At 70.5% G+C, this 115343-nt stretch carries 63 protein-coding genes and 2 pseudogenes (2 of these 65 only partly in view); 26 read left to right on the forward strand and 39 right to left on the reverse strand.

Translation table 11 applies throughout. The annotated features are described in order from the left end of the window. The 4 genes from BJ998_RS12170 to BJ998_RS12185 all read right to left on the reverse strand — a co-directional run. Positions 1–590: the 5' portion of a transglutaminase-like domain-containing protein gene (locus BJ998_RS12170; protein WP_184861245.1), read on the reverse strand. The gene continues 259 nt to the left of window position 1, outside the view; only the first 590 of its 849 coding nucleotides appear in the window; the start codon lies at positions 588–590; its stop codon lies beyond the left edge, outside the window. Positions 591–600: 10 nt separating this feature from the next. Then, positions 601–2037 carry a methionine--tRNA ligase gene (locus BJ998_RS12175; RefSeq protein ID WP_184861247.1) on the reverse strand — a complete coding sequence of 479 codons (1437 nt, stop codon included), beginning with the start codon at positions 2035–2037 and terminating at the stop codon, positions 601–603. A gap of 31 nt (positions 2038–2068) precedes the next feature. Next, complete coding sequence (gene nhaA / locus BJ998_RS12180; RefSeq protein WP_184861249.1) at positions 2069–3949, reverse strand: Na+/H+ antiporter NhaA; 1881 nt, start codon at positions 3947–3949, stop codon at positions 2069–2071. Positions 3950–4027: 78 nt separating this feature from the next. Continuing rightward, complete coding sequence (locus tag BJ998_RS12185) at positions 4028–4627, reverse strand: mycothiol-dependent nitroreductase Rv2466c family protein (RefSeq protein ID WP_184861251.1); 600 nt, start codon at positions 4625–4627, stop codon at positions 4028–4030. Between the two features lie 57 nt (positions 4628–4684). Here BJ998_RS12185 and BJ998_RS12190 point away from each other — a divergent pair, with 57 nt between their 5' ends. Next, on the forward strand, positions 4685–5632 hold the full coding sequence (locus tag BJ998_RS12190; protein WP_184861253.1) for an alpha/beta hydrolase: 948 nt from the start codon (positions 4685–4687) through the stop codon (positions 5630–5632). Here BJ998_RS12190 and BJ998_RS12195 read toward each other — a convergent pair. Further along, the gene (locus BJ998_RS12195) at positions 5599–7650 is read right to left on the reverse strand and encodes a prolyl oligopeptidase family serine peptidase (RefSeq protein WP_184861255.1); all 2052 of its coding nucleotides are present in this window, start codon (positions 7648–7650) and stop codon (positions 5599–5601) included. The two genes, BJ998_RS12190 and BJ998_RS12195, sit on opposite strands and share 34 nt — an antisense overlap. A gap of 96 nt (positions 7651–7746) precedes the next feature. Between BJ998_RS12195 and BJ998_RS12200 the strand changes: the two genes are divergently transcribed. Beyond that, positions 7747–8682 (forward strand): amidohydrolase family protein, encoded by a 936-nt coding sequence (locus BJ998_RS12200; RefSeq protein WP_184861257.1) that lies wholly within the window; start codon positions 7747–7749, stop codon positions 8680–8682. Positions 8683–8798: 116 nt separating this feature from the next. Here the strand turns inward: BJ998_RS12200 and BJ998_RS12205 are convergent, their stop codons facing one another. Next, a complete protein-coding gene (locus tag BJ998_RS12205; protein WP_184861259.1) occupies positions 8799–9473 on the reverse strand; it encodes a nitroreductase family protein in 675 nt (224 codons plus the stop codon). A 279-nt stretch (positions 9474–9752) separates the two neighbouring features. On the opposite strand from BJ998_RS12205, the gene BJ998_RS12210 reads away from it, so the two are divergent. Further along, entirely contained in the window at positions 9753–10712 is a 960-nt protein-coding gene (locus tag BJ998_RS12210; RefSeq protein ID WP_184861261.1) for an amidohydrolase family protein, read from the forward strand. Here the strand turns inward: BJ998_RS12210 and BJ998_RS12215 are convergent. Next, on the reverse strand, positions 10690–11325 hold the full coding sequence (locus tag BJ998_RS12215) for a TetR/AcrR family transcriptional regulator (RefSeq protein ID WP_184861263.1): 636 nt from the start codon (positions 11323–11325) through the stop codon (positions 10690–10692). The two genes, BJ998_RS12210 and BJ998_RS12215, sit on opposite strands and share 23 nt — an antisense overlap. Before the next feature lie 97 nt (positions 11326–11422). Here BJ998_RS12215 and BJ998_RS12220 point away from each other — a divergent pair, with 97 nt between their 5' ends. From BJ998_RS12220 to BJ998_RS47380, 8 genes and pseudogenes are all read left to right on the forward strand, one after another. Beyond that, on the forward strand, positions 11423–11626 hold the full coding sequence (locus BJ998_RS12220; RefSeq protein WP_184861264.1) for a hypothetical protein: 204 nt from the start codon (positions 11423–11425) through the stop codon (positions 11624–11626). After that, the gene (locus BJ998_RS12225; RefSeq protein ID WP_184861265.1) at positions 11623–12279 is read left to right on the forward strand and encodes an RNA polymerase sigma factor; all 657 of its coding nucleotides are present in this window, start codon (positions 11623–11625) and stop codon (positions 12277–12279) included. The genes BJ998_RS12220 and BJ998_RS12225 overlap by 4 nt, the downstream gene beginning before the upstream one ends. Next, complete coding sequence (locus tag BJ998_RS12230) at positions 12276–14093, forward strand: M48 family metallopeptidase (RefSeq protein WP_184861267.1); 1818 nt, start codon at positions 12276–12278, stop codon at positions 14091–14093. Before BJ998_RS12225 ends, BJ998_RS12230 begins: the two co-directional genes overlap by 4 nt. After that, entirely contained in the window at positions 14090–15196 is a 1107-nt protein-coding gene (locus BJ998_RS12235; RefSeq protein WP_184861268.1) for an FAD-dependent oxidoreductase, read from the forward strand. The genes BJ998_RS12230 and BJ998_RS12235 overlap by 4 nt, the downstream gene beginning before the upstream one ends. 71 nt (positions 15197–15267) lie before the next feature. Then, positions 15268–16323 (forward strand): zinc-binding dehydrogenase, encoded by a 1056-nt coding sequence (locus BJ998_RS12240; protein ID WP_246488571.1) that lies wholly within the window; start codon positions 15268–15270, stop codon positions 16321–16323. A 78-nt stretch (positions 16324–16401) separates the two neighbouring features. Beyond that, positions 16402–16638, forward strand: a complete 237-nt coding sequence (locus tag BJ998_RS12245; protein WP_184861270.1) for a hypothetical protein — start codon at positions 16402–16404, stop codon at positions 16636–16638. 557 nt (positions 16639–17195) lie between these two features. Then, a pseudogene (locus tag BJ998_RS47375) lies at positions 17196–17414 on the forward strand (histidine kinase); the annotation flags it as partial. A gap of 312 nt (positions 17415–17726) precedes the next feature. Then, positions 17727–18356: a response regulator gene (locus BJ998_RS47380; RefSeq protein WP_184861272.1), complete on the forward strand. Its 630-nt coding sequence runs from the start codon at positions 17727–17729 to the stop codon at positions 18354–18356. Positions 18357–18376: 20 nt separating this feature from the next. Here BJ998_RS47380 and BJ998_RS12260 read toward each other — a convergent pair whose 3' ends face one another. Both BJ998_RS12260 and BJ998_RS12265 read right to left on the reverse strand, forming a co-directional pair. Beyond that, positions 18377–18877, reverse strand: a complete 501-nt coding sequence (locus tag BJ998_RS12260; protein ID WP_184861274.1) for a methylated-DNA--[protein]-cysteine S-methyltransferase — start codon at positions 18875–18877, stop codon at positions 18377–18379. A gap of 42 nt (positions 18878–18919) precedes the next feature. Further along, positions 18920–19849 carry a GlxA family transcriptional regulator gene (locus tag BJ998_RS12265; RefSeq protein WP_184861276.1) on the reverse strand — a complete coding sequence of 310 codons (930 nt, stop codon included), beginning with the start codon at positions 19847–19849 and terminating at the stop codon, positions 18920–18922. An 84-nt stretch (positions 19850–19933) separates the two neighbouring features. Here BJ998_RS12265 and BJ998_RS12270 point away from each other — a divergent pair, with 84 nt between their 5' ends. Beyond that, a complete protein-coding gene (locus tag BJ998_RS12270; protein ID WP_184861279.1) occupies positions 19934–20362 on the forward strand; it encodes a RidA family protein in 429 nt (142 codons plus the stop codon). Here BJ998_RS12270 and BJ998_RS12275 read toward each other — a convergent pair. The 3 genes from BJ998_RS12275 to BJ998_RS12285 all read right to left on the reverse strand — a co-directional run bounded on the left by BJ998_RS12275 (position 20340) and on the right by BJ998_RS12285 (position 22665). Then, on the reverse strand, positions 20340–21212 hold the full coding sequence (locus BJ998_RS12275; RefSeq protein WP_184861281.1) for a serine/threonine-protein kinase: 873 nt from the start codon (positions 21210–21212) through the stop codon (positions 20340–20342). The two genes, BJ998_RS12270 and BJ998_RS12275, sit on opposite strands and share 23 nt — an antisense overlap. 88 nt (positions 21213–21300) lie before the next feature. Further along, the gene (locus BJ998_RS12280) at positions 21301–22164 is read right to left on the reverse strand and encodes an exodeoxyribonuclease III (RefSeq protein WP_184861283.1); all 864 of its coding nucleotides are present in this window, start codon (positions 22162–22164) and stop codon (positions 21301–21303) included. Between the two features lie 138 nt (positions 22165–22302). Next, the gene (locus BJ998_RS12285) at positions 22303–22665 is read right to left on the reverse strand and encodes a hypothetical protein (protein ID WP_184861285.1); all 363 of its coding nucleotides are present in this window, start codon (positions 22663–22665) and stop codon (positions 22303–22305) included. 202 nt (positions 22666–22867) lie between these two features. Between BJ998_RS12285 and BJ998_RS12290 the strand changes: the two genes are divergently transcribed. Then, the gene (locus BJ998_RS12290; protein WP_246488572.1) at positions 22868–23737 is read left to right on the forward strand and encodes a trypsin-like serine peptidase; all 870 of its coding nucleotides are present in this window, start codon (positions 22868–22870) and stop codon (positions 23735–23737) included. Here the strand turns inward: BJ998_RS12290 and BJ998_RS12295 are convergent. From BJ998_RS12295 to BJ998_RS12315, 5 genes are all read right to left on the reverse strand, one after another. Next, a complete protein-coding gene (locus tag BJ998_RS12295; RefSeq protein ID WP_184861289.1) occupies positions 23726–24130 on the reverse strand; it encodes a nuclear transport factor 2 family protein in 405 nt (134 codons plus the stop codon). The two genes, BJ998_RS12290 and BJ998_RS12295, sit on opposite strands and share 12 nt — an antisense overlap. Then, positions 24127–24918 (reverse strand): MBL fold metallo-hydrolase, encoded by a 792-nt coding sequence (locus BJ998_RS12300; RefSeq protein WP_184861291.1) that lies wholly within the window; start codon positions 24916–24918, stop codon positions 24127–24129. Before BJ998_RS12300 ends, BJ998_RS12295 begins: the two co-directional genes overlap by 4 nt. A gap of 89 nt (positions 24919–25007) precedes the next feature. Continuing rightward, complete coding sequence (locus tag BJ998_RS12305; protein ID WP_312890067.1) at positions 25008–25502, reverse strand: MarR family winged helix-turn-helix transcriptional regulator; 495 nt, start codon at positions 25500–25502, stop codon at positions 25008–25010. 64 nt (positions 25503–25566) lie between these two features. Continuing rightward, positions 25567–26889, reverse strand: coding sequence for an MFS transporter (locus tag BJ998_RS12310; protein ID WP_184861294.1), 1323 nt, complete (start codon positions 26887–26889; stop codon positions 25567–25569). 45 nt (positions 26890–26934) lie between these two features. Next, positions 26935–27867: a helix-turn-helix transcriptional regulator gene (locus BJ998_RS12315; protein ID WP_184861295.1), complete on the reverse strand. Its 933-nt coding sequence runs from the start codon at positions 27865–27867 to the stop codon at positions 26935–26937. A 54-nt stretch (positions 27868–27921) separates the two neighbouring features. On the opposite strand from BJ998_RS12315, the gene BJ998_RS12320 reads away from it, so the two are divergent. Together BJ998_RS12320 and BJ998_RS12325 are read left to right on the forward strand one after the other, a co-directional pair. After that, positions 27922–28461: a DinB family protein gene (locus BJ998_RS12320; protein ID WP_246488573.1), complete on the forward strand. Its 540-nt coding sequence runs from the start codon at positions 27922–27924 to the stop codon at positions 28459–28461. Further along, on the forward strand, positions 28461–29528 hold the full coding sequence (locus BJ998_RS12325; RefSeq protein WP_184861299.1) for a winged helix DNA-binding domain-containing protein: 1068 nt from the start codon (positions 28461–28463) through the stop codon (positions 29526–29528). Before BJ998_RS12320 ends, BJ998_RS12325 begins: the two co-directional genes overlap by 1 nt. Here the strand turns inward: BJ998_RS12325 and BJ998_RS12330 are convergent, their stop codons facing one another. From BJ998_RS12330 to BJ998_RS12350, 5 genes are read right to left on the reverse strand one after another with little or no spacing between them, the layout of a single operon-like run. Further along, a complete protein-coding gene (locus BJ998_RS12330) occupies positions 29529–29966 on the reverse strand; it encodes an acyl-CoA thioesterase (RefSeq protein WP_184861301.1) in 438 nt (145 codons plus the stop codon). A gap of 9 nt (positions 29967–29975) precedes the next feature. Next, positions 29976–31115: an amidohydrolase family protein gene (locus tag BJ998_RS12335; protein WP_312890068.1), complete on the reverse strand. Its 1140-nt coding sequence runs from the start codon at positions 31113–31115 to the stop codon at positions 29976–29978. Next, the gene (locus BJ998_RS12340) at positions 31112–32710 is read right to left on the reverse strand and encodes a glycerol-3-phosphate dehydrogenase/oxidase (protein ID WP_184861303.1); all 1599 of its coding nucleotides are present in this window, start codon (positions 32708–32710) and stop codon (positions 31112–31114) included. Before BJ998_RS12340 ends, BJ998_RS12335 begins: the two co-directional genes overlap by 4 nt. A gap of 24 nt (positions 32711–32734) precedes the next feature. After that, positions 32735–34246: a glycerol kinase GlpK gene (gene glpK, locus BJ998_RS12345; RefSeq protein ID WP_184861305.1), complete on the reverse strand. Its 1512-nt coding sequence runs from the start codon at positions 34244–34246 to the stop codon at positions 32735–32737. Positions 34247–34271: 25 nt separating this feature from the next. Then, complete coding sequence (locus tag BJ998_RS12350) at positions 34272–35024, reverse strand: MIP/aquaporin family protein (protein WP_184861307.1); 753 nt, start codon at positions 35022–35024, stop codon at positions 34272–34274. A gap of 240 nt (positions 35025–35264) precedes the next feature. On the opposite strand from BJ998_RS12350, the gene BJ998_RS12355 reads away from it, so the two are divergent. The 3 genes from BJ998_RS12355 to BJ998_RS12365 all read left to right on the forward strand — a co-directional run bounded on the left by BJ998_RS12355 (position 35265) and on the right by BJ998_RS12365 (position 38741). Next, entirely contained in the window at positions 35265–36014 is a 750-nt protein-coding gene (locus tag BJ998_RS12355) for an IclR family transcriptional regulator (RefSeq protein ID WP_184861309.1), read from the forward strand. 9 nt (positions 36015–36023) lie between these two features. Then, complete coding sequence (gene glpK / locus BJ998_RS12360) at positions 36024–37544, forward strand: glycerol kinase GlpK (RefSeq protein ID WP_184861311.1); 1521 nt, start codon at positions 36024–36026, stop codon at positions 37542–37544. A 66-nt stretch (positions 37545–37610) separates the two neighbouring features. Beyond that, on the forward strand, positions 37611–38741 hold the full coding sequence (locus BJ998_RS12365) for a hypothetical protein (protein ID WP_184861313.1): 1131 nt from the start codon (positions 37611–37613) through the stop codon (positions 38739–38741). On the opposite strand, the gene BJ998_RS12370 is transcribed toward BJ998_RS12365, so the two are convergent. Further along, entirely contained in the window at positions 38738–39628 is an 891-nt protein-coding gene (locus BJ998_RS12370) for a phosphatase PAP2 family protein (protein ID WP_184861315.1), read from the reverse strand. The genes BJ998_RS12365 and BJ998_RS12370 overlap by 4 nt on opposite strands. 224 nt (positions 39629–39852) lie before the next feature. Between BJ998_RS12370 and BJ998_RS12375 the strand changes: the two genes are divergently transcribed. The 4 genes from BJ998_RS12375 (at position 39853) to BJ998_RS12390 (ending at position 43746) form a co-directional block, all read left to right on the forward strand. Next, positions 39853–40314, forward strand: coding sequence for a hypothetical protein (locus tag BJ998_RS12375; RefSeq protein ID WP_184861317.1), 462 nt, complete (start codon positions 39853–39855; stop codon positions 40312–40314). A 195-nt stretch (positions 40315–40509) separates the two neighbouring features. Continuing rightward, positions 40510–41268 carry a GAF and ANTAR domain-containing protein gene (locus BJ998_RS49130; RefSeq protein WP_184861319.1) on the forward strand — a complete coding sequence of 253 codons (759 nt, stop codon included), beginning with the start codon at positions 40510–40512 and terminating at the stop codon, positions 41266–41268. A 103-nt stretch (positions 41269–41371) separates the two neighbouring features. Continuing rightward, a complete protein-coding gene (locus tag BJ998_RS12385; RefSeq protein WP_184861321.1) occupies positions 41372–42367 on the forward strand; it encodes a hypothetical protein in 996 nt (331 codons plus the stop codon). Then, positions 42364–43746 carry a DUF7125 family protein gene (locus BJ998_RS12390; RefSeq protein ID WP_184861324.1) on the forward strand — a complete coding sequence of 461 codons (1383 nt, stop codon included), beginning with the start codon at positions 42364–42366 and terminating at the stop codon, positions 43744–43746. Before BJ998_RS12385 ends, BJ998_RS12390 begins: the two co-directional genes overlap by 4 nt. Positions 43747–43763: 17 nt before the next feature. Here BJ998_RS12390 and BJ998_RS12395 read toward each other — a convergent pair whose 3' ends face one another. Continuing rightward, a complete protein-coding gene (locus BJ998_RS12395) occupies positions 43764–44666 on the reverse strand; it encodes a LysR family transcriptional regulator (protein ID WP_184861326.1) in 903 nt (300 codons plus the stop codon). An 84-nt stretch (positions 44667–44750) separates the two neighbouring features. Between BJ998_RS12395 and BJ998_RS12400 the strand changes: the two genes are divergently transcribed. Beyond that, on the forward strand, positions 44751–46007 hold the full coding sequence (locus BJ998_RS12400) for an aspartate aminotransferase family protein (RefSeq protein ID WP_184861328.1): 1257 nt from the start codon (positions 44751–44753) through the stop codon (positions 46005–46007). Between the two features lie 20 nt (positions 46008–46027). Here the strand turns inward: BJ998_RS12400 and abc-f are convergent, their stop codons facing one another. From abc-f to BJ998_RS12415, 3 genes and pseudogenes are all read right to left on the reverse strand, one after another. Then, positions 46028–47647: a ribosomal protection-like ABC-F family protein gene (gene abc-f / locus BJ998_RS12405; RefSeq protein ID WP_184861330.1), complete on the reverse strand. Its 1620-nt coding sequence runs from the start codon at positions 47645–47647 to the stop codon at positions 46028–46030. 82 nt (positions 47648–47729) lie between these two features. Then, a pseudogene (locus tag BJ998_RS12410) lies at positions 47730–49338 on the reverse strand (ABC-F family ATP-binding cassette domain-containing protein). Positions 49339–49529: 191 nt separating this feature from the next. Beyond that, positions 49530–50183, reverse strand: a complete 654-nt coding sequence (locus tag BJ998_RS12415; RefSeq protein ID WP_184861332.1) for an HNH endonuclease family protein — start codon at positions 50181–50183, stop codon at positions 49530–49532. A gap of 233 nt (positions 50184–50416) precedes the next feature. Here BJ998_RS12415 and BJ998_RS12420 point away from each other — a divergent pair, with 233 nt between their 5' ends. Further along, positions 50417–51250, forward strand: coding sequence for a class I SAM-dependent methyltransferase (locus BJ998_RS12420; protein WP_312890071.1), 834 nt, complete (start codon positions 50417–50419; stop codon positions 51248–51250). Here BJ998_RS12420 and BJ998_RS12425 read toward each other — a convergent pair. From BJ998_RS12425 to rfbB, 5 genes are all read right to left on the reverse strand, one after another. Continuing rightward, positions 51247–51939 (reverse strand): hypothetical protein, encoded by a 693-nt coding sequence (locus tag BJ998_RS12425; RefSeq protein ID WP_184861334.1) that lies wholly within the window; start codon positions 51937–51939, stop codon positions 51247–51249. The two genes, BJ998_RS12420 and BJ998_RS12425, sit on opposite strands and share 4 nt — an antisense overlap. Beyond that, positions 51936–52568 carry an RNA polymerase sigma factor gene (locus BJ998_RS12430; protein ID WP_184861336.1) on the reverse strand — a complete coding sequence of 211 codons (633 nt, stop codon included), beginning with the start codon at positions 52566–52568 and terminating at the stop codon, positions 51936–51938. Before BJ998_RS12430 ends, BJ998_RS12425 begins: the two co-directional genes overlap by 4 nt. A 116-nt stretch (positions 52569–52684) precedes the next feature. Beyond that, entirely contained in the window at positions 52685–53290 is a 606-nt protein-coding gene (locus BJ998_RS12435) for a hypothetical protein (RefSeq protein WP_184861338.1), read from the reverse strand. A gap of 134 nt (positions 53291–53424) precedes the next feature. Next, on the reverse strand, positions 53425–54345 hold the full coding sequence (locus BJ998_RS12440) for an NAD-dependent epimerase/dehydratase family protein (RefSeq protein WP_184868614.1): 921 nt from the start codon (positions 54343–54345) through the stop codon (positions 53425–53427). Between the two features lie 2 nt (positions 54346–54347). Beyond that, complete coding sequence (gene rfbB, locus BJ998_RS12445; protein ID WP_184861340.1) at positions 54348–55349, reverse strand: dTDP-glucose 4,6-dehydratase; 1002 nt, start codon at positions 55347–55349, stop codon at positions 54348–54350. A gap of 323 nt (positions 55350–55672) precedes the next feature. Between rfbB and BJ998_RS12450 the strand changes: the two genes are divergently transcribed. Then, complete coding sequence (locus tag BJ998_RS12450) at positions 55673–57085, forward strand: class I adenylate-forming enzyme family protein (protein WP_184861342.1); 1413 nt, start codon at positions 55673–55675, stop codon at positions 57083–57085. A 209-nt stretch (positions 57086–57294) separates the two neighbouring features. Here BJ998_RS12450 and BJ998_RS12455 read toward each other — a convergent pair whose 3' ends face one another. Next, positions 57295–57960 carry a response regulator transcription factor gene (locus tag BJ998_RS12455; protein ID WP_184861344.1) on the reverse strand — a complete coding sequence of 222 codons (666 nt, stop codon included), beginning with the start codon at positions 57958–57960 and terminating at the stop codon, positions 57295–57297. A gap of 309 nt (positions 57961–58269) precedes the next feature. Here BJ998_RS12455 and BJ998_RS12460 point away from each other — a divergent pair, with 309 nt between their 5' ends. Continuing rightward, entirely contained in the window at positions 58270–59031 is a 762-nt protein-coding gene (locus BJ998_RS12460) for a thioesterase II family protein (RefSeq protein ID WP_184861346.1), read from the forward strand. Between the two features lie 45 nt (positions 59032–59076). On the opposite strand, the gene BJ998_RS12465 is transcribed toward BJ998_RS12460, so the two are convergent. The 6 genes from BJ998_RS12465 to BJ998_RS12490 all read right to left on the reverse strand — a co-directional run. Continuing rightward, the gene (locus tag BJ998_RS12465; RefSeq protein ID WP_184861347.1) at positions 59077–69915 is read right to left on the reverse strand and encodes a type I polyketide synthase; all 10839 of its coding nucleotides are present in this window, start codon (positions 69913–69915) and stop codon (positions 59077–59079) included. Positions 69916–70071: 156 nt separating this feature from the next. Next, positions 70072–71604: an AMP-binding protein gene (locus BJ998_RS12470; RefSeq protein ID WP_221337981.1), complete on the reverse strand. Its 1533-nt coding sequence runs from the start codon at positions 71602–71604 to the stop codon at positions 70072–70074. 76 nt (positions 71605–71680) lie between these two features. After that, positions 71681–91573 carry a type I polyketide synthase gene (locus BJ998_RS47385; RefSeq protein WP_184861349.1) on the reverse strand — a complete coding sequence of 6631 codons (19893 nt, stop codon included), beginning with the start codon at positions 91571–91573 and terminating at the stop codon, positions 71681–71683. A gap of 166 nt (positions 91574–91739) precedes the next feature. Further along, positions 91740–103283, reverse strand: coding sequence for an SDR family NAD(P)-dependent oxidoreductase (locus BJ998_RS12480; protein WP_376775857.1), 11544 nt, complete (start codon positions 103281–103283; stop codon positions 91740–91742). A 15-nt stretch (positions 103284–103298) separates the two neighbouring features. Then, positions 103299–114941: a type I polyketide synthase gene (locus BJ998_RS12485; RefSeq protein ID WP_184861353.1), complete on the reverse strand. Its 11643-nt coding sequence runs from the start codon at positions 114939–114941 to the stop codon at positions 103299–103301. Between the two features lie 96 nt (positions 114942–115037). Beyond that, positions 115038–115343 carry the end of an ACP S-malonyltransferase gene (locus BJ998_RS12490; RefSeq protein ID WP_221337982.1) on the reverse strand. It continues 630 nt past the right edge of the window, so 306 of the gene's 936 nt are visible here — the last part of the coding sequence; its start codon lies off the right edge, out of view — the gene reads right to left on this strand; the stop codon is at positions 115038–115040.

Genomic DNA, 115343 nt, shown 5'->3' on the forward strand with positions numbered 1-115343 from the left:
ATCTCCCCGACACCCCAGGCGTGGTCGACGCCGGGGACGCCGAACAGCTTGCCGTCCACCTCGCCGGTCCGGTACCACTGCCAGGCCTCGCCGCCGGTCAGGAACGCGCCGGGCGGCAGGTCGTCCGACTGCGGCACGTACGGCCGCCACAGGTGCTCGACGTCCACCCGGACCCACCGGCCGTCCCGGCGGTACTCGATGATCCAGTGGTCGAGGTTCTTGCCCGGCACGAAATACGTGCCGAAGCCGCACCGGGCCCGCGCCGCGATCCCCCGCTGCCGGAGCAGCGCCGTGGCCAGCGTCGACCAGTGCCGGCACGTGCCGACCACTCGCTTGTCCGGCGGCCTCGGCACGTGCAGCGGCGCCGGGTCGATCGCCGTCAGGGCATCGATCAGGCCGCTCGCCGGGCGGATGTTCCGCTCGCCGAGGCGTTCCTCCGGCACCCCCGCCGGCGCGTCCGTCGCCTGGATGAAGAGTTGCCGCACCGCCGCGCAGATGCCGACCGGTTCGTCGGGCAGGCCCTTGGTCAGCGGGACCTGTTCCGGGGACACGGTCGTGAACACACCTGGCTCGGCGTAGTCGATGTCCATGCCGACGATGCTAGGGACGGGGTCTGACACTTCTCGGAAACACCGGGCTGGGCGGGACCTCGCCGTCGCACTGCTCGGCGATGCGCCGCGCCGCCGCCGGCAAGAACGGTGTCAGATGGTGCGCGATGTCCTGACACGCAGCCACCAGCTCGGCCAGGACGGCCTCCAGCTGCGTGGAATTTCGGTTGAGCTGCCACGGCTTTGCGGCCTGGACGTATCGGTTGGCCTCATCGCCGATGCGCAGCACCGCCTCGACCGCGCGCCGGAAGTCGAAGGCTCGCAGCGCGTTGTCGATGGTCTCCGCAGCCACCCGCCGCGCCTCGCGCAAATCCTTCGCCGGCGGATTGTCTTCCACCGCAACAGGAATCACGCCGTCGCAGTACCTCCGCACCATGGACACCGTGCGGTTGGCCAGGTTTCCGATATTGTTGGCGAGGTCCTCGTTGAGCCGGGCCACCAGCCGGCCGTCCGAGTAGTCCGTGTCGCCGGTGCGGGCCACGTCGGAAAGCAGCCACCAGCGCAGCGCGTCGGCACCGAATTGCGTTGCTATATCTACGGGATCGGCGGCGTTGCCCAGCGACTTCCCGATCTTGCGCCCGTTCGCGGTAAGGTACTCGTGCACCAGGATCCGGGACGGCAGATCGAAACCGGCGGAGAGGAGCATGGATGGCCAATAGACCGCGTGGAAGCGGATGATGCCCTTGCCGATCACGTGGATGCGCTCGTCGCTGTCGTGCCACCGGTCACCGGCGCCGGTGAGGTAGTTGACGAGGGCGTCGAACCAGACGTAGATCACCTGTCCCGGATCACCGGGCACCGGGATCCCCCAGCCACGGGCACGGGAAATGCTTCTGCTGACGCTGAAGTCCTCCAACCCGGCGGCGACGAAGGCGAGCACCTCTCGCTTGCGGGTCGCGGGCTCGATCCGGATCACGTCGTCCGTGATCAGCGCGGTCAGCTGCTCCTGGTATCGGCTGAGCCGGAAGAACCAGTTGTCCTCGGCCACGAGTTCGGGCTTCTCCTCGTGCTCCGGGCAGTCGCCGTCGACGAACGCCTCGCAGCCGACGCAGTACAGGCCCGTGTAGGACTTCCGGTACAGGTCGCCGTTCCGCTCGCACGCCCTCCACAGCCGCTCGACCGTCGGCCGGTGCCGCGGATCGGCGCTGGTGCGGACGAAGTCGTCGAACGACAGGTCCAGCGCGTCGGCCAGCGCCACGAAGCGGTCGGCCATGCGCGCGACGTACTCCGCGACCGGGATGCCCGCCGCCTCCGCGCTGCGCACGTTCTTCAGCGCGTTGTCGTCGGTGCCCGTCTGCGATCGCACGTCGTCGCCGCGCTGCCTCCGGTGCCGCGCAAGCACATCCGCCTGCACCAGTTCCAGCGCGTGCCCGATGTGCGGCGACCCGTTCACGTACGGGATCGACGTCGTCACCAAGGTCCGCCCCATGCATCGAGGCTAGGCGCCGGGGGCAATCGGTTTACGCGCTGCGGGCGCGGTGGCGCTCGATCGCGGCGCGGGCGCGGGCGGTTTTGACGGCGGCGGAGAGGGTGTCGAGGTCGAACGAGCCGTAGTGGCGCTGGCCGTTGATGAAGAACGTGGGGGTGCCGGAGACGCCGCTGAGGTCGGCGGACTGGACGTCCTGGGCGATGCGGGCCTCGAACTGGTGGCGCTTGAGGTCCTCGTGGAAACGCTCGCGGTCGAGGTCGAGTTCGTCGGCGTACGAGAGGAGATCGACGATGCGGAGGTTCTCCTGGCGCTGCATGAGGAGGTCGTGCATGGGCCAGAACGCGCCCTGAGCGGCGGCGGCTTCGGCTGCCTCGGCGGCGAGTTGGGCGCGAGGGTGGACGTCGGTGAGAGGAAGATGCCGCCACACGTAACGGAGATCGGTGTCGGCGAGGAGATCCCGCACGACGGGCTCGGCGAGACCGCAGTAGGGGCACTCGAAATCGCCGTACTCCACGACGGTGACGGAGGCGTCGGCGGGCCCGCGGATGTGGTCGCGCGAAGGATCGACCTCGTCGACGAGGTCGATGAGCTGCTCGGAGGTGCCGAGCAGGGCCAGGGCCTTCTTCTTCGGCGACAGGAAGCGGGTGGTGCGGTACACGGCCCACGTCACACCGGACGACAGCAGCACGGCGGTCAGCACACCGACCTTGGCCTGGTCGAGTTCCGGCCCACGCAAGGCAAGCGTGGCGATCAGCAGCGACACGGTGAAGCCGATGCCGGCGATGGTGCCGCTGCCGACGACGGCGAGCCAGCCGACGGGAGGCCGGATGCGGCTGAACCGCGTGATCAGCCACGAGGTGCCGACGACGGCGACGGGCTTGCCGACGACGTAGCCGAGGATGATGCCGAGCGTCACGGGCGAGGTGTAGGCCCGCACCAGGAAGTTGCCGTCGATGGCGACACCGGCGTTGGCCAGCCCGAACAGCGGCACGATGACGTAGCTGGTCCACGGGTGGAACATGTTCTGCAGCCGGGAATTCGGCGACAGGCTCCGGTTCAGCCCGGCGGTGGCCTCCCGGGCCAGCTCGGCGGTGGGCTGCTCGCGGAACAGCCGGAACAGGCCGGTGGCGCGTTCCAGATCGTCGCGGGCCGGCGTGTACGCGGAGGTCGCGAGGCCGACGCCGAGCCCGACCACCACGGGGTCGACGCCACTTTCCAGCAGGGCCAGCCAGGAGATGACGCCGAGCACCCCGTGCACGACGCCGCTGCGCACGCCGACGACCCGCAGCACCACCAGCACCACGAACACCAGCACGGCGATCACCAGCGGCAGCACGCTGATCTGCTCGCTGTACGCGATGGCGATCACCAGCAGCGACACGAGGTCGTCCACGACGAACACCGTGAGCAGGAAGACCCGCACCCGGTCGGGCACGCCGCGGCCGAGCAGGGTGAGCAGGCCCAGGGCGAGAGCGGTGTCGGTGGACATCGCCACGCCCCAGCCGTGCGCGCCCGGGCCGCCGAGGTTGACCACGGTGTAGATCAGCGCCGGCAGCGCCAGCCCGACCAGGCCGGCGCTGAACGGCAGCAGGAACCGCCGCCGGTCCCGGAAGTCGCCCAGGTCGAACTCGCGGCGCGCCTCCAGGCCGACGACCAGGAAGAACAGCGTCATCAGGCCGCTGTTCACCCAGGTCCGCAGGTCCTCGGCGACCTCGGTGCCGCCCAGCCGCACCGACAGCGAGATCCGCCAGAACCCCTCGTACGAGCCGTTGTCCACGTTGGACCACAGCAGCGCGAGGACGATCGCCGCCACGAGCACCCCGGCGCTGGCCGACTCCGTCCGCAGGAACGCGCGGATCGGGGCGGCGATGCCGCGCTGCCACAGCGTCCGCTGCCGGGTGGGCTCGCTCACGGCAGTGGAGTTTACCCAGCCGGCGGGCGCTCGTGCCGGCGCGCGGGCGCATAGTGGCAGGTCAGATGGCCTGAACGGTCAGCTGAAGTCGAGGTCGGCGTTGCGGCTGCGCTTCAGCTCGAAGAAGTGCGGGAAGCCGGCCAGCACCTTCGCCGCGTCGAACAGCTCGGCGGCGCGCTCGCCGCGCGGGATGGACGCCAGCACCGGCCCGAAGTAGGCGACGTCGTCGATGTGGATGGTCGGCGTGCCGACCTCGTCGCCGACGGGGTCCATGCCGCGGTGGTGGCTCTTGCGCAGCTCCTCGTCGTAATCGGTGCTGTTCGCGGCGGCGGCCAACTCGGCCGGCAGGCCGACCTCGGCGAGCGCCTCCGCGATGACGGCCTCGTAGTCCTTGTTGCCGCCGTTGTGGATCCGCGTGCCCAGCGCGGTGTACAGGTCGCGCAGCACGTCGTCACCGCGGAGCTGGGCGGCGGCGATGCACACCCGGACCGGACCCCAGGCCCGGTCGCAGAACTCCCGGTACCACGGCTCGATCTCGCGGTGCTCGTTGAGCACCGACAGGCTCATCACCCGGAAGTGGAGATCGATGTCCCGGTGCTGCTCGACCTCCAGGATCCATCTCGACGTGATCCAGGCGAACGGGCAGGCGGGGTCGAAGTAGAAGTCGACACGGGTCACGGTTTCCCCCTCTGAAAATCGCGTTTCCGCAGCGTACACGGCTGCGATACTCACGCCATGTCGATCGTGACGACCGGCCGGGACGTGGCCGAGGAGACCATCGCCTTCAACGAGAAGCTGGCCGGGATCCTGGCGGCGGCGCCCGCCGTGTACGAGGTCGAGGACATCGCCCAGCTACGGGCCGGATTCGGCGTGTTCCCGCCGCCGAAGATCCTGGACGAGGGCGTGGACCGGACGGTGCCCGGTCGCGACGGCGACGTGTCGGTGCGGGTGTTCACCCCGGACGACGTCCGGGGCGTCTACCTGCACATGCACCCCGGCGGGCGGGTGCTCGGGTCGGCCCGCAACCAGGACGTCCGGCTGTGGACGCTGGCCGTCGAGACGTCGCTGGCGGTCGTGTCCGTCGACTACCGGCTGGCACCCGAGCACCCGCACCCCGCCGCCGTGCACGACTGCGAGGACGCCGCCCGGTGGCTGGTCGACTCGGCCAAAGCCGAGTTCGGCACCGACCGGCTGCTGCTCGGCGGCGAGTCCGCCGGCGCGGAACTGGCCGTGCAGGTGCTGCTGCGGCTGCGGGATTCCGGGCAGCACCGGGCTTTCCGCGCCGCGCACCTCTCGTACGGCGTCTACGACATGGCCCTCACGCCGAGCGCCCGCGCGTTCGGCGAGCAGCACCTCGTAACCGGAACCGCGTCGGAGCGATGGTTCCGGACGCAGGCGTATCCGGGGCTGTCCGAGGCCGAGCTGCACGCCCCGGACATCTCACCCCTGTACGCCGACCTGCACGACCTGCCGGCGGCACGCTTTGTCGTCGGCACCAGGGATCCGCTGCTGGACGACACCCTGTTCATGTCCGCACGCTGGCGTGCCGCCGGCAACCCGTGTGAGCTGGAGGTCGTCGCCGAGGCGGTGCACGGCTTCACGGCGTTCCCGATCACCGTCGCCACCCGGGAACTGGCCGCGCAGAACGCCTACCTGGCCAGTTGGTCCGCCAGGAACGCATAGATGTCGGCGATGAGGGCGTTGCGCTGGTCCCGGGTGGAACCGAAACCGTGGCCGCCGTGCTCCTCCACCCGGATCAGCACCGGCCGGTCGGAGGCGGTTGCCGCCTGCAGCCGTGCACCCATCTTGGCCGGCTGCCACGCCGCCACCCGCGGGTCGTTCAGCCCGACGGTGAGCAACACCGCTGGGTACTCGGTGCCGTCGACGACCCGCAGGTAGCTGTCCACGATCAGCAGCGCGCGCAGGCCGTCCTCGGTGGTCTGCGTGCCGAACTCCGGCGCGTTGACCGGACCGTTCTCGCTGAACTCCATCCGGGTCGTGTTGAACACCGCGACCTGCGACACCATCGCCGCGAACAGGTCCGGCCGCCGGACCAGCGCGCCGCCGGTGGGGATGCCGCCCGCGCTGCCGCCGTCGCCGGCCAGCCGCTCCGGCCGGGTGTAGCCGGTCTCGACCAGGTACTCGGCGCAGTCGATGAAGTCGGTGATGGTGTTCTCCTTGTTCAGCAGCTGCCCGGCCAGGTGCCACTCGTGGCCGTACTCGCCGCCGCCGCGCAGGCCGGCCAGCGCGTACACGCCGCCGCGCTCCAGCCACGGCAGCAGCCGGGGGTTGAACGCCCGGCGCAGCAGGATGCCGTACGAGCCGTAGCCGGTGACCAGGGCCGGGTTGTTGCCGTCGAGGGGAAGTCCCTTGCGGTGCAACACGGTCAGCGGCACCAGCACGCCGTCCCGGGCCGGCGCCCGCAGCTGCGTGACCTCGATGTCGCCGAAGTCCACCGGCGAACGCGGAATCCAGCCGGTGTCGTGCAGCTCGCCGTCGTAGCGATAGGCCGTCGGCGGCTGCGTCCAAGAGCTGAACACGATCAGGGCCGACTTGCCGTCGGGGTGGGCGGACCACTGCAGGACGGTGCCGCCGGCCGGCAGCGGCACCTCCTCGATCGGGCCGCCGTTCAACCGGATACGCCGCATTCGGGCGGTGCCGGCGTCGATGTCCCGGATCAACAGGTGGTCGCCGATGACGCGGATGCCCATCACGACGCGGTCGCCGGCGGGCACCACGATGCGGCGCGTGCCGTCGGTCAGCGACCACGCCTGCACCTCGTGCCGCGGCGCGTCCTTGTGCGTGACGAGGTAGAGAGTGTCGCCGTGGATCGCGTAGGCGGTGAAGCCGTCGGTCGGGTCGGCGATCTTGCGCCACTCGCACGTCGTCAGGTCGGCGATCCCGGACCTGGGCGCGGCGTACAGGCTGGAGTCGGTCAGCTCCTCGGTGATCGACTGGCCGGAGGCGCGGTGCGAGATCAGCGCGAACATCAGCTCGGAGCCCTCGGGCAGCAGCATGTACGGCCGGTCGAGCGGCCCGATCGGCAGCGTCGGGTTGTGGCCGCGGCGCAGGGCGACCGTGGCCTCCTTGTGGCCGATCAGCTGCAACCAGGTGGCACTGTCGTCGCGACGCCGGTCCGCCGGCAGGTTCGGGTCGGGATCCGGGTAGCGGTGGCAGAAGAAGCCGGAGCCGTCGGGCAGCCAGACCGGGTAGCCGTGCGAGGACTGGGCCAGCCCGGTCGGCGTGAGCTCGCCGGTGGCCACGTCCAGCACGTGGGCCACGCCCATCTCGGCGCCGCCCTGCGAGATGCCGCAGACGACGAGGCTGCCGTCCGGGCTCGGTTCGTACCAGTCGATGCTGCTGTGCACGTCGCCGCCGAGCGTGCCGGGGTCGAGGATCACTCGCTCCTCGTCGCCCTCCCGGACCACGAGCACCGGCAGGTCGCCGGCCTGCCGCAGGAAGAAGACGCGGTCGCCGGCCATCGCGAAGGCGGTGATCTCGACGGTGTCCTCGGTCAGCTCGGTCAGGCGGGCCAGGAACTCCGCCCGAAGGGGCAGGCCGGCGAGGTGCCGTTCGGTCTTCTCGCCCTGGGCGAGCAGCCACTCCCGGAGCTCCGGGCCCTGCTCCATCCACCGGTACGGGTCGACCAGCTGCTGGCCGAACACCGTGTCCACGACGGTCTGCACCCGAGCGCTCGTCACGTCTGCTCCCCCCACTTGACAGCCCTGCCATCGAGCGTACCGTCTTGAGGGTAATTGAACTGTACGGATCAGTTCACATGGGGATGGAGGCCCGTCATGCGCGTCGATGTGCACGCCCACCTGTGGAGCGAGCGTTACCTGGAACTGATGGCCGGACTCGGCGTGCCGACGCAGGCCCAGCGCGGCCTCGGCGCCGGGTCGGCCGACGAGGAGCTGGCCGCACGGTTCGCGCAGCTCGACGCGGCCGGCGTCGACCTCCAGGTGCTGTCCGTCCCGCCCGTTTCGCCGCATGTCGCCGACGAGGCCGCCGCCACCCGCGCGGCTCGGCTCGTCAACGACGAGTACGCCGACGTCGTCGCCAAGCACCCCGAGCGGTTCCGCGCCTTCGCCGCCCTGCCGCTGCCGCACATCGACGCCTCGCTCAAGGAGCTCGTCCACGCCCTCGACGACCTCGGCATGGTCGGCGCCGCCGTCACCACGTCCATCCTCGGCCGCGGCCTCGGCGACCCCGTCTTCGAGCCCGTGTACGAGGAGCTCAACCGCCGTGGCAGCGTGCTGTACGTGCACCCCGCCGGCGAGGGCGCCGGGGCCGAGCTGATCGCCGGGCACAACCTCACCTGGTCCATCGGCGCCCCCGTCGAGGACACCGTCGCGATCATGCACCTCATCCTGGCCGGCATCCCCAGCCGCTACCCCGACATGAAGATCATCGCCTCGCATCTCGGCGGAGCGCTGCCGATGCTGCTCAACCGCACCGACCACCAGGTCCCGTGGGAGGCCCCCGGCACGCCGGAGCTGCCGAGCGTCGCCGCGCGCCGGATGTGGTTCGACACCGTCGGGCACGACCACGCCCCGGCGCTGCGGGCCGCTGTCGAAACCTTCGGCGCGGACCGCCTCGTGCTCGGCACCGACTTCCCGTACCAGGCCAAGGAGGAGTACCAGGCGGCCATCGACTACGTCACGCGCACAGTGACCCCCGAACAGGCGACGGCGATACTGGACACGAACGCCCGGGAGCTGTTCGGGTTCTAGGGCGTACCGGGCGCTGGGCGGGCTGCGGGAGCGGCGAACCGAGCAGGCGTCCGAGCGCTAGAACACGGGCCGGCCAACGCGACAGCGAGGGCGGCGAACCGAACGGGGCGCCGGCGCTAGAACACCGGGCCGTCGAAGCGGTCCACCACCGTGAACTCCTCCACCGTCGCCCGCCGCAGCTTGGTGACGACCTTGCGCGGGTGGCCGATGGCCAGCAGGCCGGCGAGGCCGAAGCCGTCAGGGATGCCGAGCAGCTCCTTCACCGCGGGCTCCTGCCGGGCCAGCACGCTGGTGAGCACGCCACCGAGACCCTCGTTGCGGGCGGCGAGCAGGAGGTTGTGGCAGAACGGGTAGACGGAGGCGCCGGCGATGAGACCCTGCCGGTCGAGGCCGTTGTCGACGGCGGCGAGCACGCCGAGCTCGGCGACGATGAGGAGCAGGACGGGCACGTGCTCCAGGTTGTCGCCGAAATCGTTGGGGGCGGGGATGTTTCGGGCTTCCTCGAGATCGACGGCGGGACCGGTCCAGCGGCCGGCGTCGCGGGCGGCGAACGGCACGAGGCCCCGGCGGACGTGGGCCATGTACTCGCGCCAGCCCAGCTGGTAGAGCTCACGAATACGCACGCGGATGACCGGATCCTTGAGCACGACCACCCGCCAGCCCTGACGGTTGCCGCCGCTGGGCGCGAACCGGGCGTGGTCGAGCATCCGGCGCAGCACCTCGTCCGACACCGGCTCGTCGGTGAACTCCCGGGTGGCGGGAGTGGTGCGCATCGCGTCGTAAAGCTCCACGAGACCTCCAAATGAACTGTACCGCCTAGTTCAGATTCGCCATCGTACTGTCCAGTTCAGTTTAGTTGGCCGGAGGTTCGGCTCCGCGAGGTGACGGCCGCCGCGCCGGACGACGTCGAGCGGGCGGACGCGGCGCTGTTCGGCTCGCCTGGCCGACGAGGCGAGGGGCTGCGTCGCCCCTGGCTACACCGACGACATGCTGTTCCACCCCCGACACCCCCAGGACTTCGGCCACAGCGCCATCGGCGGCCGGCCGGCTCGTGAAAGCGGTGATCTGACATGGGTTTCATCGACGTGCACCACCACGCCGTCCCGCCGCGCTACGCCGTCGCGCTGCGCGGCAGCACCCCGATCCCGGGCGTCGACTACCCGGTCTGGGACCCGGAGTTGAGCCTGAAGGTCATGGACGACAACGGGATCGACGCCGCGGTGCTGTCGATCACCGCGCCCGGCGTGCACTTCGGCGGCGACCCCGAGCGGACCCGGCTGCTGGCCCGCGAGGTCAACGAGTACTTCGCCACGCTGCTGTCCGACCGGTTCGGGGCGTTCGCCATCCTGCCGTTGCCGGACATCGAGGCCGCGCGCGAGGAGCTGGCGTACGCGATCGACCAGCTGGGCCTGGACGGCGTCGGCGTCCTGACCGCCTACGACAACCGGTATCTCGGCTCGCCGGAGTTCGAGCCGCTGCTGGCGGAGATCGCCGAGCGCGGGCTGGCCGTGCACGTCCACCCGGCCACGCCGGCGATGGCCGACCTGGCCACCTTCGACCTGCCGCCGTCGCTGTACGAGTTCACCTTCGAGACCACACGGACCGCGGCGAGCCTGCTGTTCAACGGAGTTCTCGACCGGCTGCCGGACCTCAGGCTGATCCTGTCGCACGCCGGCGGCACGATTCCGTTCCTGGCCAACCGGTTGACGTACGGCCCGACGATCGGCGCCCACCTGGCCGAGCGGGCGCCGAGCGACGTGCTGGGCACGCTGCGCCGGCTGCACTTCGACATCGCCATGTCCGCCAACCGGTTCACGCTGCCGTCGCTGGCCGCGTTCGCCGATCCGGCGAACGTGCTGTTCGGCAGCGACTTCCCGTTCATGCCGGTGTCCACGACCGAGGAGACCGTGGCCGGGCTGGCCGAGAGCCGGGAGTGGACGGGCGCACAGAAGGCCGCCATCGGCCGGGACAACGCGCTGCGGCTGCTGCCCCGGCTGGCGGCGAGACTCACTCCACCCCGTAGTAGCTGAGGAACATGTCCACGCCGGCGACGATCAGGCGGTCCGCCAGCTTCTTGGCCGGGGTCCGGCCGTAGGCCCCGTAGACCAGGTTCGGGGAGAGCACCAGGCCCGAGAGCTGGAGGACCGCCAGCTCGACGTCGGGGATGTCCAGGACGCCGCGCTGGCCCAGCCGGGTCAGCGCCGTCGCGAACACCGCGTGCAGCCGGTTCGGGCCGTGCTCCAGCCAGGTCTCACCCAGCTCCGGGAACCGCTTCGACTCGGCGACGACCAGGGTGCGCAGCGCCATCATGTCCGGCACGGTCAGGGCCGTCACCCAGGCCCGGCAGGCCTTGATCAGCTCGTCGCGCACGTCGTCGGAGTCGCCGAGGCGGGACTCCACCAGCTGCTCCACCACCGACAACGCGTCGTGCAGCTGGCCGGACACGACCGCCCGGAACAGGTTCTCCTTGCTGTCGAAGTGGTTGTACACGGTGACCTTGGAGACGCCGGCCGCCGCCGCGATCCGGTCCATGCTGACGTCGAAGCCCTCGGTCAGGAAGGCCAGCAGCGCCGCCTCCACGATGGCCTTGCGCTTGCCGTCCGCTCGCGCGCCCGACGGCGCCGCCCGTTCCGCCTCGCTCATCCCCTGACTGTACCAGCAAGTACAGTTGGCGCCGCCGGTAAACATCTGCGCCCCGCCGTGTCTCTCCCCTGACGAGACACCGAGACGGGGAGGAACGATGCAGGATCCCTTGCTGCTGACGGCGGCGCTGGCCGCGGCGAGACTGGTGTGCGGGGTGGCACGCTGGGGGATGATGTTGTACGCCGAGCGGGCGCGGGTGCGGCTGCTCGGCCGGTTGTCGCGGGCCGCCGGGCCGGGCTCGACGGTGGCCCGGCGGGACGGCCAGGGCTGGCTGGTGATCGCTCGTGGGGAGGGCGAATGAGCGGCGACTTCGACGACTTCTTCCGAACGGCCTATCCCCGGCTGATGGCCCGGGCCGTGTTGCTGTGCGGCAACCGGGCCGACGCCGAGGACGCGGTCGCCCAGGCGTTCGCCGAGGTCGCCCGCAACTGGGACACCGCGAGCGGCTACGACGCGCCGGAGGCGTACCTGCACGTGACCATGACCCGCAAGGTGTTCCGGCTGCGCCGGCAGCGGCTCCGGCAGGAGGAGGTGGCGGCGTTGGAGCTGCCGGTTTCCCCGTACGCGACGCCGCACGAGGCGTGGGCGGCCAAGGAGGTGCTGGCGGTGGTCGCCGGGCTGCCGCCGGTGCAGCGGGCCGTGCTGGTGCACTGCTGCCTCGACGGCATGCAGCAGGCGGAGGTGGCGAAGCTGCTGGGCATCAAGCGCGGCACGGTCGCGGCGCACCTGCACAAGGCCCGCGCGGCGGTGGCCAAGAAGCTGGGCCTGGTCGCGGCGCGAACGGGTGACGGGCTGGTGACCGCGGCGAGGGAAACGCAGGACCGGCTGATCGAAGCGTTGCGAGACGCCGAACGCTGGCTGGCGGACGGTTTCGCCGCGGACCACGCCGTCCGGGAGCGGGTGCGAGCCGCCGTGGACCACGCTCAGCCGCGGCGCTGGTGGAGGCGCGGATGATCACGCTGCGCGCGGTCCTCGCGATCGTCCTGCTCGTCGGCGTCTACCTGCTCGCCCTGGTCGGCGTGGCCGTGGCCGGCCTACTGATGGTCCTGGCCGCGCAGTCGACGCAGGACTACGTCCAGGGCGAGCTGACCACGTTCAACTTCCAGATCGTGCTGCTCCTGTTCGGTTCCGTCGTCACGCTGGTCGCCGTGATCGGCGGCCTGTTCCGGGTCGGCCAGGCGGGCTCGGACACCGGTTCGGTGTTGGTCGACGAGGAGGACGCGCCGGAGCTGTGGACGTTCGTCAAGCAGGTGGCGGCCGAGGCCGGGATCCGGCCGCCGGACGAGCTGCGGCTGACCGGCGAGGTGAACGCCTCCGTCAGCGAGGACGCGCGGCTGCTGGGCCTGCTGCCCGGCCGCCGTCGCCTGCACCTGGGGCTGCCGTTGCTGGCCACGCTGTCCGCGAACGAGCTCCGCGCGCTGCTCGGCCACGAGTTCGGGCACTACATCGGCTGGCACACCCGGGTCGGCGTGGTCGTGCACCGCGGCTACCTGGCGCTGGACCGTCTCCAGAACAACCTCATCGAGGCCGGCACCGCCTTCCGCTGGGGGCCGGCGGGCCTGTTGAGCTACGCCTTCGCCGGCTACATCCGGCTGTACGCGCGGATCTCCTTCGCGGTGCGGCGCCGGCAGGAGTTCGAGGCCGACGCCGTCGCCGCCCGCATCGCCGGCCCTCGGGCCGTCGCCCAGGCGCTGCGGTCGCTGGCCGCCATCGACGCAAGCTGGCACGCCTACGTACAGAACTACCTGCTCCGGACCGCGGCCGCCGGCTACGCGCCGGAGGATCCGCTGGCCATGTTCGTGGCGATGCTGTCGGACGCGCCGGTCCGGGCGGTCGATCCCGGGCCGGAGCCGCGCAACCCGTACGCGAGCCACCCCAGCACCGCCGACCGGCTGGCCCGGCTCGCCGGGATGGATGTCGACGTGCCGACGCGGCTGCCCGAGCCCACGCCGTCGACCTGGCGTTATCCCCGACGGGAAGTGGTCGAGCACCTGCTGCCCGACCGTGAGGTGGAGACGCTGCCGTCCGCGCAGTGGCTGGACAAGGCCGCTCACCAGGCCGCCCCGACCGCGTCGGCCCGGACGCTGCTCGCCGCCGCCGGCTCCGGCGCCACGCTCGCCACCGTGCTCGACACCTTGGAAGCCGGCGAGGCCGCCCGGCTCGCCGTGCGCTTCGACCCCGACGACCGGCACCGTGCCATGGCCCGGCTGTGTGAAGCCCTGCATGCGCTGGTCGGGCACTACCTCGTCGAGGCCGGCAGCGCGCATTGGCGGCTGTCGTGGACCGGGCCGAGCGAGCTCGTCGTCAGCGAGCTGCGGGCCGACGGCGTGCACGTGCTGCCCTTCGCCGAACTGAACGGTTTGGTTTTCGAGGCCGTCGACCACCGCTCCGGCGTCGACCGGCTGCGCCTGCACCTCGCGTCCTTACGCGTCGACCCCCGCCGGCCCTTCGCCTCCGAGACCGAGCAGTCCACCAGCGTCGTCTTCGACACCGAGCCCCTGCGCCGGGACCGCGCCCGCCGCACCCGCGTCATCGCCCTCTACGGCGCCGCGGTGATCGCCATCGTCGCCGTCTCCGTGATCGCCGACGGGTCGAACGAGGACCCGCCCCGCAACATCACGACGGTGCTGCCGACCTACACCGCGCCGACCACCCACTACCGACTGCCCACCAGCCTGTTCCCCTATCCGACGCTGCCCCGGCCCACCTTCGACATCTCGATCATCCCTGCGCCGCCGTTGCTGACCCCGACGAACGGGAACCCATGACACACGCTCTGATCATCGGCGGCGGCATCGCCGGCGCCGCGACCGCACTCGCGCTGGGCAAGGCCGGCGTGACCTCGACCGTGTACGAGGCGTACCCGACCGGGGGCGACGACGTCGGCGCCTGGCTCATGGTGATGCACAACGGAATGGACGCGCTGCGGGCGATCGACGCGGACAAGCCGGTGATCGAGGCGTCGTTCCGCACCCGCGACGTCGAGTACATCGGCGCCGACGGCAAGACCTTCGCCAGCGGACCGATGGGCGCCGCCCACCCCGACCCGGACGGCCCCCGCACGATCAAGCGAGCGGACCTCTACCTTGCTCTGCAAGGGGAACTCGAACGCCGTGGCGGGAAGATCGAACACGGCAAGCGACTGGTGAGCGCCGAGATCACCGACCGGGTGGTGGCGACGTTCGAGGACGGCGGCACCGCCAAGGGTGACTTCCTGGTCGGCGCGGACGGCGTCTGGTCCACCACCCGCGGCCTGATCGACCTCGACGCACCGAAACCCGAGTTCAGTGGCGTCACGCTGGTCTACGGCTACACCCGCGACCCGTCGGTCCCGACCGTGCAGGACACGTGCCGGCTGATCACCGGCGGCGTGGTCTGCACGACGTCCCCGGAGAACGAGACCTTCTGGGCCGCGGTCGTGCCCGGGCCGCCGGACGACCGGCCCTGGCTGGAGGTGCTGGCCGCCCAGGTCGCCGGGACCGACATCCCGCGCCGGGTGATCACCGCCGAGCAGGACGACGTGCTGGCGACCGGGATCCACCACCTGCCGCACGCCTTGCCGCGCTGGCACAACTCGCGGATGGTGCTGGTCGGCGACGCCGCCCATCTCAGCGCGACCTCGGCCGCCCAGGGCGCCTCGATCGCCTTGGAGGACAGCGTGATCCTCGCCATGTGCGTGCGGGACGTCCCGGACCTGGAGCGGGCTTTCGCCGCGTACCAACGGATTCGGGCGCCGCGGGCGCAGCGGCTGGCGGAGATGGTGGCCAAGCCGGTCCGCACGCCCGAGGAGGCCAGGGAAAACGCCCGGCCGGAGGTCCGGGCATGGCTGTACGAGCACGAAATTCACTGGAACGAGGTCATCGTGCCGTGAACACGTTGGCACGCGTGCACGGCTGACGTAGCGTCGGCGGCGCATTCGTTCCGCTGGAAGGGATTCCGCCGTTGACCACCGAGTTGCCCGAGACCATGCGCGCCGTCCGGTTCCACTCCGAGACGGGAAAGCTGAGCCTGGAGACGGTGCCGGTGCCGCGCCCGGGGCCGAGCGAGGTGGTGGTGAAGGTCGCGGCGTGCGGGATCTGCCACTCGGACCTGAGCCAGTTCGACGGCCACATCCCGGCCCGGTTCCCGGAGATCACGCCCGGTCACGAGGCGTCGGGCACGGTGGCGGCGGTGGGCAGCGACGTGCGGCACTGGACGGTCGGCGACCGGGTGGTGATCGCGGCCGGCAGGGCGTGCGGGCGCTGCCGGTCGTGCGTGTTCGGCGGGAACATCGACGACTGCGAGGCGCTGGAGGTCATGGCCTTCGCGTACGACGGCGCGTGGGCGGAGTACGTGGTGACCCCGGGCGTGTCGCTGATCTCGGTGCCGGACGGCGTGCCGATGGAGCAGGCCGCGGTGCTGGCCGACGCCGTCTCCACGCCGTACGGCGCGCTGGAGACCGCCGACCTGCGGGTCGCGGAGTCGGTGGGCGTGTGGGGGCTGGGCGGCATCGGCACGCACCTGGTCCAGCTGGCCCGGATCGCCGGCGCGTCGCCGATCATCGGCCTCGACCCCGTCGCCGAGGTGCGCGAAAGGGCCCTCTCGCTCGGCGCGGACTTCACGCTGGACCCGCTGGCCGAGGACACGCCGGAGCGGATCAAGGAGATCACCGGCGGCCGCGGGCTGCGCGTGGCGTTCGACTGCGTCGGCCGCGCGTCCACGGTGGCGCAGGCCAACGGTGTGCTCGGCGCCCGCGGCCGGGCGGTCCTCGTCGGCATCAGCGGCGAGACCATCGAGCTCGGCCGCGAGGGGACGTTCGTCGGACGTCGGCACGCCGTCATCGGCCACCTCGGCTACAAGATGAGGCACCTCTCCGAGCTGGTGGAACTGGTCTCGCGGGGCCGGCTCGACCTGTCCGCCTCGGTCAGCGCGGTGCTGCCGCTGGCGGAGTTCGAGGAGGGCATCCGCCGACTGCGCGAGCACGACGGCCACCCGATCCGGGTGCTGCTGAAGCCCTGACGGTGGAGACCCGGTCCACCCCGATCTCCACCGCCGGGAGGTGCTGGTCCACCCGGGTGTCTCCGTAGCGTCCGGGCCATGGACGACAACAGCCTTCAGGAGGTCGCCGGCATCCTGGCGCTCCGCTTCGCCGTCGTCGGCGGGGTGGTGGCGCTGGTGGTGCTCGGACTGTTCGCGATCGCGCTGCTGCTCCGCCGCTACGGCAAGCTCGACCGGGCCCGGCAGGTGGTCGAGCCCGTGCTGCGGGAGCAGGCCCGGCGTCGCGGCGGGCTCACGAACATGGTCGTCGAGCGCGTGATCAAGGAGCGCCGCTGATGGGCGCCGTGCTGCAGGTCCTGCTCACCCGGTTCCTGATGATCGGGGCCGGCGTGGTCGGGCTGGTCGTGCTGCTGTTCGTGCTGGCCCTGATCTGGCGGCGGACCGGCCGCTGACATGGCAGCCTGATGCCCGTGGCACTGCTTGATCGGATCGCGCCGGCGTGGCTGGTCGTCGGCCTGGTCGGGACCTGCGTCTTCGTGGTCACGCTGGCCACCGTGCAGCAGCCGACGCCCGGCTGGCTGTGGGCCCTCTACGGGCTGGGCCTGGCCTGCTGGCTCGGCTTCGTGCTGCTCGACCGGCGGGCCTTCCGGGCCGCCGCCGTGTCGCTGCTGGCGTGCCTGCTGGTGTGCGCCGCGCTGATCGGGCCGGCTCCCGACGGCACGCCCGTGCTGCTCACGTGTGTCGCGCTGGCGGTCACCTGCTCGCAGACCCGGTTGCCGTCCGGGCTGCTGGTCGGCGCGCTGGCCGTCACTCTCCTGTTCGGCGGCGGCGGTGCCCTGGCGTGGAGGCAGGGCCCGGCTTCCGCGCTCGGCGACCTGGCCGTGCTGCTGACCATGGCGTTGATCGGGTTGAGCCTGCGGCAACACCAGTTGCGGGCCCGGCTGCTCGCCTCGTACGCCGCGTTGGACGAGCGGGCGCGGATCGCCCGTGAGCTGCACGACGTGCTGGCCCACTCCCTCGGCGCGCTCGGCGTGCAACTCGAGGTCGCCGAAGGTCTGCTGGCCGAGCGTGGCGACGTGGAGGGTGGGCTGCTCCGCGTGCAGCGGGCTCGTCGGCTGGCCCACGAGGGTCTGGACGAGGCCCGCCGGGCCGTCGCCGCGCTGCGTTCCGACGCCCCACCGCTGGTCGACGCCCTGACCCGAGGCCCTGACCAACGCCGCCAGGCACGCCCCCGGCTCGGCCGTCTCCGTGTCCCTGGACTACGGATCCACCGTGGCGCTTCGGGTCTACAACGCGTCGCCGGACGAGCCGGCGCCGCCCGGGCACGGGCTCACCGGGATGCGGGAGCGGATCGCGCTCGTCGGTGGCACGCTGACCGCGGGACGATCGGGAGAGGGCTGGCTCGTGACCGCCGAGGTGCCGGAATGATCAGGGTTGTCGTCGTCGACGACCAGCTGGTGATGCGCGAGGGCCTGGTCGCCCTGCGCGATCTCGTGGACGACGTCGAGGTCGTCGGCGACGCCGGCACCGGGGCCGACGCCCTGGAGCTGCTGGGGTCGCGGGACGTCGACGTCGTGCTGATGGACCTGCGGATGCCCGTCATGGACGGCGTCGAGGCCACCCGCCGCATCACCTCGGCCCATCCCGACGTCGCCGTTGTCGTGTTCACCACCTACGCCGACGACGAGTCCATCACCAGCGCCCTGCGGGCCGGGGCCCGCGGCTACCTCACCAAGGACGCCGGCCGCGCCGAGATCGCCGCCGCCCTGCGGGCCGTCGCCGCCGGACAGTCCACTTTCGACGCCGCCGTCTCGCAACGTATCGTCGCCGCCCTCGCCTCCCCCGGCCGCCCGCCCGCCGGGCTGACCGCGCGGGAGGCCGAGGTGCTCACCCTCATCGCCAAGGGCCTCGGGAACGCCGACATCGCCGGCACGCTGTTCATCGGCGAGACCACCGTCAAGACCCACATCAACAACCTGTTCGCCAAGATCGGCGTCCACACCCGCCCCGAGGCCATCCGCTACGCGTATCGACACGGCCTGGTGACGCCGTGAAGCTGCCGGCCTGCCCACACTCACGGCACGGGCAGAAGGCTGGCCTCCGCGCCGGCCCGCTCGAACTCCAGCAGGTACTGCTTGCGCGCCAGGCCGCCGCCGTAGCCGGTGAGGTCGCCACCGGCGCCGACCACCCGGTGACAGGGCACGATGATGCCGATCGGGTTCTTGCCGTTGGCCAGCCCCACCGCGCGGGCGGCGCTGGGCTTTCCGATCTGCTGGGCCAGCTCGCCGTAGGAAATGGTTTCGCCGTAAGGGATCTCGCGCAGCGCCGACCACACCGTCCGCTGGAAGGGCGTGCCGCGCAGGGACAACGGCAGGTCGAAGGTGTCGAGCTCGCCGGCGAAGTACGCTGCCAACTGCTCGACCGCCGCCCCGAACGGCCCGGCCTGCGCCTCGCCGAACGTCTCCTCCGCCGGGCGGTGCCGCTGGCTCTCCATGTACAGGCCGGTGAGCACTCCGTCCTCGCCGACGAGGGTCAGCGGGCCGACGGGGCTGTCCACGATGGTCTTCACGTTCATGTCACCAGCATGGCGTTGGACGACGGCTCTGGCTGGCGGGAATCAGACATCAACGGCCCGGTGCGCCCGGCGGTAGTCGCTGGGCAGGGAACCGGTCTCCCGCCGGAAGACCACCCGGAAGTTGGCGGCGGTGCCCATGCCGGCGGCGTCGGCGATCCGGTCCACGGACCAGTCGGAGGTCTCCAGCAGCCGCCGGGCGACGAGAATCCGTTGCAGCGTAAGCCATCGCATCGGCGGCAGGCCGGTCTCCCCGCGGAATCGCCGGATGAAGGTGCGCCGGGACATGGCGGCGTGGCGGGCGAGCGTGTCGACGGTGAGAGGCTGGGACAGGCGGGAGAGCGCCCACTCGCGGGTGGCGGCGAGGTCGGCGCCGGGTGGGGCGAGGACGTCGACGTACTGGGGTTGCGGGCCGAGGCGGGCCGGTGAGGCGATGGCCTCCCGGCCGGCGGCGAGTTCGGCCTCGACGCCGAAGTCCTCACGGATCAGGTGCAGGCACAGGTCGATGCCCGCGCCGGCGCCGGCCGAGGTGAGCAGATTGCCGTCCGGCACGAACAGGACGTTGTCGACGACCTTGGTGTCGGGGAACAACTCCCGCAGCATGCCGGCGTACCGCCAGTGCGTGGTGACCCGCCGGTCGGCGGTGATTCCGCTGGCGGCCAAGGCAAAGGTTCCGGTGCAGATGCCGACGACGGTGACGCCGCGGGCGAAGGCGTCGGCGATGGCGGTCCGGAATGCGGGCGGCGGCGGGAGGTGCGGATCGCCGTACCCGGGGACGACGAGGACATCCGCGTCGTCGACGGCGGACAGCGGGTGCGACGGAACGATCACGACGCCCGCCGCCGGCCCGGCCTGCCCGGGCTCGCCGACGGTCAGCAGCTCGTAGCCGGGCTGGTCGCCGAGGATGTTGACGGCGATGCTGTAGTCGAGCGCGAGCACGCGCGGCAGCACGAGCACCACGACCCTGCGCGCCATCCGCCCACCTCCTGGCACGATCCTTGCCGTCAACGGCACGGTTCCGGCTGTTCCCGGGCCCGCCGCGAATCCTACGGTGCGACCATGACAACAGCTCAGGTCGAGAGTTTCGGCGTCCCGTGGGAAGAGGGCTACGGCTACGTGCAGGCGGTCCGGCGCGGCGACACCATCTACGTGTCCGGGCAGCTCGCCAACGAGGGCCCGGACCTGGTCGCGCCCGCCCCGACCGACGAGAACCGCCGGATCACCGACTCGTCCGCGATGGGCGAGCAGATCCGCCAGACCTACGTGAACATCGAGCGGCTGCTGGCCCGGTTCGGCGCGTCGCTGGCCGACATCGTCGAGGAGGTGATCTACGTGCTCGACATGGACGCCGCGTTCGCGGTGGTCGGCGACGTCCGCAAGGCCGCCTACGGCGTGCCGGTCCCGCCGGTGGCCAGCACCATCGTGGAGTGCACCCGGCTGGCCTTCCCCGAGCAGCTGGTGGAGATCAAGGTGATCGCCAGGGTATAGACAGCGTCTCGGTCTCCGGCTCCGCCGCTTCGATGACCAGCGCCGACAGCGTGTTCACGCAGTGCAGCGCCGTCGGCCGGCGGCCCGGCTCGCGGGCGGTCATGGCCCGCAGCAGCCCGGCCAGCGGCCCCGGCAGCTCCTCCGGGATCTGCGGGTCGCGGGTCAGCCGGGCCAGGGCCGCCTCCAGCTTGTTCGGACCGTCGTACTCGCGGCGGCCGGTGATGCACTCCAGCAGCACCAGGCCGAGCGCGTAGACGTCGACGGCCGGCCCGAGCGCGCTGCCGAGGATCTGCTCCGGCGCCAGGTAGGCGGGCGTGCCGATGACCTCGTCGACGGCCGTCACCCGGGCCTGGCCGGCCAGCAGCGCGATGCCGAAGTCGCTCAGGTGCGGCAGCCCCTCCTCGTCCAGGAGGATGTTGGACGGCTTCACGTCCCGGTGCACCACGCCCTGGGCGTGCACGTGCGCCAGCCCGTCGGCGAGCAGCGCGACCAGCACCACCGCCTCGGCGGTCAGCATCGAGCCCTGGCGGAGCCGCTTGCTCAGGCTGGTGCCGCGGATCAGCTGCATCACCAGGTACGGCCGGCCCAGGTGGACGCCGCCGTCGTACACCGACACCAGGCGGCGGTGGTTGAGCCGGTCCAGCGCGCGGGCCTCGTCCGCGATCCGCCGGCATGCGGTCGCGTCCAGGTCGGCCGGGAACAGCTTGACCGCGACCTGGCGGTCGAGCAGCTCGTCGTAGGCGTCGTACACCTCCGTGCCGACCCCGCGCCCCAGCAGGCCGTCGACCCGGAACCTGGCCGGCAGCGGCTGGCTCGGCGGCTCGTACGCCACATAGGGTCGCTGCCGCATCCGGTTCACCTCCGCACACCCCCAGTTGGCAGCCGGCACAACGATACGGTGCCGGATGGCCCGGTGAGGTCCGGTTGTGAGATGTGGATCAGTTCTTTGCCTGTGGCAGCCTCGCTTTCCTGCCCGTCCCGCGGGCCGACGGCGGCGGCACGACCGGCCCGATGTCCCCGTCCGGGGCCTCGTCCAGGTCGACGACGACCGGCGCGTGGTCGCTGGGGCCGGCGCCCTTTCGGGCATGCCGGTCCACCCAGGCCGCCCGCACCCGCCCGGCCACCGGCGCCGAGGCCAGCACCAGGTCGATGCGCATGCCCAGGTCCTGGTGGAACATGCCGGCCCGGTAGTCCCAGTAGGTGAACACCCGTTCGGTCGGCCAGCGCTCGCGGACGACGTCGTGCAGCCCCAGGTCCAGCAGCTCCTTCAGGGCGGCCCGCTCCGGCGCGGTCACGTGCGTCTGGCCCACGTACGCCGCCGGGTCGAACACGTCCGCGTCCGCCGGCGCGATGTTGATGTCCCCGCACAGCACCGCGTCGGCCGGGCCGCTCGCCACCACCTCACGCAGCGCCGCCAGCCAGGCCAGCTTGTACCGGTAGTGCTCCGAATCCGGCTCACGCCCGTTCGGCACGTACAGCGAGTGCACCCGGACCCCGCCGCACGTCGCCGCCACCGCCCGCGCCTCCTGGTGCGGGAACCCCGGCGCGCCGTCCAGGCCCACCACCACGTCGTCGAGGCCGACCCGGGACAGCACCGCCACCCCGTTCCACCGCGCCTCCCCCGCCACGGCCACCTCGTACCCGCGCTGCCCCAGCTCCTCGCCCAGCAGCGCCGTGAACGCCTCCGTGGACAGCTTCGTCTCCTGCAGGCACACCACGTCCGGCCGCCGCTCGTCCAGCCACGGCAGCAACCTCGGCAGCCGCTGCTTCACCGAGTTCACGTTCCACGTCGCCACTCGCACGACACCACCGTAACCACCGCCCCTGACAATCGCCGGGCTCGCGCGTGGACCGGCCGGAACCGGGAACGGTCACGGTCGGCCGGCAGCGAGGTGGCCGTTTCCCGGCGTGACGGAAGACGGGAAACGGCCGGCGGAACCTCAGACCTCCGGCCCGCATTCGACGTCCGCGGGCAGGTTGGCGTACTTGTCGCCGGTGAGGAACACCGCGCTGACGTTGCGGGACATGCCGTCCTCCAGGCTGACCACCACCCAGATGTCGTTGGTGATGCCGTACGCGGTGATCGTCTCGCCGTGCCGCCAGCAGATGCCCGGCCGGGAATCACCGGCCTTCATGCTCCACAGCGGGTCGACCGGGCACGTGGTCGCCGCGCATCCCTGGCGAGCGTTGACGTCGTGCCAGGCCGTGACGCGTGGATAGGCGCTGGCGTTCGCGGTCGCCGTCCCGCCCAGCAGCGTCGCTGCGACCAGCCCCAGACCGACGGCGATCCTGGCGATCGTCATACCGTTCCTCCTCGTCGTAGTCGATCAACTCGCTTGACGCCGGCCGCGTCGGGAGGGTTGTCGGATGGTCACGGTCGTGGAGCCATGGCTGGCCGGGTCGTGGGCGGCCGGCGTCACCTGAGCGAACGACGCTCGGCGCACGTTGCCGATCCCGGTTCCCGCAACCGCGGGCCCGGCCGTGCGTCCCTAGGCCATGGGTACGTTGTCACGAGCAGTACTCGTCTTCGCGGCCGTCACGACGCTGGCGGCGCCGGTGGCGGGGGCGGATCCGGCGCCGTCGACGCAGGTGGACACGGTCACGGCGGCGGATCAGGCCGTGGCGCTGGCGTACTGGACGCCGGAGCGGATGCGGCAGGTGGGGGCGGACGCGACGGAGCCGGGCGAGCAGACGGCGAAGCCGTGGGCCGAGCCGGCGCCGAAGGGGGTGGGGCGCTTCTTCTTCACGGAGGTGCCGGGCGGCGACAGCTGGTGCACGGCGACGGCGGTGCCCAGCGGCAACAAGGACACGGTGGTGACGGCGGCGCACTGCGTGCACCCGGGGTTCACCCGTGACGACGTGGTGATCAAGGCGACGAACATCGTGTTCGTGCCGGGCTACGACCGCGGGAAGGCGCCGCTGGGGGTGTTCGCGGCGCGGGCGTTCGTGGTGCCGACGGAGTACAGCCTCACTCCCCGGGACATGGCGATGGTGGTGTTCGGCCCGCGCAACGGCCAGCACGTGGCGGACGTGGCCGGCACGCAGAAGATCGCGTTCGGCACGCGGTCGACGGGCGGGGCGGACATCTTCGGCTATCCCGGTTCGAAGCTGGCGCACGGGGAGTTCCTGTTGCGCTGCACCGTGACGGCGACGCGTGAATCCGACAGCGTCGGCGACACGTGGAGCTCCCCGTGCGACATGGCGGGCGGCTCCAGCGGCGGTCCGTGGCTGACGGGCTTCGACGGCCGGAGCGGCACGGTCTTCTCGGTGACCAGCAAGGGCTCGCTCGACGACGACCTGCGCACCACGAGCCTGACCGGGGCCCCGATGGGTGACGTGGCCAAGCAGGTCTACGACCAGGCGTCAGCCATCTGACATCGCCGCCAGCACCTTGGCGGTGTCGACGAACTGCTCGAAGCGGACGATCTTGCCGGCGCGCACCACGAAGTGGTGCGCGACCCGGACGTCGATCGCCTTGCCGGTGGCCTTGTTGGTGGCGGTGTACCGGGCCAGCACCACCACGTTCTCGCCGTCGACGACATAGCTGTCGTCGTGCGCGGTCCAGTCGTCCCAGTCGACGGCCAGTTTCTCCATCACGTTGGCCGTCACGCCCTCGGGCGTGCGGTACGTGCCGGCCAGCGGAAAGCCGGCCATCTCGGTCCACTCCACGTCGGACGCGAGGGTGTCCCGCAAGGCCGCCAGGTCTCCGGCGGCCGAGGCGAGGTACTGGCGCCGCACGACGTCCGCGGGCTGCTCGAAGTCGGTCATCCCCAGCTCATCTCGCCCTTGGCGACCTTGGCGCCGATCTGGGCCGCGATCAGCATGCCGTGGTCGGGGTAACGGGTGGTCAGGACGTCGGTCAGCGTGGCGCCGTCGGCCGCGTCGGCGAGTTCCCGTTCGAACGTGGTGAGGTACTCGCGGGTCGCGGCGACGGGATCCCCGGGCGCGTCCGGCAGCCGGTGGCCAGGGATCACCAGGGCGGCGTCGAGCGACGCCATCTCGTCGAGCAGCCGTACCCATGCGGCGCGCTGCTCCGGCTTCGGAGTGTCGGCGACCCACACGTGTTCCCGTTGGAACAGCAGGACTCCGCCGAGGATCACGCGGTCCTCCGGCTGCCACAGGTAGTGCCGGTCGGCCAGTTCGGCCGGCCCACCGCACAGCTGAAAGCGCTTGCCCTCCAGCGTCAGGTCACCGGTCAGCGGCGTGATGTCGATCAGGCGCGTCGGCAGGTTCACGCCGAGGTGCGCCCAGGCCCGGAGCTTGCCCTCGTAGGTGTGCCGGATGTGCTCGATCACCGGCGGCGTCGCGACGAATTCGGCCTCGGGGAAGGCATCCGCCACGACCTCGGCGCCGAAGTAGTAGTCCGGGTCGCCGTGGCTGATGAACACCGTCGCCAGCCGCTTGCCGGAGTCGAGGATCCGGGCCACCAGGCGGTGCCCGTCGGCCCGGGTGAAGCCGGTGTCGACGAGCAGCACGTCCTGCTCGCCGCTGACCAGTGTGGCGGTCTTGTTCCGGCTGCCGACCGGGAAGTCGAGATCGACGACCTCGTAGTCCATGACGTCCTCCTCGTGGGCGATTTACCTGACTCAACAGATTCTGACTCGTCAGATATTTCGCCACAGAGGTGACGTGGGTCACGCTGCGGTCAGTGCATCCTGGGCAGCGCGTCCCGGGCCGCGTGGCTGAGAATCCGCAGGTCGGCGAGGAATTGTGCACGGTGTTCGACGGGCAGCGGGTCGAGGAAGTACCGCTCGATGTTCGCCAGATGCACCCGGGACGCGCGGACCGCGATCTCCTCTCCGTGCGGGGTGAGCCGGACCAGCCGTCCGCGCCGGTCGCCGGGATCCTCGGTCCGCTCGACCAGACCGGCCGCCTCCATCCGGTCGACGAGCCGCGTGACGCCGCCGGTCGTGAGCACCTGCTCCCGGCCGATCGCCCCCATCGACAGCCCCGGATCGCCCGCACGGCCGAGGATCAGCAGCACCTCGTACATCAGGTGGCTGATGCCGCACTCCTCCTCGATGGCCCGCCCGAGGATGTGCCCCAGCCGCCCCGCCACGCCCAGCAGCCGGCCGAAGGACACGATCAGCTCGTCGCTCGCCGCGTCCTTCGCCGTCGCGATCTCCGCCCGCTCGTCCACGGCCCCGATCATGCCCGACGCTGCCGCAAGCTGGGCGAATGGGCCCGCGGCCGATTCTTCGGCATCAGCGTCGGGGCACGGTCCGCCACGCGATGACGGCGCCGGCAGCGAACACGGCGCCGCCGACGAGAACGCTGAGGCGGTAGCCGGTCATGAAGTCCCCGGCGCCGGCGACGAGGGCGCCGAAGACGGCCACGCCGAGTGTGCTGCCGACCTGGCGACTGGAGTTCAGGGCACCGGAGGCGGTGCCGGCCTTGTCGGAGGGCGCCGCCTCGATGGTGGCGGCGGTGGCGGCGGGCATGGTGTAGGCGGTGCCGAAACCGATGGCCAGCAAAGGAACCACGAGCAGCCAGTACGGAGTGTCCTTGCCGCACAACCCCATCGCGAAGAGGCCGAGGGCGCCGACGACCAGCCCGATGATCATGACGGGGCGGGGCCCGAAGCGGGCGGTGTGCCGTCCGCCGAGGGCCGAGGCGAGGGATGCGATGCCGGGCTGCGGCAACAAGGCCAGGCCGGCGAGCATCGGCGTGAACAGCCGGATGTGCTGGAAGTACAGGGACAGCAGGAAGAGCTCGCCGTAGAAACCGGTGTTGATGGCGGCGCCGACAAGTACGGATCCGGTGAACTCCTTGCTACGGAAGAGAGACAGCGGAAGCATGGGGTGTCGACGGCGGGCCTCCACCACAACGAAACCGATGCCGCCGACCACCGCGACGGCGAATGCCCAGAGGGCGTTCTCGATGAGCCCGAAGGCGAGACCGCCGACCGCCATGATGCTCAGCACCTGCCCCGGCAGGTCCAGTCCGACGCGCTCCTTCGGGCTCGGCGCGACAACAGTCCGCAGCGTCAACACAATCGCGGCGATGCCGACGGGAACGTTGAGGAAGAAGATGACCGGCCAGCCGATCCAGCCGGTCAGCACTCCGCCCAGCACGGGCCCGAGCCCGGCGGCGATGCCGCCCATGCCGCCCCACACGCCGATGGCACGGGCCCGGGCGGCCCGGTCCGGATAGGAGGCGTTGATCAGGGCCAACGAGGTCGGCAGCACCAGCGCCGCGCCCAGGCCCTGGGCGAGGCGGGCGGCGTTGAGCACGGTCAGACTCGTTGCCAGGCCACAGATCGTCGACGCGAACACGAACAAACCCAGTCCGCACAGGAAGACGCGGCGTGCGCCCAGGCGATCTCCCAGTGACCCGGCGGACAACAGCAGGCAGGCGAAGACCAGCGTGTAGCCGTCCAACACCCACTGCAGGCCGCTCGGGGAGGCGCCGAGATCATGGCCGATGGCGGGCAGGGCGGTGGCGACCACCGTCGCGTCCATCGGGATCATGAAGAATCCCAGGCAGAGCGACACCAGCGGCCAGCGCCCGACGTTCACGGTAACCATATGCGGCCACGCTAACCCGGCATTGTTTCGGCCGCAGGCGAAGTGTCATCGGGCGGCGGCGGCGTAGCGGCGGGCGAGCAGGGCGAAGGCGTCCTTGAGCTCGGGCGGGCCGACGACCTCGATGTCCGCGTCGAATCTGCCGATCGTGGCGGCCAGGCCGGGCCAGGACCAGGCGCCGTGGACGAGACGGCAGCGGTTGGGGCCGAGCGGCTCGACCACGCCGTTGCCGACGAAGCCGGCCACGGTGTCGGCGGGCAGGTCGAGGATCACCTCGCCACGGCACGGCCACGCGTCGATGCCCTCGGAGCCCTTGAACCGGCCGGCGACGAAGGTCGCCACGTCCCCGCCGGGCAGCTCGCGCGGGGTGAACCGGGGGCCGGTCGGCGTGCGCGGGTTGATCTTGTCGACGCGGAAGATGCGCCAGTCGTCGCGATCGAGGTCCCAGGCGACGAGGTACCAGCGGCTGCCCCAGGTCACGAGGTTGTGCGGCTCGACCCGTCGCGGCTGAGCCCGGTGGTCGAATCGCAGCACCTCGCGGGCCCGCACGGCGGCGCTGACCGCCATGATGACCTTGACGTCGACCGGCGTGTGGTTCTCCGTCACGGCGGTGACCTGCAGGGCGTCGATACGGTTGCGCAGCCGTGCCGGCATGACCTGGCGGATCGTGCTCAGCGCCCGCGCCGCGGCCTCCCCGACGCCGCTCGACGCGATCGCCGTCTGGAGGGCGACCGCGAGGGCCACCGCCTGCTCGTCGTCGAACAGCAGCGGCGGCAGCTCCGTGCCCGCCCCGAGCCGGTAGCCGCCGTCCGGCCCCTTGATCGTCTGGATCGGATAGCCCAGCTCGCGCAGGCGGTCGACATCGCGCCTGACCGTCCGCGCGCTGACCTCCAGGCGGTCGGCCAGCAGCTGCGCCGGCCAGTCCCGGCGCAGTTGCAGCAGCGACAGCAACGACAGCAGCCGTCCCGACGTTTTCGGCATGCTTCCGAGAGTAGCGGCCACATCCTGTCCACTACTACTGCCATGGTTGTCCCCATGACCGAATCCACCGACCTGCTCGCCGCACTCGCCGCCGCCCGATCCGCCCTGGTCAGGACGGCCGACGGACTCACGGACGAGCAGGCCGCCGCGCGCCCGACCGTCAGCTCGCTCTGCATCGGCGGGGTGATCAAGCACGTCGCCGCCATGGAGGAGCAGTGGCTGCGCTTCGCCGTTGAGGGGCCGTCCGCCATGTCGCACGAGCTGCCCGACGGCGCCACCTGGGCCGACATCGCCGCCGGCACCGCCGAGTATCCACAGTGGATGATCGACCACCAGAACGGCTTCCGGATGCTGCCCGGCGAGACCCTCGCCGACATCCTTGCCCGCTACGAGAAAATCGCCGCGCGGACCGCCGAGATCGTCACCATGTCCGATCTCTCCAGCAGCCATCCGCTGCCCGCCGCCCCGTGGCTCGAACCCGGCGCCTCCTACAGCGTTCGCCGGGTGGTCATGCACGTCACCGCCGAGACCGCCCACCACGCCGGCCACGCCGACATCCTGCGCGAGGGCCTGGACGGGCAGAAGTCCAGCTGATGACCGTCCTGTCCACGCGGGCCCTCAACCGCGCCACCCTCGCCCGCCAGCTGCTGCTCGACCGCGCCGACCTGCCGGTTCTCGACGCGGTCGGGCATCTCTGCGGCCTTCAGGCCCAGGAGCCCCAGGAGCCGTTCGTCGGCCTGTGGTCCCGGCTCCGCGGCTTCCACCCCGTCGCCTTGTCGGAGCTGTTGGTGGAGCGTGGTGTCGTGCGGACCCACCTCATGCGACGCACCGTCCACCTGCTCGCCGCATCGGACGCCCTCGCCTGGCGGCCACGTCACGATTCCATGCTGCGCCAACGGGTTCTCGGCACCTATCGCCGTGAACTCGCCGGCGTCGACCTCTCCTCGCTGGCGTCCGCCGGCCACGCGGTCATGGCCGACGGCCAGCCCCGGTCCATGGCCGAACTCGTGCAGGCCGTCTCTGCCCGCTGGCCCGATGTTCCCGCCCGGGTTCTCGGCGAGTTGCTCGTCGCCGCCCTGGTGCCCGTGGTCCAGGTGCCCCCTCGTGGCCTCTGGCGCACCAAAGGCGGCGTTCGCAACGTCCTGCTGACGTCCTGGCTCGGCCGTCCGCTGGAGCCGGACCGTGAGTCGTCCGGCGACGCCGTCGGCCAGGCCCTGGTCCGCCGCTACCTTGCCGCCTTCGGTCCCGCCGCCACCGCCGACATCCGCGCCTGGTCCGGCCTCGCCGGCCTGCCCGCCGCCGTCGCCGCCCTACGCCCCGAGCTCGTCTGTTTCCGTGACGAGCGCGGCCGCGAACTCCTCGACCTCCCCGACGCCCCGCGCCCCTCCCCCGACACGCCCGCCCCCGTCCGCTTCCTGCCCGCCTTCGACAACGCCCTGCTCGGCTACCACGACCGCACCCGCATCGTCGACGACGCCCACCGGCTTCTCTCGGTCGCCGGCACCCGGGTCGTCCTCGTCGACGGCCGTGTCGCCGCCACCTGGACCGTCGCCGACGCCGCCGTCACCGTCACCCCGCTCCGCCCCTTCACCCGCGCCGAATGCACCGCCGTCGCCGACGAAGCCGAGCAGCTGACCGCATTTCTCACGACTGCCGCGTGACTACCAGCGGGCGGCCAGGTCGGCGGGTTCGGCCGGGATGCGTTCGAGGACCTCGCGGAGCCCGGCGGGGATGGGGGTCTTGCGGAACTCGCCCGGGGAGAAGGCGACGTAGCGGACGGTGGCGAGGACGGCGTCGCGGGAGGCGACCGAGCCCTGGAAGACGACGGTGAGGGAGGTGGTGCCGATGTGGCGGCGCCAGACGGCGACGTCGAGGAGATCGTCGAAGCGAGCCGGCGAGAGGTAGCGGATGGTGATCTCGGCGATGACGAGGTCGACGCCGGTCTGGGCGAGGAAAGCGAAGGAGCCGGCGACGGTGCGGAAGGCCTCGACGAAGGCGGCCTCGAAGAAACTGCCGTAGCGGGTGGCGTGGACGATGCCCTGGAGATCGGTGTCACCGGGGCGGATGCGGACGGAATGGATCAGCGCGTGGTCCCCCATACGGCGATGCTAGCCCAGCTCGACGGGGACGCCGGCGCGGTAGACGGCGGCCACGTCACGGAGAACGGCGAGGTCCTGGCTGGGATCGCCGTGCACGGCAAGCAGATCGGCGTCGTAGCCGGGGGCGATGCGGCCCTTGCGGGAGCCGACGGAGCAGGAGTCGGCGGCGAGGCGGGTGACGGAGGTGAGGACGGCGGCGGGGGAAAGCTCGGTGAACTGCTGGAAGTCGGTGAGACCGAAGGGAAGGCAGTAGTGGGGCTTGTACGAAATGATGCCGGCGTCGGAGGAGCAGACGAGCAGAGCGCCGGAGCGTTGCATCTCCGGGAGAAAGGCGCGGGCGGCGAGGACACGGGGTGGCGGCGGGGCGTCGGTGAGCAACCTGCCGGCGGTGACGCCGACGTAGACGCGAGCGGCGATGAGTTCGCGGATGGTGGACCAATCGGGCTCGGCGCCGTCGGCGGTGAGGAAGGTGCCGTGCTCGATGCCGTCGACGCCGGCGCGAACGGCGTCGCGGATGCCGGAGCCGCCATGGGCATGGGCGGTGACGGGTAGGCCGGCTGAGTGCGCAGCCTCGACGATGGCACTGAGCTGCGAGAAGTCGTACTGGGACTCGTGGGCGGCGCTGCCGGGAGTGATGCTGCCGCCGGTGGCCATGACCTTGATGACGTCGACACCCCGCGCCACCCGCTCGGCGACGGCGTCGGCCAGCGCAGACCGGTCGGCCGGCACCTCGCCGCCGAGGAACCAGCAATGCCCGCCGGGAGTGGTGATCGGCGGCCCGGCGGCGAGGATCTCGGGCAGCGCGGAGGAACCGTCCCTGAGCTCGACGGCGAGGTAGTCCCGGTCCCCCAGGTCGCGCACGGTGGTGATGCCGGCACGCAGCGCCTGACCGGCGTGTTCACGCATCCGCTCCAGCACGACCTCGCGCGGCAGCGACGTCATGTCACCGACAATGTCGCTGCCGGGCGCGAAGGCGAGATGCGTGTGGGCGTCCACCAGCCCGGGCATGAGCGTGACGTCGCCCAGGTCGACAACGGGAGCGTCGGTAGCGCCGACTCCCACGATCCGGCCACCGTCGAGCACCACGGTCCGCCGACCGTGGTGCATGGTGTCGCCGTCGAACAGCCGTGCGCAGCGAAGACCGATCACGCGGTCAGCATGACACCGCCGGCCCGATATGCCTCGATGGCGTCGTGACGTGTCGAGACGTCCCAGCCGAGCCGGGCGCCGACGAGGTCGGCGACGTGCTCCAGGCAGGCCAGCCCGCGTGAGGGGTATTCGAACGCGATGCGGGTCCGCCGGCTGAGGACATCGTCGAGATCAAGCGCACCCTCGTGGGTGACGGCGTGCACGATCTCGACCGCCAGGTACCCCTCGGCGCCGGTCACCGGCTGGGCCAGCGCAGGATCCTGCCGGATCAACTCCACCAGCTCGGACACCGCCGACCCGTACCGGCCCAGCAGTCGCTCCACAGTGGACACGGACAAGCCGTTGCGGGAAGCGAAAGCGATCCGGTCATCCCACAGCTCACGGTAGCCGACCGCGCCATGGATCGGCAGCCGCGCGGTCAGCGACGGCGCGACACCGCCAAGGCCACGGACGGCGGCGTTGACGACGTCGGCGGCCATGACCCGGTACGTCGTGTACTTCCCGCCGGCCACGACGAAGTACCCGGGCGCGGGCGAGGCAACGGCGTGCTCGCGGGACAACTTGGCGGTTTCGCTGTTCTTCCCGGCCAGCAGCGGCCGCAGCCCGGCGTAGGTGCCGACGATGTCGTCGACGGTGAGCGGATCCCGCAGCACCTTGTTCACGTGCTGCAACAGGTACTCGACGTCCTCATCGGTGACGGACGGCCGGTCGGGCGCATCCGAGTAGGGCGTGTCGGTGGTGCCGATGATCCAGTGCTGGCCCCACGGGATCACGAACAGCACGCTCTTCTCGGTGCGCATGATCAGCCCAGTATCGAGCTCGATCCGCTCCCGCGCCACGACCAGGTGCACGCCCTTGGACATCTGCACCCGGAAGCCGGGGTTCGCCTCGGTCCACACGCCGGTCGCGCCGATCACCCGCCGCGCCCGGACCCGAATCTCCTCACCGGACAACGCATCCCGTACGACAGCGCCGACAACGTCGACGCCGTCACGCAGCAACTCCGTGACCTCGGCCCGATTCACCACGGTCGCCCCGTGCTGGGCGGCGGTCCGGGCGACCATCATGGTGAACCGGGCGTCGTCGACCTGGCCGTCGTAGTACCGCACGGCGCCGGTCAACGCGTCGGGCCGCAGACCCGGCGACATGGCCAGAGCCTTGGTACGGGACAGGTGCTTGTGCATCGGCACCGACGTCGCGCCGCCGATGGTGTCGTACAGCATCAGCCCGGCGCCGACGTACGGCCGCTCCCATCCCTTGTGCGTCAACGGGTACAGGAACGGCACCGGCTTCACGAGGTGCGGGGCGAGACGCTTGAGCAGCAGCCCGCGCTCCCGCAACGCCTCCCGTACCAACGAGAACTCGAGCTGCTCCAGGTAGCGCAGCCCGCCGTGCACGAGCTTGCTCGACCGACTGGAGGTTCCCGATGCCCAGTCCCGCGCCTCGACGAGCGCGACGGACAGCCCGCGCGAGGCGGCGTCGAGGGCGGCGCCGACACCGACCACACCACCGCCCACCACGAGCACGTCGAACTCGGTCGAAGCCAGGGTGCGCAGGGCCGCCTCGCGGTAGCCGGCGTCCAGCCTTGCGGACATCGGGAACTCCTCCTAGTCGATCATTCAGCGCACGTCGTCGTCGACCCAGTCGAACGACTTCGTGACCGCCTTCTTCCAGTTGCGGTAGACGCGTTCCCGCTCGGACGCGTCCAGTTCGGGCGACCAGCGCTTGTCCTCGGCCCAGTTGGCCCGCAGCTCGTCCTCGCCGCTCCAGTACCCGACCGCGAGCCCGGCGGCGTAGGCCGCGCCGAGCGCCGTGGTCTCGGCGACCTTGGGCCGCACCACCGGCACGTCGAGAATGTCGGCCTGGAACTGCATGAGCAGCTCGTTGACGACCATGCCGCCGTCCACCTTGAGCTCGGTGAGGGCGACGCCGGAGTCGGCGTTCATGGCGTCCAGGACTTCCCGGGTCTGGAAGGCGGTCGCCTCCAGCACGGCCCGGGCCAGATGTCCCTTGCTGACGAAGCGGGTCAGGCCGACCAGCGCGCCGCGGGCGTCGGCCCGCCAGTACGGCGCGAACAGACCCGAGAAGGCCGGCACGAAGTACGCGCCGCCGTTGTCCTCGACGCTGCGGGCCAGGCCCTCGATCTCCGAGGCGGAGCCGATGATGCCGAGGTTGTCCCGCAGCCACTGGACCAGCGAGCCGGTGACCGCGATGGAGCCCTCCAGCGCGTACACCGGGGCCTGCGAGCCGATCTTGTAGCACACGGTGGTGAGCAGGCCGTTGTGGCTGGCCACCTTCTCCGTGCCGGTGTTGAGCAGCATGAAGTTGCCGGTGCCGTACGTGTTCTTGGCCGTGCCGACGTCGAAGCAGGCCTGGCCGAAGGTGGCCGCCTGCTGGTCGCCGAGGATACCGGTGATCGGCACGCCGTTGAGCACCCCGACGCCGGTCCCGTAGTTCTCCGACGACGACCGGATCTCCGGCAGCATGGACAGCGGAATGCCCATCTCGGCGGCGATGTCGGCGTCCCAGGACAGCGTGTCGAGGTCCATCAGCATGGTCCGGGACGCGTTGGTCACGTCGGTGACGTGCACGCCGCCGTTCGGGCCGCCGGTCAGGTTCCACAGCGTCCACGTGTCGGTGTTGCCGAACAGCAGGTCGCCGTTCTCGGCCTTGGCGCGGGCCCCCTCGACGTTGTCGAGGATCCACCGCACCTTGGGGCCGGAGAAGTAGGTGGCCAGCGGCAGGCCGACCTTGGCCTTGTACCGGTCGGCCCCGCCGCCGAGCGCTCCGAGGTCGTCCACGATGGACTGGGTGCGGGTGTCCTGCCAGACGATGGCGTTGTACACCGGCTCGCCGGTCCGGCGGTCCCACACCACCGCGGTCTCGCGCTGGTTGGTGATGCCGACGGCGGCCAGGTCGCCGATGTTCAGGTCGGCCTTGGCCAGCGCCTGGCCGATGACGTACCGGGTGTTCGCGGTGATCTCGGCCGGGTCGTGCTCGACCCAGCCGGCCCGCGGGAAGATCTGCTTGTGTTCCTTCTGCCCCACCGAGACGATCGAGCCGGCGTGGTCGAACACGATCGCCCGGGTGCTGGTCGTGCCCTGGTCGATGGCGAGAATGTGCTGGGCCATGGTGGTTTCCTCCCCGTCGGAACGATCAGAACGCGATGTGGGACATCAGGCCGGCGATGACGCCGCCGACGATGGGGCCGGCGACCGGCACCCACGCGTAACTCCAGTCGGAGTTCTTCGGCTCGGTCGAGGCCGGCTCTCCCTTGTACCGCAAGGGAAGGATGGCGTGCGCGATGCGCGGCCCGAGGTCGCGGGCCGGGTTGATGGCGTACCCGGTCGGGCCGCCGAGGGAGGCGCCGATGCCGACCACCAGCAGCGACACCGCCAGCGGGCCGAGGCCCGAGGGCGTCTTGCCGAACGAGAGCACCACGAAGACCAGCACGAACGTGCCGAGCACCTCGGTCAGGAAGTTCCAGCCGTAGCTGCGGATCGCCGGGCCGGTGGAGAACACCGCCAGCTTCTTGCCCTCGTCCGGCTCCTCGTCGAAGTGCTTCTTGTACGCGAGGAAGCACAGGCAGGCGCCGAGGAACGCACCCACCATCTCGCCGGCCAGGTAGACCAGGGTCGAGCCGAACGTCACCGCCACGCCCGGGGCGTACGTGCTGGCCCCGCTGCTCAGGATGCCGATCGTCACCGCCGGGTTGAGATGCGCCCCCGACTTGTACGCCACGTAGACGCCGGCCATCACGGCCAGCCCCCACCCGAAGTTGATCAGCAGCCAGCCGCCGTCGAAGCCCTTCGACTTCGTCAGCAGCACGTTCGCCACCACGCCCGCGCCGAGCAAGATCAGCAGGCCGGTGCCGAGCACCTCGCTGAGGAACACCGCTCCGAGAGCCACCCACTCCTCCATTCGTCGTTGAACGGCCACCCACCCCCAGTGAGTGAGGGGAACGTAGGCAGCGGAAACGGGCCGCTCAACGGGCCGCGGTCGACAATGTCGAACGGTGAGTCACGCCACAGAGTGGCCGATCGGTTACTGTCCGACGATTACGCCCATGGGACGGCCCCCGACCGGGGTCCGTGCCACCACCGGGCGTTCGACATTGCCGACAACGGGCTCGTTTGATTAGCTGACGCCGTGCCGGGCCCCATCCAGTCCATCGAGCGTGCCGCCGCCATGCTGCGGCTGCTGGCGCGCGGCTCCGGCCAGTACGGGCTGGCCGAGATCTCGGCGTCGCTCGGCCTGCCGAAGGGCACCGCGCACGGCATCCTGCGCACCCTGCAGCGGGTCGAATTCGTCGAACAGGACCAGGAAACCGGCCGCTACAAGCTCGGCGCCGCGCTGCTGCACCTGGGCACCAGCTATCTCGACGCGAACGAGCTGCGCTCGCGATCGATCAACTGGGCCGACACGCTGGCCGCGCGCAGCGGCCAGGAGGTGCGCATCGGCGTGCACCACGACGGCGCGGTGCTGGTCGTGCACCACGTCTTCCGGCCGGACGACACGATGCAGACGCTGGGGGTCGGGGCGATGCTTCCGTTGCACGCTACCGCGTTCGGCAAGGTGCTGCTGGCCTACGACGCGTCGCTGGCCCGCGATCGCGAGCTCACCTCGCTGACCCGGCGGACGATCGTCGCGCCGCAGGCGCTGGAGCGGGTGCTGACGCAGGTGCGGGCCAACGGCTGGGCCAGCGAGGCCGAGGAGTACATGCCGGGCGAGGCCAGCATCGCCGCGCCGATCCGGGCCTTCGGCGGCCTTGTCGTCGGCGCGATCGGCGTTTCCGGTGCGGTGGACCGGATCTGCGACTCGGCCAGCCGGCCCAAGCCGGCCCTGGTGAGTCAGGTGGCCAGCGCGGCCGAGGCCGTGTCCCGGGCGTTGAGCAACTGAGCGGGGATCATGGCGCAACGGTATGTGATGGCGATCGACCAGGGCACCACCTCCACCCGGTGCATCCTGTTCGACCAGAACGCCCGGCTGGTCTCGGTCGTGCAGCGGGAACACCGCCAGTACCACCCGCGGCCCGGCTGGGTCGAGCAGGACGCCGTCGAGATCTGGCGCAACGTCGACCGGATCATGCCGCAGGCGCTGCGGGACGCCGGCGTCGGCGCGGAACAGGTGGCGGCGCTGGGCATCACCAACCAGCGCGAGACGGCCGTGGTGTGGGACCGGCACACCGGCGTCCCGGTGGGGCGCGCCATCGTGTGGGAGGACATCCGCACCGAGGAGCTGGTGGGCGAACTGACCGCTCGGCCGGAAAGCTCGGGTATACGAGAGCGATGCGGCCTGCCGCTGGCGACGTACTTCTCGGCGCCGAAACTGCGGTGGCTGCTGGACAACACGCCCGGACTGCGGGAACGGGCCGAACGCGGCGACGTCCTGTTCGGCACCATGGACACCTGGCTGATCTGGAACCTGACCGGCGGCGTCAGCGGCGGCCTGCACGTCACCGACGTGACGAATGCCAGCCGCACCATGCTGATGAACCTCACCACCCAGTCGTGGGACGACGAGCTGCTGTCCTTTTTCGACATTCCGGCGCGGATCCTGCCGGAGATCCGGGCCTCCACGGAGATCCACGGCCGGACCACGCGGGTGGTGCCGGGCGTGACGATCTCCGCCGCGCTCGGGGACCAGCACGCCGCGCTGTTCGGGCAGACGTGTTTCGCCAAGGGCGAGACCAAGTGCACGTACGGCACCGGCAGCTTCCTGTTGATGAACACCGGCGACACGCTCGTGAAGTCCGAGCACGGGTTGCTGACGACCATCGGCTACCAGCTCGGCGGCGAGCCGGCCACCTACGCGCTGGAGGGTTCCATCGCCGTCACCGGGTCGCTCGTGCAGTGGTTCCGGGACAAGCTCGGGCTGATCCAGAGCGCCCCCGAGATCGAGACGCTGGCCCGGACCGTGACCGACAACGGCGGCTGCTACATCGTTCCCGCGTTCTCCGGGTTGTTCGCGCCGCACTGGCACAGCGAGGCCCGCGGTATCATCGTCGGCCTCACTTCGTACATCTCCAAGGGACATCTGGCCCGAGCGGTGCTCGAAGCCACCGCGTGGCAGACCCGCGAGGTGGTGGACGCGATGACCGCGGAGTCGGGCGTGCCGTCGAAGGCGCTGAAGGTGGACGGCGGCATGACCGCCGATCACCTGCTGATGCAGACCATCGCCGACGTGCTGGACGTGCCGGTGCTGCGGCCGATGGTGGCGGAGACCGTTTCGCTCGGCGCCGCCTACGCCGCCGGACTGGCCGTCGGCTACTGGCCGGATCTCGAAGGACTGCGCCGGAACTGGCATCTCGCGGCGCGATGGAATCCACAGTGGAATGCCGCCGACCGGGACGCCGAGTACGCCAACTGGAAGCGAGCCGTCGAGCTTACGTTCGGATGGGCGAAGCCGAGGCGTCCGCGCGAACGCTAGGGTGGGTCCGGGGATTCGGGGGCAGCGGACGCCGCAGCGGCGTCACCCCGGATCAGGGTGGGAAAGATGTCGATACGTGCTGTGCTGCTTGCCGTTCTGACGGTGGTGGCGGTGGCCGTCCCGGCGAACGCCACGACTCCGGCCACGAAATTCACCGCCGTGACGCCGCAACGGGTTCTGGACACCAGGGACGGCACCGGTGTGGGCGTCGAGGGTGATCACCTCGTGCTGGACCTGTCCGGTGCGGTGCCGGCCGGCACGGCGGCGGTGGTGCTGAACCTGACCGGCGCCGAGGCGAACGTGGACAGCGTCGTCATCGTGTGGCCCGATGGCGAGGCGAGGCCGAACACGTCGAACCTCAACGTGTCGCAGCGGCAGACCGCGGCCAATCTGACCACGGTTTCCCTGCCGGCCAACCGGAAGCTCGATGTCTGGGTGCACGGTGATCTCGGGGTGATCGCGGACCTCGCCGGCTACTACGCGGAAACCGGATCGGGGTACCGGGGCCATGCGCCGCAGCGGGTGATGGACACGCGCACCGGCGGTGGGCCGGTCGGACCACACGGGACGACCGTGCTGGACCTGTCGTCGGTGCTGCCGGCGACGGCGACCGCCGTGGTGTTCAACCTGACGGCTACCGACACCACCGCCTCCACCTTCGTCACGGCGTGGCCGGACGGCATTCCGCGGCCGTCGGCGAGTTCGCTGAACCTGGCGCCCGGGCAGACCCGGGCCAACCTGGTCACCGTCGCGCTGCCGGCCAGCCGCAAGATCGACCTGTACAACCATCTCGGCAGCGTGGACCTGATCGCGGACGTGTCCGGCTACTACGACAGCAGCGGCGGGGACTGGTTCTTCCCAGGCCCGCCGCGCCGCGTGATCGACACGCGGGACAGCAGCCCGGTCGGCCCGGGCGGCGTGCTGAACGTCGACGTCAGCCAGCAGACCGTGCTCAGCGCTTCCGCCGTCGCCGTGAACATCACCGCGACCGACGCCACCGCCTCGACGTTCCTCACCGCCTGGCCGACCGGCTTCGATCGGCCCGACGCCTCGACGCTGAACCTCGGCGCCGGTCAGACGGTGCCGAACATGGCCCTGGTCTCCCTGAACCAGAAGTCGTTCTCGGTGTACAACCTGGCCGGCGCGGTCGACGTGATCGTGGACATCGCCGGGTACTTCTCGCCGAGCCAGCCCTAGCCGATCTCCAACCGGCGCCAGGTTCCCAGGAAGACCAGCGCCGCGATGATCGACCCGGCCGAGGCCAGCGTCTGTGCGGCGATGTAGACGATCCACGTGTCGTCGCGCAGGACGCTGTCCAAGCCGTTCTGGGCGAGCGGCACGACGAGGAAGAACACGCCCAGCGCCAGGAGGACCGCGCCGCCGACCGCCGTGAACGTGACGATCAGTACGCGCGGGATCCGACGCTTGCCGTCGTGGTGGCGCACCAGGCCGCGCCTGGCCAGCCACCACGACGCCAGGCAGGCCAGCGCCAGCGCGATCGCGTCGGCCGCCAGCGTGTCGGACAGGCGGTGCCACTTGGCCGTCACCGTGTACGAGCCGATGCCGACGGCCCAGGACAGCACGAAGAACAGCGCCACGCCGCGCCACCGGTACGGCACCACGATCAGCGCCGCGAACAGCACCGTCATCGCGACGGTGGTGTGGCCGCTGGGCAGGCTGTTGTCGGCGTAGTGGCCGGTCAGCGGCACCAGGGACGGCCTCGGCAGCACGTAGCGCTTGAGGCCCTGCGTCACGATCTGCCCGGCGACGATCACCCCGACCGAGGCCAGCGCCAGGTCCCAGCGGCGGCGCAGCAGGCCGATCGCGGCAATCACCACCACCGCCGCCGCCAGGGAGTACACGGTGATCTGGTCCAGGCTGGCGTTGGCGTTGCCCGCCTCGCTCGCGCCGACCTGGTCCGCCCCGCGCAGCGCCGCGTTCTCCAGCGACTGGCCGACCGGCGTCAGCACCGCCAGAACGTAGACAGCGACCGTGACGATCGCGCTGCCGATGGCCACATGCAGCCAGCGGCGGGCGGGAACGTCCTGCGTCTGCTGAGCCGAGGACTCCTCCGACCGAAGCATGGCCGCATGCTATCCACAGTGGACCACGCGCCCGGCGCCACCGTGAGCTGCGGGAATCCGGTCGCCGGCGACCGGAACCCGACTGCTCTCCGCCAGTGACGCCCACACGTGAAGTGAACCCCTTTCACGATTACCGTGCGAAACGGGCTAAGGTGAGCCGCCGTGGAGATCACCCACTTGCGCTATGCCGTTCCCCCGACCGGGCTCACGGAGGTATGCCGGCCATGACTCGCCGCCAGACGCGCATCGTGATCATCACCGCCGTCGTCCTCGGGCTGTTCTGCCTCGGCATGGTCTTCTGGGCGGTGACCCGCTCCCCCGACCCCGTCGCCGAGCCCGCGCCGTTCACCACGACCGCCGCCCCGTCCTCCTCGACGACCACCGGCACCGCCACCTCCGCCCCGGCGACGAGCACCACCACGCCGCCGCCCACGACCACGCGGACCACCACCAAGGCCCCCGCCGCGCCGCCCAGGACCACCACGCACGCGCCCGCCGCCACCGCTCCGCCGGCCACCACCCTCAACAGCCTCTGCCAGGCCGGCCAGTGGCAGCGCGACACCCCTTACAACGGCGGCGCTCTCGTCCTGCACAACGGTTTCGAGTGGTACGCCCGGTCCTGGAACTACAACGCCGAACCCGGCGCCAACGCCGAGAACGTCTGGATCCGCGCCATCAACTGCTGAACGGCGTGGCGACCGGCGGCCATCAGGTGTGACGCCGCGTCCCGCCGAGGTCGAAAGCCTCGATGATCGAGGAGACGAAAGCCATCTCCGCCCACGGCAGTTCGGCACTGGCCGGTGCCGCGCGCCCGAACCTAGCGTCGTCTCCCGAGACGTAGCTGCACAAACGCGGTCAGCTGTGCTGGGGAGGCGGCGCACGTGGTGATCGAGCAGGATCCGCAGAACATCTACGAGGAGGTACGCGCCCGCGCGCAGGCGGACGGCCGCCCGGTGTCGGTGCGTCATGTCGCCCTCGTCTGCCACGAGCAGCTCACCGCCTGCGGCGTCGGGGTGTACCTGGTCGGTGACGGCGGCACGGAGCCCGCCTGCGCCACCACCGACGCCGTCGAGCGGATGATCGAACTTCAGATCACCCTCGGCGAGGGACCAGCCCTGACGGCCATCCACGCCGGTGTGCCCGTGCTGGTCGCGGACCTGGCGCACCAGGAGAACCTCACGCGGTGGCCGGTGTTCGGCTCCGCCGCGGCGGCTCACTCGTCGTTCGCGGTCTTCGCGTTCCCCCTGCTGATGGGTGAGATCACGGTCGGCGCGCTGGAGGTCTACCGGACACGAGAGGTGCCGCTCTCCGGTGACGAGCTGAACCTGGCGCTGGTGTTCGCCGAGGTGATGACCGCCCAGCTGATCACCGAGGTGGTCGACGTCGACGAGCCGGACGCGGAGGAACTCGTGGTCGAGGGGTTCCACGGTCGCTGGCTGACCGTGCACCAGGCCACGGGCATGCTCTCGGTGCAGCTGCGCTGCACGCTGACCGAGGCGTTCCTGCGGTTGCGCGGCCACGCCTACGCCTCCGGCCGACGGCTGTCCGATGTCGCCGATGACGTTGTCGACGGCGTGCTGAGACTGTGGCCCGACGACTCGCCGGGCATCTCCGGCTGTGGCGATGACGATCACGAGTAGAAGGCGCAGGAGGTGGGCGACAGTGGTGCCGCGAACGAACTCCACGACGACGCGATTAGCCATGATGGTGGCAACCCGGGGGTACACGCTCGACGCTGCCTGCTTGCTCGCCGACGCGTGTGCCCAGCTTCCGGGCGTCAACGCCGCCGGTGTGCTGGTGTCCACCGGCCTGGCCCGCCCGCGCGTGATCGCCGCGACCGACTCCCGGCTGTTCGACGCGTTTCACGCCGTCCAGGCCGACCGCGACCTCCGGGACACACAGGAGCAGAACGAAGGCGCGCCGGCTTGTCTCACCCCGGCGACGCAGGCCGACCAGTGGCCGCGATTGGCCCAGTTCGCTGGCACACACGGCATCCGGGCCCTGTACACGGTTCCGATGCGAGCCTTCGGCGTCCTCGTCGGGACCCTGGTGCTGCTGTGCCGCCAGGCGCCCGTGCTGACCGCCGACGAGCTCGACACCGCTCACGGCTGGGCCGTGATCGCCGCGGCGGGCATGTTGGCCGACGCAGCCGCCGAGGCCCTTCCCGACACGGCCCCGCGTCTCGCGCAGCACCGCGCGTTCCAGGACCAGATCACCGTCTGGCAGGCGACCGGCGCCCTCGCCGCCCGGCGCGGCGAGGACATCCCCACCGCGCTCGCCGCGCTCCGCCGCCACGCCGACCACGTCAACCAGCCGCTGGCGCACAGCGCGCGGCAGGTCCTGACGTGGACGCCCGAGGTCCGTGACGGTTTCTCCGGCCAGGACCGCGACACCCGGGTGCTGCTGGTCGAGGCCGACCCATTCGTCACCAGCTGCCTGGCGCGGATGCTGCGGGCGGAGGGCTTCGAGATCACCACGACCACGACGGTGCCCGCCGCGCAGGCCCAACGGGCGAACCCGCCGCCCGTGGCGATCATCGACCAACTCCTGCCCGGCGCGGCCGATTTCGGGCGCGACCTGGCGGCGAGCGGCACCCGGGTGATCGCGATGTCCGCGGCGTCGTCGGGACAGGCGCCGCCCGGGGCCGCCACACTGCTGCGCAGGCCGACCCCGCTGTCGCGCGTCGTCGCCGCCGTCCGCGACCAGCACCCGGCCGCCCGAGAGCAGGTGCCGGCATGACCGAACGTCTGACCAACGGGTGCGCCCGGCTGGACACGATCCTGGGCGGCGGTCTGGTCAACCCGTCGATCACGCTCCTGGCGGGGGCTCCCGGCTCCGGCAAAACCCTGCTGGCCCAGCAGTACGCGTTCGCCAACGGCCGCCCCGACGCCCCGGTGGTCTACCTGAGCACCCTCACCGAGCCGCTGTCCAAGATTACTCAGTTCGTGCAGGGCCTGGCCTTCTGCGACCCCGACCGGATCGGCACCGCGGTGGTGTTCGAGGACATCGGCGACGTGGTGATCAACGGCGGCCTGGGGGCCGGACTGGAACGAATCACCGAGATCATCACCAGGGCGCCGTGCGCGATGCTGGTCATCGACAGCGTCAAGGCGCTGCGCGTCGCCGCGCACGACGCGACCGAGTACGCCCGTTTCCTCTACGAGTTGGCCGGCCGCCTGAGCGCCCTGGCCACCTGCGCGCTGTGGCTGGCCGAGTACGACGAGCCCGAACTGGCGACCTCGCCCGAGTACGCCATCGCCGACACCACCGTCGTGCTGTCCACCCAGGCCAGCGGGCAGCGAACCAACCGGGCCTTGCAGGTGCTCAAGCACCGGGGGAGCGCGTGCCTGTCCGGCTGGCACGCCTACCGCATCACCGACCGTGGCCTGGACGCCTTCCCCCGGCTCAGCGACGTCAGCGCGGTGACCGAGCGGCACGGGGAGCGAACTCGGGTGAGTTCGGGCATCCCCGCCTTGGACAAGATGCTCAACGACGGCTACTGGCCCGGTTCGAGCACGGTGGTGGCCGGCCCGTCAGGATGCGGAAAAACCGTACTCGGGCTGCACTTCGCGTACCGGGGTGCGGAGTTGGGTGAGAGGTGTACCTTCACCACGCTGGAGGAGAATCGCGCCCAGCTCGGCCGCGCCATCCGCAGCCTGGGCTGGGACCCGCAGAACAACGACGTCGCACTGCGCTGCGAATCACCCAACGACATCTACATCGACCAGTGGTTCTACGAGCTGCTGGACTTTCTGGAAGCCACGGGGTGCCGGCGACTGGTCGTCGACAGTCTCACCGACCTCGCCGCCGCGTGTGAGGACCAGCGGCGGTTCACCGAGTTCGCCCACTCGCTGCTGAGCCGCTGCTCGCAGGCCGGGATCAGCACGCTGCTCACGCTCGATGTGCCCGACCTGTTCGGCCAGCGGCAGCTGACGCAGCAGGGATTCTCCCGCCTGTCCGACAACCTGGTGCTGCTGCACTACGTCCGCAACGGGCCGAAGCTGGACCGCGCGATGACCGTGCTCAAGTCCCGGGCGAACGAGAACCTGCCCGAGACCAGGAGGTTCGTGATCACCGGCGAGGGAATCGAGGTCGGCGAGCCGGTGAAGGGGTTCTGAGTTCGCGTGCAGGCAGCCTAGCCGGCTGTCCACAAAGGACTGGGGACCGGCTGTTCCCGCAAGGCGTTGAGCACCAGGTTCACCGCGGCCCGCGGCGGCGAACCGCGGCGGACGACGGCGGCGATCCGGCGGCTGACCGGAACCGCCAGCTCCCGTGTGACCACGCGGTAGCGCGGGTCGACGGCGAGGCCGGGCAGCAGGGCGATCGACAGGCCGGCCTCGACGTGTTGCAGTGTCATGAGGTAGTTGCTGAACCGGCACACCACGCGCGGCTCGAAGCCGGACTCACGGCAGAGGCGCAGCGTCAGGTTGGCCATGTAGGACTGGGGGATGTCCAGCGCCCACGGCTCGCCGGCGTAGGCGGACAGCTCGACGGGACCGCGCGGAACGGGGCGGTCGGGCGAGGTGACGAGCACGACGGGATCGGTGGCCAGAGGCACGATGTCGAGGTCGGGCCCCAGCGGCAGCTCGACGAAGTCGGTGGTCGTGATGATCACGTCGGCGTCGCCGCCGCGCAGGGCGGGGATGCTCTCGTGCGGCTCCAGCTCCAGCAGCTCGACGGTCAGCCGCGGATGGGCCAGCCGGGCCACGGCGGGCACGGCGAGGGTGTGGATCGCGCTCTGGAACGCCCCGAGCCGGACGAGGCCGGCGGGCTCCTCACGAAGCCCGCGCAGCTCGGCCTCGACGGTGTCCATGTGGTCGAGAATCGCCCGCGCCCGCCGCGCGAGCATCTGCCCGGCCGGAGTCAGGCGGACCCGACGGCCGGTGCGTTCCAGCAGCTGGGTGCGGGTTTCGGCCTCCAGCACGGCCAGCTGCTGCGACACGCTCGACGCGCTCAGGTTGGCGTCCTGAGCGACCGCGCGAATCGTGCCGAGTGTGTCGAGGCGGCTCAGCAGCCGCAGGCGCCACGGGTTCAGCATGCCGGCATTGTTCGGCAAAAGCGCACAGCCATGCCGGAATCGTGAGATGGACGTGTCGCTCGGGGCGGCCCTACCGTCGGCGTCATGGCTGACTTCTGGGCAGACGCCGACCGGCACCTCGTCCGCTACGCCGGCAGGGCCGACTTCACCCGCGAGATCATCGCCCGCGCCGAGGGCAGCTTCGTCGTCACCGAGGACGGCCGCCGGATCCTCGACTTCACGTCCGGGCAGATGAGCGCCATTCTCGGCCACTCGCACCCGGAGATCGTCGCCGCCGTGCGACGCCAGGCCGCGACACTGGACCACCTGTTCAGCGGCATGCTCAGCCGGCCCGTGGTGGACCTGGCCCGCCGCCTGGCGGGGACGCTGCCGTCACCGCTGGAGAAGGTCCTGCTGCTGACCACCGGCGCGGAGTCCAACGAAGCCGCCATCCGGATGGCCAAGCTCGTCACCGGCGGGCACGAGATCGTGTCGTTCGCCCGCTCGTGGCACGGCATGACCCAGGCCGCCGCCGGCGCGACCTACAGCGCCGGCCGCAAGGGTTACGGGCCGGCCGCGCCCGGGAACTTCGCACTGCCGGTGCCGCACAGCGACTGGCGACCACAACTCGACGTCGGGTTCGAGATGATCGACGCGCAGTCGGTCGGCAGTCTCGCCGCATGCATCGTGGAGCCGATCCTCAGTTCCGGCGGTGTCATCGAACCCCCACCCGGCTACCTCGCCGCGCTGCACGAGAAGTGCCGCGAGCGGGGCATGCTGCTCATCCTCGACGAGGCCCAGACCGGCCTGTGCCGAACCGGCAGCTGGTACGCCTTCGAGCGCGACGGCGTCGTCCCGGACATCCTCACCCTGTCCAAGACGCTCGGCGCCGGCCTACCGCTGGCGGCCGTCGTGACCAGCGCCGAGATCGAGCAGGCGGCCCATGATCGTGGGTACCTGTTCTTCACCACCCACGTCTCCGACCCGCTGCCGGCCGCCGTCGGCAACGTCGTGCTCGACGTGCTGACCCGCGATCGTCTCGACGAACGCGCCCGGTACCTCGGCACGGTCCTCCGGCACGGCCTCGACCAGATCGCGGGCAACCACGAGGTCGTCGCCGACGTCCGCGGCCGCGGCCTGCTCGCCGGCCTCGAACTCGTCTCCGACGACCTGGGCCGCCGCGTCACCCGGCGCTGCCTGGAACTGGGGCTGCACATGAACATCGTGCAGCTGCCGGGCATGGGCGGCGTCTTCCGCATCGCCCCGCCGCTGACCGCCAGCGAGGACGAGATCACCCTCGGGCTGTCCATTTTGGACCAAGCGATCGGCGACGCCGTGAAGACCGGGTCGAAGGGCGCGTGAGCGCCCTTCGACCCCCCATGTCAGGCGGCAACCAGCAGCGGCCGACCGTCACACAGCGGCAACTCGTCGCCGCGCCAACGCTTGCGCAGCAGCCGGTCGTGCGAGACGACCACCACCGCGCCGGAGTAGTCGGCCAGCGCGGCCTCCAACTCCTCCACCAGCGTCAGCGACAGGTGGTTGGTCGGCTCGTCCAGCAGCAGCACGTCCACCTCGCGCACCAGCAGCCGCGCCAGTGCCAGCCGGCGCTGCTGCCCGATGGACAGCGAGCCCACCGGCGTGCGCAGGTCGGACTCGGCGAACAAGCCCAGCGACATCAGCCGCTCGGCATGCTCGTCGGCGGTGCCGACCCGGCCGTGCGCGAACGTGGCCAGCACGCTGCATTCCGGGTGCCGGACCGTGTTCTCCTGCGGCAGGTAGCCGATCCGGCCGGTCCGGATCACCGTGCCCGTGTCCGGGCGCAGCTCGCCGGACATCACCGCGAGCAGCGTGGACTTGCCCGCCCCGTTCGGCCCCGAGACGAACAGCCGCTCCCCCGCGGCGACCGTGAGGTGGTCGACCGCCAGCCGGCCGGCGACGGTGACGCCGGACAGCTCGATCACCGTGCCGTCCGGGACGCCGCCGGACAGCGGCGCGTTGAGCCGCAACGGATCCGGCGGTCGTGGCACCGGCTCCGCCCGCAGCCGGTCGAGCCTTTCGGCCGCGCTGCGCACCCGGGTGGCGATGCTGGCCTGCACCCGGCGGCCGTCCCCGTTGTACTTGCACTTGTTGTGATCCTTCATCGGACGGCCGGGGGCGACCCGATAGGCCGTGGTCGCGCCCCACTCCGTCCAGTGCTCGATCTCGCCGACCCACTCCGCGTACTGCTGTTCCCAGCGCCGCCGGGCGGCCCGCTTCTCGTCGAGATAGCCGGCGTACCCGTTGCCGTAGCGGGTGATCGCGCGGCGATCGCCGTCCACCTCGATGATCGCGGTGGCCACGTGCTCCAGCAACAGCCGGTCGTGGGTGACCACGACAAGCGTGCCCCGGTGAGCGAGCAGCCGATCCTCCAGCCAGCCCAACGCCTGCGCGTCGAGATGGTTGGTGGGCTCGTCGAGCAGCAGCAGTTCCGGCTCGGCCGACAGCACTCCGGCCAGCGCGAGCCGGGCCTGCTGGCCGCCCGAGATCGTCCCCAGTGGACGGTCACGGTCAAGATGGCCGATGCCCAGCGCGGACATCGCCGCCGCCACCTTGGCGTCGGCCCGGTAGCCGTCGCGCTGTTCCAACGCCGTGAGCAGTTCCCCGTACGCGGCGAGGCCGACCTCGTCAGCGTCGCCGAGATGCTGCTCTGCCTCGGCGATTCTCCGTTGCAGGTCACGGATCTCCGCCAGCGCGGCGTCGATCGCGTCACCCACTGTCGCCGCCGGCGACAGGTCCAGCACCTGGCCGAGATGCCCGACGCCGCCGGGCGCAGCGACGATGATCTCGCCGTCGTCCGGTCGCTCCTGGCCGGCGATCAGCCGGAGCAGCGTGGACTTGCCGGAACCGTTGTCGCCGACGATGCCGACGCGCTCGCCGGGACGGACCGTCGCCGAGACGGCGTCCAGGACCCGACGGTGGGCAAAGGACTTACTGACCGATCGAATGGTGAGCTGAGCTGACAAGACGGCCTCCTGAGTTCGAAGTGGACGGTCGGTTGTGGCTTGACCATCGGTCGGCCCTCCTTCTCCTTGTTCTCAGATCCGCTCAGGCGACCTTGCCGTCGGCGAGCACCAGTTCGGCGCCCGCCCAGGTCCGGCGCAGCCACCGGTCGTGCGACGCGATGACCACCGCGCCCGGCGCCGAACGCAGCGCCTGTTCCAGCTCCTCGGCCAGGCCGAGGGACAGATGGTTGGTCGGCTCGTCCAGCAGCAGCACCTCCGGCGGCCGGGCGATCAGCACCGCCAGCGCCAGCCGGCGCCGCTGGCCGATCGACAACTGCCCGACCGGTCGGTCCAGGTCACGGCCGGCGAGCAGGCCCAGCTGGGACAGCGACACCGCGCCCGGCCCGGCCGCCGCCGCGTAGATCTGCCGCGGCGTCCTCGTCGGGTCGGCGAACGTCACGTCCTGCTCCAGCAGGCCGATCCGCACGCCCCGGGCCCGATGCACGACACCGCTTGCCGGCGTCAGCTTGCCCGCCAACACCTTCAGCAGCGTCGACTTGCCGGCCCCGTTGCCGCCCTGCACCATCAGCCGCGCCGAGGTCGTCACGTCCAACTCCGCCAACTGCAACCGGCCCGGCAGCCGCACGTGACGCAACGACACCGCCAACTGGTCCTGCACCGGCTTGCCGGTCAGGTCCGCCGAGAACCGCAGCGGCGCCGGCGGCCTGCCGACCTGCGTCCGGGTCAGCTCGTCCAGCCGCTGCTGGGCGTTGCGGACCCGGCGGGAGATCTGCTTCTGCACCCGCCCGCCGTGCCGGTCGTAGGAGACCTTGTTGTTGTCCTTCATCACCCGGTGGTGGTTCACCTGGTGCGCGGTCACCTGCGCCGATTCCCTCAGCGCGGCCAGTTCCTGCTGCTCCTCGGCGTACTGCTGCTCCCAGCGGGCCCGCTCGGCCCGCTTGGCCGCCAGGTAGTCGGTGTACGCGCCGCCGAAGCGGGTCACCCCGCCGCGGGCCGGGTCCAGGTCGAGGATGTCCGTGCACACCGCGTCCAGGAAGACACGGTCGTGCGAGGCCACCACCACCGTGCCCGGCAAGCGACTCAGTTGCTGCTCAAGGAAGGTCACCGCCTCGTCGTCGAGATGGTTGGTCGGCTCGTCCAGCAGCAGCGCCCGCGGCTGCCGGATCAGCAGCGCGGCCAGGCCGAGCCGGGACCGCTGGCCGCCGGACAGCTCCGCCAGCCGACGGTCGGCGTCCACATCGGACAGTCCGAGCCCGGCGAGCACCAGCTCCGCGCGGCGGTCCGCGTCCCACAGGTCGTGGTCCTGCGCCCACTCCAGCGCGTCGCCGTAGGCCGCCAGCACCTCGGCGTCCTCGGGATCACGCTCCATCCGCTCGCTGAGCTCGTCCAACCGCCGGCGGGCCGCCCTGATGTCCGCCAGCGCGTCGTCGATGACGTGCCGCGGTGCTGTCGGGGCCGAAAGGCAGTTCCTGCAACAGGAATCCGCAGTCCGGCGGCCGGCTCACCGTGCCGGCGTCGGGCTCCTCGTCGCCCGCGAGCAGGCGGAGCAGGGTGGACTTGCCCACGCCGTTGTCGCCGACGAGGCCGAGCCGCTGGCCCGGGGACGCCGTCAGCGAGACACCGTCCAGAACCCGCCGGTCGCCATAGGCCTTGACCAGGTCGCGGGCGTGCACAAAGGGAATGTTTGACATGCGACACCTACCGCAGAAGGAACTGGGATGCGGGATGCCCGCCGGGCCATCTGCTCACAGGAGGAGCGGGCCGCGGACGCGGGCTGGGCGCGATGTCAGTAAACCATGATGCTCAAACTATGGCAGCGAACCCCGGACGCGTCAAGGCCGGCCCCGGTGACCTTCCCGGAGCCGGCCTCGGCTTCGCCGGCTCAGCAGCCGTTGAGCATGGTCTGCAACGCGGACTTCTCCGTCGATTGCAGCGTCAACGACCACTTGTACTTCACCTGGATCCACATCTTGGCGTAGGTGCAGCGATACGCCGTTCGGGGCGGCTGCCACGTCGAGGGATCCTGGTCGCCCTTGGACTCGTTGACGTTGTCCGTTACGGCGATCAGCTGCGGGTCCGTGAGGTCGTTGGCGTAGGACTGCCGCTTGCTGTCCGTCCAGCTCGACGCGCCGGAACGCCACGCCTCGGCCAACGGCACGACGTGGTCGATGTCCACGTCCGAGGCCTGCGTCCAGGTCGCGCCGTCGTAGGGGCTGTACCAGCTGCCGGCCGTCGGGGTGCAGGAGCTGTTCACGGTCACGCCGGTGCCGTCCCGCTTGAGCACGGTCTCGCGGGTGTCGCACGTGCCGGAGATGATGATCCAGTGTGGGAAACGGTCACGGGAATAGCCGGACAGTGACCCCTGCGCGGCCACGGTCAGGGCGCTGAGCTCGGATCGCGCCGTGGTCAGGCTCGGAATGCCCGGCGGTGTCGCCGAGGCCGCCGGCGCCAGTCCCACGGTCGCGACCACGCAGGTCAGCAGGGTCAGGGCGGCGGATAACGAGCGCCGTCGAATCGTGGAGCCGAATTCGGCCATGACGGGGCCTCCAGGGTGATGGCGGGGCGGACGCAACCATGTTTGGTACCCGGAACACCGCCGCTCAACACGTCGAACGGGCCTATGGGCCGACAATAAACAGTTTTCGCCGAACATCTGCCAAGCGGTCATCTTCTCGTCGTGATGCCTTGGTTGCCGGTTCCCCCGGCCGGGGCGTGACCGCGATTCACGATCGACCTGTGCGCCCGCGGACGTTGTGGTACGCCTGGTTCGTGGCTTTCGACACCGAGACCCAGCGGCGGATGGCGCTCAACGAGCGGAACTGGGACGCCCGAACCCCCATCCACGTTCGCAGCGACTTCTACGCCCTCGGCCGGCGCGATCCGCTGGAGTGGATCCTGCCGTTCGAGTGGGACGCGCTGGGATCCCTGGCCGGCAAGGACGTCGCCCACCTGCAGTGCCACCTGGGCGTGGAGACCATGGGCCTGGCCAAGGCCGGCGCCCGCACGGTCGGCCTGGACTTCTCGGCCCGGGCCGTGGAGCAGGCCGACATCGCCGCCCGCCACGAGAATCTCGACGTCTCGTACGTGCGGGCCGACGTGTACGACGCGATCGACGCCCTCGGCGGCAACCGTTTCGACGTCGTCTACACCGGCAAGGGCGCGCTGTGCTACCTACCCGACCTCGCCCGCTGGGCCGAGGTCGTGACGGGCCTGCTGCGGCCCCGCGGCTTTCTGTATCTCGTCGAATTCCACCCGCTGCTCAGCGCTTTCGGGCTGACGGCCCGCCCCGGCGAACCGGTGGATCTGACCGTCCGCCACGACTATCTGGAAGGCCGCGGGCCGGTCGAGCGGGACAGCAGCCACACCTACACCGACGGTCCCCCGCTCGCGGGCGACACCGTGCACTACGAGTGGCCGCACAGCCTGGGCGAGGTCGTGACGGCGCTTTCCCGGGCGGGACTGAGGATCGACCACCTGACCGAGCCGGATGTCCTGCCGTTCCCGCGTTGGCCGGGGATGGTCAGGACGGACTACGGCTGGTGGCGGACCGGCGACGACATGCCTCACGTGCCGACCCTGTACGCGCTCAAGGCAAGCCGCTAGTTGGGGCGGAGCGGACCCGTGACGTCGTGCCCGTTGGTCAGCGTCGCACGAACGTAGTTGGTGGTGACCTGGTTGCTGTTCTCGGGAACCTTGGTCCGCACGATGAAGGTGCCGTCACGCAGGACGCCGGGCGAGTCGGAGTTGTCCGGGGCGACCAGCACCACGGCGGCCACGTCGGCGGCGGCGATGCCGAAGTGGATGGACTCGGTCTCGTAGTTCATGGACGTGAGGTAGTCGAACGGCCGGCCGGGGGTGAGCTTGCCGTAGCGGTCGTCCTGGCCGATCTCGTTGCCGATGACGCCGGTGGCCTTGCCGTTCTCGATGACGCAGGCGGCGGCGGTCTTGTCGTCGCGGATCATCAGGAAACCGTGGTCGGCGTCGAGGTTGAGCCGGGCGCCCGGCCGCCAACGGCCGGCGTTGGGCACGTTGCTGGCGGCCGCGAGGCATTGCTGGACCAGCTGGGCCTCGGAGCCGCCGGCGGCGGGAGTCGCGTCCCGGCCACGGAGCAGCGGCAGCGCGAACACGACGCCGAGCGCGAGCACCACCACGGAGGCGGCGACCGCCAGCGGCGCGCGCATCGCCTTGAACCGGCTGGGCGCCTCCAGCCGCGGCTCGATCTCGGCCCACATCCGGTCTCGCAGGGCCTCGGGCATCCGCCGCCGCTCCGGCAGCTCCGGAATCTCGTTCATCGCCCCTCCCCCAGGGCAGTCGTGTCGATGTCCGCGCCGCTGCCGCCCAGCAGACCGCGCAGCCGGCTGCGGGCCCGGGAGATGCGCGCCCGCACACTGACCTCGGCGATGCCCAGCGCCTGGGCGGCTTCCCCGGTGGACAGCTCACCGAGCAGGCACAGCTCGACGGCCTGCCGCTCGCCCTTGGGCAGCTTGTCGACGGCGTCGAGCACCACTCGCAACCGCCGGTCCGCGTCGATCTGGTCGGCCACGTCGTCGGCGTGGTCGCGCGCGGTGTCGTTGAGCGGGACCCGCGTCAGCAGCCGGGAGAACCGGCCCGCCCGGCGGAACTCGTGCCGGGCCAGGTTGCTGGCCACGGTGAACAGCCACGGCCGCGCACTCGCGTTGACCAGCGTCATGTCGGACAGTTTCCGCCACGCGGCGAGGAACGTCGAGGACGTGAGGTCCTCGGCCACCGACCACGATCCGGTCAGCCGGTAGGCGTAGTTCCACACGGCCTCGGCGTGCCGGCGGTACAGCTCGCCGAACGCGGCGCGGTCCCCGCTCGCGGCCTGCTCCCACAGCGTCTGGTCAGCACACGGCGAAGGGTCGTCACCGCCCCGTTCGGCCGGCGTCTCCGGTCGCCGCACACACTCTCCAGCCGTCCTCACACCGGGTATGTTCCCGGCCGCCCCGACGGTGTTGCGTGTCCGTCGGGACGAGGCCCCGGCCGCGCCGCGGGTGTGCGGCACGGCCGGGTCGGAGTCTAGCCGCGGAACGGGCCGGCGATGACCTGCCCGTTGCCGAGGGTCGCTCGAACGTGGTTGGTGGTGTGCTGGTTGCTGTCCTCGGCGAACTTCGTCTTCACGATGAACGTGCCGTCCTTCACGATGCCGGCGGCCACGGAGTGGTCCGGCCCGACCAGGGAAACGCCGGTCACGTCCTTGGTCGCGATTCCGAAGTGGATCGACTCGGTCGTGTAGTTCATCGAGGAGAGGTAGTCGAACGGACGCGCCGCGGTGAGGTTGCCGTACGCGTGGCGGGAGTCGATGTCGCCCCCCATGATGCCGGTGCCCTTGCCGTTCTCGATGACGCAGACCGCCGCGTTCTTGTCGTCGCGGATCACGAGGAAACCGTGCTGCGCGTCGACGTCGATCCGGGCGCCGGGCCGCCAACCGGCCGGGTCGGGCACGTCCTGGCCGGCGGCGACGCACTCCTTGGCGATCTTCGCGTCGCCGGTGGCGACGGTCTGGGGTCCGGCCGCCTGGACGGTGGTGTTCGGGACGGCGGCGAAGGCCACCGCGCCGCCCACGGCGAGCACGCCGAGCGCGGCCGTCGCGGCCAGGGACAGAGTCAGCTTCTTGGTGTTCATGCCCGGTGTGTTCCCGGCCGTCGCGGCGGCGTTGCGTCTGGCGGCCGGTGCCCGGTCAGACCGCCGAGACCAGGTCGAACTCGTTGCCCTCGGGGTCGGTGATCAGCCCTCCCGTTACAGGAGGGTCAATCCGGTCAGCGCGGAGCGCCCATGGTGGCCAGCGGGACGTGCGCCTCCCAGGCGTCGGCGATGATGCGTGTCAGCGTCGAGGACCACGGTCGCCAGCCCAGCTCGGACCTGATCCGGGCGCTGTCGCCGACCACAATGGACGGTTCGGGCTGCGGCGGGCGATGCCGCACCTCGATGTCGACGCCGGTGACCGCGCGGGCGGTGCGGACGACGTCGGCGATGCTGGCGCGGGTGCCGCTGACGTTGTAGATGCGGTGCTCGCCGAGGCGGCAGGCGGCCAGGGCGGCGTCGATGGCGGCGGCGAAGTCGTCGACGTGCAGGAAGTCGCGGACGGCGGCGCCGTCGCCGTTGATCTCCAGGAACGGCGCCTGGCCGGCGGAGACGGCGATGAGCTTGGGAATGAGCCGGGTCAGGTCGGTGTCGCCGGGGCCGGCGATGTTGAACGCCCGCAGGGTGATCGCGCCGAGCCGACCGGTGGCGGACTGCCAGTGCACGGCGGCCTCGGCGGCGTGCTTGGAGGCGGCGTAAGGACTCTGCGGATTCGGAGCGGCGGCCTCGGAAATGGGTTGCACCGCCGACGAGCCGTACACCGCCGCCGTGGAGGCGAACACCAGCCGCGCTGCCGGCCGCACCCGGTCGAGTGCGGCCAGCAGCGCGAGGGTTCCGGTGACATTGGTGTGGAAGTACTCCACCGGCGCGGCGAAGGAGTCGCGTACCCGGGTTGCCCCGGCGAGGTGGCAGACACCGTCCACATCGGCCACCACGTCGTCGAGATCGTGCAGATCCGCCGTCCGCACCTGGCATTCCGCCGGGAACTCGGCCGTGGTCCGGTGCACGAGCGCGACCACATCGTGGCCCGCACGGCACAGCCGGCGCACGACCGCCCGTCCGACGAACCCGGCCGCCCCGGTGACGAGTACGCGCATGGTCACAGCCCCATCTCGAGGTACTTCTTCTCGGTGATGGCCTTCATCTCGGCCCACCACGGCTCGTTGCCGCGGTACCAGTCGATGAGCTCGGCCATGTCCTGCCGGAAGTCGGTGTGCTCGGGCCGCCACCCGCACTCGGCCCGCAGCTTGCTGGAGTCGCTGCCGTAGCGCATGTCGTTGCACGGCCGCTCGGCCACGTGCTCGTACCAGTCCAGCGGCCGGCCGGTGAGTTCGAGGATCATCTGCATGACCTCGTAGGTCCCCACCTCGTTGTCCGCGCCGACCAGGTAGGTCTCGCCGAGCCGGCCGCGGTCGAGCATCGCGTGGATGGCCGAGCAGTGGTCGTCGACGTGGATCCAGTCCCGCACGTGCCGGCCGGAGCCGTGCAGGTGCGGCGGGATGTCGGTGAGCACGCCGGTGATCGTGCGCGGGATGAACTTCTCGACGTGCTGGTACGGGCCGTAGTTGTTGGCGCACTGCGAGATCGTCACCGGCAGCTGGAACTGGTTCCACGCGGCACGGACGAAATGGTCGGCGCCGGCCTTGCTCGAACTGTAGTAGTTCCGCGGCCGGTACTCGCCGTCCGGCGTGAATCTGCGGTCCTCGCCCAGTTCGAGCTGGCCGAAAACCTCGTCGGTTGACACGTGGTGCAGCCGGATGCCACGGTCGCCGATCAGTTCAAGCAGCGCCACCGTGCCTAATACATTGGTCCGGGCGAATCGACTCGGATATAAGTAGGCGTTGTCGTTATGACTTTCGGCCGCGAAGTGCACGATCACCTCGACGCCCTGCTCGTCGACCAGATCCGTGACGAAGTCGACGTCGCACACGTCGCCGCGGCGGAAGACGATTCGGTCCGCCACGTCATCGAGGTTGTTGTGGTAGTGCGGCACCACGAGCGCGTCGAGCACGACGAGTTCGTACTCGGGCCGATTGCGCAGCGTGTGCCGAACGAAGTTCGATCCGATGAACCCGGCGCCGCCGGTGACCAACATTTTCATTTGGTTACTCCCCTATGGACCGATGAGCGGTGCCCGGTTCCCCAACCAGCGTCCCGCGCGAACGACTCCAGTTGTCACAATGAAAGTCGTCACATCCGAGTATTTGATACCAGAGAATCCCGGCGTCACCGACACTCCTATCGACCCCTATACCGGGACCATGACCGAATCGACACGGCCGATCACCGCACGTGAACGGGGTCGCCGGGCCCAGTTGCCGGCCGCTAGGGGCGAGCAGGGGTTACCGGGACAACCCGGCCGTCAATAGCCTCGTTGCCTGCACATTCCTATCTTTCATTGCCTCACGGAAAGCTGGTTGAGCGATGGCGGCAAAGCTCTTCGCGGCCGACTCGGTGGAAACCTTTGCGGAATTCGAGCGCACCGCGCTCGGCGTCGCCGACGCGCTGCGCGAGCGCGGCGTCGGCCCCGGGGTGCGGGTGCTGCTCAAGGCCGGCAATTCCCCGGGCTACCTGGCCGGCCTGTTCGGGTTGATGCATCTCGGCGCCTCGATCGTGCTGGTGGACCACCAGGAGCGGGCCGAGCAGACGCGGCGGATCTGCGAGCAGGCCGCCGTCAAGGTGACGCTGGTCGACGACGACGCGCCCCTGCCGGACGGCGAGAACCCCGTGTACCTCTACGAGCTGCTGGTGGCCGCGACCGCCAGGCCGGCGACCGAGTCCGCGCTGGACTTCGACACCTGGCGGGACCAGCCGGACGGCCTGGTGATGTGGTCGTCGGGGTCGACCGGCGAGCCCAAGGGCGTGGTGAAGAACGGCGGCCGGTTCCTCGACAACCTGCGGCGCAACGCCGACCAGGTCGGCCACCGAGCCGACGACGTGCTGCTGCCGCTGCTGCCGTTCAACCACCAGTACGGCCTGTCGATGGTGCTGATCGCCTGGCTGGCCCGGTGTTCGCTGGTCATCGCCCCGTACCGGCGGCTGGACAAGGCGCTGCGGATGGCCGGCCAGTGCGGGGCGACCGTGGTCGACGCGACGCCGGCGACGTACCGCAGCATGCTCAACATCGTCACCAAGCGGCCGGAGGCGGCCGAGGACCTGAGCACCGTTCGGATGTTCTGCAGCGGCGCCGCGCCGCTGCCGCCGGCGCTGGTCGACTCGTACGTGCAGACGTTCGGGCTGCCGCTGCTGGACAGCTACGGCAGCACCGAGCTGGGCAACCTCGCCTTCGCCACCACGGAGAACCCCGTCGGCTGCGGGCGTGTGATGGCCGGGCTGCGGCTGCGGGTCGTCGACGAGGACGGCAACACCGTGCGGGCGGGCGAGATCGGCGAGCTGCTGGTGGACTGCCCGGACATGATGGCCGGCTACCTCGGTCCGGACGGCGTGCTCGCCCCGGTCGAGCAGGGTTGGTACGCCACCAACGACTTCGGCTACCTGGACGCCGACGACAACCTGTTCGTGGTCGGCCGCAAGCTGGCCGTGCACCGCAACGGGTACACGCTGTTCCCGGAGATCATCGAGAACAAGGTGGCCGCGCACGGCTGTTCGGCCAAGGTGATCGCGCTGCCCGACGACCGCCGCGGCTGCCAGTTGGTGTTCTTCGTCGAGGACGACCACGACCGCGACGCCGCGCACTGGCGGGCCGTGATCAACGACGTGCTGCCGGCGTGGGAGCAGCCCAACCGGGTGCACGTGCTCGGCGCGTTCCCGCTCAACCGCAACGGCAAGCCGGACCGGCAGAAGATGGAGAAGCTGGCCGCCGAACTGGCCGCCTGAGCACCGCGCCGGCGACTGGCCCGCTCTCCGATCGGGAAGCGGGCCACCGGCATCCGACCGGCCCGCTCACCGATCGTCGAAGCCGGCCACCCACAGCCAGCCGGCCCGCTCACCGATCAGGAAGCGGGCCACCCCACAACCAGCCGGCCCGCTCGCCGACCACTCACAGCCATCCGGCCCGTCCCCCTGGGGCGGGCCGGATTCGCGGGTCAGGACGTGTAGCCGTGGCTGTGCGCGTAGCGGATGGCCTGCGACCGGTCCCGGCTGCCGGTCTTGGCGAAGATCCGGTTGATGTGCGTCTTCACCGTCGCCTCGCCGACGAACAGCGCGCGGGCGATCTCCCGGTTGCTGCGGCCCATCGCGACCAGGCGCAGCACCTCGGCCTCGCGCGGCGTCAGCTCGTTGCCCTTGGCCGGCGCGGGCGTCTCGGGGCCGGGCGCGGCGGGCTTGGTGGCCGCCATCAGCAGCCGGCGGTGCACGTTCGGGTCCAGCAGCGCCTGGCCGGCCGCGGCGGCGTGCACGGCGCGGCCGATCTCGTCCCGGGTCGCCGACTTGGTCAGGAAGCCCAGCGCGCCGGCGTCCAGCGCCCGCACGATGGTGTCGTCGTCGGCGAACGTGGTCAGCACGACCACCTGCGTGTCCTGGTAGGCCTCGCGGATCCGGCGGGTGGCCTCCACCCCGTCGCTGCGGGGCATGCCGATGTCCATCAGGACGACGTTGGGGCGCAGTTCGGCGACCGCCTCCACGGCCGCCACCCCGTCGGCCGCGTCGCCGACGACCGTGATGCCCGGCAGCGTGTTGACCAGCAGCACGAGCCCCTCGCGCAGTGCGGACTGGTCATCGGCGATCACCACTCGCACGTCGTCACTGCTCACCGGGCAACTCTCACCTTCGTCGTCTCCACCCCGCGTCCGCCCGCTCAGGCTAGCGCGAACGGCGCAGTCACAGGGTCGGTTCCGGGACAGGGGCCACGGCAATACATTAGCTCGAACGGGTGATAGGGGCCGGGAATCACAACACAATGAACATCGAATAGCGCCGTGTCTCCATCCGGAATCCACCCGGGTGTCCACCCAATCTCAACCGGGCGGGCCAGCCAAGCCGTACACCCGTCGTGTAAAGTTCTGAAAACGAAGCGCGGACGTACGGATTGCCGGCCGGGACAGCAGGAGTCAGGTAGAACAATGACCGGATCCGCACCCGAGGCCGACGGCTGTTTCAGACGCTTCCACAGCACGGGCGACAGTCAATTCCGACTGGCCTGCCTGCCTCCCGTCGGATCGTCGGCCAGTTTCTACAGTACGCTCTCGGAATCGCTTTCGCCCTCCATCGAGGTGCTGTCGGTCCAGTATCCGGGACGGCAGGACCGCGGGGCCGAGAAATGCGCGGAAGCCATCTCCGAGCTGGCCGACGAGATCGGTCCCCAGCTGTCGAAGTGGACCGACGTGCCGCTGGCGCTGCTGGGACACGGCATGGGGGCGATCGTGGCGTTCGAGCTCGCCCGGCAGCTGGAGCTGAGCGCGTCGGCGCCGGTGGTGCTGTTCGTCTCCGGCAGCGTGGCGCCGCACAAACACCGCCAGAGCCACGTCCACCTGCTCGACGACAACGGCATCGTGGACGAGCTGCGCGAGCTGAGCGGCGGCGATCTCGTCGACGCGGTCGACCGTGACCTGATCAGCGCGAATATGGACGCCATCCGCGGCGACTACAAGAGCATCGGCACCTACAGCTACGGGCCGGGTCCGACATTGTCCTGCCCGATCGTGGCGCTCGCCGGCGACAGCGACACCACCGTCACTTTGTCGGACGTCCGGGCGTGGAACGAGCTCAGCACGGGTGAATTCGAGTTCCAGATCTTCCCCGGCGGCAGCTACGTCATTTCCGACAGCGAGCGTGAATTCGCCGACGCCGTCTTCGACCGTCTGGTGCTGAGGGCCGCTCCGTAACGGCTTCGTCCCCGGCCTTTCGACCGGGGACGAAGCCGTGGGCGACTAGCGCGAAATCTCGGTGGTCAGCCACTCGTGAATGGCGTGCATGGTCGTCTCCGCGTTCTCGTCCATCATGCTGAAATGGTTGCCGGCGACGTCGACGAGCGTGTGCGGGAGCTTCCAGGACACCTGCCAGCCCGGCTCGTCGGCCTGGTGCGGCAGCGGCTCGCTGGCCCGCACCAGCAGCGTGGGCGTGGCGATCTCCGTCGGCTCCCAGCCGGCGAACAGGCGGAAGTAGGCGCCCATGGCGGTCAGCCGGGTGTCGCTGAGGTAGTCACCGCCGGACAGGCCCTCGAGCAGGCGGGGCAGGACCCTGGTGAACGCGGCCCGTTCCTGCTGGTAGATGTCGATCAGGACCAGCGCGGCCGGTGCGGCGCCGGCCTGTTCGAGGCGGCCGGCCAGGGCGTGCGCGAGCATGCCGCCGGAGGAGTGCGCCAGCAGCACGAACGGCGCGTCTTCGCTCCGTACGGCAGCGACCTGCTCGTCCAGCAGCGCGTCGATGTCGGCCGGCAGTCGGTCGCCGTCGGCGAATCCCGGCACCGGCAGCACCGACACGTCGCGCAAGCCGCGGAAGGCGGTGGCCAGACGGGCGTATTCGTGGGCCCCGGACATCGGCAGGATCGACGGAACGCAGATCAGGCGCAAGTGTCCGGTTCCCTGCACGAGGCGCGTCGTGGCCAGTTCGCCGCCGCCCGCGGTGAAGGTCGGCCGGAACTCCGAGGCCGTCATCAGCAGTTCGACGAACCGCTCCAGCTCACCGGTTTCCGCGGCCTGCCCGAACATCGGCGCGAACGTGCCGATGCTCGTGGTCGGCGTCGGGTCCGTGGCCAGCTCGTTGACCAGGTGTTCGGCCAGGGCCTCGGCGGTGGGGAAGTCGAACACCGCCGTGCCGGGCAGGCGCAGCCCGGTGGCGTCGTTGAGCGCGTTGCGCAGTTCGACCGCAGTCAGGGAGTCGAAGCCCAGCTCCATGAACGGGCGGTGCGCCGGCACGGCGTCGGTGTCGGCGTGGCCGAGGACGTGGGCCGCAGTGGTCCGCACCAGGGTGAGCAGTGCTTCCGTGCGCTCCGCCGGCGAAAGCCCGGCCAGCCGCACGGTGCCTGGTTCGCCCTTCCTGGCGGCGGCTCGACGTGCGGGCGTCCGCACCAGGCCCCGCAGCAGCGGCGGCACCCTGTCCCCGCGGAGCGCGGACAGCTCCAGCCTCATCGGCACCGGAGCCTCAACGGCCCCGCCCAGGCAGGCATCGAACAGCGCAAGGCCTTCTGCCATCGACAGGGCCTGGACGCCGTCGCGGGTCATCCGCGCACCCATCCCGCCCTCGGACTCCCACAAGCCCCAGGCAATCGAGACCCCGGGTAGACCGTCCGCCCGCCGCTTCGCGGCCAACGCGTCGAGGAACGCGTTGCCAGCGGCGTAGTTGGCTTGGCCGGGGTTGCCGACCACGCCGGCAGCCGAGGAGAACAGGATGAACGCCGACAGCTCACGGTCAGCGGTCAGCTCGTGCAGGTTCACCGCACCGTCGATCTTCGGTCGCAGCACCGTGTCCAGCCGCTCGGCGGTCAGCGAACCGACGACGCCGTCATCCAGGACGCCGGCGGCGTGCACCACGGCCGTCACGGGGAACTCCTTCAGCAGCCCCGCAACCGCAGAACGATCGGTGACATCGCAGGCCACCACATCGACGTGCGCGCCCAGCTCGGTCAGCTCGGCGCGGAGCTCCGCAGCACCACCGCGGCGGCTGGTCAGCACCAGGTTGCGCACGCCGTGCTCGGTCACCAGGTGCCGGGCCAGCGCCGCGCCAAGGCCGCCGGTGCCACCAGTGATCAGGACCGTGTCGTCTTCACCCAACACCGACTCGGCTGCCGGCACGGCAGCACGCGCCAACCGAGGCACGGACACAACATCGTTGTGCACGCGGAACTCGGGTTCGCCGGACTCCAGCGCTCCAGCAACAACAGTGGGGTCGGCCGGTCCGTCGATGGCGACCACTGCGAACCGCCCGGGGTTCTCGGACTCCGCCGATCGCACCAGGCCCGCCACCGCTGAAGCCGCCAGATCACCGACCGGGGCAACAACGAAGGCCAGGCGGGAAGACTCCCAGCGCTCGTCGGCCAGCCACTGCTGCACCAACTCCAACGCGGCAGTCACCGCAGCACGGGCGTCACCGGCCGGTGAGCAGAACACGACCTCCGGCGTGCCTTCCACCGAATCCAGCTCGGCAAAGGTAGGCGCACCGAGACCCCACTGGTCATCACCGATCATCGCCCACGAAGCAGGTTCTGTTGTGGCGGCTGGCATTGGGGTCCAGCGCAGCTCGAACAGCGAATCAGTGCCACGGGCCGCCGACAACTGCTCCGTCCTGATCTCCCTCAACGCCAACGAATCCACTGAGGCCACGGGAGCTCCGGTGCCATCAGCCAGTAGCAGCGACACCGCCCCCTCGCCAGCCGACGACACCTGCACCCGCAATGCCGTCGCGCCCACCGCGTGCAGGGCCACGCCGTGCCAGGCGAAGGGAAGCCGAAGCTGCCCGGTCTCCTCGATCGGACCGAGCCCCACGGCATGGAGGGCGGCGTCCAGCAGCGCCGGGTGGATACCGAACCGGCCGGTGCCGGGGACATCCTCGGGCAGGGCAACCTCGGCGAACACGTCGTCACCGAGCCGCCACGCCCGCCGCAGCCCCTGGAAGACCGGACCGTACTCCAGACCGACATCCGCCAACTGCTCGTACAGATCATCGACGGCAACCGCGTCCGCACCGGCCGGTGGCCACACGGCAAGATCGGCCGTCACCTCACCGGGCGACCCCAGCACACCGGTGGCGTTCATGGTCCAGAGCTGTTCGCCGGCGTCCGGGCTGGAGTGAACCGACACCGACCGGCGACCGGACTCGTCAGGAGCGCCGACCATCACCTGCATCGCCAGGCCGCCGCTTTCGGGCACCACCAGCGGCGCCGCCAGGGTCAGCTCCCCGATGCCGTCACAGCCGACCTGGCCACCCGCGTGCAACACCAACTCCACGAACGCCGCACCAGGCAACAGAACCGAGCCCGACACCGCGTGATCGGCCAGCCACGGATGCGTCGCCAGCGACAACCGGCCAGTCAGGACAACGGTGTCGGTGTCCGCCAACACCAACGACGCGCCCAGCAACGGATGCTCGGCCGAACGCTGCCCCAGGCCCTCGGCGTTGACAGCAGACCCAGCCGCGTCGAGCCAATAACGCTGACGCTGGAAGGCATAAGTCGGCAGCTCGATTCGGCGAGCACCCTCGAACACCGCCTGCCAGTCGACAGCCACGCCGGCAAGCGCCGCACCACCAACAGCCGCCAACAGGGCGTTCGGCTCGGCTCGGTCGGAGCGCAACGCGGGCCAGAAGTCCGTCTCCACGCACTGCTGCCCCATCGCCGACAACACCGAATCCGGCCCCAGCTCCAGGAACCCGGTCACGCCCTGGTCCGCTGCGCACTGGACGCCGTCGGCGAACCGGACCGCAGCCCGAACGTGCTCAACCCAGTAAGCGGCGGAGAACTCCGCCAGCACCTGTCCGGAGACGTTCGACACCACCGGGATCTGCGCCGGCTGGTAGGAGAGGCGTCCGGCAACCTCGGCGAACTCCGCCAGCATCGGATCCATCAGCGGCGAGTGGAACGCATGCGACACCCGCAACCACCGGGTCTTCCGACCCACGAACGCCGCAGCGACCTGCTCCAGCTGGCTCTTGTCTCCCGACACCACAACCGAGGTCGGACCATTGACCGCAGCGACACCAACCAGGTCGAAGCCCTCCAACGCCAGGAGCACTTCGGCCTCGGACGCCTGCACCGCCAGCATCGCACCGCCAGTAGGCAGCACCTGCATCAACCGACCACGGGCAACCACCAACGCCGCCGCATCCGCCAACGAGAGCACACCAGCAACATGAGCCGCCGCGACCTCGCCGACCGAGTGACCCAGCAGGAAGTCGGGCCGGATCCCCCACGACGACACAAGTCGGAACAACGCGACCTCGATCGCGAACAGAGCGACCTGGGTGTACTGGGTCTGATCCAGCAACTCCGGCTCATCCCACATGACTTCACGGATCGACCGGTCCAGGTGCTCATCAATCGCAGCGCAGACCGAATCCAGCGCTTCGGCGAACCCGGGGAACCGAGCCGCCAACTCTCGGCCCATGCCCACCCGCTGCGAACCCTGACCGGAGAACAGCACCGCCAGCTTGCCCAAGCCGGCGGCAACCACCGGTGTCGCACCATCAGCCAAGGCAGCCAGCCCAGCGGTGAGTTCCTCTCGGCCGCCGACGACGACGGCACCGAGATCGAACCTCGACCGCGTGGAAACCAGCGAATAAGCCAGATCTAACGGCTCGACATCGGGAAGAGCATCGAGCAGCCGGCGAGCCTGGTCGCGCACGGCGGCCTCGGTCTTCGCCGTCAACACCACTGGAACGACATCGGCAGCAACCGTGCGTTCGGCAACCGCCTCGGGCTCGACGCCCTCGATGATCACGTGCGCATTGGTGCCGCTGATACCGAAGGAGGAGACACCGGCCCGCCGAGGGCGGGTCAGCTCGGGCCACGGCCGCGCCTCCGCCAACAACGCAACCGCACCAGCCGACCAGTCGACATGCGGGGTCGGCTCGTCGACGTGCAGCGACTTCGGCAACACACCGTGGCGCATCGCCAACACCACCTTGATGATCCCGGCAACGCCAGCAGCCGCCTGCGTGTGCCCTAGGTTCGACTTGATCGAGCCGAGCCACAGGGGTTCCGAGCGGTCCTGACCGTAGGTCGCCAACAACGCCTGGGCCTCGATCGGGTCACCCAGCGAGGTACCGGTGCCGTGGGCCTCAACCACATCCACGTCCGAAGTAGACAGACCGGCATTGGCCAGAGCGGCGCGGATCACCCGCTGCTGCGACGGGCCGTTCGGAGCGGTCAACCCGTTCGAGGCACCATCCTGGTTCACCGCCGACCCACGAACCACAGCCAACACCTGGTGACCATTGCGCCGAGCATCCGACAAACGCTCCAGCAGCAACACGCCGACACCCTCGCCCCAACCGGTCCCGTCGGCGGCCGCCGCGAACGGCTTGCACCGACCATCGGACGCAAGTCCGCGCTGGCGGGAGAACTCGATGAACGCGCTCGGGGAGGCCATCACGGTAACGCCCCCGGCCAGCGCCATCGTGCACTCGCCCTGACGCAACGCCTGCGAGGCAAGGTGAACTGCCACCAGCGACGACGAACACGCCGTGTCGACAGTGACGGCAGGGCCCTCGAAACCAAAGGTGTACGAGACCCGGCCCGAGAAGACGCTGCCGGAGTTGCCCGTACCCAGGAACCCTTCGATCTCCTCGGGCACCTCGCGCAGGTTCAGGCCGTAGTCGTGGTACATCAGGCCGGCGAACACACCGGTCTGGCTACCGCGCAGCGAGGTCGGATCGATCCCGGCCTGCTCAACGGCCTCCCATGACGCCTCCAGCAGCAACCGCTGCTGCGGATCCATCGCCACCGCCTCACGCGGCGAGATGCCGAAGAAGGCCGGATCGAACTCGGTGGCGTCGTACAGGAAGCCGCCCTCGCGGACATAGGTCGTGCCGGCCTTGTCGGGATCCTGGTCGTAGATGCCGGCCACGTCCCAACCACGATCGGTCGGGAACGCCGAGACGCCGTCGCGGCCGGACACCAGCAGCTGCCACAGCTCCTCCGGATTCGACACACCACCCGGGTACCGGCAGCTCATCCCGACGATCGCGATCGGCTCGTCGACCGGGGCCGCCAGCGCGGCACGAGTATCGACAACCACCGAGCCGACCAGCTCGGCCAGCACGTGATCGGCCAACGCCTGCGGGGTCGGGTAGTCGAACACCAACGTCGCCGGCAGGCTCAAGCCCGTTGCCTTGTTGATCGAGTTCCGGAGCTCCACCGAGGTCAGCGAGTCGAAGCCCAGGTCGCTGAACGCCCGCTGCACGGTGATCGCCGCCACGGAGGCATGACCCAGCACCGCCGCGACCTGCGACCGGACCAGCTCCACCACCGCGGCCGACCGTTCATCCGCGCTCAGCGCCGACAGCTGCCGCGCCAAGTCCGTGCCGCCGGCACGGGCCGCCCGTCGCACGCCACGCACCAGGCCGCTGAACACCGGCGGCACATCGGCCAGGCCCCGCAGTCCGGCAACGTCCAGCCGCATCGGCACCGGCGCCTCGACGGCACCACCCACGCACGCATCGAACAGCGCCAAGCCGTCCCGGGTCGGCAGGGCGAGAACGCCGTCGCGGGCGCCGCCCATCCCGCCCTCGGACTCCCACAACCCCCACGCGATCGAGACCCCCGGCAGCCCCGCAGCCCGCCGCTGCGCCGCCAACGCATCCAGGAACGCATTGCCCGACGCGTAGTTCGCCTGGCCGGGGTTTCCCACCACGCCAGCCGCCGACGAGAACAACACGAACGCCGACAACTCGCGCCCAGCGGTCAGCTCGTGCAGGTTCAGTGCTCCATCAACCTTCGGCCGCAACACCGTGTCCAGCCGCTCCGGAGTCAGGGAGCTGACGACACCGTCGTCCAGCACACCGGCGGCGTGGACCACGGCCGTCACGGGAAGCTCCGCCAGGAGCCCCGCCACCGCAGCACGATCGGCGACATCGCAGGCCACTACATCCACCCGCGCGCCCAGCTCGGTCAGCTCGGCACGCAGCTCCTCCGCACCCCCACGCCGACTGGTCAGCACGAGGTTGCGCACGCCGTGCTCGGTCACCAGGTGCCGGGCCAGCGCCGCACCCAGACCACCGGTACCGCCCGTGATCAGGACCGTGTCCCGCTCACTCAGCACGGGCTCGGCAGCAGGCACAACAGCCCGCACCAGCCTCGGCACGGCCACAGCACCATCCACCACGCGGAACTCAGGCTCACCAGCAGCCAACGCGCCAGTGACCACGCCAGCATCCACCGGCCCGTCGACGCCAACCACTGCGAACCGGCCAGGGTTCTCCGACTCCGCCGACCGCACCAATCCCGCAACGGCAGCACCAGCAAGATCACCAACCGATGCCACGAACACCAGCCGGGCCGACTGCCAACGCTCGTCGGACAGCCACTCCTGCACCAACTCCAGCGCGGCGGTCACCGCAGTACGATTGTCACCGGCCGGTGAGCAGAACACCACCTCCGGCGTGCCCTCCACCGCAGCCAGGTCCGCAAAGGTCGGCGCACCGAGATCCCACTGGTCATCACCGAGGACCGCCCACGAACCGGGCTCGCCGACAGCAACCGTCAACGGGGTCCACCGCAGCTCGAACAACGAATCAGTGCCACGACCCGCCGGCAGGTGGCCCGAGCTGACCTCTCGCAGCATCAACGAATCCACCGACGCCACGGGAGCGCCTGTGCCGTCCGCCAACAGCAGCGACACCGCGCCCTCGCCGGCCGGCGACACCCGCACCCGCAACGCAGTCGCACCGACCGCGTGCAGCGTCACGCCATGCCAGGCGAACGGAAGCCGGAGCTGCTCACCCTGCCCGATGGGACCCAGCCCCACCGCGTGCAGGGCGGCGTCCAGCAGCGCCGGGTGGATACCGAACCGGCCAGCGGTGTCCGCAACGTCGTCCGGCAAGGCAACCTCGGCGAACACGTCATCGCCGAGACGCCACGCCGAACGCAGCCCCTGAAAGGCCGGCCCGTATCCCAGGCCAGCATCCGCCAGCTGCTCATACAGGTCGTCGACGGCAACCGGGTCCGCACCCGCCGGCGGCCACGCCGCAAGATCAGCGATCACACCGCCGGACGAAGCCAGCACGCCGGTGGCGTGCGCCGTCCACTGCTCCGAGCCGTCGACCTGCGAATACACGCCGACGGAACGAGTACCGTTCTCTTCCAGCGCGCCGACGACGACCTGGACTGCCACGCCGCCGCTGTCGGGCACCACCAGTGGCGCCGCCAGCGTCAACTCCTTGACGCCCTCGCACCCGACCTGGCTACCCGCGTGCAACACCAGCTCGACGAACGCCGCGCCAGGCAACAGAACCGATCCCGACACCGCATGATCGGCCAACCATGGATGCGTCGCCAACGACAACCGACCCGTCAACACAACAGTGTCGGAGTCCGCCAACACCAACGACGCACCCAACAACGGATGCTCCGCCGAACGCTGCCCCAATCCAGAAGCATCCACAATGGACTTTACAGCGTCCAGCCAGTAGCGCTGACGTTGGAAGGCGTAGGTCGGCAGCTCAACCCGACGGGCGTCCGTGCCCTCGAACACCGCCGCCCAGTCAACAGCCATCCCGGACAGCGCGGCACCGCCGACGGCAGCCAGTACCGCCTCCGGCTCGGCCCGACCAGACCGCAGCGCGGGCCAGAACTCGGCCTCCACGCACTGCCGCCCCATACCCGACAAAACCGAATCCGGGCCCAACTCCAAGAACCCGGTCACACCCTGGTCGACAGCACACTGCACACCATCGGCGAACCGAACCGCAGCGCGAACGTGCTCGACCCAGTAAGCAGCAGAGAACTCCTCCACCACCTGTCCGGAGACGTTCGACACCACCGGAATCTCCGGCCGTCGATACTCCAAACCACCGGCCACAGCGGCGAAGTCGTCCAGCATCGGGTCCATCAGCGGCGAGTGGAACGCATGCGACACCCGCAACCACCGCGTCTTCCGACCCTCGAACGCCGCCGCAACCTGCTCCAACTGGCCTCGATCACCCGACACCACAACCGAAGTCGGACCATTGACCGCAGCGACGCCAACCAAGTCGAAGCCTTCGAGCGCCGGCACGACCTCAGCCTCGGACGCCTGAACGGCTAGCATCGCACCGCCAGTAGGCAACGCCTGCATCAAGCGACCACGAGCAGCCACCAACGCCGCCGCATCCGCCAACGACATCACACCAGCAACATGAGCCGCCGCGATCTCACCAACCGAATGCCCCAGCAGGAAGTCCGGACAGATTCCCCACGACGACACCAGCCGGAACAAGGCAACCTCGACCGCGAACAGAGCCGCCTGCGTGTACCGGGTCTGGTCGAGAAGCTCGGGCTCATCCCACATCACCTGGCGAATCGAGCGGTCCAGGTGCTCGTCCAGGGCCGCGCAGACCGAATCCAAGGCCTCGGCGAACACCGGGAACCGAGCCGCCAACTCACGACCCATCCCCACCCGCTGCGAACCCTGACCCGAGAACAACAACGCAAGCTTGCCCGGCACCCCGGCAACCACCGGAGCCACGCCGTCAGCCAGCGCAGTCAGGCCCGCGACAAGCTCATCACGGCCGCCGACAACAACAGCGCCGTAATCGAACCTCGACCGCGAAGTCAAGGAATAAGCCAGATCCACCGGCTCGACGTCAGGCAGCACATCCAGCAGTCGCCGCGCCTGCTCCCGCACCGCGGCCTCGGACCGGGCCGACACCACCACCGGCACAACAACATCCGACCGCTCAGCAACCGCCTCCGGCTCAACGCCCTCGATGATCACATGCGCGTTGGTGCCGCTGATACCGAAAGAGGACACACCGGCCCGGCGCGGCCGGCTCAGCTCGGGCCACGCCCGCGACTCCGCCAACAACTCCACCGCACCAGCCGACCAATCCACATGCGGAGTCGGCTCGTCAACGTGCAGCGTCCGAGGCAACACGCCATGCCGCATCGCCAACACCATCTTGATCACACCGGCAACGCCGGCAGCCGCCTGCGTGTGCCCCAGGTTCGACTTGATCGACCCAAGCCACAGCGGCGCAGTCGCCGACCGACTCTGGCCATAGGTGGCCAACAAAGCTTGCGCCTCAATGGGATCACCCAGCGGTGTTCCCGTTCCGTGAGCCTCGACGGCATCGACGTCCGAAGTGGACAAACCGGCATCGGCCAGCGCCTCGCGGATCACCCGCTGCTGCGACGGACCATTCGGCGCCGTCAAACCATTCGAAGCGCCATCCTGATTCACCGCCGAACCACGAACAACCGCCAGCACGGGATGCCCAAGCCGCTGCGCGTCGGACAGCCGCTCCAGCAACAGCACACCGACACCCTCGCCCCACCCAGTGCCGTCGGCCGCACCGGCGAATGCCTTGCACCGCGCGTCGGCAGCGAGACCGCGCTGACGGGAGAACTCGATGAAGGCCGACGGCTCGGACATGACCGTCACACCACCGGCCAACGCCAGCCCGCACTCGCCGCGACGCAGCGACTGCACCGCCAGATGCATCGCCACCAGCGAAGACGAGCACGCGGTGTCGATGGTGACGGCCGGCCCCTCCAAGCCGAACGTGTACGAGATCCGTCCGGAAAGGACACTGCCCGAGTTGCCGGTGCCGAGGAATCCCTCTACCCCGTCGGGTATCTCGTCCAACCGGGTGGCGTAGTCGTGGTACATCAGGCCGGCGAACACGCCGGTCCGGCTGCCGCGCAGCGAAGCCGGGTCGATGCCGGCGGACTCGATCGCCTCCCACGACGTCTCCAGCAACAGCCGCTGCTGCGGATCCATCGCCAACGCCTCACGCGGCGAGATGCCGAAGAACTCGGCGTCGAAATCCGCGATCCGGTCGAGGAAGCCGCCCTCGCGCACGTACGCCTTGCCGACCGCGTCCGGGTCGGGGTCGTAGAGGCCGTCGACGTCCCAACCGCGATCGGTCGGGAACGGCGACACCCCGTCCGCGCCGGCGGCGACCAGCCGCCACAGGTCGTCCGGGGACCACACGCCGCCCGGGTAGCGACAGGCCATGCCGACGATCGCCACCGGTTCGTGGTCCCTGGCCTCGACCTCGCGCAGCCGCTGCCGCGTCTGGTGCAGATCCGCGGTCACCTGCTTGAGGAAGTAACGAAGCTTGTCCTCGGCCACCACGTGCAGTCACTCCCTCGACGCTGGTAGAGAACGGATCGCGAAAAAAGCTCCCCGCGAGGCCCGTTCGCGGGGAGCTTCATTGCTTCGAGAATAGGCAGCCGATCGTCGCCGACGCTGCCCCTATTCGCCCCTACCGGGTCGAGCGGGAAAACACTGTCACCACAGGGACTTCAGCTTTGCCTTGTCCGGCTTGCCGGAATCGGTCATCGGCATGGATTCCAGCAGCTCGATGTGCGCGGGGACGTGTGCGGGCGTCAGAATCGCGCTCACCAGCGTGCACAGTTGCTCGGGCGACGTGTTCACACCGGGGCGCGGCACAACGGCCGCATAAACGTGCTCGACGTTATCTCCGTCGGTGACGCCGAAAACCGCCGCCTGGGCGACGTCGCTGTGTGCCAGCAGGGCATTCTCGATCTCGGTCGGGTGGACCTTGATCCCGCCGGTCTTGATCACCTCGGCCATCCGCCCGACCAGATACACATAGCCCCGGTCGTCGACGCGCCCCAGGTCTCCGGTGTGCAGCCAACCGTCGCGCAGGGTGCGGTCGGTCTGCTCGGCGTCACCCCAATAGCCGTCCATCATGAGCATGGACTTCACGCAGATCTCCCCGACCTCGCCGGCCGGCAGCTGCGAATGCGTTTCCGGGTCGCGTACCTCGATCTGCACGAACGGCAGCGGACGGCCGACCGTGCCGCGCAGCTCGGTGTCCAGGTGCTCGTCGGGGGTGAGCACGGTGATCGCCGCGCTCTCGGTGGTGCCGTAGGTCTGGATCAGCACCTTGCCGAGCACGTCGACGGCCTGCCCGAGCCGGTCCGGCGACGCGGGGCAGCCGCCGTAGCCGACCTCGCGCAGGCTGGACAGGTCGGTCGACCCGACCGCCGGGTGGTCGAGGATCGAGTAGATCTGCGGCGTGGCCAGGTAGGTCGCCGTCACGCGGTGTTCGGCGACGGCCTGCAGCACCTCGCCGGCGTCGAAACTCTCGTGCAGCACGAGGGTTCCGCCGGCGGCGAGGGCCTCGTCGGCCAGCGCCGACACCGAGTGGCTCAGCGGCGTGATCACCAGCATGATGGCCGGATCCGGGCTCGCCGCCGCGTGGGCGACGATCCCGGCCAGCACCGCGAAGGCGCGGCCGATGCCCTTGGGCCGGCCGGTGGTGCCGCTGGTGTACGTCACCATCGCGGTGCCGGTCGGCTCGGCCACCGTCCAGTCGATCGCGGCCGGCCCGGAATGGGCGGTGAGATCGAGGAAATCCGTGCCCAGCGCGCCGAATCCGGCCATCGCCGGCGGGGTCGGCATGCGGTCGCGGATCTGGCGGGCCCGCTCGATGTTGGCCTTGTCGACGACCAGCATGGTGGTCGGGGTGTCCCGCAGGATGTCCAGCTGGTCGTCGACCGGGAGCTGTTCGAGCGTCAGCGCCGCGTTGGTGGCCCGCAGGTGCGTGACCGTGGCGCCGACCAGGTTGGCGGCGTAGCGGGCCACCAGCGTGTCCGGGCTGTTGGTGGTGGTCAGGATGCCGACGACGTCATCGGCCCCGATGCCGACACCCCGCATCACGCGGGCCGCGACGATGACGCGCCGCCTCAGCTCGGCGCCGCTGACCGACTGGTTCTTCCAGTGCAGTGCGGGCCGATCCGGACCGGCCGCCAGCATGTCGAGCAGTGCCGCGACGTAATTGGTGTTGCCCTGCATCGGATGCTCCATTTCACCTAGCCGCTCGTACCGATGTAATCGCCGGCGCCGACGCCGGAACAACCCCTGCCGGCCCCTACGAGATGCCGAACTCCTTGCCGATGAAGTCGAAGATCTCGTCATCGGTGGCCGCGTCGATGGTGTCGGCGACGCTGGCCTGCGCGCCGCCGTCCTCGGTCATCCGCGCCAGCATCGACCGGAGCCAGGCGGTGACCTGCTCCCGTTCCGGCCCGGCCGGTTCCGCGCCGGTGAGCAACGCGCCGACCCGGTCCAGCTCGTCGAGTACCGACGCCGGCCGCGTGCCCGGCAGCACCGCCGACAGGTGCGCGGCCAGTTCGGCCGGTGTCGGATAGTCGAACACCAGGGTCGCCGGCAGCCGGACGCCCGTGGCGGCACCGAGCTGGTTGCGCAGTTCCACCGCGGTCAGCGAGTCGAAGCCGAGGTCACGGAACGCGCGGTCGGCCGGGATCTGTTCCGCGCCGGCGAAGCCGAGCACGGCCGCCACCTGCGTGCGGGTCAGATCCAGCAGCACCGCCAGCCGTTCGTTGTCGTCCAGACCGGCGAGGCGGCGTTCGAGCGCCTCCGCGCCACCGGTGTCGGCCGCGGCTGCGGCCCGGCGGTGCTTCGTCCGAAGCAGGCCGCTGAGCAGCGGTTGCGTGCCAGCGTGGGCCCGCAGCGCCGCCAGGTCGAGCCGGATCGGGACCAATGCGGAGCGTTCGTCACGGAGGGCCACGTCGAACAGCCGGAGTCCGTCCTCAGTGGACAGAGCGGTGACGCCGGTGCCGGCCATCCGGTTGCCTTCGCCGGCCATGCCGGCGGATTCCGCCCACAGGCCCCAGGCCAGCGAGACGGCCGGCAGGCCCTGGGCCTTGCGGTGGGCGGCCAGCGCGTCGAGGAACGCGTTCGCCGCCGCGTAGTTCGCCTGGCCGGGGTTGCCGAAGACACCGGCAGCCGAGGAGAACAACACAAACGCTGCCAGGTCCGTGGTCAGCTCGTGCAGATTCCAGGCCGCGTCGACCTTGGGTCGCAACACGGTGTCCAGCCGCTCGGGAGTCAGCGACCCCACGATGCCGTCGTCCAGGACGCCGGCCGTGTGGACCACAGCCGTCACCGGGAACTCCTTGAGCAGCTTTGCCACCGCATCGCGATCGGCCACGTCACATGCGACGACCGCCGCCTTGGCTCCCAGCTCCGTCAGCTCGGCGCGCAGCTCATCCCCACCGCCACGCCGGCTGACCAGCACCAGATCCCGCACGCCGTGCTCGACGACCAGTTGCCGCGCGATCGCCGCACCCAGCGCACCCGTGCCGCCGGTGATCAGAACGGTGTCGTCCGGACCAAGCACGGCTGTCGCATCGGCGGCGCTGGTCTTGGCCAGCCTGGCCGCGAGCAACTCGCCGTTGCGGACCGCGATCTGCGGCTCGTCGGAGTTTACGGCCGCCGGCACGGCACTCGCTGACGCGTTGTCGTCGAGGTCGACGAGCACAAACCGGTCCGGGTTCTCGGACTGCGCGGAGCGGATCAGGCCCCAGACCGCTGCGTGGCCGAGATCGGTGACGGTGTCGTCCGCCCCGGCCGCGACAGCGCCGCGGGTCACGAACACCAGCGTGGCATCGGCCAGCCGCTCGTCGGCCGTCCAGGTCTGGAGCAGCTCCAGGACCCGGTGCGTCGACTCGTGGGCCTGGTCGACCACCGATTGCCGGCTCCCGCCGAGCGTGACGACCACGGTGTCGGGGATCGTCTCGCTGTCGAGCAGCGCGGACACGTCCGTGTACTCGGCGACGTCGATCTCGACGGCCTTGAGGTCGACGCGCAGGTCGAAGTTGTCGCCGCCGAGCACGGCCCAGGCCCCGTTCGACGACACCGGCTTCCCGGTGACAGGAACCCATTCCAGCTGGTAGAGCCCGTCATCGGCGGCCGCGCTGAGCTGCGCGGCCGTGACCGGCCGGAGGCTGAGCGCCCGCACCGAGGCCACCGGCGCGCCGGTGGTGTCAGCCAGTTCGACCGTGACGGTGTCGGTGCCGGCCGGGGAGATCCGCACCCGCAGCGCCGAGGCGCCGGTGGCGTGCAGGGTCACTCCAGACCAGGCGAACGGCAGCCGGGCCTGGTGCTCGTCGGCGAAGGCGGCGCTCAGGCCGATCGCGTGCAGCGCGGAGTCGAGCAGCGCCGGGTGGACGCCGAACCTGCTGGCGGCGTCTTCGGGCAGGGCGACCTCGGCGTAGACGTCGTCACCGAGCCGCCAGGCCTTGCGTAGGCCCTGGAAGATCGGGCCGTACTCCAGGCCGGCGTCGGCCAACTGTTCGTACAGATCGTCGACGCCGACCGTGTCGGCACCGGCCGGCGGCCATGCCACCAGGTCGACCGGCGTGATCGCGGTTCCGGTCGTCAGCAGGCCGGTGGCGTGCGCGGTCCAGATCTGGTCGCCGATGTCCGGGCTGGAGTGGATCGACACCGACCGGCGGCCGGTCTCGTCCAGCGCGCCCACGACAACCCGCAGCGCCACACCGCCTTCGCCGGGGATCACCAGCGGTGCGGCCAGCGTCAACTCCTCGACGCCGTCGCAACCCGCCTCGTCGCCGGCACGCATTGCCAGCTCGACCAGGGCCGTGCCGGGCAGCAGAACCGTGCCGAACACCGTGTGGTCGGTCAGCCACGGGTGCGTCGCCAGCGACAACCGTCCGGTTAGGACGACGGTGTCGGTGTCGGGCAGGCTCACCGCCGCGCCCAGCAGGGGGTGCTCGGCCGACTGCTGACCCAATCCCGTTGCGTCGCCGACGGAAGGTCCGCCGTCCAGCCAGTACCGCTGGCGCTGGAAGGCGTAGGTCGGCAACTCAACCCGGCGGGCGCCCGAGCCCGCGAACACCGCCTCCCAGTCAACGGCCACACCGGCAAGGGCAACACCGCCGACGGCCGCCAGCAGGCTGCCGGCCTCGGAGCGATCGGAGCGCAACGCGGGCCAGAAGTCCGCCTCCACGCACTGCTGCCCCATCGCCGACAACACCGAATCCGGGCCCAGCTCCAGGAAGCCACTGACACCCTCGTCCGCGGCGCACTGGACGCCGTCGGCGAACCGGACCGCAGCACGAACGTGCTCAACCCAGTAAGCGGCGGAGAACTCCGTCACCACCTGTCCGGAGACGTTCGACACCACCGGGATCTGCGCCGGCTGGTAGGACAGCCGCCCAGCAACCTCGGCGAACTCCGCCAGCATCGGATCCATCAGCGGCGAGTGGAACGCATGCGACACCCGCAGCCACCGGGTCTTCCGACCCTCGAACGCCGCAGCAACCTGCTCCAACTGGCCTCGATCACCCGACACCACAACCGAGGTCGGACCATTGACCGCAGCGATACCGACCAGGTCGAAGCCCTCCAACGCCGGCACAACCTCAACCTCGGAGGCCTGCACCGCCAGCATCGCCCCACCCGTGGGCAGCGCCTGCATCAGGCGACCACGAGCAGCCACCAACGCCGCCGCATCCGCCAGCGACATGACTCCGGCAACGTGAGCCGCCGCGATCTCACCGACCGAGTGACCCAACAGGAAGTCGGGCCGAATCCCCCACGACGACACAAGTCGGAACAACGCGACCTCGACCGCGAACAGAGCGACCTGGGTGTACTGGGTCTGATCCAGCAACTCCGGCTCATCCCACATGACTTCACGGATTGACCGGTCGAGGTGCTCGTCCAGCGCGGCGCAGACCGAATCCAGTGCGTCGGCGAACACCGGGAACCGCGCAGCCACCTCTCGGCCCATGCCCACCCGCTGCGAACCCTGGCCCGAGAACAACACCGCGAGCTTGCCCGAGCTGGCAGTGACCACCGGCGCAAGGCCCTCAGCCAGCGCAGTGAGGCCCGCGACAAGCTCATCACGGCCGCCAACCACGACGGCTCCATGATCGAACCTCGACCGCGATGTCAGGGAGTAGGCCAGATCCGCCGGCTCAACGCTCGACAGCACATCGAGCAGTCGGCGGGCCTGGGCGCGGACCGCGGCCTCTGACCGGCCCGACACCACCACGGGAACGACATCGGCAGCAACCGTGCGTTCGGCAACCGCCTCGGGCTCGACGCCCTCGATGATCACGTGCGCATTGGTGCCGCTGATACCGAAGGAAGAGACACCGGCCCGACGCGCACGATCGACCTCGGGCCACGGCCGCGAATCGGTCAGGAGCTCGACCGCGCCGGCAGTCCAGTCAACGTGCGGAGTCGGCTCGTCAACGTGCAACGACTTCGGCAACACACCATGCCGCATCGCCAACACCATCTTGATGATCCCGGCAACACCAGCAGCCGCCTGCGTGTGCCCCAGGTTCGACTTGATCGAACCCAACCACAACGGCTCCGACCGATCCTGACCGTAAGTCGCCAACAACGCCTGCGCCTCAATGGGATCACCCAACGACGTGCCGGTGCCGTGCGCCTCAACCACATCAACGTCCGAAGTAGACAGACCGGCGTTGGCCAGCGCCTTGCGGATCACCCGCTGCTGCGAGGGACCGTTGGGTGCGGTGAGACCGTTCGACGCGCCGTCCTGGTTCACGGCCGAGCCACGAACCACGGCCAGCACGGGATGCCCAAGGCGCTGCGCGTCGGACAGTCGCTCCAACAGCAGCACACCGACGCCTTCGCCCCATCCGGTTCCGTCGGCGGCAGCGGCGAACGGCTTGCACCGACCATCGGAAGCCAAACCACGCTGGCGGGAGAATTCCACAAACGCACCAGGCGAAGCCATCACCGTCACACCGCCAGCCAGGGCCATCGTGCACTCACCCTGACGCAACGCCTGCGCCGCAAGGTGAACCGCCACCAACGACGACGAACACGCCGTGTCGACAGTGACCGCCGGGCCCTCGAACCCGAACGTGTAAGACACCCGACCCGAGAAGACGCTGCCCGAGTTGCCCGTACCCATGAACCCGTCGACGCCCTCGGGGACCTCGCGGGTGTTGAGGCCGTAGTCGTGGTACATCAGGCCGGCGAACACACCGGTCTGGCTCCCCCGCAGCGACGACGGATCAATACCCGCCCGCTCCACAGCCTCCCACGACGCCTCCAGCAGCAACCGCTGCTGCGGATCCATCGCCACCGCCTCACGCGGAGAGATGCCGAAGAAGGCGGGATCGAAGTCGGCGGCGTCGTACAGGAAGCCGCCCTCGTGGACATAGGACTTGTCGGAGCCGTCCGGGTCGAACAGCGCGGAGGTGTCCCAGCCGCGGTCGCCGGGGAAGGTCGAGATCGCGTCGCGACCGTCGACCAGCAGCTGCCACAGGTCCTCCGGGGTGGACACGCCACCGGGGTACCGGCAGCTCATCCCCACGATCGCGATCGGCTCGTCAACGGGCGCGACCACCGCAGCGCGGGTGTCCACCACCACCGAGCCGACCAGCTCGGCCAGCACATGATCGGCCAACGCCTGCGGCGTCGGGTAGTCGAACACCAACGTCGCCGGCAACCGCAGGCCCGTCGCCTTGTTGACGGAATTGCGCAGCTCCACAGCGGTCAACGAGTCGAACCCGAGGTCGCTGAACGCCCGCATGGGGGCAATCGCGTCGGAACCGGCGTGCCCCAACACCGCGGCAACCTGCGCACGCACGATGGACAACACCTCGTCTCGGCGCTCGTCCGCACCAAGGGCCGACAACCGCCGCACCAACGCCGACCCATCGCCCAGATCGGCGCCGCGAGCCACTCGGCGTGCACCACGCACCAGGCCGCTGAACACCGGGGGCAGGTCGGCCATGCCGCGCAGACCGGCAACGTCCAGCCGCATCGGCACCGGCGCCGCAACGGCACCGCCAAGGCACGCGTCGAACAGCGCGAGGCCGTCGTCCATTGGCAGCGCAAGGACGCCGGAGCGACGCATCCGCGCCTGCTCATCGGCGCTCAGCGCGGCCGCCATGCCGTCGGATTCCCAAGCACCCCAAGCAATCGAGATGCCGGGAAGGCCGTCGGCCCGCCGCTGCGCCGCCAACGCGTCCAGGAAGGCGTTGCCGGCCGCGTAGTTGGCCTGGCCGGGGTTGCCCAGAACGCCCGCAGCCGACGAGAACAACACGAACGCCGACAACTCACGATCAGCGGTCAGCTCGTGCAGGTTCCACGCGCCGTCGATCTTCGGGCGCAGGACCGTGTCGAGCCGCTCAACGGTTAGCGATCCCACGATACCGTCGTCCAGCACACCAGCCGCGTGGATCACGGCGGTGACCGGGAAGTCCGACAACAGCTTCGCCAACGCAGCACGATCGGCGACATCACAGGCCACCACGTCCACCTGCGCGCCCAGTTCGGTCAGCTCGGCTCGAAGCTCCTCCGCACCACCGCGGCGGCTGGTCAGCACCAGGTTCCGCACGCCGTGCATGGTGACCAGGTGCCGGGCCAGCGCCGCACCGAGACCACCGGTACCGCCAGTGATCAGGACGGTGTCGTCTTCGCCCAGCACCGACTGGGCCGCCGGCACGGCAGCACGCGCCAGCCGTGGCACGACCACACCGTTCTCGCCCAGGCGGAACTCCGGCTCGCCGGTCGTCAGCGCACCAGCGACAACATCGGCTTCCACCGGTCCATCGACGCCGATCACCCCGAACCGGCCGGGGTTCTCGGACTCGGCCGACCGCACCAGGCCCGCCACGGCTGAAGCCGACAGATCACCGACCGGGGCGATGAAGACCAGGCGGGAAGACTCCCACCGCTCATCGGCCAGCCACTGCTGCACCAACTCCAACGCAGCGGCCACCGCAGCACGGGCATCGCCAGCCGGCGCAGCGAACACCACTTCCGGCGTGCCGTCGACCCCAGTCAGGTCCGCGAAGCAGGGCGCGCCGAGGCCCCAACGGTCGTCACCGATCACTGCCCACGAACCGGGCTCTCCGCCAGCGACGGACAACGGATTCCAGCACAGCTCGAACAGCGAATCAGTGCCACGGCCGGCCGACAACTGCTCCGAGCTGACTTCCCGCAGCGCCAGCGAATCCACCGACGCGACGGCGGCACCGGTGCCGTCGGCGAGCAGCAGCGACACCGCCCCCTCACCGGCAGGCGACACCCGCACCCGCAGCATCGCAGCGCCGGTGGCGTGCAGGGTCACGCCCGACCAGGCGAACGGCAGCCGGGCCTGGCGGTCCTCGTCGAAGGCGGCGCTCAGGCCGATCGCGTGCAGCGCGGAGTCCAGCAGCGCCGGGTGAATGCCGTACCGGCCGGCGTCGTCGGGCAGGACGACCTCGGCGAAGACGTCGTCACCGAGCCGCCACGCCGCCCGCAGACCCTGGAACACCGGGCCATAGCCAAGACCGGCATCCGCCAGCTGCTCGTACAGATCATCGACGGCGACTACCTCGGCGCCAGCCTGCGGCCAGAACGCCAGATCGGTCGGCGCGGCCGCAACTTCGGCCGTCAACACGCCGGTGGCGTGCACGGTCCAGAGCTGCTCACCGGCATCCGGGCTGGAGTGAACCGACACCGACCGGCGACCGGACTCGTCGGGGGCGCCGACCAGAACCTGGACGGCCACACCTGCATCGGCGGGGATCACCAGCGGCGCGGCCAGCGTCAGCTCCTCGACGGCGTCGCAACCGACCTGGCCACCCGCGTGCAACGCCAACTCGATCAGGGCCGCGCCCGGCAGCAGGACCGTGCCGAACACCGTGTGATCGGCCAGCCACGGATGCGTCGCCAGCGACAACCGACCCGTCAGGACAACGGTGTCGGTGTCCGCCAACACCAACGACGCGCCCAGCAACGGATGCTCGGCGGACCGCTGCCCCAGACCCGTCGCGTTACCGGCGGAAACACCGCTGTCCAGCCAGTAGTGCTGATGCTGGAAGGCATATGTCGGCAGCTCGATCCGGCGAGCACCCTCGAACACGGCCTGCCAATCCACGGCCACGCCGCCAAGTGCGGCACCACCGACAGCCGCGAAGACCGCCTCCGGCTCGGGCCGGCCGGACCGCAGCACGGGCCAGAACTCGGCCTCCACGCACTGCCGCCCCATACCCGACAACACCGAATCCGGCCCCAGCTCCAGGAACCCAGTCACGCCCTGCTCAACAGCACACTGAACACCGTCAGCAAAGCGAACTGCGGCTCGAACGTGCTGAACCCAGTAGGCGGCGGAGAACTCTTGCACCACCTCACCGGAGACGTTCGACACCACCGGGATCTGCGCCGGCTGATAGGAGAGCCGCCCGGCAACCTCGGCGAACTCCGCCAGCATCGGATCCATCAGCGGCGAGTGGAACGCGTGCGACACTCGCAGCCACCGGGTCTTCCGCCCCTCAAGCGCCGCAGCAACCTCGTCGAGCTGGACGCGATCACCCGACACCACAACCGAAGTCGGCCCATTGACCGCAGCGACACCAACCAGGTCGAAGCCCTCCAACGCCGGGAGCACTTCGGCCTCGGACGCCTGCACCGCCAGCATCGCACCGCCAGTAGGCAACGCCTGCATCAACCGGCCACGAGCAGCCACCAGCGCCGCCGCATCCGGCAGCGAAAGCACGCCGGCAACGTGAGCCGCCGCAATCTCACCGACCGAGTGCCCCAACAGGTAGTCGGGCCGGATTCCCCACGAAGAGACAAGCCGGAACAGCGCGACCTCGATCGCGAACAGAGCGGCCTGGGTGTACCGGGTCTGGTCGAGAAGCTCGGGCTCGTCCCACATGACTTCACGGATCGACCGGTCGAGGTGCTCGTCCAGCGCGGCGCAGGCCGAGTCGAGTGCGTCGGCGAACACCGGGAACCGAGCCGCCAGCTCACGACCCATCCCGACACGCTGCGAACCCTGGCCCGAGAACAGGATCGCCAACCGACCGGCAGCACCCGTCTCGGAAACCGGCGCCACACCATCGGCGAGAGCAGTCAGCCCTGCGACAAGCTCCTCACGCCCGCCAACGACCACGGCACCGTGATCGAACCTGGACCGCGAAGTCACCAGCGAGTAAGCCAGGTCAACGGGCTCAACCGAGGGCAGCACATCGAGCAGTCGGCGAGCCTGCTCCCGCACCGCAGCCTCGGACTTCGCCGACACCACCACCGGAACGACATCCGCCGCGACCGTGCGCTCGACGGCCGGCTCGGGCTCAACGCCCTCGATGATCACGTGCGCATTCGTGCCGCTGATACCGAAGGAAGAGACACCGGCCCGACGAACACGACCCACCTCGGGCCACGGCCGCGACTCCGCCAACAGCTCCACCGCGCCCGCGGACCAGTCCACGTGCGGAGTCGGCTCGTCAACGTGCAACGACTTCGGCAACACACCATGCCGCATCGCCAACACCATCTTGATGATCCCGGCAACACCAGCCGCCGCCTGCGTGTGCCCCAGGTTCGACTTGATCGAACCCAACCACAACGGCTCCGACCGATCCTGACCGTAAGTCGCCAACAACGCCTGCGCCTCGATCGGGTCACCCAACGACGTGCCGGTCCCATGGGCCTCGACGGCGTCGATATCCACAGTGGACAAACCGGCACTGGCCAGCGCGGTACGGATCACCCGCTGCTGTGACGGACCATTCGGCGCGGTCAGACCGTTCGACGCGCCGTCCTGGTTCACCGCCGACCCACGCACCACCGCCAACACGGGATGTCCAAGCCGCTGCGCGTCGGACAGCCGCTCCAGCAACAGCACACCAACACCCTCACCCCAACCGGTCCCGTCGGCGGCCGCCGCGAACGGCTTGCACCGACCATCGGACGCCAGACCACGCTGGCGAGAGAACTCGATGAAGGTGTCCGGAGTCGGCATCACGGTGACGCCGCCGGCGAGCGCCATCGTGCACTCACCCTGGCGCAACGCCTGCGCGGCAAGGTGAAGCGCCACCAGCGATGAGGAACACGCCGTGTCCACGGTGACCGCCGGACCTTCGAACCCGAAGGTGTAGGACACTCGGCCGGAGATCACGCTGCTGGATCCGCCGGTGCTCAGGAAACCCTCGACCTCGTCGGGGACCTCGGCCAGCCGGGTCGCGTAGTTGTGGTACATGACGCCGGCGAACACGCCGGTCTGGCTGCCCCGCAACGACACCGGGTCGATGCCCGCCCGCTCCACGGCCTCCCACGACGTCTCCAGCAGCAGCCGCTGCTGCGGATCCATCGCCACCGCTTCACGCGGCGAGATGCCGAAGAAGGCGGGGTCGAACTCGGCGGCGTCGTAGAGGAAACCGCCCTCGCGCACATACGACTTGCCCAGGCTGTCGGGATCGACGTCGAACAGCGCCGACGTGTCCCAGCCCCGATCGGTCGGGAAGGTCGACACGCCGTCACCGCCGGACACCAGCAGCTGCCACAGATCCTCCGGGCTCGACACACCACCCGGATACCGGCAGCTCATCCCCACGATGGCGATCGGCTCGTCAACGGCGGCGGCAACCACCGTGGCACGGGTATCGACCACCGAGCCCATCAGCTCGGCCAACACGTGATCGGCCAGCGCCTGCGGCGTCGGGTAGTCGAACACCAGCGTCGCCGACAGCCGCACACCCACCACCGCGGCGAGCTGGTTCCGCAGTTCCACGGCGGTCAGCGAATCGAACCCGAGATCGCTGAACGCCCGCGTGGGAGCAATCGCATCGCCCCCGGCGTGACCCAGCACCGCCGCAACCTGTGCACGCACGATCGACAGCACCTCGGCCCGACGTTCATCCGCGCCCAGCGCCGACAACCGCCGCACCAACGCCGACCCGTCACCCGATCCAGCGTCACGCGCCGTTCGGCGACCACTACGGACCAGGCCACGAAGCAGCGGCGTCGAGTCACGCAACTCGTTGACGTCAAGGTGAATGGCCACCAGCGTGGCGTCGTCGCTCGCCTGCGCGGCGTCGAACAGCGCGAGGCCCTCGTCGTCGGTCAGCCCGGTCACGCCGGAGCGCGTCATCCGGGAGCGATCGGCGGCCGCGAGGTCGCTGGTCATGCCGCTCGGCTGAGCCCAGTAACCCCAGGCAATCGACGTCGCCGGCAGCCCCTGGGCCCTGCGGTGCATGGCCAGCGCGTCCAGGAACGCGTTCGCCGCCGCGTAGTTCGCCTGGCCGGGATTGCCGAACACACCGGCAGCCGAGGAGAACAGCACGAACGCCGACAGATCGGTGGTCAGCTCGTGCAGATTCCACGCCGCGTCCACCTTGGGACGCAGCACCGTGTCCAGCCGTTCGGCGGTCAGCGAGCCAACGACACCGTCATCCAGAACACCGGCCGTGTGCACCACAGCCGTCACGGGGAACTCCGCCAACAGCTCGGCCACCGCAGCACGATCGGCGACATCGCAAGCCACCACGCTGACCCGTGCACCCAGCTCCGCCAGTTCGGCGCGCAACGACTCCCCGCCACCACGCCGGCTGGCCAGCACCAGGTTGCGCACGCCGTGCTCGACGACCAGGTGGCGGGCCACGAGTCCGCCCAGCGCCCCGGTGCCGCCGGTGATCAGGACGGTGCCATCCGGGTCCCACACGGGCGCCTCGGTCGGGCCGGACGTCCGGACCAGCCTTGGCGCGAGCAGCACGCCACCGCGCACGACCAGCTCGGGTTCGTCGGTGGCCAGCGCGGCGGCGACGATCTCGTCCGTGATCTCGGCCTCGTCGAGGTCGATCAGCACGAACCGGTCGGCGTTCTCGGCCTGTGCGGAGCGGATCAACCCCCAGATCGGGGCATGCACGAGGTCCGTGACCGGCGGCACGGCCCCACGCGTCACCAGCACGAGGCGCGAATCGGCGAAGCGCTCGTCGTCGAGCCACCGCTGCGCCAACGCCAGGACGTCGGCCGCGGCGCGGTGCACGTCGTCAGCAGTGACCGTGTCCACGGAGTCGAGCAGCGGAAACAGCACCGCATCCGGGACGGTGGTCAGCTCGTCGAGGCTGCTGACGGTCACGGTGGATGCATGCCGCTCGGGAGCCGTGACCGGCACCCAGTCGACCCGGTACAGCGAGTCCGACTGCGCCGCCGCAGTGATCTGATCAGGGGAAACGACGCGGAACGCCAGCGACTCCACCGTGGCGACCGGCGCCCCGGTGCCGTCGGCCAGCTCGACGCTGATCGTGTCCGCACCGACCCGGCGGATGCGGGCGCGCAGCATGGACGCGCCGCTGGCGTGCAGCGCCACCCCCGACCAGGCGAACGGCAGGCGAGCCTGGCCGTCGTCGGGGAAGACATCGCTGACGCCGATCGCGTGCAGGGCGGCGTCCAGCAGCCCGGGGTGCACGCCGAATGTCTCCGCATTCGCGTCCGGCAGGGCGACTTCGGCGTACACGTCAGCGTCACGCCGCCAGGCGGCCCGCAACCCCTGGAACGTGGGTCCGTACACGAATCCCTGGTCGGCGGTGAAGTCGTAGAGGCCGTCGATGGTGACGGTGTCGGCGTCGCGCGGCGGCCACTCGGTGATCTCCGTGCCGTGCGCCGTCGCGTCGGACAGCAGGCCGGTGGCGTGCACGGTCCAGAGCTCGGAGTCGAGGCTGGAGTGGATCGACACCGATCGGCGGCCGGCCTCGTCCGGTGCGCCCACGGCAACCCGAACCATGACGCCGCCGCTGTCGGGCACGACCAGCGGCGCGGCCAACGTCAGCTCCTCGACGCGGCTGCAGCCCACCTCGTCTCCGGCTCGCACGGCGAGCTCGACCAGCCCCGTGCCGGGCAGCAGGACCGTGTCGAACACCTTGTGGTCGGCCAGCCACGGATGCGTCGACAGCGACAACCGTCCCGTCAGGACAACGCCGTCGGAGTCGGGCAGCGCCACCGCCGCGCCCAGCAACGGGTGTTCCGTGGAGCGCTGGCCCAGGCCTTCGGCGTCCACCACGGACGAAGCCGGGTCCAGCCAGTAGTGCTGGTGCTGGAAGGCATACGTCGGCAGCTCAACCCGCCGAGCGCCCGAGCCCTCGAACACCGCCTGCCAGTCCACGGCCACGCCGCCGAGCGCAGCACCACCAAGAGCCGCCAACAGCGTTCCGGCCTCAGCCCGATCGGAGCGCAGCACCGGCCAGAACTCAGCCTCCACACACTGCCGCCCCATCGCCGACAACACCGAATCCGGGCCCAACTCCAGGAACCCGGTCACACCCTGGTCGACGGCACACTGCACGCCATCGGCGAAGCGAACTGCGGCGCGAACGTGTTCAACCCAGTAGGCAGCAGAGAACTCCTCCACCACAACACCGGAGACGTTCGACACCACGGGAATCTGCGCCGGCTGGTAGACAAGCCGCTCGGCAACCGCCCCGAACTCCTCCAGCATCGGGTCCATCAGCGGCGAGTGGAACGCATGCGACACCCGCAACCACCGCGTCTTCCGACCCTCGAAAGCCGCAGCAACCTCGTCGAGCTGGCCTTGATCACCCGATACCACAACCGAAGTCGGCCCATTGACCGCGGCGATACCGACCAGGTCGAAGCCCTCAAGCGCCGGGAGCACTTCGGCCTCGGACGCCTGAACCGCCAGCATCGCACCGCCAGTAGGCAACGCCTGCATCAAGCGACCACGAGCAGCCACCAACGCCGCCGCATCCGCCAACGACATCACACCAGCAACATGAGCCGCCGCGATCTCACCAACCGAATGCCCCAGCAGGAAGTCCGGACGCACGCCCCACGACGACACCAGCCGGAACAAGGCAACCTCGACCGCGAACAGAGCCGCCTGCGTGTACCGGGTCTGATCCAACAGCTCCGGCTCATCCCACATCACGCCACGGATCGACCGGTCCAGGTGCTCATCCAGAGCAGCGCAGACAGAGCCGAGTGCTTCGGCGAACACCGGGAACCGAGCCGCCAACTCACGCCCCATCCCCACCCGCTGCGAACCCTGCCCCGAGAAGAGAACCGCCAAGCGGCCCGGTGCAGCGACGGAAACCGGTGCCACACCCTCAGCCAGCGCAGTCAGGCCCGCGACAAGCTCATCACGGCCGCCGACGACCACAGCTCCGTGATCGAACCTCGACCGCGAAGTCACCAGCGAATAAGCCAGATCCACCGGCTCAACACCGGGCAGCACATCCAGCAGCCGGCGAGCCTGCTCCCGCACCGCAGCCTCGGACCGAGCCGACACCACAACAGGCACAACATCCGCAGCAACCGTCCGCTCGGCAAACGCCTCCGGCTCGACACCTTCGATGATCACGTGCGCATTCGTGCCGCTGATCCCGAACGACGACACACCAGCCCGACGCGGCCGGTCGACGGAAGGCCACGGCCGTGAGTCCGCCAGCAGCTCAACGGCGCCGGAAGTCCAGTCCACGTGCGGAGTCGGCTCGTCGACGTGCAGGGACTTCGGCAGCACACCGTGCCGCATCGCCAACACCATCTTGATGATGCCGGCCATGCCGGCAGCGGTCTGGGTGTGACCGATGTTGGACTTGACCGACCCCAGCCACAGCGGCTCCGACCGATCCTGGCCATAAGTCGCCAGCAGCGCCTGGGCCTCGATCGGGTCACCCAGCGAGGTACCGGTCCCGTGCGCCTCCACCGCGTCGACATCCACAGTGGACAAACCGGCACTGGCCAGCGCGGCACGGATCACCCGCTGCTGCGATGGGCCGTTCGGCGCGGTCAAACCGTTCGACGCACCATCCTGATTCACCGCCGAACCACGCACCACAGCCAACACCTGGTGACCATTGCGCCGAGCATCCGACAAACGCTCCAGCAACAGCACACCAACACCCTCGCCCCAACCAGTGCCATCCGCAGCCGCCGCGAACGGCTTGCACCGACCATCCGGGGCCATGCCGCGCTGACGGGACATCTCGATGAACGCCCCGGGCGACGCCATCACGGCAACGCCACCGGCCAGCGCCATCGTGCACTCGCCCTGACGCAACGCCTGCGCCGCAAGGTGAACCGCCACCAACGACGACGAACACGCCGTATCAACCGTGACCGCCGGGCCCTCGAAACCGAACGAGTAGGACACCCGCCCGGACACCACGGCGGTCTGACCGCCGGTGATGAAATAGCCCTCGCTGCCCTCGGGAATCTCGTACGCCTCGGAGCCGTAGCCCTGCGAACTGGCACCGACGAACACACCGGTCTGGCTGCCGTGCAACGACGCCGGGTCGATCCCGGCCCGCTCAACGGCTTCCCACGACGCCTCCAGCAGCAGCCGCTGCTGCGGATCCATCGCCACCGCCTCACGCGGCGAGATCCCGAAGAAGTCCGGGTCGAAACCGCCGGCGCCGTACACGAAGGCGCCTTCCCGCGTGTAGGTGGTGCCGGCGTGGTCGGGGTCCGGATGGTAGATCGCGTCCAGATCCCAGCCGCGGTCGGCGGGGAACTCGCCCATCGCGTCCCGGCCGTCGGCAACCAACTGCCACAGCTGCTCGGGCGACGCGACGCCGCCGGGGAAACGGCAGCTCATCGCCACGATGGCGATCGGCTCGTCGGCGGCCCCGGGTTCGCCGACCCGTGTCACCGCAGCCGGCGCGTCACCCCCGACCTCGGACAGGAGGTGGTCGGCGATCGCCTCCGCCGTCGGGTAGTCGAACAGCAGCGTCACCGGCAGCCGCACGCCGGTCGCCGCGGTGAGCCGGTTGCGCACCTCGACGGCGGTCAGCGAGTCGAAGCCGAGCTCACGGAAGGCCTTGCGGGGCTCGATCGCCGCCGGACCGGCGTGGCCGAGCACTGCGGCGGCGATGCCCCGCACCAGGTCCAGCACGACGCCAGCCCGCTCCGCCGCGTCGACGTCGGCCAGCCGCTCGGCCAGCGCTGACGCCGTGGCCTCCGGACGGGCAGCCGCCGCGGCCAGCTGCCGCACCTCGGGAAGGTCGCTGATCAGCGGCCGGGCCCGGGTGGCGGCGAACGCGGGGGCGAATCGTTCCCAGTCGATGTCGGCGATGGCGACGAATCCCTCGCCGCGCCCAACCGCCTGTGCCATCGCGGCGACGGCGATCTCGGGAGCCATCGGACGCATTCCGCGCCGCAGCAGGAATTCCTCGTCACCGGCGGCACCGAGGCCGCTGCCGCCGCCCCACAGGCCCCAGGCGATGGAGGTCGCCACTCTGCCCCGGCTACGCCGCTGCAGGGCCAGCGCGTCAAGAGCGGCGTTGGCAGCCGCGTACGCGCCTTGCCCACCGCCGCCGAACACGCCCGCGTTGGACGAGAACAGCACGAACGCGTCCAGCTCGACGTCATGGAGCAGCTCGTCGAGGTGACGCGCGCCCTCGACCTTGCCGGACAGCATGGACGCCAACAGATCGGTGTCGGTGTTGTCGATGTCGGCCGCGTCGCCGATGCCGGCCGCGTGCACCACCGCGCTCAACGGTTTGTCGGCCGGCACGGCGTCGAGGACCGCCGCCAGCGCATCTCGGTCGGCGGCGTCGCAGGCCACGACGGTCACGCTGATGCCGAGTTCGGCCACCAACTGGTCGACACCGGCCGCCGCGTTGCCCTTGCGGCTGGTCAGAATGAGGTGCTCGGCCCCGTTGCCGGCGAGCCAGCGGGCCACGTGCGCGCCCAGCGCCCCGGTCCCACCGGTGATCAGCACAGTCCCCCGAGGCGACCAGTTTCCCTTCTCCGTCACGGGGTCGTGCACCACGCGCCGGGCGAGCACGCCGTTGGCGCGCACGGCGACCTGGTCCTCGTCGCCGACGCCGGCCAGGACCTTGGCCAGCTGGCCGGTGGCGTCGGCCGGCACGTCGACCAGGCCGCCCCAGCGCTGCGGCTGCTCGAGCCCGATCACCCGGCCCAGGCCCCACACCTCCGCCTGCGCCAGCGAGGCCGCCGGCTCGTCATCGCTGGTCTGAACGCCGTTCTCGGTGACGATCCACAGTGGAGCCTCCACGTCGGCCAGCGTCTGCGCCAGGAGCAAAGTGCCGACAACACCGGCGGGAACGACCGGTGCCGCCGGGTACGGCCGCTCGTCGAGGGCCAGTAACGACAGCACCCCCCGCATACCGGCGGCAACCGAGGCCAGCGTTGCACGGTCATGCGTAGCGGCGTCCCAGATCAGCGGCACGATGTCGGCGCCATGGGCGGTCAACGCGGCACCGTAACGCTCGGCGGTGTCCTCGTCCGGCGCCACGAGCAGCCAGCTGCCCAGCGGGCCACCCGACTGCGCGGTCAGCGGCCGCCAGCTGACCCGGTACCGCCACGAGTCGACAATGGACTTCTCGCGGCGTTGCCGGCGCCAGGAAGCCAGCAGCGGAAGCACCGAGCTGAGCAGGTGTTCCTGCTCGTCGTCGGCGAGGTCGAGGTCGGCACGCAGGGTCTGGAGGTCGCCACCCTCGACGGCCTCCCAGAACCGGGCGTCCACCGGGTCGGCGGCCACGGCCTCGGCCCGCTCCGGCGACTCCAGCCAGTACCGCTGCCGCTGGAAGGCGTAGGTCGGCAGGTCCACCACGGAGGCGCCGGCCGGGATGATCGTGTCCCAGTCGAGCTCGGCGCCGTAGGTGTGGGCCTCGCCCGCCGACGTCAGGAACCGGGCCCAGTCGCCGTCGTCCCGGCGCAGCGTGGCGATCGCGGCGATGTCGGCCGCGACAGCCTCCGCCGTCTGCTGGATGCCCATCAGCAGCACCGGGTGGGCGCTGGCCTCGACGAACATGTCGTGGCCCTGCTCGATCAGCGCCGCCACCGCCGGCGCGAACCGAACCGTCTCACGCAGGTTCGTGTACCAGTACTCCGCCGAAAGCTCCGAGCCGTCGACCCAGTCACCGGTCACCGTCGAGAAGAACGGCACCGAGGCGGAGCGAGGCGTGATCGGAGCCAGCACGTCCAGCAGCTCCGCCTCCAACTCCTCGACAAAGGCCGAGTGCGAGGCGTAATCCACCGGGATCACCCGAGCCCGGATGCCGACGCCCTCGCACCAGGCCACCAGCTCGGCCAGCGCCTCAGCGTCGCCGGACACGACCACGGCCGACGGCCCGTTCACGGCCGCAACCGACAGCGTCCCGTCCCACCGACCGAGCCACTCCGTGACCTGCTCGGCCGACACGGCGATCGACGCCATCCCACCACGACCGGACAACACCCGACCGATCGCCCGCGACCGCAACGCCACCACACGAGCGGCATCCCCCAACGACAGAACCCCCGCCACACACGCGGCGGCGATCTCACCCTGGGAATGACCCAACACTGCAGCCGGGCGAACGCCGACCGACTCCCACAACCGAGCCAACGACACCATCACCGAGAACAACACCGGCTGCACAACGTCAACACGCTCAAGCAACTCAACCGATCCGAGAGCCTCCGTCAGCGACCAATCCACGAACGGAGCCAGCGCCTGCTCACACTCGGCCAACGCAGCTGCGAACACCGAAGACTGAGCGGCCAGCTCCAGCGCCATGCCCACCCACTGCGAACCCTGGCCAGGAAAGACAAACACCGGCGACACCGACGGCAGTACGCTGCCGACAGCCGCCGTGCCGTCGGCCACCGCGGTCAGGCCGGCAACCAGCGTCTCCCGGTCGGAACCGACCACCACCGCACGGTGTTCCATCGACGCACGCGTCCGTACCAGCGACAACGCCACGTCCGCTGGAGCGAGGTCGGGCACCGAGGCGAGCCGGGCGGCCTGCGCCCGCAGGGCCGGCTCCGACCGCGCGGACAGCACCCATGGCACCACACCAACCGGCACGTCCTCCACAGTGGACTCTTCTGCCACCGGAGCCTGCTCGATGATCACGTGCGCATTCGTGCCGCTGATGCCGAACGACGAGACACCGGCCCGGCGCGGCTCCTCGGTCTCCGGCCACGGCTGCTCATCGGTCAGCAGCGACACCAGGCCGGCCGACCAGTCGACGGCGGAGCTGGGCTCGTCCACGTGCAACGTCCTGGGCATCAGGCCGTGCCGGATGGCCTGCACAACCTTGATCACGCCGCCGACACCGGCGCCCGCCTGGGTGTGGCCGACGTTGGACTTGAACGACCCGATCCACAGTGGACGGCCGTGATCACGCTCCTGGCCATAGGTGGCCAGCAGCGCCTGCGCCTCGATCGGGTCACCGAGCGTGGTGCCGGTGCCGTGCGCCTCCACGAGGTCGACCTGCTCGGCCGACAACGAGGCGTCGGCCAGTGCCTGCCGGATGACCCGCTGCTGCGCGGGACCGTTGGGCGCGGTCAACCCGCTGCTGGCGCCGTCCTGGTTCACCGCCGAGCCGCGAACCACGGCCAGCACCCGGTGCCCGAGCCGCTGCGCGTCCGACAGCCGCTCCAGCAGCAACATCCCAGCGCCCTCGGAGAACCCGGTACCGTCGGCGGCGTCGGCGAAGGACTTGCACCGGCCGTCGGTGGACAACCCGCGCTGCCGGCTGAGTTCCACGTAAACGTCCGGAGTGGACAGCACGGTGACGCCACCGGCCAGGGCCATCGAGCATTCGCCGCGGCGCAGCGACTGGACGGCCAGGTGCAGGGTCACCAGCGACGACGAGCAGGCGGTGTCCACGGTGACCGCCGGGCCCTCGAGCCCCATGGTGTAGGCGATACGGCCGGACGCGACGCTGTAGGCGTTGCCGTTGCCGATGTAGCCCTCCAGATCGGCCGGCACGGTGTCCAGCCGCGAGGCGTAGTCCTGGTACATCACGCCGGCGAACACGCCGGTGGCGGTGCCGCGCGCGGACTCCGGGTCGATGCCGGCGCGTTCGAAGGCCTCCCAGGCGATCTCCAGCAGGATCCGCTGGTGCGGGTCCATGGCCAGCGCCTCGCGCGGGGAGATGCCGAAGAACGCCGGGTCGAAGTCGGCGACGGCGTCGAGGAATCCGCCGCCGCGCGCGTAGAAGGTGCCGGCCCGCTCGGGATCCGGGTCGTACAGGGCGTCGAGGTCCCAGCCGCGGTCGGTGGGGAACGGGGTCACGGCGTCCCGCTGCCCGTGCACCAGGTCCCAGAGCTGCTCCGGCGACGTGACCCCGCCGGGGTAGCGGCAGGCCATGCCGACGATGGCGATCGGTTCGGCTGCCCGAGCCCGCTCCTCGCGCAGCCGTTGCCGGGTGCTGGCGAGGTCGGCCGTGACCCGCTTCAGGTAGTCGCGGAGCTTCTGCTCGTTCTGCATCTTGGGCAACCTTTTCCTCGACCCGGCCCCGGACAGCGGTGTTGCCTCTGACGCCGATCCGTCAGAGGCAACACGCCCGTGTCCGCGCCTCACTCGGGACAACCTTCTTGTTGCCCCCAGCTTGGCCGTCGCCGAAGTGGTCGAACCACCCCTAGCGGCCCCAAGGTCAGGGGGTCTCCAGCTGCTCGTCGATGAACGCGAACATCTCGTCGTCGGTGGCGTCGGCGAGCACGTCGACCACGTCGCCCGGGCCCAGTTTGGCCAGCAGGTCGTGCAGCCGTTCGACGACCACCGCCCGCAGGTCGTCCGGCAGGTCGACGGCCGTTTCCAGGCGGTCGAGCTCGGCCGCCAGCGGGGCCGGCGAGGCCATCGGCAGCTGCTCGACCAGGTAGCCGGCCAGCGCGGTCGGGGACGGGTAGTCGAAGATCAGCGTGGCCGGCAGCCGGATGCCGACGGCCTTGCCGACGCGGTTGCGCAGCTCCAGCGCGGTGAGCGAGTCGAAGCCGAGGTCGAGGAAGCCTCGGTTGGCCGCGACCGCGTTCGGCCCTGCGAAGCCGAGCACGCCCGCGACCTGCGTGCGAACGAGGTCCAGCACCGCCTTCGTGCGGTCCGCGCCGGACAAGCCGGCCAGCCTCCGCATCAGGGCATCCACCTCGGAGCTGTCCGGCGCCGCGCCGGCCGCGCCGCGGCGAACCGGCAGCTTGACCAGCCCGCGCAGCACGGCCGGGCCGTCGGCGTCGGCGAGCCGGGTCCGGATCCGGGCCAGGTCGAGCCGGACCGGGACCAGCGCGGCCTCGTCGACGCCGAGCGCGGCGTCGAACAGCGCGAGGCCGGTGGCCGAGTCCATCGCGACGACGCCGGAGCGGCCCATCCGGGCCACGTCGGTGTCGTCGAGCTGGCCGGTCAGCTCGCTGCGTTCGGCCCAGAATCCCCAGGCCAGCGCGGTCGCCGGCAGTCCTTCGGCCCGGCGGTTGGCCGCCAGCGCGTCGACGAACACGTTCGCGGCGGCGTAGTTGGCCTGGCCGGCGCTGCCGATCGTGCCGGCCGCCGAGGAGAACAGCACGAACGCGGACAGTTCCCGGTCACGGGTCAGTTCGTGCAGGTTGAGCACGGCGTCGACCTTGGGCCGCAGCACGGTGTCGAGCCGCTCCGGGGTGAGCGAGCCGAGCACGCCATCGTCGACGACACCGGCCGTGTGCACGACCGCCGTCAGATCGGGGACCGTGTCGAGCAGCTGCTCCAGCTCGTCGCGGTCGGCGATGTCGCAGGCCGCGATGGTCACGTCGGCGCCGAGTTCGGTCAGCTCCGCCTTGAGGTCGGCCGCGCCGGCGGCCGTCTCGCCGCGTCGGCTGGTCAGCAGCAGGGTGCGGGCCCCATGCGCGGTCACCAGGTGCCGTGCGATGAGCGCGCCGAGGGTGCCGGTACCGCCCGTGACCAGCACGGTTCCGGACGCGTCGAGCCTCGGCTCCGCAATGTCGTCCACGGCGACGAGCCGGCGGCCGAGCAGCTTGCCGTCCCGCACGGCGACCTCAGGTTCGCCGAGCGCCAGCACGGCCGGCGGCACGGTGGTCGTGTCGTCGACGTCGACCAGCACGACGCGACCGGGGTGTTCGGCCTGTGCGGACCGGAGCAGGCCCCACACCGGCGCGGTGGCCAGGTCGGCGACCGCGCCGCCATCGGTGGCGACAGCGCCCCTGGTCACGACGACGAGCCGCGAGTCGGCCAGCCGGTCGTCGGCGAGCCAGGCCTGGGCGAGGTGGAGCGCCCGAACCGATGCGGCCCGCACTGCCGTCGGCAGCACCACATCGTCCACAGTGGAGCTTCCGAGGGTGGTGAAGACGACCTCCGGCACCGGGTCGCCGGCGGCGAGGGCCTCGGAGAACCGGTCGAGGTCCGGGTAGGCCGCCAGGTCGGGGGTGTCGGCCTTGAGCGTGTCGACGAGGCCGAACTCGTCGGTGCCGAGTACCGCCCACGGCCGTTGCCGTTGCGGCGCCTCGACTTCCGGCAGCTCGATCCAGTCGACCCGGTACAGCGGATCGGTCGCCGCCCGCAGTTGGTCGGTGGAGATCGGCCGCATGACCAGGCCGGCGACGGACGCCACCGGGGCGCCGGTCGCGTCGGCGACGGCCACCTGGAACCGATCGTCGTCCTGCGGGGTCAGCCGGACCCGCAGCATGGTCGCGCCGGTCGCGTGCACCGTGACGCCGGTCCACGTGAACGGCAGCCGCACGCCGGCGTCGGGATCCGTCTCCTCGGCCGCGCCGAGTGCGTGCAGGGCGGCGTCGAGCAGCGCGGGATGCACGGCGAACCGTTCGCCCGCAACGCCTTCCGGCAGGGCGACTTCGGCGAACACCTCGCCGTCACGACGCCAGGCCGCCCGCAGGCCCTGGAAGGTCGGGCCGTATTCGTAGCCCTGCAGCGCCAGCTCGTCGTAGCCCCCGGCGAGGTCGAGCGCCTCGGCATTGGTCGGCGGCCACGCCGTCAGGTCGAACTCCGGCGCGGGCGCGCCGGCCGTCAGGGTGCCGCTGGCGTGTGCGGTCCAGGGCTGGTCGTCGTCAGGTCGTGAGTGGACGGTGACGGCTCGCCGGCCGGCGTCGTCCGCCGCCCCGACAGCAACCTGGATGTTGACCGCGCTCGGGCCGAAGACCAGCGGTGCCAACAGGGTGAGCTCCTCGACCACGTCACAGCCGACCTGGTCGCCGGCGTGGACCGCGAGTTCGACGAAGGCTGTTCCCGGCAGCAGCACGGTTCCCGTCACGGCGTGGTCGGCCAGCCACGGGTGCGTGCGCGTCGACAGCCTGCCGGTCAGGACAACGCCGTCGGAGTCGGCCAGTTCGACGGCGGCGGCCAGCAGCGGGTGTCCGGTGGAGCCCAGGCCGGCGGAGGCCACGTCCGACACGCCTGCGGCGTTCTCCAGCCAGTACCGCTGGGACTGGAAGGCGTAGGTCGGCAGATCGACGGTCTTCGCGCCGGCCGGGAACACCGAGAGCCAATCGACGGCGACGCCACGGGCGAACGCCTCGCCAGCCGAGGTCAGGAACCGGTCCCAGCCGCCGTCGTCGCGACGCAGCGAACCCAGCACGACCGCGTCGACGCCGACGTCCTCGACCGTGGCCTGCATCGGCACCGTCAACACGGGATGCGCGCTGACCTCCAGCAGCACCCGATGCCCGCCGGCCAGCAGCGCCCGGTTGGCCTCGGCGAACCGCACAGTCTCGCGCAGGTTGGTGTACCAGTAGGAAGCCGACAGTTCCGAGCCGTCGACCCAGTCGCCGGTGACCGTGGAGAAGAACGGCACCGACGCCGACCGGGGCGTGATGGGAGCGAGAACGTCCAGCAGCTCCGCCTCCAACTCCTCGACAACCGCCGAGTGCGAGGCGTAATCCACCGGAATCACCCTGGCCCGAGCGCCGTCAGCCTCGCAGCCGGCGACCAGCTCGGCCAGTGCAGCGGCGTCACCGGACACCACCACTGCCGACGGCCCGTTCACCGCGGCGACCGACAAAGCGCCGTCCCACTGGGCAATGCGGTCACGGACGTGGTCAACGGAGGCGGTGATCGATGCCATGCCGCCACGGCCGGACAACACTCGACCGATCGCCTGCGACCGCAACGCCACCACACGAGCGGCATCCTCCAACGACAGCACACCAGCCACGCACGCGGCGGCAATCTCACCCTGAGAGTGACCCAGCACAGCGGCCGGACGGACGCCGACGGATTCCCACAGCCGAGCCAGCGACACCATCACCGAGAACAACACCGGCTGCACAACATCAACACGCTCAAGCAGCTCCGCCGACCCAAGAGCCTCGGTCAGCGACCAGTCAACGAACGGAGCCAGCGCCTGCTCACACTCGGCCAGCGCCGAGGCGAACACCGGGGACTGGGCGGCAAGCTCAACCGCCATGCCAACCCACTGCGAACCCTGACCGGGGAACACGAACACCGGGCCTGGGCCGACCGAGGTCAGGGCAGCGTCGACAGATTCCTCTGCCACGGCGGCAAGTCCGGCGAGCATGTCGTCACGGTCGGCCGCGACAACCACCGCGCGGTGCTCGAAGGCCGATCGGGTCCGCACCAGCGAGATCCCGGCATCGGCGAGGTTGAGGCCGGGGCGCTCACCGAGGTACTCGGCGAGTCGGGCAGCCTGCGCCCGCAGCGCCTCGGCCGACCGCCCCGACAGCACCCACGGGACAACACCGGCCGGCGTCTCCGCCACGGTGGGCTCGTCGACCGCCGGAGCCTGTTCGATGATCACGTGGGCATTCGTGCCACTGATCCCGAACGACGACACACCAGCCCGGCGAGGACGATCCACCTCCGGCCAGCCACGGTTCTCCGTCAGCAACTCCACCGAGCCAGCCGACCAGTCCACCGCCGGAGTCGGCTCATCAACATGCAACGTCTGCGGCATCACACCATGCCGCAACGCCATCACCATCTTGATCACACCACCGACACCGGCGGCCGCCATCGAATGCCCGATGTTCGACTTCAACGACCCCAGCCGGAGCGGCTCCGACCGATCCTGACCGTACGTCGCCAGCACCGCCTGCGCCTCGATCGGGTCGCCCAGCCGAGTACCGGTGCCATGCCCTTCGACGAGGTCAACGTCCGCAGTGGACAGACCGGCGTTGGACAGCGCCGCCCGGATCACCCGCTGCTGCGACGGACCATTCGGCGCGGTCAACCCATTGGACGCGCCATCCTGGTTCACCGCCGAACCACGGACAACTGCCAACACCCGGTGCCCAAGCCGCTGCGCATCCGACAGACGCTCCGCGACAACAACACCCACACCCTCAGACCAGCCAGTTCCATCCGCAGCCCCGGCGAACGCCTTGCACCGGCCATCGGCGGCCAAGCCCCGCTGGCGAGAGAAGTCCGTGAAAGCAATGGTGTTCGCCATCACCGACACACCACCCACCAACGCCAAACCACACTCACCACGACGCAACGACTGCACCGCCAAATGCAGCGCCACCAACGACGACGAACACGCCGTATCCACACTGATCGCCGGACCCTCCAAACCCAGCGAATACGCCACCCGACCCGACGCCACACTGGAGAAACCACCATTGCCCAGGAACGGCTGCACATCCTCCGACACCACCGGAACCGACGACGTGTAATCATTCGTGATCACACCGACAAACACACCAGTCGACGAACCCGCCAACGACAACGGATCAACGCCCGCGCGCTCCAGCGCCTCCCACGACACCTCCAGCAGCAGCCGCTGCTGCGGATCCATCGCCACCGCCTCACGCGGCGAAATCCCAAAGAACCCGGCATCGAAGTCGCCGGCGGCATCGAGGAAACCGCCCTCGCGCACGTACGACTTGCCGGCCTTGTCGGGGTCGGGATCGAACAGGCTGTCCAGGTTCCAACCCCGGTCGTCGGGGAACGGCGACATCGCGTCCACGCCGCCGGACACCAGCTCCCACAGGTCCTCCGGCGACCGCACCCCACCCGGGAACCGGCACGCCATGCCGACCAGCACGATCGGGTCGTCGTCGGACTCCCGCGCCGCCGGCACGCTCTGCACCGGCGCGGGCGCTTCGCCCACCAACTCGGCGCACAGGTGCCGGGCCAGCACGGTCGGGTTGGGGTAGTCGAACACCACGGTCGCGGACAGCCGCAGCCCGGTCGCCGTGTTCAGGCGGTTGCGGAGTTCCACCGCCGTCAGCGAGTCGAACCCGATCTCCTTGAACGCCTGGGTCGGCGCGACCGACTCGGGGTCGGCGAACCCGAGCACGGCCGCGACGTTGTCCCGCACGATGCCGAGCAGCAGGTGCTCACGTTCCGCCACCGCCATGGCCAGCAGCCGGTCGGCCAGCGACTGGCCGCCGGACAGCGCCGCCGTCGCCTGCACGGCACGTCGAGCCGGAGCCCGCACGAGTCCGCGCAGTACCGCCGGGACCTCGCCGGCCGACCGCAACGCGGCGACGTCCAGCCTGATCGGCGCCAGCGTGGGCCGCGCCGACGCGAAGCCCTTGTCCAGCAAGGACAGGCCGAGCTCCGACGACAGCGGGACGACTCCGCCGCGAGCCATCCGCTGCATGTCCACATCGGACAGATGCGCGGTCATGCCGCTGCGCTGCTCCCAGAAACCCCAGGCCAGCGACACGCCGGGCAGGCCAAGTCCGCGCCGGAGTTCCATCAGCCCGTCCAGGAACGTGTTCGCTGCCGCGTAGTTGGCCTGGCCCGACTCCCCCAGCGTCGCGGCGGCCGAGGAGAACACCACAAACGCCGCCAGATCGCAGTCGAGCGTCAACTCGTGGAGGTGAACAACCGCATCCACCTTGGGGCGCAACACCTTGTCCAAACGCTCCGGCGTCAGCGACTCCACCAGACCGTCGTCCAGCACGCCGGCCGCATGCACCACCGCCGTCAGCGGATGCTCAACCGGAACGCCGGCCAGAACGCGTTCCACCGCCGCGCGATCGGACACGTCACACGCCACCACATCAACCGAAGCACCCAGCTCGGTCAACTCGGTCACCAGCTCGGCCGCGCCCGGGGACTCCAGCCCACGACGACCCGTCAGCACCAGCTGGCGCACGCCGTGTTCCACGACCAGGTGACGGGCAACCATTCCACCCAGCGTGCCGACGCCGCCGGTGACCAGCACCGTTCCGTCGACGTCCAACGCGCGGGGAATGGTCAGCACGATCTTGCCGACGTGCCGGGCCTGGCTCATGAACCGGAACGCCTCCGGCGCGCGGCGAACGTCCCACGCCGTCACCGGAATCGGTGCCACGGCCCGCTGGTCGAGCAGGGTGAGGATCTGGTCCAACATGTCCCGCGTGCGGTCCGGGCCGGCCTCGGTCAGGTCGAACGCGCGGTAGCTGATACCTGGATACCGGTCGGCGTCCCGGATGTCGGTCTTGCCCATCTCCAGGAACCGGCCGCCACCAACGAGAAGCCGCAGCGACGCGTCCACGAACTCACGCGCCAGCGAGTTCAGCACCACGTCGACGCCCGCACCGCCCGTCACGGCAAGGAACTTCTCCTCGAAGGCAAGATCCCGCGACGAGGCGATGTGGTCGTCGTCCAACCCGAGCGACCGCAGCACGTCCCACTTGCCCGGACTGGCGGTCGCGAACACCTCGGCGCCGAAGTGGCGCGCCAGCTGCACCGCCGCCATACCGACGCCACCGGCGCCGGCGTGGATCAGCACCCGCTGGCCGCGGCGCAGTCCGCCGAGGTCGAACAGGCCGTAGAAGGCGGTGAGGAAGGCGATCGGGATCGACGCCGCCTCGGCGAAGGTCCAGCCGTGCGGCAGCGGCGCGAGGTATTCGCGCTCGGTCACGGCGAGCGGCCCGAACGCGCCGACGAACAGGCCGACCACCCGGTCACCGACCGCCAGGTCGGTCACGCCGGGGCCGACCTCGACCACGACGCCGGCGGCCTCGCCGCCCATGACCTCCTCGGTGGCGGCCAGGCCGAGCAGCGACACCAGGTCGCGGAAGTTGATGCCGGCGGCGCGAATGCCGACCCGGACCTCGCCGGCCCGCAGCGGCGCGACGGCCTCCGGGGCGGGGATCAGTTCGAGGTTGTCGAGCGTCTGCCGGACGGTCGCGTCCAGGCGCCAGCTCGGCGCGTCGGCCGGCGGCATGAGCTGGTCGGCGAGGGTGGCGCGCACCAGGCGACGGGCGAGCACGGCACCGCCGCGCAGCGCGAACTCCGGCTCGCCCGTGGCCAGTCCGGCGGCCAGCCCGTCGGCAGAGCCGTCCACGTCCACCAGCACGAACCGTCCCGGATTCTCCGCCCGCGCCGAGCGCACGAGACCCCAGACGGGCGCGGCGACCAGGTCGGTGACCCGCTCACCGGGCTCCGTCAGCACCGCGCCGCGGGTCACGACCACCAGCCGCGACCGCGCGAACCGGTCGTCGGCTAGCCAGGTCTGCACCGCCTGCAGTGCGTCGGCGAGGGTGTTCCGGACGCGGTCCGGCAGCCGCTCGGAGTCCTGCTGCCCGGTGACGGTGACGAACACCGTGTCGGGTACGTCCTCGATGGCGTCGAGGCTCGCGCACGAGCGTCCCGGCAGGTCGAAGTCGTTGCCGCCGAGCACGATCCACGTGGCGTCGGGCTCGACGTCCGTGGCTGCGATCTTGGTCCATTCGGCGCGGAACAGGGTGTCGGGGACCTCGTTGCTCGCGGCCAGCTGATCACCCGAGACGGGTCGCAGCACCAGCGATTCGACCGTGGCGACGGGAGATCCCTCGGGGTCGGCGAACCGCAGGCGATAGCCGTCTACTTCGGACTGTTCGATGTGCACGCGGAGCGCCTTGGCGCCGCTGGCGTGCAGGGTGATGCCGCTCCAGGAGAAGGGAAGCAGCAGCGAGTCGCCCTTGCCGCCGATGCCGATCCCGTGCAACGCGGCGTCGGCCAGCGCGGGGTGCAGGCCGAAACCCGTGACGTCGACGCGGTCGGGCAGCGCGACCTCGGCGAACACCTCGTCGCCACGCCGCCACGCCGCCCGCAGGCCTTGGAAGGTCGGGCCATAGCCGTAGCCGAGGCCGGCGAGGTTCTCGTAGAAGCCGTCCACCGACACCGGCTCGGCGTCGACCGGCGGCCACGCCGACAGATCGAAGCCGGCCGCCGGCGCACTGGCACTCACCACGCCGGTGGCGTGGCACACCCAGGGCAGCCCGTCGCCGGACTGCGAGTACACGGTGATCTCGCGCCGGCCGGCCTCGTCGGCGCCGCCGACTACGACCCTCAGCACCACGCGGTCGCCGACGACCAGCGGCGCGGCCAGGGTCAGCTCGTCCACGTGGCCGCAGCCGACCTCGTCACCGGCTCGAACGGCCAGCTCGACGAAGGCCGTGCCGGGCAGCAACACCGTGCCGGACACCGCATGGTCAACCAGCCACGGATGGGTCCGCGAGGACAGCCGGCCGGTCAGCACAACACCATCTGACTCCGGCACGACAACCACGGCCGCCAGCAGCGGGTGGCCCGTCGACCCCAGACCAGCGGAGGCGACGTCCGATACCGCACCGGCGTTCTCCAGCCAGAAGCGCTGGTGTTGGAAGGCATACGTCGGCAGGTCGACAACGCTCAGGCCCTCGGGGAAAACAGAAGCCCAGTCCACGGCGACACCACGGGCGAACGCCTCACCGGCCGAGGTCAGGAACCGATCCCAACCGCCATCATCCCGGCGGAGCGTCCCCACGGCCTCGGCACCGTCGATGGCACTGACCAGCACCGGATGCGCACTGACCTCGACAAACACCCCGAAGTCCTGGCCGACCAACGCCTCCACCGCCGGCGCGAACCGAACCGTCTCACGCAGGTTCGTGTACCAATACTCTGCCGACAACTCCGAGCCATCGACCCAGTCACCGGTGACCGTGGAGAAGAACGGCACCGACGCCGACCGCGGCGTGATCGGAGCCAGGGCCTCCAGCAGTTCCGACTCAAGCTCCTCGACAACGGCCGAGTGGGACGCGTAGTCCACCGGGATCACCCGAGCCCGAATGCCCTCGCCCTCGCACCAGGCCACCAGCTCAGCCAGGGCTGTGGCGTCACCGGAGACCACCACCGCCGAGGGACCGTTCACCGCCGCGACAGACAGCCCGTCAAATCGGCCGATCCACTCACTGACCTGCTCAAACGAGGCCGCGATCGACCCCATCCCACCACGACCGGACAACACCCGACCGATCGCCTGCGACCGCAACGCCACCACACGCGCGGCGTCGTCGAGCGACAGCACACCGGCCACACAGGCAGCGGCGATTTCACCCTGGGAGTGACCCAGGACGGCACCCGGGCGAACACCGACCGACTCCCACAGCCGAGCCAGCGACACCATCACCGAGAACAACACCGGCTGCACAACATCAACACGCTCAAGCAGTTCCGCCGAGCTCAACGCCGCCGTCAGCGACCAGTCGACAAACGGAGCCAGCGCCTTTTCACAGTCAGCCAGCGCCGAGGCGAACACCGGGGACTGGGCAGCAAGCTCAACCGCCATGCCAACCCACTGCGACCCCTGACCAGGGAAGACAAACACCGGCGACACAGCTGCCGCAGCAGCCGACTCGCCTTCGGCCACACCGGCGACACCGGCCAGCAACTGCTCACGATCAGCGCCCACCACCACTGCTCGATGCGAGAACACCGAGCGCGTGGTCGCCAGGGAGTACCCGACGTCCGCCGGCCTCAACTCCGGCCGGTCGGTCAGGAACCGCGCAAGGCTGTCGGCCTGCTCCCGCAGCGCCTCGGCGGTACGTCCCGACAACACCCAGGGCACAACACCAGCAGGCGTTGATTCCACAGTGGACGCTTCAACAACAGGAGCCTGCTCAAGGACCACGTGGGCGTTCGTGCCGCTGATCCCGAACGACGACACACCAGCCCGGCGAGGACGATCCACCTCCGGCCACTCGCGGTTCTCCGTCAGCAACTCCACCGAGCCAGCCGACCAGTCCACCGCCGGAGTCGGCTCATCAACATGCAACGTCTGCGGCATCACACCATGCCGCAACGCCATCACCATCTTGATCACACCACCGACACCGGCGGCCGCCATCGAATGCCCGATGTTCGACTTCAACGACCCCAGCCACAACGGCTCCGACCGATCCTGACCATACGTAGCCAGAACAGCCTGCGCCTCAATGGGATCACCCAGCCTAGTACCCGTGCCGTGGGCTTCCACCAGGTCGACATCGGCCGTCGTCAACCGAGCGTTGGCCAACGCGGAACGAATGACCCGCTGCTGCGACGGACCATTCGGCGCGGTCAACCCGTTCGACGCGCCATCCTGATTCACCGCCGAACCACGGACAACTGCCAACACCCGGTGCCCAAGCCGCTGCGCATCCGACAGACGCTCCGCGACAACAACACCCACACCCTCAGACCAGCCAGTTCCATCCGCAGCCGCAGCGAACGCCTTGCACCGGCCGTCGGTGGCCAGGCCACGTTGGCGGGAGAAGTCGGTGAAGGCAATGGTGTTGGCCATCACCGACACACCACCCACCAACGCCAAACCACACTCACCACGACGCAACGACTGCACCGCCAAGTGCAGCGCCACCAACGACGACGAACACGCCGTATCCACACTGATCGCCGGACCCTCCAAACCCAGCGAATACGCCACCCGACCCGACGCCACACTGGAGAAACCACCATTGCCCAGGAACGGCTGCACATCCTCCGACACCACCGGAACCGACGACGTGTAATCATTCGTGATCACACCAACGAACACACCAGTCGACGAACCCGCCAACGACAACGGATCAACGCCCGCGCGCTCCAGCGCCTCCCATGAGACTTCGAGCAGCAGCCGCTGCTGCGGATCCATCGCCACCGCCTCACGCGGCGAAATCCCGAAGAACCCAGCATCGAAATCCGCGGCGTCGTCAAGGAAGCCGCCCTCACGGACGTACGACTTCCCGGGCTTGTCCGGATCCGGGTCGAACAGCGTGTCCAGGTCCCAGCCCCGGTCCTGCGGGAACGGCGACATCGCGTCCACGCCGCCGGACACCAGCTCCCACAGGTCCTCCGGCGACCGCACCCCACCCGGGAACCGGCACGCCATGCCGACCAGCGCGATCGGCTCCGAGTTGCTGCCGAGCAGCTGGCGGTTCTGCTGCTTGAGCCGCTCGGTCTCCTTCAGCGAAGCACGCAGCGCATCGACGAGTTGGTCGTTGGAGGTAGTCATCTTCGGGCTCCACACTTCGCTTACGCGGGATCAGGACTGGTCGGCGCCGGCGGCGAGGGCCAGCTGCACGAGGCTGGCGGCGTCCATCGCGTCGATGGAGCCGGTGTCTTCGGGTTCGGCGGCCTCCTCGCCGAGCCCGGCGATCGTCAGCAGCGCGTCGAGCACGCCGGCGTCGCGGAGAGTGGCCAGCGGAATCGTGGCCAGCGTCGCCCGGAGCTGCGCCTCCCGGCTGTCGCCGTCCGATTCCGCCACGACGTGGCCTTCGGGCAGAAGTTCCGAGATCAGGTACCGGGTCAGCGCGGCGGGGGTGGCGTAGTCGAACACCAACGTTGTCGGCAGCCGCAGCCCGGTCGCCGTGTTCAGGCGGTTGCGCAGCTCCACCGCCGTCAGCGAGTCGAACCCGATCTCCTTGAACGCCCGTGTCGGCTCGACGGTGTTGGCGCCGTCGTAGCCGAGCACGCCGGCGACGTTGCGGCGCACCAGGTCCAGCACGAGCCGCTCGCACTCCGCCGGCGCCAGTGTCAGCAGCTTGTCGGCCAGCGACTGGCCGCCGGCCTCCGCCGCCACGGCCTGCACGGCGCGCCGGGCCGTGGCCCGCACCAGCCCGCGCAGCACGGACGGCACCTCACCGGCCGACCGCAGCGCGGCGACGTCCAGCTTGATCGGCACCAGGGCCGACCAGGCCGAGGCGACGCCGTGATCGAACAGTTCCAGGCCGAGCTCGGAGGACAGCGGGAGCGTGCCGGACCGCTTGATCCGTTCCACGTCGGCGTCGGACAGGTGCGCGGTCATGCCGCTGCGCTGCTCCCAGAAACCCCAGGCCAGCGACACACCGGGCAGGCCGAGCCCACGCCGGTGCTCCACCAGGGCGTCGAGGAACGTGTTGGCGGCGGCGTAATTGCCCTGCCCCGACTCGCCCAGCACACCGGCGGCCGAGGAGAACACCACAAACGCCGCCAGATCGCAGTCCAACGTCAACTCGTGCAGATGAACCGCCGCGTCCACCTTGGGGCGCAACACCTTGTCCAGCCGATCCGGAGTCAGCGAGTTGACCAGGCCGTCGTCCAACACGCCGGCCGCGTGCACCACCGCCGTCAGCGGATGCTCAACCGGAACGCCGGCCAGAACGCGTTCCACCGCCGCGCGATCGGACACGTCACACGCCACCACATCAACCGAAGCACCCAGCTCGGTCAACTCGGTCACCAGCTCGGCCGCGCCCGGTGACTCCAGGCCACGACGACCCGTCAACACCAAGTGACGCACGCCCTGGTCAACCAGGTGGCGGGCAACCAAGCCACCCAAGGTTCCGACGCCGCCGGTAATCAACGCCGTGCCCTCGGGGTTCAGGCCACGCGGCACCGTCAGCACGATCTTGCCGACGTGCCGGGCCTGGCTCATGAACCGGAACGCCTCCGGCGCACGGCGAACATCCCACGCCGTCACGGGAATCGCGGACAGCACGCCCTTCTCGAACAGGGCGAGGATCTCGACCAGCATCTCCTGGGTGCGGCCGCGGTCGAAGTCCGGGAGGTTGTAGGCGGCGTAGCTGACGCCCGGGTACTCGGCGGCGATCTGGTCGGCGGGCCGGATGTCGGTCTTGCCCATCTCCAGGAAGTGCCCGCCGCCGACGAGAAGCCGCAGCGACGCGTCGACGTACTCCCGCGCCAGCGAGTTCAGCACCACATCGACGCCGGCGCCATCCGTCACCGCGAGGAACTTCTCCTCGAAGCCGAGATCCCGCGACGAGGCGATGTGGTCGTCGTCCAAGCCGAGCGACCGCAGCACGTCCCACTTGGCCGGGCTCGCCGTGGCGAAGACCTCGGCCCCGTAGTGCTGGGCCAGCTGCACGGCGGCCATGCCTACGCCACCGGCACCGGCGTGGATGAGGATCCGTTGCCCGGACTGGAGATCAGCCAGGTCGACCAGGCCGAACAGCGCGGTCACGTAGATCACCGGCACCGCGGCGGCGTCGGCGAAGCTCCAGCCCGTCGGGAGCGGCGCGAGGTAGTCGCGGTGGGTCGTGGCCAGCGGCCCGAAGGCGCCGGTGAACAGGCCGACCACCCGGTCGCCCACGGCCAGATCGGTGACGCCGGGGCCGACCTCGGCGACGACACCGGCGGCCTCACCGCCCATGATCTCGTTGACGTGAACCATGCCCAGCGCGGTGACGACGTCGCGGAAGTTGAGGCCGGCGGCGCGAACCTCGATCCGGATCTCGCCCTCGGCCAGGGGGTCGAGCATGTCCGGCGCCTCGACCAGGTCCAGGTTGGCCAGCGTGCCGCTGGCCGTCACGTCCAGTCGCCAGGGCTTGTCGACCGGGGCCGTCAATGAGTCCTGTTCGGACACTCGGGCGAGACGGCGGGCTCGGACGGATCCGCCGCGCAGGGCGAACTCCGGCTCGCCCGAGGCCAGTCCGCTGTCCAGCCCCTCGATGCCGCCATCGATGTCCACCAGCACGAGCCGATCCGGGTTCTCCGCCTGCGCGGACCGCACCAGGCCCCAGACCGGCGCGGCGACCAGGTCCGTGATGTGCTCGCCCGGCTCCGTCGACACGGCACCACGGGTCACGACCACCAACCGCGACCGCTCGAACCGCGTGTCCGCCAACCAGTTCCGCACCAGCGCGAGGGTGGAATGCAGGGTCTCGTGCACGGACGAGGAGAGGTCGCCGTCCGGCCGCGTGGGCAGGGCGGTGATCACGTACTCCGGCGCGGTGTCGAGCTCGGTGAAGTCTGCGTGCACCGGGACATCGGTGAGTCCCAACGAGTTGTCACCGAGCACCGCCCACGACGGGGTCGGCGCGTCCGTGCCGGCGAGTTCGGTCCAGTCGATCCGGTACATCGAGTCGAGCGCACCGGACGGTGTGGCCAGTTGATCGGCCGAGATGGCGCGCAGGGCCAGCGATTCGACGGTGGCGACCGGCGCGCCGGCGTTGTCCGCGATCTGGATCGACACGGCGTTGTCGCCGGCCGGCGCGAGCCGGGCGCGAACCACCGTCGCGCCGCTGGCGTGCAGCGTGATCCCGTTCCAGGAGAACGGCAGCAGCACGCCTTCGTCGTTGCCGGACAGGATGCTGGCGTGCAGCACCGCATCGGCGAGCGCCGGGTGGAGTCCGAACCCGGTCACCTCGGCACCTTCGGGCAGCGCGACCTCGGCGAACACCTCGTCGCCACGCCGCCACACCGCCCGCAGGCCCTGGAACACCGGGCCGTAGCCGTAGCCCTGGTCCGCCGCGGACTCGTAGAAGCCGTCCACCGACAGTGCCTCGGCACCGGGCGGTGGCCAGGCAGTCAGATCAAAGGTCGGCGCAGGTGCGCCGGCACTCACCACGCCGGTGGCGTGACACACCCAGGGCAACCCGTCGCCGGCCCGCGAATACACCGTCAGCTGACGACGACCCGACTCATCGGCACCACCGACCACGACCCTCAGCACCACACCATCGCCCAGCACCAGCGGCGCCACCAGCGTCAACTCATCCACGTGACCACAGCCGACCTCGTCACCGGCACGAACGGCCAGTTCGACGAAGGCTGTACCGGGCAGCAACACCGTTCCCGACACCGCATGGTCAACCAGCCACGGGTGCGTCCGCGACGACAGCCGGCCGGTCAGCACGACGCCGTCGGAGTCGACCAACTCAACCGCTGCAGCCAGCAACGGATGCCCGGTCGAGCCCAAGCCGGCGGAGGTCACGTCCGACACCAGGCCGGCGTCTTCCAGCCAGAAGCGCTGGTGCTGGAAGGCATACGTCGGCAGATCGACGACGCTCAGGCCCTCGGGGAAAACAGAAGCCCAGTCCACGGCGACACCACGAGCGAACGCCTCACCGGCCGAGGTCAGGAACCGATCCCAACCGCCATCATCCCGGCGGAGAGTCCCCACGGCCTCGGCACCCTCGATGGCACTGACCAGCACCGGATGCGCACTGACCTCGACAAACACCCCGAAGTCCTGACCGACCAACGCCTCCACCGCCGGCGCGAAGCGGACCGTCTCCCGCAGGTTCGTGTACCAGTACTGCGCCGACAACTCCGAGCCGTCGACCCAGTCACCGGTGACCGTGGAGAAGAACGGCACCGACGCCGACCGAGGCGTGATCGGAGCCAGGGCCTCCAGCAGCTCGGCTTCAAGTTCGGCCACCACAGCGGAGTGGGAGGCGTAGTCCACGGGAATCACCCGGGCACGGACACCTTCGCCCTCGCACCAGGCCACCAGCTCAGCGAGCTCGGCAGCATCCCCAGAGACCACCACCGCCGAGGGGCCGTTCACCGCCGCGACAGACAGCCCGTCAAATCGGCCGATCCACCCACTGACCTGCTCAAACGAGGCCGCGACCGACCCCATCCCACCACGACCGGACAACACCCGACCGATCGCCTGCGACCGTAACGCCACCACACGCGCGGCGTCGTCGAGCGACAGCACACCGGCCACACAGGCAGCGGCGATTTCACCCTGGGAGTGACCCAGGACGGCACCCGGGCGAACACCGACCGACTCCCACAGCCGAGCCAGCGACACCATCACCGAGAACAACACCGGCTGCACAACATCAACACGCTCAAGCAACTCAGCCGACCCAAGAGCCTCCGTCAGCGACCAGTCGACAAACGGGGCCAGCGCCTTTTCACAGTCAGCCAGCGCCGCCGCGAACACCGGGGACTGGGCAGCAAGCTCAACCGCCATGCCAACCCACTGCGACCCCTGACCAGGGAAGACAAACACCGGCGATGCCGAGGACGCCGCAACCGACTCGTCGTCGACAACCAAGGCGAGGCCGGCCAGCAGCTGCTCGCGATCGGCACCCACCACCACCGCTCGATGCGGGAACACCGAGCGCGTTGTCGCCAGGGAGTAGCCGATATCCGCCGGCCGCAGCTCGGGCCGCTCGGCCACAAACTGCGTGAGGCTACCGGCCTGCTCCCGCAGCGCCTCGGCCGAACGCCCAGACAGCACCCACGGAACAACACCAACCGGCGCATCCTCCACAGTGGACAGCGCAACAACGGGAGCCTGCTCGATGATCACGTGGGCGTTCGTGCCGCTGATGCCGAACGACGACACACCGGCCCGGCGCGGCCGGTCGACAGAAGGCCACGGCCGCGACTCCGTCAGCAGCTCGACGGAACCGGCGGTCCAATCCACGGCCGGTGTCGGCTCGTCGACGTTCAACGTCGGCGGCATCACGCCGTGCCGCAACGCCATCACCATCTTGATCACGCCGCCGACACCGGCGGCGGCCTGGGTGTGACCGATGTTGGACTTCAGCGACCCCAGCCACAGCGGCTCCGACCGGTCCTGACCGTAAGTCGCCAGAACAGCCTGCGCCTCAATGGGATCGCCCAGCCGGGTACCGGTGCCATGCGCCTCCACCACGTCGACGTCCGCAGTGGACAGACCGGCGTTGGCCAGCGCAGCACGGATCACTCGCTGCTGCGAAGGACCATTCGGCGCAGTCAACCCGTTCGACGCACCATCCTGGTTCACCGCCGACCCGCGCACCACCGCCAGCACCTGGTGGCCATTGCGTCGGGCATCGGACAGCCGCTCCAACAGCACCATGCCGACGCCCTCGCCCCAGCCGGTGCCATCGGCGGCTGCCGCAAAGGACTTGCACCGGCCGTCGCGAGCAAGCCCGCGCTGGCGCGAGAAATCGACGAAAGTGTCCGGAGTGGACATCACGGTCACACCGCCGGCCAGCGCCATCGTGCACTCGCCCTGACGCAGCGCCTGCGCGGCGAGATGCAGTGTCACCAGCGACGACGAACACGCCGTGTCGACCGTGACCGCCGGCCCCTCGAAGCCGAACGTGTAAGCCACCCGGCCGGAAGCCACGCTGTACGCGTTGCCGTTGCCGACGAAGTCGGCGACGTCCTGCGGAATGTCCCGCACCCGCGCGGCGTAGTCCCCGTACATCACGCCGGCGAACACGCCGATGGCCTCGCCCCGGACGGCCCCCGGGTCGATACCGGCCCGCTCGAACGTCTCCCACGACACCTCCAGCAGCAACCGCTGCTGCGGGTCCATCGCCAGCGCCTCGCGCGGGGAGATGCCGAAGAACCCGGCGTCGAACTGGGCGGCGTCGTGCAGGAAACCGCCCTCCCGCACGTACGACTTGCCGTGCTTCTCCGGATCCGGGTCGTACAGGCCGGCCACGTCCCAGCCCCGGTTGTCCGGGAACTCCGTGATGCCGTCCCGGCCCGAAACCACCAGCTCCCACAGGTCCTCGGGGGACCGCACGCCGCCCGGGTACCGGCAGCTCGCGCCGACGATGACGATCGGGTCGTCGTCCAGGGCCACCCGCCGTGCCATCGACGTCTCGACGCTCCGGCCGACGAAGTCCGTGACCAGGCCGCGGGCCAGCGCGGCCGGCGTCGGATAGTCGAAGATCAGGGTGGCCGGCAGCCGGACACCGGTCGTCTCGGTGAGCCGGTTGCGCAGCTCGACGGCGGTCAGCGAGTCGAAGCCGATCTCCTTGAACGGCTGGTCCGCCGGCACGCCACCGACACCGCCATGCCCGAGCACCACGGCGACCGTGCGGCGGACCAGGTCAAGGGCGAACGCCTCACGGGCGTCGGAAGGCATCGCGGCGATCCGATCCGCAAACGCTTGCCGGTCGCCGAGGTCGCGGCTGGCCGCGCGGCGCACGGTGGCCGGGCGGACCAGGCCACGCAGCAGCGCGGGCACCTCGCCGGCGGCGCGAACCGCGGCGAGATCGAGGTTCACGGGCGTGAGGACCGGCAGTTCTGTTTCCAGGGCCAGGTCGAACAGCGCCAGGCCGAGCTCGGTCGGCAGCGGCAACGCGCCGGCCCGCCGCATCCGGGCCAGGTCGGCGTCGGACAGGTGCGCGGTCATGCCGCTGCGCTGTTTCCACAGCCCCCACGTCAGCGACGTCGCCGGCAGCCCCATCGCGCGCCGGCGCTGCGCCAGCCCGTCCAGGAAGGTGTTGGCGGCGGCGTAGTTGGCCTGCCCCGGGCCGCCGAACACGCCGGCGTCGGAGGAGAACAGCACAAACGCCGCCAGGTCGAGGCCGCTGGTCAGCTCGTGCAGGTGCTGGGCGGCAAGCGCCTTGGGCCGCAGCACGGCGTCGAGCCGCTCCGGGGTCAGCGAGCCGATCACGCCGTCGTCGAGCACGCCGGCCGTGTGCACTACCGCGGTCAGCGGGTGCTCAAGGTTGGCCAGCACGGTCCGCAGGGCTTCCCGATCCGCCGCGTCGCAAGCTTCGACAGCGACGGACGCCCCCAGCGCGCTGAGTTCCTCGACCAGCGCGGCAGCGCCGGGCGAGTCCAGGCCGCGCCGGCTGGTCAGCACCAGGTGCCGAACTCCGTGCTTGGTCACGAGGTGCCGGGCGATGAGAGCGCCGAGCGCGCCGGTGCCGCCGGTGATCAGGGCCGTGCCGTTCAGAACGGTTGCACCGGTGCGGGCCGAGACCGGCACCCGGGCCAGCCGGCGGGTGGTGAGCTGCCCGCCTCGCACCGCGATCTCGGGTTCACCGGTGGCGACCGCCGCCGCCACCAGGTCGGTGTCCTCGTCCACGTCGACGAGCACGATCCGGCCGGGGTTCTCCGCCTGAGCGGACCGAACCAGACCCCACACGGCCGCGTGTACCAAGCCACGGGTCACCAGCGCGAGCCGGGACTCCGCGAACCGTTCCTCGGCCAACCAGGTCTGCAGCAGCGCCAACGCCTCGTGCACGCCGGCGTCTTCGCCCAGCGCGACAGCAACGACGTCCGGCACAGCACCGGCCTCAGGCAAGCCCGCGCCCACCGACACCGCATCGACAACCGCCGGCATCGGCACGGTCGTCCACTCGGTGTGGAACAGCGAATCGTGCAGAACACCGCTCGCCGACAACTGCTCCGTCGACACCGGGCGCATCACCAGCGACTCGACATCGGCAACCGGCGCGCCGGTCGGGTCGGCCAGCGCGAGCGACACCACGCCGTCACCGACGGACTCCAGGCGCACCCGCAGCTTCGCCGCGCCGGTCGCGTGCAGGGAAACTCCCTGCCACGAGAAGGGCAGCAGCACGCCATGATCGCGGTCGAGCAGACTGCTGGCGTGCAGGGCCGCGTCCAGCAACGCCGGGTGCAGGCCGAACTTGCCGGCGTCGCCCGCCGGCAGCTCCACCTCGGCGAACACGACGCCGTCCCGCCGCCACGCGGTGTGCAGGCCCTGGAACACTGGTCCGTAGCCGTAACCGGCTTCAGCCAGGTCGGCGTAGAACGTCGACAGGTCAACGGGTTCCGCACCAGCCGGCGGCCACTCACCCGTGGCCACAAAGTCCACAGTAGACGACGGACGCAGCAAACCGGTGGCGTGCAAGGTCCACGGCTGATCCTCGTCGGCACGTGAGTAGATGGAGACCTCGCGGTCGCCGGAACCGTCGGAACCACCGACGACCACCCGCAACGCGACACCGCCCCGCGACGGCAGCACCAGCGGCGCCGACAGCGTCAGCTCGGCCACCTGCCCGCAGCCGACCTCGTCGCCGGCCCGGATCGCCAACTCGACGAAGGCCGTGCCGGGCAACAGAACCGACCCCAGCACGGCGTGGTCGGCCAGCCACGGGTGGGTACGCGGCGACAGCCGGCCGGTGAGCACGACGCCGTCCGAATCGGGCAGCGCGACCGCCGCGCCGAGCAGCGGGTGGTCGGCCGCCCGCAGGCCGAGCCCGGCCGCGTCACCGTCGCGCATCGAACCGTCCAGCCAGAACCGCTGGCGCTGGAAGGCGTAGGTGGGCAGGTCGATCCGGCGGCCGCCAGCGAAGACGCCGGCCCAGTCCAGCTCCGCGCCGCGCACGTGCAGCCGGGCCAGCGCCGCGGCCGCCGTCCGCGTCTCCGACCGCTCCGCCCGCAGCACGGGCGTGAACATCACGTCGGTCTCGGCATCGACGCACTGCTGGCCCATGCCCGACAGCACGCCGTCCGGCCCCACCTCCAGGAACGTCGAGACGCCCTGCTCGACGAGGTAGCGCACGCCGTCGGCGAACCGCACAGCCTCGCGGGCGTGCCGAACCCAGTACTCCGGCGCGCAGATCTCCTCGGCCGTGACGACGCGCCCGGTCAGGTTGGACACGATCGGGATGCTCGGCGCCGAGTACGTCATCACCCGCGCGATCCACCGGAACTCGGCCAGCATCGGATCCATCAGGTGCGAGTGGAACGCGTGGCTGACGGACAGCCGCCGCGTCCGGCGGTCGGCGAACCGGGCGGCCAGCGCCAGCGCCTCGTCCTCGTCGCCGGAAACCACGACCGATGACGGCGAGTTGACCGCCGCGATGCTCAGCCCGCCGGTGAGCAGCGGGAGGATCTCCTCCTCGGTGGCCTCGATCGCCACCATCGCGCCGTCGGACGGCAATGCCTGCATCAGCCGGCCCCGGGCCGCGACCATCGCGGCGGCGTCGGCCAGCGACAGGACACCGGCGACGTGCGCGGCGGCCAGCTCACCGACGGAGTGGCCGGCGACGAAGTCCGGCCGCACGCCCCAACTCGACGCCAGCCGGTAGAGCGCGACCTCGATCGCGAACAGCGCCGGCTGCGCGTACACGGTCTGGTCGAGCAACGACGGTTCGGCGGACCACATCACCTCCCGCAGCGGACGCGGCAGGTGGGCGTCGAGAGCCGCGCACACCTCGTCGAGGTGCCGGGCGAACACCGGGTGCGCCTCGTACAGCTCGCGCCCCATGCCCACGCGCTGCGCGCCCTGGCCGGTGAACAGCACCGCCAGGCCGCCGCGTCCGGCTGTCGCCGTCACCACGTCGGCCGCCGGCTCGCCGTCGGCCAGGGCCTGCAGCCCAGACGCCAGCTCCGCCCGGTCCCGCGCCACGACGGCCGCACGATGCGACAGCTGCGCCCGGCTGGTGGCCAGCGAATGCGCGACGTCGATCAGGCGCGCGTCCGGTTCGTCGGACAGGAACTCGATGAGCCGACGCGCTTGCGCACGCAGCGCCGGCTCACTCGAGCCAGAAACCGGAACCGGAACCGCGACCGGCTCCACGAACTCGGCCACGACCTCCTCGACCGGCACGTGCTCGACGATGACGTGCGCGTTCGTGCCGCTGATGCCGAACGACGAGACGCCGGCCCGACGCGGCCGGTCGGCAGCAGGCCACGGCTGCGGCTCGGTCAGCAGCGACACCGCGCCCGCCGACCAGTCCACGTGCGGCGTCGGCTCGTCGACGTGCAGCGTCCGCGGCAGCGTGCCGTGCCGCATGGCCAGCACCATCTTGATGATCCCGGCGACGCCGGCGGCCGCCTGCGTGTGCCCGAGGTTGGACTTGACCGAGCCCAGCCACAGCGGCTCCGACCGATCCTGCCCGTACGTCGCGAGCAGCGCGTGCGCCTCGATCGGGTCGCCGAGCATGGTCCCGGTGCCGTGGGCCTCGACAGCGTCCACATCGGACGGAGCCAGCCCGGCGCTGGCCAGCGCCTGCCGGATGACCCGCTGCTGGGCCAGGCCGTTCGGCGCGGTCAGTCCGTTGGAGGCGCCGTCCTGGTTGACCGCCGAGCCGCGGACCACGGCGTACACGGTGTGCCCGTTGCGCCGCGCGTCCGACAGCCGCTCCAGCACGAGCAGCCCGGCGCCCTCCGACCAACCGGTGCCGTCCGCGGCGGCGGCGAACGGCTTGCACCGGCCGTCCGGGGAAAGACCCCGCTGGCGGGAGAAGGCCATGAAGCCGCCGGGGTTGGACATCACGGCGACACCGCCGGCCAGCGCCATCGTGCACTCGCCCTGACGCAACGCCTGCGCCGCAAGGTGAACCGCCACCAGCGACGAGGAACACGCCGTGTCAACGGTGACCGCCGGCCCCTCGAACGCGAACGTGTAGGCCAGCCGCCCGGACGCGACGCTGCCGGCGGTGCCGGTGAGCAGGTAGCTCTCCAGGCCGTCGCCGGCCTCGTGCATGCGCGGCCCGTACTCCTGGTTCTCCGCGCCGACGAACACGCCGGTTCGGCTGCCGCGCAACGACTTCGGGTCGATGCCGGCCCGTTCCAGCGCCTCCCAGGTGGTCTCCAGCAACAGCCGCTGCTGCGGGTCCATGGCCTGCGCCTCGCGCGGGCTGATCCCGAAGAAGGCGGCGTCCAGCTCGTCGGCGTCGTGCAGGAAGCCGCCGTGCCGGGTGTAGCTGGTGGACGGCTTGTCCGGGTCGTCGTCGTACAGCGCGTCGAGGTCCCAGCCGCGGTTGGTGGGGAACTCCGTGATCACGTCCTCGCCGTCGACCAGCAGCTGCCACAGCCGGCGCGGGGAGTCGACGCCGCCGGGGAAGCGGCAGCCCATGCCCACGATGGCGATCGGGTCGTCGTCGTGGCGAACGACCGGCGCCACCTCGGCGGCGTCGACACCGTCGCCGAAGAGCGCGTCGAGCAGGTGGTCGGCCAGGGCCTGCGGGGTCGGGTGGTCGAACACCGCCGTCACGGCGATGTCCAGGCCGGTCTCGGCGACCAGCCGGCGGTGCAGCTGCACCGCGGCGATCGAGCCGAGACCGAGGTCCACGAACGAGGTCGCCGGATCCAGGTCGCCGTCGGCGGCGAGCACCTCGGCGGCCAGCGCCGTGACGTGCTCCCGCAGCCGGCGGCGGCGCGACCCCGGTGTCCGCGTGAGCTCGTCGACCAGGGTCGGCGCTCCCGCGGATTCCGCGCCGAACTCGGGGGATTGTCCAACCATCGCTTGCTCCACAGCTCACCGGAAACGGACATGGTTCGATGGCCGGCGGTCCGCCCACGCGGCCACCGGCCCCACAGAAGGTGTTTCGCGCCGGGGTCAGCGCAGGGCGGGCGCCATCACCTCGCGCAGCGCGCCCTTGGGTTCGATGCTGGTCACGTCGAAGTTCCGCTTGGTGCAGTCCAGCCGGCGGAACAGGTCGTCCGGGCCGGTGATCATCAGCCGGGTGACGTCCCGGCCGCGCAGCGCGTCGACCACGTCGGGCCAGCGGATGGGCTGGTCGATGCTGTCCAGCAGCAGGGTGCGCATCGCGTCGGCGGTGGCCACCAGCGAGCCGTCGTTGTCGGCCAGCACCGGCATCTTCGGCGCCTCGATGCGGTACTTGACCAGCACATCGTCGGCGAT

Origin of the sequence: Kutzneria kofuensis (assembly GCF_014203355.1) — a bacterium.
Classification (GTDB): domain Bacteria; phylum Actinomycetota; class Actinomycetes; order Mycobacteriales; family Pseudonocardiaceae; genus Kutzneria; species Kutzneria kofuensis.

Bases quoted from the DNA above. Each gene is read 5' to 3' on its own strand.
- BJ998_RS12330 (WP_184861301.1), bottom strand. From the start codon at position 29,966: ATGGGGGACCACGCGCTGATCCATTCCGTCCGCATCCGCCCCGGTGAC.
- glpK (WP_184861311.1), top strand. From the start codon at position 36,024: ATGGCGCAACGGTATGTGATGGCGATCGACCAGGGCACCACCTCCACC.
- BJ998_RS47385 (WP_184861349.1), bottom strand. From the start codon at position 91,573: ATGCAGAACGAGCAGAAGCTCCGCGACTACCTGAAGCGGGTCACGGCC.
- BJ998_RS12215 (WP_184861263.1), bottom strand. From the start codon at position 11,325: ATGAGCGAGGCGGAACGGGCGGCGCCGTCGGGCGCGCGAGCGGACGGC.
- BJ998_RS12190 (WP_184861253.1), top strand. From the start codon at position 4,685: ATGTCGATCGTGACGACCGGCCGGGACGTGGCCGAGGAGACCATCGCC.
- BJ998_RS12230 (WP_184861267.1), top strand. From the start codon at position 12,276: ATGATCACGCTGCGCGCGGTCCTCGCGATCGTCCTGCTCGTCGGCGTC.
- BJ998_RS12265 (WP_184861276.1), bottom strand. From the start codon at position 19,849: ATGGCGCGCAGGGTCGTGGTGCTCGTGCTGCCGCGCGTGCTCGCGCTC.
- BJ998_RS12175 (WP_184861247.1), bottom strand. From the start codon at position 2,037: ATGGGGCGGACCTTGGTGACGACGTCGATCCCGTACGTGAACGGGTCG.
- BJ998_RS12300 (WP_184861291.1), bottom strand. From the start codon at position 24,918: ATGGACTACGAGGTCGTCGATCTCGACTTCCCGGTCGGCAGCCGGAAC.
- BJ998_RS12200 (WP_184861257.1), top strand. From the start codon at position 7,747: ATGCGCGTCGATGTGCACGCCCACCTGTGGAGCGAGCGTTACCTGGAA.
- BJ998_RS12485 (WP_184861353.1), bottom strand. From the start codon at position 114,941: ATGGTTGGACAATCCCCCGAGTTCGGCGCGGAATCCGCGGGAGCGCCG.
- BJ998_RS12315 (WP_184861295.1), bottom strand. From the start codon at position 27,867: ATGCCGAAAACGTCGGGACGGCTGCTGTCGTTGCTGTCGCTGCTGCAA.
- BJ998_RS12225 (WP_184861265.1), top strand. From the start codon at position 11,623: ATGAGCGGCGACTTCGACGACTTCTTCCGAACGGCCTATCCCCGGCTG.
- BJ998_RS12390 (WP_184861324.1), top strand. From the start codon at position 42,364: ATGACCGAACGTCTGACCAACGGGTGCGCCCGGCTGGACACGATCCTG.
- BJ998_RS12340 (WP_184861303.1), bottom strand. From the start codon at position 32,710: ATGTCCGCAAGGCTGGACGCCGGCTACCGCGAGGCGGCCCTGCGCACC.
- BJ998_RS12435 (WP_184861338.1), bottom strand. From the start codon at position 53,290: ATGAACACCAAGAAGCTGACTCTGTCCCTGGCCGCGACGGCCGCGCTC.
- rfbB (WP_184861340.1), bottom strand. From the start codon at position 55,349: ATGAAAATGTTGGTCACCGGCGGCGCCGGGTTCATCGGATCGAACTTC.
- BJ998_RS12320 (WP_246488573.1), top strand. From the start codon at position 27,922: ATGACCGAATCCACCGACCTGCTCGCCGCACTCGCCGCCGCCCGATCC.
- glpK (WP_184861305.1), bottom strand. From the start codon at position 34,246: ATGGCCCAGCACATTCTCGCCATCGACCAGGGCACGACCAGCACCCGG.
- BJ998_RS12460 (WP_184861346.1), top strand. From the start codon at position 58,270: ATGACCGGATCCGCACCCGAGGCCGACGGCTGTTTCAGACGCTTCCAC.
- BJ998_RS12310 (WP_184861294.1), bottom strand. From the start codon at position 26,889: ATGGTTACCGTGAACGTCGGGCGCTGGCCGCTGGTGTCGCTCTGCCTG.
- BJ998_RS12415 (WP_184861332.1), bottom strand. From the start codon at position 50,183: ATGGCCGAATTCGGCTCCACGATTCGACGGCGCTCGTTATCCGCCGCC.
- BJ998_RS12400 (WP_184861328.1), top strand. From the start codon at position 44,751: ATGGCTGACTTCTGGGCAGACGCCGACCGGCACCTCGTCCGCTACGCC.
- BJ998_RS12235 (WP_184861268.1), top strand. From the start codon at position 14,090: ATGACACACGCTCTGATCATCGGCGGCGGCATCGCCGGCGCCGCGACC.
- BJ998_RS12325 (WP_184861299.1), top strand. From the start codon at position 28,461: ATGACCGTCCTGTCCACGCGGGCCCTCAACCGCGCCACCCTCGCCCGC.
- BJ998_RS12295 (WP_184861289.1), bottom strand. From the start codon at position 24,130: ATGACCGACTTCGAGCAGCCCGCGGACGTCGTGCGGCGCCAGTACCTC.
- BJ998_RS12275 (WP_184861281.1), bottom strand. From the start codon at position 21,212: ATGCGGCAGCGACCCTATGTGGCGTACGAGCCGCCGAGCCAGCCGCTG.
- BJ998_RS12210 (WP_184861261.1), top strand. From the start codon at position 9,753: ATGGGTTTCATCGACGTGCACCACCACGCCGTCCCGCCGCGCTACGCC.
- BJ998_RS12365 (WP_184861313.1), top strand. From the start codon at position 37,611: ATGTCGATACGTGCTGTGCTGCTTGCCGTTCTGACGGTGGTGGCGGTG.
- BJ998_RS12425 (WP_184861334.1), bottom strand. From the start codon at position 51,939: ATGAACGAGATTCCGGAGCTGCCGGAGCGGCGGCGGATGCCCGAGGCC.
- BJ998_RS12470 (WP_221337981.1), bottom strand. From the start codon at position 71,604: ATGCAGGGCAACACCAATTACGTCGCGGCACTGCTCGACATGCTGGCG.
- BJ998_RS12220 (WP_184861264.1), top strand. From the start codon at position 11,423: ATGCAGGATCCCTTGCTGCTGACGGCGGCGCTGGCCGCGGCGAGACTG.
- BJ998_RS12245 (WP_184861270.1), top strand. From the start codon at position 16,402: ATGGACGACAACAGCCTTCAGGAGGTCGCCGGCATCCTGGCGCTCCGC.
- BJ998_RS12260 (WP_184861274.1), bottom strand. From the start codon at position 18,877: ATGAACGTGAAGACCATCGTGGACAGCCCCGTCGGCCCGCTGACCCTC.
- BJ998_RS12285 (WP_184861285.1), bottom strand. From the start codon at position 22,665: ATGACGATCGCCAGGATCGCCGTCGGTCTGGGGCTGGTCGCAGCGACG.
- BJ998_RS12370 (WP_184861315.1), bottom strand. From the start codon at position 39,628: ATGCTTCGGTCGGAGGAGTCCTCGGCTCAGCAGACGCAGGACGTTCCC.
- BJ998_RS12450 (WP_184861342.1), top strand. From the start codon at position 55,673: ATGGCGGCAAAGCTCTTCGCGGCCGACTCGGTGGAAACCTTTGCGGAA.
- BJ998_RS12375 (WP_184861317.1), top strand. From the start codon at position 39,853: ATGACTCGCCGCCAGACGCGCATCGTGATCATCACCGCCGTCGTCCTC.
- BJ998_RS47380 (WP_184861272.1), top strand. From the start codon at position 17,727: ATGATCAGGGTTGTCGTCGTCGACGACCAGCTGGTGATGCGCGAGGGC.
- BJ998_RS12395 (WP_184861326.1), bottom strand. From the start codon at position 44,666: ATGCTGAACCCGTGGCGCCTGCGGCTGCTGAGCCGCCTCGACACACTC.
- BJ998_RS12270 (WP_184861279.1), top strand. From the start codon at position 19,934: ATGACAACAGCTCAGGTCGAGAGTTTCGGCGTCCCGTGGGAAGAGGGC.
- BJ998_RS12440 (WP_184868614.1), bottom strand. From the start codon at position 54,345: ATGCGCGTACTCGTCACCGGGGCGGCCGGGTTCGTCGGACGGGCGGTC.